At 59.7% G+C, this 115343-nt stretch carries 99 protein-coding genes and 1 riboswitch (1 of these 100 running past the window's edge); of the genes, 44 read left to right on the forward strand and 55 right to left on the reverse strand.

Features of this window, described 5'->3' with window-relative positions:
• The first annotated feature begins 139 nt into the window (after window positions 1-139).
• From ACQZ5K_RS10240 to ACQZ5K_RS10260, 5 genes are all read left to right on the forward strand, one after another.
• Window positions 140-1090 (forward strand): phosphoribosylaminoimidazolesuccinocarboxamide synthase, encoded by a 951-nt coding sequence (locus ACQZ5K_RS10240; protein ID WP_448740279.1) that lies wholly within the window; start codon window positions 140-142, stop codon window positions 1088-1090.
• A gap of 2 nt (window positions 1091-1092) precedes the next feature.
• The gene (locus ACQZ5K_RS10245; protein WP_448740280.1) at window positions 1093-1752 is read left to right on the forward strand and encodes a TetR family transcriptional regulator; all 660 of its coding nucleotides are present in this window, start codon (window positions 1093-1095) and stop codon (window positions 1750-1752) included.
• A gap of 198 nt (window positions 1753-1950) precedes the next feature.
• A complete protein-coding gene (locus tag ACQZ5K_RS10250) occupies window positions 1951-3153 on the forward strand; it encodes an efflux RND transporter periplasmic adaptor subunit (RefSeq protein WP_065657016.1) in 1203 nt (400 codons plus the stop codon).
• A 53-nt stretch (window positions 3154-3206) separates the two neighbouring features.
• Window positions 3207-6296, forward strand: a complete 3090-nt coding sequence (locus ACQZ5K_RS10255) for an efflux RND transporter permease subunit (protein WP_035261240.1) — start codon at window positions 3207-3209, stop codon at window positions 6294-6296.
• A 149-nt stretch (window positions 6297-6445) separates the two neighbouring features.
• Complete coding sequence (locus ACQZ5K_RS10260) at window positions 6446-7891, forward strand: efflux transporter outer membrane subunit (protein ID WP_003521325.1); 1446 nt, start codon at window positions 6446-6448, stop codon at window positions 7889-7891.
• Window positions 7892-8003: 112 nt separating this feature from the next.
• Here the strand turns inward: ACQZ5K_RS10260 and efp are convergent, their stop codons facing one another.
• A complete protein-coding gene (gene efp, locus ACQZ5K_RS10265; protein WP_003521324.1) occupies window positions 8004-8573 on the reverse strand; it encodes an elongation factor P in 570 nt (189 codons plus the stop codon).
• A 251-nt stretch (window positions 8574-8824) separates the two neighbouring features.
• Here efp and epmA point away from each other — a divergent pair, with 251 nt between their 5' ends.
• From epmA to ACQZ5K_RS10280, 3 genes are all read left to right on the forward strand, one after another.
• The gene (epmA, locus tag ACQZ5K_RS10270) at window positions 8825-9889 is read left to right on the forward strand and encodes an EF-P lysine aminoacylase EpmA (RefSeq protein WP_448740281.1); all 1065 of its coding nucleotides are present in this window, start codon (window positions 8825-8827) and stop codon (window positions 9887-9889) included.
• Complete coding sequence (locus ACQZ5K_RS10275; RefSeq protein WP_448740282.1) at window positions 9886-10950, forward strand: lysine-2,3-aminomutase-like protein; 1065 nt, start codon at window positions 9886-9888, stop codon at window positions 10948-10950. The genes epmA and ACQZ5K_RS10275 overlap by 4 nt, the downstream gene beginning before the upstream one ends.
• Window positions 10951-11328: 378 nt before the next feature.
• Window positions 11329-11520 (forward strand): hypothetical protein, encoded by a 192-nt coding sequence (locus tag ACQZ5K_RS10280; protein ID WP_003492264.1) that lies wholly within the window; start codon window positions 11329-11331, stop codon window positions 11518-11520.
• 306 nt (window positions 11521-11826) lie between these two features.
• Here the strand turns inward: ACQZ5K_RS10280 and ACQZ5K_RS10285 are convergent, their stop codons facing one another.
• A complete protein-coding gene (locus tag ACQZ5K_RS10285) occupies window positions 11827-12063 on the reverse strand; it encodes an Lrp/AsnC ligand binding domain-containing protein (protein WP_003521320.1) in 237 nt (78 codons plus the stop codon).
• Between the two features lie 103 nt (window positions 12064-12166).
• A complete protein-coding gene (locus ACQZ5K_RS10290; RefSeq protein ID WP_448740283.1) occupies window positions 12167-13093 on the reverse strand; it encodes a LysR family transcriptional regulator in 927 nt (308 codons plus the stop codon).
• A 130-nt stretch (window positions 13094-13223) separates the two neighbouring features.
• On the opposite strand from ACQZ5K_RS10290, the gene ACQZ5K_RS10295 reads away from it, so the two are divergent.
• The 4 genes from ACQZ5K_RS10295 to modC all read left to right on the forward strand — a co-directional run bounded on the left by ACQZ5K_RS10295 (window position 13224) and on the right by modC (window position 17401).
• On the forward strand, window positions 13224-14507 hold the full coding sequence (locus ACQZ5K_RS10295; protein ID WP_448740284.1) for an NAD(P)/FAD-dependent oxidoreductase: 1284 nt from the start codon (window positions 13224-13226) through the stop codon (window positions 14505-14507).
• Between the two features lie 268 nt (window positions 14508-14775).
• Window positions 14776-15567 (forward strand): molybdate ABC transporter substrate-binding protein, encoded by a 792-nt coding sequence (modA, locus tag ACQZ5K_RS10300; protein WP_448740285.1) that lies wholly within the window; start codon window positions 14776-14778, stop codon window positions 15565-15567.
• A 53-nt stretch (window positions 15568-15620) separates the two neighbouring features.
• Window positions 15621-16328, forward strand: coding sequence for a molybdate ABC transporter permease subunit (gene modB, locus ACQZ5K_RS10305; protein WP_020813461.1), 708 nt, complete (start codon window positions 15621-15623; stop codon window positions 16326-16328).
• The gene (gene modC / locus ACQZ5K_RS10310) at window positions 16325-17401 is read left to right on the forward strand and encodes a molybdenum ABC transporter ATP-binding protein (RefSeq protein WP_448740286.1); all 1077 of its coding nucleotides are present in this window, start codon (window positions 16325-16327) and stop codon (window positions 17399-17401) included. Before modB ends, modC begins: the two co-directional genes overlap by 4 nt.
• Here the strand turns inward: modC and ACQZ5K_RS10315 are convergent.
• The 6 genes from ACQZ5K_RS10315 to thiC form a co-directional block, all read right to left on the reverse strand.
• A complete protein-coding gene (locus ACQZ5K_RS10315) occupies window positions 17370-17765 on the reverse strand; it encodes a winged helix-turn-helix domain-containing protein (protein ID WP_174023380.1) in 396 nt (131 codons plus the stop codon). The genes modC and ACQZ5K_RS10315 overlap by 32 nt on opposite strands.
• A gap of 3 nt (window positions 17766-17768) precedes the next feature.
• Complete coding sequence (locus tag ACQZ5K_RS10320; RefSeq protein WP_448740287.1) at window positions 17769-18773, reverse strand: P1 family peptidase; 1005 nt, start codon at window positions 18771-18773, stop codon at window positions 17769-17771.
• 88 nt (window positions 18774-18861) lie between these two features.
• Complete coding sequence (locus ACQZ5K_RS10325; protein WP_448740288.1) at window positions 18862-19635, reverse strand: thiazole synthase; 774 nt, start codon at window positions 19633-19635, stop codon at window positions 18862-18864.
• A gap of 4 nt (window positions 19636-19639) precedes the next feature.
• Window positions 19640-19837, reverse strand: coding sequence for a sulfur carrier protein ThiS (gene thiS / locus ACQZ5K_RS10330; RefSeq protein WP_003521310.1), 198 nt, complete (start codon window positions 19835-19837; stop codon window positions 19640-19642).
• On the reverse strand, window positions 19806-20810 hold the full coding sequence (thiO, locus tag ACQZ5K_RS10335) for a glycine oxidase ThiO (protein ID WP_448740289.1): 1005 nt from the start codon (window positions 20808-20810) through the stop codon (window positions 19806-19808). Before thiO ends, thiS begins: the two co-directional genes overlap by 32 nt.
• Before the next feature lies 1 nt (window position 20811).
• Window positions 20812-22635: a phosphomethylpyrimidine synthase ThiC gene (gene thiC / locus ACQZ5K_RS10340; RefSeq protein ID WP_448740290.1), complete on the reverse strand. Its 1824-nt coding sequence runs from the start codon at window positions 22633-22635 to the stop codon at window positions 20812-20814.
• Between the two features lie 95 nt (window positions 22636-22730).
• Window positions 22731-22842, reverse strand: a riboswitch (TPP riboswitch).
• A gap of 182 nt (window positions 22843-23024) precedes the next feature.
• Here thiC and ACQZ5K_RS10345 point away from each other — a divergent pair.
• From ACQZ5K_RS10345 to ACQZ5K_RS10365, 5 genes are read left to right on the forward strand one after another with little or no spacing between them, the layout of a single operon-like run.
• Window positions 23025-23276, forward strand: a complete 252-nt coding sequence (locus ACQZ5K_RS10345; RefSeq protein WP_003521307.1) for an acyl carrier protein — start codon at window positions 23025-23027, stop codon at window positions 23274-23276.
• Window positions 23276-24457 carry an acyl-CoA dehydrogenase family protein gene (locus ACQZ5K_RS10350; RefSeq protein WP_448740291.1) on the forward strand — a complete coding sequence of 394 codons (1182 nt, stop codon included), beginning with the start codon at window positions 23276-23278 and terminating at the stop codon, window positions 24455-24457. The genes ACQZ5K_RS10345 and ACQZ5K_RS10350 overlap by 1 nt, the downstream gene beginning before the upstream one ends.
• Window positions 24458-24461: 4 nt before the next feature.
• On the forward strand, window positions 24462-25370 hold the full coding sequence (locus ACQZ5K_RS10355) for an amino acid--[acyl-carrier-protein] ligase (RefSeq protein ID WP_078052418.1): 909 nt from the start codon (window positions 24462-24464) through the stop codon (window positions 25368-25370).
• Between the two features lie 6 nt (window positions 25371-25376).
• Complete coding sequence (locus ACQZ5K_RS10360) at window positions 25377-26360, forward strand: DUF1839 family protein (protein ID WP_448740292.1); 984 nt, start codon at window positions 25377-25379, stop codon at window positions 26358-26360.
• Window positions 26357-28813, forward strand: coding sequence for a beta-mannosidase (locus tag ACQZ5K_RS10365; RefSeq protein ID WP_448740293.1), 2457 nt, complete (start codon window positions 26357-26359; stop codon window positions 28811-28813). The genes ACQZ5K_RS10360 and ACQZ5K_RS10365 overlap by 4 nt, the downstream gene beginning before the upstream one ends.
• Window positions 28814-28833: 20 nt before the next feature.
• Here ACQZ5K_RS10365 and ACQZ5K_RS10370 read toward each other — a convergent pair whose 3' ends face one another.
• Window positions 28834-30639, reverse strand: a complete 1806-nt coding sequence (locus ACQZ5K_RS10370; protein ID WP_448740294.1) for a serine aminopeptidase domain-containing protein — start codon at window positions 30637-30639, stop codon at window positions 28834-28836.
• Between the two features lie 344 nt (window positions 30640-30983).
• On the opposite strand from ACQZ5K_RS10370, the gene ACQZ5K_RS10375 reads away from it, so the two are divergent.
• The 4 genes from ACQZ5K_RS10375 (at window position 30984) to ACQZ5K_RS10390 (ending at window position 37155) form a co-directional block, all read left to right on the forward strand.
• Window positions 30984-33701 (forward strand): ABC transporter transmembrane domain-containing protein, encoded by a 2718-nt coding sequence (locus ACQZ5K_RS10375; RefSeq protein WP_448740295.1) that lies wholly within the window; start codon window positions 30984-30986, stop codon window positions 33699-33701.
• Between the two features lie 43 nt (window positions 33702-33744).
• Window positions 33745-34200: a cyclic nucleotide-binding domain-containing protein gene (locus ACQZ5K_RS10380; RefSeq protein WP_003521299.1), complete on the forward strand. Its 456-nt coding sequence runs from the start codon at window positions 33745-33747 to the stop codon at window positions 34198-34200.
• 190 nt (window positions 34201-34390) lie between these two features.
• Window positions 34391-35251, forward strand: coding sequence for an MBL fold metallo-hydrolase (locus ACQZ5K_RS10385; RefSeq protein ID WP_448740296.1), 861 nt, complete (start codon window positions 34391-34393; stop codon window positions 35249-35251).
• A 209-nt stretch (window positions 35252-35460) separates the two neighbouring features.
• Window positions 35461-37155, forward strand: a complete 1695-nt coding sequence (locus ACQZ5K_RS10390) for an adenylate/guanylate cyclase domain-containing protein (protein ID WP_080815745.1) — start codon at window positions 35461-35463, stop codon at window positions 37153-37155.
• Between the two features lie 34 nt (window positions 37156-37189).
• Here the strand turns inward: ACQZ5K_RS10390 and ACQZ5K_RS10395 are convergent, their stop codons facing one another.
• Complete coding sequence (locus tag ACQZ5K_RS10395) at window positions 37190-37672, reverse strand: class I SAM-dependent methyltransferase (protein ID WP_448740297.1); 483 nt, start codon at window positions 37670-37672, stop codon at window positions 37190-37192.
• Window positions 37673-37676: 4 nt separating this feature from the next.
• Window positions 37677-39017 (reverse strand): nucleotide sugar dehydrogenase, encoded by a 1341-nt coding sequence (locus ACQZ5K_RS10400; RefSeq protein ID WP_448740298.1) that lies wholly within the window; start codon window positions 39015-39017, stop codon window positions 37677-37679.
• Between the two features lie 127 nt (window positions 39018-39144).
• Between ACQZ5K_RS10400 and ACQZ5K_RS10405 the strand changes: the two genes are divergently transcribed.
• Window positions 39145-40242, forward strand: a complete 1098-nt coding sequence (locus tag ACQZ5K_RS10405; RefSeq protein ID WP_448740299.1) for a glycosyltransferase family 4 protein — start codon at window positions 39145-39147, stop codon at window positions 40240-40242.
• Window positions 40239-40982, forward strand: coding sequence for a polysaccharide deacetylase family protein (locus ACQZ5K_RS10410; protein WP_448740300.1), 744 nt, complete (start codon window positions 40239-40241; stop codon window positions 40980-40982). The genes ACQZ5K_RS10405 and ACQZ5K_RS10410 overlap by 4 nt, the downstream gene beginning before the upstream one ends.
• Here the strand turns inward: ACQZ5K_RS10410 and ACQZ5K_RS10415 are convergent.
• Window positions 40974-41936, reverse strand: a complete 963-nt coding sequence (locus tag ACQZ5K_RS10415) for a glycosyltransferase family 32 protein (protein WP_448740301.1) — start codon at window positions 41934-41936, stop codon at window positions 40974-40976. The two genes, ACQZ5K_RS10410 and ACQZ5K_RS10415, sit on opposite strands and share 9 nt — an antisense overlap.
• Before the next feature lie 211 nt (window positions 41937-42147).
• Between ACQZ5K_RS10415 and ACQZ5K_RS10420 the strand changes: the two genes are divergently transcribed.
• From ACQZ5K_RS10420 to ACQZ5K_RS10450, 7 genes are all read left to right on the forward strand, one after another.
• Window positions 42148-44040 (forward strand): ABC transporter ATP-binding protein, encoded by a 1893-nt coding sequence (locus ACQZ5K_RS10420; protein ID WP_448740302.1) that lies wholly within the window; start codon window positions 42148-42150, stop codon window positions 44038-44040.
• Window positions 44037-45938, forward strand: coding sequence for an ABC transporter substrate-binding protein (locus ACQZ5K_RS10425; RefSeq protein WP_196378265.1), 1902 nt, complete (start codon window positions 44037-44039; stop codon window positions 45936-45938). The genes ACQZ5K_RS10420 and ACQZ5K_RS10425 overlap by 4 nt, the downstream gene beginning before the upstream one ends.
• Window position 45939: 1 nt before the next feature.
• Entirely contained in the window at window positions 45940-46938 is a 999-nt protein-coding gene (locus ACQZ5K_RS10430; protein ID WP_003521288.1) for an ABC transporter permease, read from the forward strand.
• Window positions 46935-48110: an ABC transporter permease gene (locus tag ACQZ5K_RS10435; protein WP_448740303.1), complete on the forward strand. Its 1176-nt coding sequence runs from the start codon at window positions 46935-46937 to the stop codon at window positions 48108-48110. The genes ACQZ5K_RS10430 and ACQZ5K_RS10435 overlap by 4 nt, the downstream gene beginning before the upstream one ends.
• Window positions 48111-48182: 72 nt before the next feature.
• Window positions 48183-49391: a glycosyltransferase family protein gene (locus ACQZ5K_RS10440; protein WP_080853049.1), complete on the forward strand. Its 1209-nt coding sequence runs from the start codon at window positions 48183-48185 to the stop codon at window positions 49389-49391.
• Window positions 49392-49434: 43 nt separating this feature from the next.
• The gene (locus ACQZ5K_RS10445; RefSeq protein ID WP_448740304.1) at window positions 49435-50682 is read left to right on the forward strand and encodes a glycosyltransferase; all 1248 of its coding nucleotides are present in this window, start codon (window positions 49435-49437) and stop codon (window positions 50680-50682) included.
• A complete protein-coding gene (locus tag ACQZ5K_RS10450) occupies window positions 50679-51830 on the forward strand; it encodes a glycosyltransferase family protein (RefSeq protein ID WP_448740305.1) in 1152 nt (383 codons plus the stop codon). The genes ACQZ5K_RS10445 and ACQZ5K_RS10450 overlap by 4 nt, the downstream gene beginning before the upstream one ends.
• On the opposite strand, the gene ACQZ5K_RS10455 is transcribed toward ACQZ5K_RS10450, so the two are convergent.
• From ACQZ5K_RS10455 to ACQZ5K_RS10480, 6 genes are all read right to left on the reverse strand, one after another.
• On the reverse strand, window positions 51796-52536 hold the full coding sequence (locus tag ACQZ5K_RS10455) for a copper homeostasis protein CutC (RefSeq protein WP_448740306.1): 741 nt from the start codon (window positions 52534-52536) through the stop codon (window positions 51796-51798). The genes ACQZ5K_RS10450 and ACQZ5K_RS10455 overlap by 35 nt on opposite strands.
• 26 nt (window positions 52537-52562) lie before the next feature.
• A complete protein-coding gene (locus ACQZ5K_RS10460) occupies window positions 52563-53768 on the reverse strand; it encodes an MFS transporter (protein WP_448740307.1) in 1206 nt (401 codons plus the stop codon).
• 62 nt (window positions 53769-53830) lie between these two features.
• Window positions 53831-55264 (reverse strand): M81 family metallopeptidase, encoded by a 1434-nt coding sequence (locus tag ACQZ5K_RS10465; protein ID WP_448740308.1) that lies wholly within the window; start codon window positions 55262-55264, stop codon window positions 53831-53833.
• A 10-nt stretch (window positions 55265-55274) separates the two neighbouring features.
• Complete coding sequence (locus ACQZ5K_RS10470; protein ID WP_448740309.1) at window positions 55275-57194, reverse strand: beta-N-acetylhexosaminidase; 1920 nt, start codon at window positions 57192-57194, stop codon at window positions 55275-55277.
• A 44-nt stretch (window positions 57195-57238) separates the two neighbouring features.
• Window positions 57239-58021, reverse strand: a complete 783-nt coding sequence (locus ACQZ5K_RS10475) for an SDR family oxidoreductase (RefSeq protein WP_448740310.1) — start codon at window positions 58019-58021, stop codon at window positions 57239-57241.
• A gap of 82 nt (window positions 58022-58103) precedes the next feature.
• Complete coding sequence (locus tag ACQZ5K_RS10480; protein ID WP_448740311.1) at window positions 58104-58967, reverse strand: MurR/RpiR family transcriptional regulator; 864 nt, start codon at window positions 58965-58967, stop codon at window positions 58104-58106.
• 243 nt (window positions 58968-59210) lie between these two features.
• On the opposite strand from ACQZ5K_RS10480, the gene ACQZ5K_RS10485 reads away from it, so the two are divergent.
• On the forward strand, window positions 59211-59696 hold the full coding sequence (locus ACQZ5K_RS10485) for a hypothetical protein (protein WP_003521277.1): 486 nt from the start codon (window positions 59211-59213) through the stop codon (window positions 59694-59696).
• 152 nt (window positions 59697-59848) lie between these two features.
• Here the strand turns inward: ACQZ5K_RS10485 and ACQZ5K_RS10490 are convergent, their stop codons facing one another.
• From ACQZ5K_RS10490 to ACQZ5K_RS10510, 5 genes are all read right to left on the reverse strand, one after another.
• Window positions 59849-60961: an ABC transporter ATP-binding protein gene (locus ACQZ5K_RS10490; RefSeq protein WP_448740312.1), complete on the reverse strand. Its 1113-nt coding sequence runs from the start codon at window positions 60959-60961 to the stop codon at window positions 59849-59851.
• A 187-nt stretch (window positions 60962-61148) separates the two neighbouring features.
• Entirely contained in the window at window positions 61149-62381 is a 1233-nt protein-coding gene (locus ACQZ5K_RS10495; protein ID WP_003521275.1) for an ABC transporter substrate-binding protein, read from the reverse strand.
• Window positions 62382-62419: 38 nt separating this feature from the next.
• Window positions 62420-63277, reverse strand: coding sequence for a carbohydrate ABC transporter permease (locus ACQZ5K_RS10500; protein WP_003521274.1), 858 nt, complete (start codon window positions 63275-63277; stop codon window positions 62420-62422).
• A complete protein-coding gene (locus ACQZ5K_RS10505; RefSeq protein ID WP_448740313.1) occupies window positions 63274-64158 on the reverse strand; it encodes a carbohydrate ABC transporter permease in 885 nt (294 codons plus the stop codon). The genes ACQZ5K_RS10500 and ACQZ5K_RS10505 overlap by 4 nt, the downstream gene beginning before the upstream one ends.
• A gap of 11 nt (window positions 64159-64169) precedes the next feature.
• Window positions 64170-65351 (reverse strand): Gfo/Idh/MocA family protein, encoded by a 1182-nt coding sequence (locus tag ACQZ5K_RS10510; protein ID WP_142779805.1) that lies wholly within the window; start codon window positions 65349-65351, stop codon window positions 64170-64172.
• A gap of 450 nt (window positions 65352-65801) precedes the next feature.
• On the opposite strand from ACQZ5K_RS10510, the gene ACQZ5K_RS10515 reads away from it, so the two are divergent.
• From ACQZ5K_RS10515 to ACQZ5K_RS10530, 4 genes are read left to right on the forward strand one after another with little or no spacing between them, the layout of a single operon-like run.
• Complete coding sequence (locus tag ACQZ5K_RS10515) at window positions 65802-66554, forward strand: GntR family transcriptional regulator (protein ID WP_003521268.1); 753 nt, start codon at window positions 65802-65804, stop codon at window positions 66552-66554.
• 27 nt (window positions 66555-66581) lie between these two features.
• Window positions 66582-67604 (forward strand): SIS domain-containing protein, encoded by a 1023-nt coding sequence (locus ACQZ5K_RS10520; RefSeq protein WP_080815708.1) that lies wholly within the window; start codon window positions 66582-66584, stop codon window positions 67602-67604.
• The gene (nagA, locus tag ACQZ5K_RS10525; protein WP_448740314.1) at window positions 67601-68773 is read left to right on the forward strand and encodes an N-acetylglucosamine-6-phosphate deacetylase; all 1173 of its coding nucleotides are present in this window, start codon (window positions 67601-67603) and stop codon (window positions 68771-68773) included. The genes ACQZ5K_RS10520 and nagA overlap by 4 nt, the downstream gene beginning before the upstream one ends.
• 3 nt (window positions 68774-68776) lie before the next feature.
• A complete protein-coding gene (locus tag ACQZ5K_RS10530; RefSeq protein ID WP_448740315.1) occupies window positions 68777-69703 on the forward strand; it encodes an ROK family protein in 927 nt (308 codons plus the stop codon).
• Window positions 69704-69709: 6 nt separating this feature from the next.
• Here ACQZ5K_RS10530 and ACQZ5K_RS10535 read toward each other — a convergent pair whose 3' ends face one another.
• On the reverse strand, window positions 69710-70963 hold the full coding sequence (locus ACQZ5K_RS10535; RefSeq protein WP_448740316.1) for an FAD-dependent oxidoreductase: 1254 nt from the start codon (window positions 70961-70963) through the stop codon (window positions 69710-69712).
• A 31-nt stretch (window positions 70964-70994) separates the two neighbouring features.
• Window positions 70995-71696, reverse strand: coding sequence for a phosphatase PAP2 family protein (locus tag ACQZ5K_RS10540; RefSeq protein ID WP_448740317.1), 702 nt, complete (start codon window positions 71694-71696; stop codon window positions 70995-70997).
• 188 nt (window positions 71697-71884) lie between these two features.
• Between ACQZ5K_RS10540 and dxr the strand changes: the two genes are divergently transcribed.
• Complete coding sequence (gene dxr, locus ACQZ5K_RS10545) at window positions 71885-73078, forward strand: 1-deoxy-D-xylulose-5-phosphate reductoisomerase (protein WP_448740318.1); 1194 nt, start codon at window positions 71885-71887, stop codon at window positions 73076-73078.
• A 35-nt stretch (window positions 73079-73113) separates the two neighbouring features.
• Here the strand turns inward: dxr and hemA are convergent, their stop codons facing one another.
• Complete coding sequence (gene hemA, locus ACQZ5K_RS10550; RefSeq protein WP_003521261.1) at window positions 73114-74331, reverse strand: 5-aminolevulinate synthase; 1218 nt, start codon at window positions 74329-74331, stop codon at window positions 73114-73116.
• Between the two features lie 372 nt (window positions 74332-74703).
• Here hemA and ACQZ5K_RS10555 point away from each other — a divergent pair, with 372 nt between their 5' ends.
• From ACQZ5K_RS10555 to ACQZ5K_RS10575, 5 genes are all read left to right on the forward strand, one after another.
• Window positions 74704-74955, forward strand: a complete 252-nt coding sequence (locus ACQZ5K_RS10555; protein ID WP_003492347.1) for a YMGG-like glycine zipper-containing protein — start codon at window positions 74704-74706, stop codon at window positions 74953-74955.
• Between the two features lie 175 nt (window positions 74956-75130).
• Window positions 75131-77056, forward strand: a complete 1926-nt coding sequence (locus tag ACQZ5K_RS10560) for an autotransporter assembly complex protein TamA (RefSeq protein WP_448740319.1) — start codon at window positions 75131-75133, stop codon at window positions 77054-77056.
• A 45-nt stretch (window positions 77057-77101) separates the two neighbouring features.
• The gene (locus ACQZ5K_RS10565) at window positions 77102-81262 is read left to right on the forward strand and encodes a translocation/assembly module TamB domain-containing protein (RefSeq protein ID WP_448740320.1); all 4161 of its coding nucleotides are present in this window, start codon (window positions 77102-77104) and stop codon (window positions 81260-81262) included.
• Window positions 81263-81528: 266 nt separating this feature from the next.
• Window positions 81529-82005 (forward strand): chemotaxis protein CheW, encoded by a 477-nt coding sequence (locus ACQZ5K_RS10570; protein ID WP_003504949.1) that lies wholly within the window; start codon window positions 81529-81531, stop codon window positions 82003-82005.
• Between the two features lie 332 nt (window positions 82006-82337).
• Window positions 82338-84113, forward strand: coding sequence for a methyl-accepting chemotaxis protein (locus ACQZ5K_RS10575; RefSeq protein ID WP_448740321.1), 1776 nt, complete (start codon window positions 82338-82340; stop codon window positions 84111-84113).
• A 46-nt stretch (window positions 84114-84159) separates the two neighbouring features.
• On the opposite strand, the gene fdhD is transcribed toward ACQZ5K_RS10575, so the two are convergent.
• The 8 genes from fdhD to ACQZ5K_RS10615 all read right to left on the reverse strand — a co-directional run bounded on the left by fdhD (window position 84160) and on the right by ACQZ5K_RS10615 (window position 93291).
• Window positions 84160-84975 carry a formate dehydrogenase accessory sulfurtransferase FdhD gene (gene fdhD / locus ACQZ5K_RS10580; RefSeq protein ID WP_448740457.1) on the reverse strand — a complete coding sequence of 272 codons (816 nt, stop codon included), beginning with the start codon at window positions 84973-84975 and terminating at the stop codon, window positions 84160-84162.
• A 348-nt stretch (window positions 84976-85323) separates the two neighbouring features.
• Window positions 85324-85734, reverse strand: a complete 411-nt coding sequence (locus tag ACQZ5K_RS10585) for a F0F1 ATP synthase subunit epsilon (RefSeq protein ID WP_003492358.1) — start codon at window positions 85732-85734, stop codon at window positions 85324-85326.
• Between the two features lie 130 nt (window positions 85735-85864).
• A complete protein-coding gene (gene atpD / locus ACQZ5K_RS10590; RefSeq protein WP_003523533.1) occupies window positions 85865-87319 on the reverse strand; it encodes a F0F1 ATP synthase subunit beta in 1455 nt (484 codons plus the stop codon).
• 23 nt (window positions 87320-87342) lie between these two features.
• Window positions 87343-88221, reverse strand: a complete 879-nt coding sequence (locus ACQZ5K_RS10595) for a F0F1 ATP synthase subunit gamma (RefSeq protein WP_035263533.1) — start codon at window positions 88219-88221, stop codon at window positions 87343-87345.
• A 30-nt stretch (window positions 88222-88251) separates the two neighbouring features.
• Window positions 88252-89781 carry a F0F1 ATP synthase subunit alpha gene (gene atpA, locus ACQZ5K_RS10600; protein ID WP_004443771.1) on the reverse strand — a complete coding sequence of 510 codons (1530 nt, stop codon included), beginning with the start codon at window positions 89779-89781 and terminating at the stop codon, window positions 88252-88254.
• On the reverse strand, window positions 89781-90347 hold the full coding sequence (locus tag ACQZ5K_RS10605; RefSeq protein WP_448740322.1) for a F0F1 ATP synthase subunit delta: 567 nt from the start codon (window positions 90345-90347) through the stop codon (window positions 89781-89783). Before ACQZ5K_RS10605 ends, atpA begins: the two co-directional genes overlap by 1 nt.
• A gap of 261 nt (window positions 90348-90608) precedes the next feature.
• On the reverse strand, window positions 90609-90995 hold the full coding sequence (locus tag ACQZ5K_RS10610; protein WP_448740323.1) for an AGROH133_08824 family phage infection protein: 387 nt from the start codon (window positions 90993-90995) through the stop codon (window positions 90609-90611).
• A 79-nt stretch (window positions 90996-91074) separates the two neighbouring features.
• Window positions 91075-93291, reverse strand: coding sequence for a primosomal protein N' (locus ACQZ5K_RS10615; RefSeq protein WP_448740324.1), 2217 nt, complete (start codon window positions 93289-93291; stop codon window positions 91075-91077).
• A gap of 133 nt (window positions 93292-93424) precedes the next feature.
• Here ACQZ5K_RS10615 and ACQZ5K_RS10620 point away from each other — a divergent pair, with 133 nt between their 5' ends.
• Window positions 93425-94360 carry a tyrosine recombinase XerC gene (locus ACQZ5K_RS10620; protein ID WP_448740325.1) on the forward strand — a complete coding sequence of 312 codons (936 nt, stop codon included), beginning with the start codon at window positions 93425-93427 and terminating at the stop codon, window positions 94358-94360.
• An 80-nt stretch (window positions 94361-94440) separates the two neighbouring features.
• On the forward strand, window positions 94441-95538 hold the full coding sequence (locus ACQZ5K_RS10625) for a TraB/GumN family protein (RefSeq protein ID WP_448732598.1): 1098 nt from the start codon (window positions 94441-94443) through the stop codon (window positions 95536-95538).
• Here ACQZ5K_RS10625 and ACQZ5K_RS10630 read toward each other — a convergent pair.
• The 16 genes from ACQZ5K_RS10630 to sdhC form a co-directional block, all read right to left on the reverse strand.
• On the reverse strand, window positions 95522-96010 hold the full coding sequence (locus tag ACQZ5K_RS10630; RefSeq protein WP_448740326.1) for a DUF2867 domain-containing protein: 489 nt from the start codon (window positions 96008-96010) through the stop codon (window positions 95522-95524). The two genes, ACQZ5K_RS10625 and ACQZ5K_RS10630, sit on opposite strands and share 17 nt — an antisense overlap.
• A gap of 79 nt (window positions 96011-96089) precedes the next feature.
• Window positions 96090-96590, reverse strand: coding sequence for a cytochrome b (locus tag ACQZ5K_RS10635; RefSeq protein WP_078052379.1), 501 nt, complete (start codon window positions 96588-96590; stop codon window positions 96090-96092).
• Window positions 96591-96717: 127 nt separating this feature from the next.
• Window positions 96718-98124 (reverse strand): dihydrolipoyl dehydrogenase, encoded by a 1407-nt coding sequence (lpdA, locus tag ACQZ5K_RS10640; protein WP_448740327.1) that lies wholly within the window; start codon window positions 98122-98124, stop codon window positions 96718-96720.
• Between the two features lie 64 nt (window positions 98125-98188).
• A complete protein-coding gene (locus ACQZ5K_RS10645; RefSeq protein ID WP_425646738.1) occupies window positions 98189-98830 on the reverse strand; it encodes a LysE family translocator in 642 nt (213 codons plus the stop codon).
• A gap of 10 nt (window positions 98831-98840) precedes the next feature.
• On the reverse strand, window positions 98841-99251 hold the full coding sequence (locus ACQZ5K_RS10650; protein WP_448740328.1) for an MAPEG family protein: 411 nt from the start codon (window positions 99249-99251) through the stop codon (window positions 98841-98843).
• Between the two features lie 23 nt (window positions 99252-99274).
• Window positions 99275-100507: a 2-oxoglutarate dehydrogenase complex dihydrolipoyllysine-residue succinyltransferase gene (gene odhB / locus ACQZ5K_RS10655; protein WP_386910442.1), complete on the reverse strand. Its 1233-nt coding sequence runs from the start codon at window positions 100505-100507 to the stop codon at window positions 99275-99277.
• 53 nt (window positions 100508-100560) lie between these two features.
• A complete protein-coding gene (locus ACQZ5K_RS10660; protein WP_448740329.1) occupies window positions 100561-103557 on the reverse strand; it encodes a 2-oxoglutarate dehydrogenase E1 component in 2997 nt (998 codons plus the stop codon).
• Between the two features lie 178 nt (window positions 103558-103735).
• Entirely contained in the window at window positions 103736-104638 is a 903-nt protein-coding gene (sucD, locus tag ACQZ5K_RS10665; RefSeq protein WP_448740330.1) for a succinate--CoA ligase subunit alpha, read from the reverse strand.
• Between the two features lie 17 nt (window positions 104639-104655).
• A complete protein-coding gene (gene sucC / locus ACQZ5K_RS10670; protein WP_448740331.1) occupies window positions 104656-105849 on the reverse strand; it encodes an ADP-forming succinate--CoA ligase subunit beta in 1194 nt (397 codons plus the stop codon).
• A gap of 31 nt (window positions 105850-105880) precedes the next feature.
• Complete coding sequence (gene mdh / locus ACQZ5K_RS10675) at window positions 105881-106843, reverse strand: malate dehydrogenase (protein ID WP_003523512.1); 963 nt, start codon at window positions 106841-106843, stop codon at window positions 105881-105883.
• 178 nt (window positions 106844-107021) lie between these two features.
• Window positions 107022-108185: a cell division protein ZapE gene (gene zapE / locus ACQZ5K_RS10680; protein ID WP_448740332.1), complete on the reverse strand. Its 1164-nt coding sequence runs from the start codon at window positions 108183-108185 to the stop codon at window positions 107022-107024.
• Between the two features lie 92 nt (window positions 108186-108277).
• Complete coding sequence (locus ACQZ5K_RS10685) at window positions 108278-108820, reverse strand: protease inhibitor Inh/omp19 family protein (RefSeq protein WP_448740333.1); 543 nt, start codon at window positions 108818-108820, stop codon at window positions 108278-108280.
• A 205-nt stretch (window positions 108821-109025) separates the two neighbouring features.
• On the reverse strand, window positions 109026-109805 hold the full coding sequence (locus ACQZ5K_RS10690) for a succinate dehydrogenase iron-sulfur subunit (protein WP_003523509.1): 780 nt from the start codon (window positions 109803-109805) through the stop codon (window positions 109026-109028).
• Between the two features lie 15 nt (window positions 109806-109820).
• The gene (sdhA, locus tag ACQZ5K_RS10695) at window positions 109821-111662 is read right to left on the reverse strand and encodes a succinate dehydrogenase flavoprotein subunit (RefSeq protein WP_448740334.1); all 1842 of its coding nucleotides are present in this window, start codon (window positions 111660-111662) and stop codon (window positions 109821-109823) included.
• A gap of 7 nt (window positions 111663-111669) precedes the next feature.
• Complete coding sequence (gene sdhD / locus ACQZ5K_RS10700) at window positions 111670-112050, reverse strand: succinate dehydrogenase, hydrophobic membrane anchor protein (protein ID WP_003523507.1); 381 nt, start codon at window positions 112048-112050, stop codon at window positions 111670-111672.
• Window positions 112051-112061: 11 nt separating this feature from the next.
• The gene (sdhC, locus tag ACQZ5K_RS10705; protein WP_448740335.1) at window positions 112062-112454 is read right to left on the reverse strand and encodes a succinate dehydrogenase, cytochrome b556 subunit; all 393 of its coding nucleotides are present in this window, start codon (window positions 112452-112454) and stop codon (window positions 112062-112064) included.
• A gap of 306 nt (window positions 112455-112760) precedes the next feature.
• Here sdhC and ACQZ5K_RS10710 point away from each other — a divergent pair, with 306 nt between their 5' ends.
• A complete protein-coding gene (locus ACQZ5K_RS10710; RefSeq protein ID WP_448740336.1) occupies window positions 112761-113141 on the forward strand; it encodes a hypothetical protein in 381 nt (126 codons plus the stop codon).
• 53 nt (window positions 113142-113194) lie between these two features.
• On the opposite strand, the gene ACQZ5K_RS10715 is transcribed toward ACQZ5K_RS10710, so the two are convergent.
• From ACQZ5K_RS10715 to ACQZ5K_RS10730, 4 genes are all read right to left on the reverse strand, one after another.
• Window positions 113195-113839, reverse strand: coding sequence for a class I SAM-dependent methyltransferase (locus ACQZ5K_RS10715; protein ID WP_448740337.1), 645 nt, complete (start codon window positions 113837-113839; stop codon window positions 113195-113197).
• A 7-nt stretch (window positions 113840-113846) separates the two neighbouring features.
• The gene (locus ACQZ5K_RS10720; protein ID WP_003523502.1) at window positions 113847-114290 is read right to left on the reverse strand and encodes an EVE domain-containing protein; all 444 of its coding nucleotides are present in this window, start codon (window positions 114288-114290) and stop codon (window positions 113847-113849) included.
• A 6-nt stretch (window positions 114291-114296) separates the two neighbouring features.
• A complete protein-coding gene (locus ACQZ5K_RS10725) occupies window positions 114297-114590 on the reverse strand; it encodes a YciI-like protein (RefSeq protein WP_142779828.1) in 294 nt (97 codons plus the stop codon).
• 63 nt (window positions 114591-114653) lie between these two features.
• Window positions 114654-115343: the 3' portion of an NAD(P)H-dependent glycerol-3-phosphate dehydrogenase gene (locus tag ACQZ5K_RS10730; RefSeq protein ID WP_304981854.1), read on the reverse strand. 294 nt of this gene lie beyond the right edge of the window; 690 of the gene's 984 nt are visible here — the last part of the coding sequence; its start codon lies off the right edge, out of view; its stop codon occupies window positions 114654-114656.

Raw genomic sequence — 115343 nt, forward strand, 5'->3', positions numbered from 1 at the left:
CTAACGGGAACCGGAGAAAAAGGCAGCCTTCATGTCGCGACTGGCCCTGTTCCAGGAAACATGCAATAGGAACGGACGAGAGTTTCAGAAGACTTGAGGCGTCTAACGCCTCTTTATAAAGCCAAGAATTGGAGAGCCCGTGCGCATTCTCGATGAAGCCGTCATTTCCGAGCTGCCGAATTATTACCGTGGCAAGGTGCGGGAAAACTACGATCTGCCCGACGGCAACCGCATCATCATATCGACCGATCGCCTTAGCGCCTTTGATCGTATCCTCACCTGCATACCTTATAAGGGACAGGTACTGACCCAGACGGCACGCTACTGGTTCGAACAAACGAAGGATATTTGTCCGAACCACGTCGTGAGCTATCCCGACCCCAATGTCGTCATCGGCAAGCGGCTGGACATATTGCCGGTCGAGGTGGTGGTTCGCGGTTATCTTGCCGGCACCACCGGCACGTCCATCCTGACCCTTTATAAGAAGGGCGAGCGGCAGATGTACGGCATGAGCCTGCCCGACGGGATGAAGGACAACCAGATTCTGCCCGAACCGGTGATCACGCCGACAAGCAAGGCCTTCGATGGCGGTCATGACGAGCCGCTGACACCGGCCGAGATCGTGGAAAAGAAACTGCTGACGCAGGAGCAATGGGACACGCTTTCCCGTTACGCGCTGGCGCTGTTCAAGCGCGGGCAGGAAATTGCCGCAAAGCAGGGCCTCATTCTCGTCGATACGAAATATGAATTCGGGACGGATGAAAACGGCACCATCATCCTGGCCGACGAGATCCACACGCCCGATAGCAGCCGCTACTGGATGGCCGACAGTTATGACGAAAGCTTCCTCAACGGAACACGGCCGGCTAGCTTCGACAAGGATTTCGTGAGGGCCTGGGTCGCCGAACGCTGCGACCCTTATAAGGACGACGTTCCCGAAATTCCGCAGGACCTCGTCTTGCAGACTTCGAAGGTCTATGTTGATGCTTACGAGCGCATCACCGGACAAAGCTTCGTTCCCGACGATAGTGGCGAGACGCCGCTTGCAAGAATACGCCGGAACCTGGAGCCATTCTTCCCCGGAGTCTGACCGTGAGCAAAACGATCGAACAGGCGAGAAAGGACGACAGGAAGAGTGACCGTCCTGTCAAGCGCCGGCCTCGCCGTTCCGCCGAGGAAACGCGGCGGGACATTCTCGCCAAAGCAGAAGAGCTTTTCCGGGAACGTGGTTTCAATGCTGTGGCGATTGCCGATATCGCCGCGGCGCTCGGCATGTCTCCCGCCAACGTCTTCAAGAATTTCAGCTCGAAGAACGCGCTCGTCGATGCGATCGCCTTCGAGCAGATCGGCGTATTCGAACGGGGCATCCAGCCGCTGGATAAAAGCCACGCGCCGCTTTCGAGACTGCGCCATCTCGCCCGCACCCTGATGGAACAGCACCACCAGGATCTAAACGACAATCCCTACATATTCGAAATGATCCTGATGACGGCCAAGCAGGACATGAAGTGCGGCGACTATTATAAAGCCGTCATCGCCAACCTGCTCGCCGACATTATCCGCGACGGTATCGACGCGCGAATCTACGAGCCGGCCGAGGTTTCTCCCCTGGCGGAGACCGTGCTCCACGCGCTGACAAGCGTGATTCATCCCGTCCTCATTGCCCGGGAAGATATCGGCAATTTAGCAACACGTTGCGATCAACTCGTCGATTTAATCGACGCGGGATTGCGCAATCCGCTTGCTAAGTGACGATTCCCAATTTACGTCACCTTCTCGCAATTGCTTGCGAAGCGCAAAAGCCTGCGCTTCTATGCGCTTGGCGGTCCGGACAGAATGAGCGAATCGGGTCCTTCCAAGGCCTTCGCCTGTCGTGTCTGTTTCCGGACGCGCATCCGCCGAGCGACATTGCGCTTATAGTTGAATGCGACCGATACGCAGGGAAGAACAATGAGCCGACGTATTTTACCCCTATTTGCTTCTCTGTGTGTGACCGCGCTTCTGGCGGGCTGCAGCGATGGCGGCGAGAGTAGCCAGAACGCCGCCCAGAGCGCCGAGCGTCCGCCGTCTCCGGTCAGCATCATCCTGATGAAGACCAGCGAATATCCCTTGACCACCGTTCTGCCCGGCCGCGCCAGCGCGTTCCAGACAGCGGAAATCCGCCCGCGCGTCACCGGCATCATCCGCGAAATTCCCTTCAAGGAAGGCAGCGAGGTCAAGCAGGGCGATATTCTCTACCAGATTGAGGACAATACCTATCTGGCGGAAGTAGCGCAGGCGAAGGCAAACGTGGCAAAGGCCGAAGCAAGCATTCCGAGCGCCCAGGCGAACCTTGCCCGCTACGAGCGGCTGGTCAACAGCGGCGCAACGCAGATTGAATATGAAAACGCCAAGGTGACGCTGCTGCAGGCGCAAGCCGATGTGGCCCAGACCAAGGCGGCGCTGGAAACGGCGGAAATCAACCTCGATCTCACCAAGGTCCGCGCCCCCTTCGACGGCATCACCAGCGCAACCGCTTTCAGCATCGGCAACGTGGTGACAGCCAACCAGACGACGGCTTTGACGACGCTGCGCCGCATCGATCCGATCTATATCGACCTGATGGAATCCAGCATCAATCTCCTGCGTCTGAAAAAGGCGATCTCGTCGGGCCAGCTCGGCGGCGACACGAAGGAAACCGGCATTCACCTGACGCTGGAAGACGGCACGGAATACAAGCATGACGGCAAGATCGACATGTCGGACATGGCCGTGAGCGAAACCACGGGCACCTTCTCCATCCGCGCCCTCTTCGAAAACCCGGACGATCTTCTGCTTCCCGGTACCTATGTCCGCGCCACGCTGACCATCGGCAAGGAAAAAGGCTTCCGCATTCCGCAGCGCGCCGCGAGCCGGAACGCCAATGGCGAACTGACAGCGAAATTCGTGACGGCGGAAAACAAGGTGGAAACCCGCACCTTCCCGTCCAGCCAGCAGTCGGGCAATGCCTGGCTGGTAACTGAGAACGTCAAGGATGGCGACAAGCTCATCGTCGACGGCTTCCAGTGGATTGCCGACGGTGCGACGGTCGCACCGGTTGAAGTGACCATCGACGATCGCGGTATCGTCGTTATGCCGCAGCAAGCTCAGCCTGCCGCCGCCCCCTCGAAATAAGCATGAGCACGAAACCCTCGGTCGAAGCTCGTAAAAGGTAAGGCAGGACTGCCATGGCCCATTTCTTCATCCGGCGCCCCGTGTTTGCATGGGTTATCGCCATCGTCATCATGCTGGGCGGCGCCCTTGCGATCTGGACGCTTTCCATTTCGCAATATCCCGATATCGCACCGACGACGGTACGCGTCAGCGCGACCTATAATGGCGCGAGCGCCGAGACAGTCGAAAAATCGGTGACGACCATTATCGAGGACGGCATGACCGGCCTTGATGACCTCACCTATATGACATCGTCGTCCTCAACCGGCAGCGCCGAAGTGACGCTGACCTTCGGCAATACCATCCTGCCGGACATCGCGCAGGTTCAGGTGCAGAACAAGCTGCAGCTTGTTCAGTCGCAACTGCCCGACACCGTGCAGCAGCAGGGTCTTCAGGTCAGTCGATCCACATCCAGTATTCTGATGGTTGGCGCACTGATCTCGACCGATGGCAAGCGCAACTCCGCCGATCTCGGCGATGTCTTCTCCTCTCGTGTCGAAGACCAGATCAAGCGCCTCGAAGGCGTGGGCAGTATCAACGTCTTCGGTTCCGAATATGCGATGCGCATCTGGCTGGATCCGTTCAAGCTCAATAAATACCAGCTGACTACGGCCGACGTGACCAGCGCCATCGAAAGCCAGAACACCCAGGTTTCGGTCGGTTCGCTTGGCGCGGTGCCCGCCGTCAAAGGTCAGCAGCTCAACGTGACGGTGACGGCGCAGAGCCAGCTCACCACCGTCGCCGATTTCGAATCGGTCATCCTGAAAGTCGAGAAGGACGGCGCAACCGTTCGCCTGAGCGACGTGGCCCGCATTGAAATCGGCCAGGAAACCTATGGCGGCGATTCCCGTTCGAACGGCCGTCCCTCTGCCGGTTTTGCGGTCAACCTCGCCACAGGTGCCAATGCGCTCGATACGGCAGCGCGCGTAAAGTCGGCGCTTTCCGCTGTCGAAGGTTCGCTCCCCGAGGGGGTTTCGATCGAATATCCCTATGACACGACACCCTTCGTGAAGCTGTCGATCGAGAAAGTGGTACACACGCTGATCGAGGCGATCATCCTTGTCTTTGTCGTGCTGCTGGTGTTCCTGCAAAACCTCAGAGCCACCTTCATTCCGATGATCGCGGTTCCCGTCGTGCTTCTCGGCACGTTCGGCGTCCTTGCGCTGACAGGATATTCCATCAATACGCTCACCATGTTCGCCATGGTTCTGGCCATCGGCCTTCTCGTTGACGACGCTATCGTCGTTGTCGAAAACGTCGAACGAATCATGTCGGAAGAGGGCTTGTCGCCCGTCGAAGCGACTGAAAAATCGATGGGCGAGATCACAGGTGCGATCATTGGCATCGCGCTCGTGCTCACCGCCGTGTTCATTCCGATGGCCTTCTTCGGTGGATCGACGGGTATCATCTACCGCCAGTTCTCGGTCACCATCGTTTCGGCCATGCTGCTTTCGGCGGTGGTCGCCATCGTTCTGACGCCGGCGCTCTGCGCCACGATGCTGAAGCCGATCGACCATCACAAGAAGCAGCGCGGACCGGGCGCGTGGTTCAACCGCGGCTTTGGCAAGACGACGGATGGTTATGTTTCCTCCATCGGTTATCTGCTGAAGCGGCCCCTGCGCGTGATGATTATTTTCGCGATCGTGATCGGCGGCTGCGCCTGGTTCTTCAGCAAGCTGCCCAGCTCGTTCCTGCCGCAGGAAGATCAGGGCGTGCTGCTGACGATCATCCAGACGCCGACCGGTTCGAACATCGAACGGACCAACGAAGTGGTGAAGCAGGTCGAAAGCTACTTCCGTGAAAAGGAAGCCGCCAATGTCGAATCGGTTTTCGGCGTTCTCGGCTTCAGCTTCAGCGGTTCGGGCCAGAACAACGCCATCGTCTTCACCAAGCTCAAGGATTTCGCCGAGAGAACGGCCCCCGACCAACACGCCGGCGCCATCGTGCAGCGCGCGATGGGCACCTTCTTCGGTTTCCGCGACGCTCAGGTGTTTCCGCTTCTGCCGCCGGCAATTCAGGGCATGGGCACATCGAGCGGTTTCTCGATGTATCTCGTGGATAGCGGCCGTAACGGCACCGAGGCACTGACCGCCACGTCCAAGGAGCTGATCGCGCTGGCGACCAGCAATCCGAAGGTCAGCTCGCTCAGAAGCGACAGTCAGGACAATGAAACGCAGATGAAGATCATTCTCGATCAGGAAAAGATGGGAGCCATGGGCGTCGATCTCTCCTCCGTGAACCTCATGCTGTCGACGATCTTTGCCGGCCGGGATGTCAACGACTTCACGCTGAACGGCGAGCTCAAGCCCGTCTATGTTCAGGGTGATGCGCCCTATCGCATGCAGCCGGACGATCTCAAGTTCTGGTATGCCCGCAACACCAGCGGCGAAATGGTGCCTTTCTCTTCCTTCAGCGAAGTAAAATGGATCAATGCTCCGCCGTCTCTCGCCCGCTTCAACGGCACGGGCGCTATCTCGCTCGAAGGCACCGCCGGTGCGGGCGTTGCATCCGGTGACGCCATGGACGAGATGGAACGCCTGACGGCGAGCCTGCCGGGCGGTTACACGGTGGCATGGCAGGGCATTTCCTATCAGGAACGCCTTTCCGGCTCGCAGGCGCCGATGCTCTATGCGCTCTCGGTGCTGATCGTCTTCCTTTGCCTTGCCGCCCTTTATGAAAGCTGGTCGATCCCCTTCTCGGTCATCATGGCCGTGCCGGTGGGCGTCCTCGGCGCTCTGACTGCGGCGCATTTCTTCGGCCAATCGAACGACGTCTACTTCAAGGTGGGCCTGCTGACGACCATCGGCCTTGCGGCGAAAAACGCGATTCTGATCGTCGAATTCGCCAAGGAAAGACAGGAGCATGGACTAAGCCTGATGGAAGCGACACTGGAAGCGGCGAAGCTGCGCCTGCGTCCGATCATCATGACGTCGCTGGCCTTCATCCTCGGCGTCGTGCCTCTCGCAATCGCAACCGGAGCGGGTTCCGCCGCACAAAATGCAATTGGTATCGGGGTGCTGGGTGGTATGCTTTCTGCAACACTGCTCGGAATTTTCTTCGTTCCGTCCTTTTTCGTCATCATTCGTCGCCTTTCAAGGCGTTAACAAAACAAAAATGGGCTGTGCCAACCGTTAATACGCTGCTAGAAATGTTGCCGATTTGGCAAATGCACGTTTCTACGGCATATCGACCGCGCAGCCCATTTGTCAGCAAGCCGCGCTCGGTAAGCCAACCAGAGAATTGGGAAAATTACATGCTGTCTATTCGCGCTACTCTTCCCCTGACAATGCTGCTGCTCTCAGGCTGTGTTGTCGGGCCCGACCACAAGACCCCGGAAATTCAATTGCCGGGAAAGTTTGCGGAAGCCGGAAAAACCAGTAATGGCGACATCAGCAGCGTTGCGTGGTGGACAGCCTTTAACGATAGCCGCCTCAATGGTTACGTTTCGACTGGCCTCAGCCAGAACCTGACCGTGATGCAGGCGATCGAGCGCATCAATCAGGCGGAAGCCCAGGTTATCTCGGCCGGCGCGGGCGGTCTGCCGAGCCTGACGGCAAACGGCAGCCACACGACCAGCGAGACCAAGGGTAGCTACCGTGATGTTCCCGTCACCAACGTATCGTCGGGCGGTCTCAGCGTCTCCTGGCTGCTTGACCTCTTCGGCCGCTATCGCCGCGCCACGGAAAGCGCCAATGCATCGCTCGATGCCGCTTACTCCACCGTCGATGTTCAGCGCCTGACGCTGATTTCCTCGGTCGCAGCAGCCTATATCGATGTGCGTTATTATCAGGAGCGCCTGGCGATTGCCCGTCAGAACCTGGCTTCCCGCCGCGAAACGCTGGACCTCACCAAGCTGCAGCTTGAAGCGGGCGCGGCTTCCCGTCTCGATGTCGTCCAGTCCGAAGGTCTGGTGAACTCGACGCTGTCCGACATTCCGGGCCTCGAAACCAACTTCCGCAAGGCGGCGCATCGCATCGCCACGCTTCTCGGCCTGCCGGCCTCATCTCTGATTTCCGAATTGCAGAAGGGCGCACGCCAGCCGGTTGCCCGCAGCATTCCGCGCACCGGCATTCCGGCCGATCTCATCCGCAACCGTCCGGACATTCGTGTCGCCGAACGCAATCTCGCCGCCGCAGTTGCCTCAATCGGTGTCGCGGAAGCGCAGCTCTATCCCAGCATCGAGCTCGGCGGATCGATCACGCCAAGCTACAATTTCCTGAGCGGTGGCGGCAGGGGAACGGCCAATAGCTGGTCCTTCGGTCCGAGCCTCGTTCTGCCGATTCTCGATGGCGGCAGCATCCGCGCCAATATCGATCTGGCCAATTCCCAGGCGCGTGAAGAATATCTCGTCTGGAAGCAGACGGTGCTGACCGCTGTGGAAGAAGTCGAAAACGCTCTGGCCGCCGTCACCCGCGATCAGCGCACGGCCGATGCATTGCGCAAGACCGTGGCGTCCTATCAGGAAGCATTGCAGCTTTCGACGGCCAGCTACCGCGACGGTGCCTCCTCGCTGCTCGACGTTCTCGATGCGCAGCGCCAGGTTTCCACCGCACAGGCAAGCCTTGCACAGGCTGTACAGCAGACCGCGCAGGACTACGTCTCGCTGAACGTAGCGCTTGGCGGCGGTTATGCCGTTGGCCAGACCACGGCTCCGAAGAAGGCGCCCGGCCCGACCCGGACCGCGGCAAAGGCCATGTAAGATACGCCGCAAGGCAAAGAAAAAGCCCGCGTCTCGACGCGGGCTTTTTTATTGTTAATGACACAAAAAAAGCACCGGTCTCCCGGTGCTTTTGTCTAACTAGCCGTCAGGCTCAGTTCTTGGCGCGCTCGACGTAGGAATTGTCTTCCGTCGCGATTACCACGCGGATACCGGCATCGATATGCGGCGGCACCATGGTGCGGATGCCGTTGGAAAGAATGGCCGGCTTGTAGGAAGAAGAAGCCGTCTGGCCCTTAACGACCGGTTCGGTCTCGGTGATTTCCAGCGTGACGTGGCGCGGCAGTTCGACGGCCAGCGGATTGCCTTCATGAATGGAAAGAATGCAGGTCATGCCTTCCTGCAGGTAGGCCTTCTGATCGCCCATCGTCTCAGTGTCGACCACAACCTGATCGTAGTTCTCCGGGTTCATGAAGTGGAAGCCTTCGCCATCTTCATAAAGGAACTGGAAGTTCAGGTCTTCAACGAAAGCGCGCTCGACCTGCTCGGTGGTGCGCCAGCGCTCGGAGACCTTCACGCCGTCAACGATGCGGCGCATGTCCACCTGCGTGACCGGCGTGCCCTTGCCGGGGTGAAAGTTCTGCGCGGTAAGAACGACGTAAAGCTTGCCGTCCACGTCGAGAACATTGCCCTTGCGGACGGATGAGGCGATAACCTTGACCATATGACTTCCTTGTAACTCGATGAAATGCGTCGTAAAGGACTGCGCGGCAGCACCGGCCCCGGCAGACGTTTTGTCTTTTTTCTGGGGCGCAACTACCTTAAATCCGCACGAATTGCCAGCCTTCTACAGCAATTCGCGGAAGAGTGCCTAGCGGTTTTCCGCCCGGAATAGCTTTAAATGACGCGATCAGGCGTTTTGCGGGCCGTTTATCCGCAATTGGGCGCCGCAGAGAAGACGGAAAAGAACAGAGAATGCGCGCAAGCAACGAAACAATGTCGCCATGGTGGACGCCGGACGTCCACGCCGACCGCCGCGCGTTTCTCATTGGGCGCAATGCGATCCAGTCGGCTTTTCGCGGCTATTTCGCCAGCGCCGATTTTCTCGAGGTCGACACGGCGACATTGCAGATTTCCCCCGGCAATGAGGCGCATCTGCATGCTTTCTCTACACAGGGCCTGACGCCGGCCGGCGACGCCGTGCCGCTTTATCTGCACACCTCGCCTGAATTCGCCTGCAAGAAGCTGCTCGCCGCCGGCGAAAAACGCATCACCTGTTTTGCCCATGTTTACAGAAACCGGGAACGAGGCCCCCTGCATCATCCGGAATTCACGATGCTGGAATGGTACCGGGTCGGCGAAACCTATGAGAGCCTGATGAAGGACAGCGCCAATCTTCTGGCGCTGGCAGCAGAAACCACAAAGACGAAGAATTTCACCTATCGCGGCCGCAACGTTGATCCCTTCCTCGAACCGGAGCGGGTAAGCGTCGCCGAAGCCTTCGAGCGATATGCGGGCGTCGACCTGCTGGCCACCATCAGCCGAAACGGCGAAACCGACGCTCGCCATCTTGCAGCGAACCTCACCGATGCCGGCATCCGCGTGGCCGATGACGATACCTGGGTGGATATGTTCAGCCGCGTCATCGTGGAGCGGGTGGAGCCGGAGCTGGGTTTCGGCAGGGCGACAATTCTCGACGAATATCCGACCTGTGAGGCGGCCCTTGCCCGCAAGTCACCCAAGGATGCGCGCGTGGCGGAGCGTTTCGAGCTATATGCCTGCGGCGTTGAACTCGCCAACGCCTTCGGCGAATTGACCGACGCCACCGAGCAGAGGCGACGTTTCGAAATGGAAATGACCGAGAAGCAGCGGGTTTACGGCGAAAGCTATCCGCTGGACGAGGATTTTCTGTCCGCGCTGGCAATCATGCCATCGGCAAGCGGCATAGCGCTCGGTTTCGACCGGCTGGTGATGCTGGCAACCGGCGCGCCCCGTATCGATCTCGTCATGTGGGCCCCAGTCGCGGAATATGGACGATGACAGGGCTTGAGACCATCAAGACAGCCGAGGCACTTCTCGAAGCGGGGCTTATCGAAGCCGAAGCGCTCGAGACGCTGCGCGCGGTGACGCAAGTTTACGCGCTCGCCATCACGCCATCGATTGCCGGGCTGATCGACGGCCGCGACCCGCAGGATCCCATCGCCCGACAATTCGTTCCTGATCCGGCCGAACTCGTTCATCTTCCTGAAGAACGGGACGATCCGATTGGCGACGACGCGCACAGCCCCGTCCACGGCATCGTCCACCGTTATCCCGACCGGGTGCTTTTAAAGGCAGTGCATGTCTGCCCCGTTTATTGCCGCTTCTGTTTCCGCCGGGAGATGGTCGGACCGCAGGGCAACGGCATGATGAGCCCGGCGGAACTCGACGCCGCATTCGGCTATATAAAGGCCAATCCCGCCATCTGGGAGGTCATCCTGACTGGTGGCGATCCGCTGGTGCTTTCCCCACGGCGCTTGTCCGACCTGATGACGCGCCTGAAAGACATACCGCATGTGAAGATTGTCCGCTTCCATACCCGCGTGCCGGTGGTCGATCCCGACCGTATCGACGCGGCGCTGATCAATGCGCTGAAGGCCAGCGGCAAAACCACCTATGTGGCCCTGCACGCGAATCATTCCCGAGAACTCAGCGAAGCCGCAAGACAGGCTTCGGCACGCCTGATCGATGCCGGCATCGCCATGGTCAGCCAGACGGTCCTTTTGAAAGGCGTTAATGACGACCCGGCTGTTCTTGCCGAGTTGATGCGCGCCTTTGTCGAGACCCGTATCAAGCCTTATTACCTGCATCATCCCGATCTTGCGCCCGGCACCAGCCATTTCCGGCTGACGATAGAAGAGGGGCAGCGAATCGTTTCCGCTTTGCGGGGGCATGTCTCCGGCCTTTGCCAGCCGACCTATGTTCTCGACATTCCTGGCGGCCACGGCAAAGCGGCAATTGGCAGAAATGCGGCCGAAAAGACCCGCGATGGCTGTTATTCCGTTTCCGACTTCAACGGAAACGATCATATTTACCCACCGCCAGCCACCGGCGACGATTAAAAAATACATAAAAAGCCTGCTATAGCGGGCTTTTCGCGGCGGCAGCCAACGAAAACAAAAATTTCACATTTCCGCCCCTCTCCTGTCATCATAAAGAAAAATATTCTACCTATAACAATCAGCATTGATTTTAGTGCTGGTCTGGATTATCAGTGTGGAACTGGAGAACAAGTCTCCTGATTCCGGGCCAACATCAATACAGGGAGTGTGTCATGTCAAAACATATCAACATCAACGCAATCCTTGGTTTTGAGTCCTGGAACGCTGGATTTAAATCCACGTGTTCCCGCTGCTGTCGAATGTGACTTAACGGTCTCAATTTCCTGAAAATCAGTTCGACAACATGCTGTGTGAAGTAGCCACAGCGGGAGTATATCTATGCAGAAGCAAGTTATTGAATTCGCTGGCGAGCCCGTCGGCATCGTTATCCCGGATAATGACCGGTTGAAGTTCATCGCGGTGAAGTTCCACGTTCACGACCTGGACGAACAGAAGTTCGACAGCGCCGACGACGTGCGGATTGCGATCCGCGATCTCGTGCGCAACCGGAATCTGGCCGCGGTCGCCTGATGCGGGAAAGCTTTCGCCCGCTCACAGAACCGTCAAAACCAGAGCGCGCCAAATATCGGACCCCGAACAGCGGCCCGATGGCGCGCTCTTCTCTTGCATGTCTTGCACGATAATCCGGCTGCCTGCATCGCGCCGGCCGTAGATCGCCAAATCGCTCTGAAGAATAGAGCACGGAAGCGCCCCACCCGCTTCCCATCGTCAGACAGAAAGCATTCCAGCAGAATCAAAGTGGCGTATGGCGCCCTGCAAAACGGCACTCGTCGGGCTTTACCCCGCCGCCATGCATGTATCGTCAGATAGGCTGCATCAAAACGCGGTGAAGGTCAGCGTCGTCAGCGAGCGCACGATTCCCGGAATATTGACGATGTTCTGGTTGATGAACTTGCCGATATCTTCTTCCTGCGGCAGATAGATTTTCAGCAGCAGATCATATTCACCGCTGGTGGAATAAAGCTCGGAAACCAGTTCCGTCTTATAGATGGCGTCGGCGACATCATAGGTCTTGCCGGGCTCACATTGAAGCTGAACGAAAATGGGCTTCACGGACATCTCCCGTATTTGAACTTTCGGTGCATGGCTGCTCGCGCCACGCGTCATGGCGCACTATTGGCTGAGCGGCGTCCGTCTTGCAAGACCGCTTACCGGTTTACGCTGAAAACTCCCCGACCCCACCGTTCGCCCCGGTTGCGGCCTCGGAAACGATCCACTGCCGAAAACTTTCGAGCGGCGCATAACCGGCGCGATCCGGCATGCAGGCGAGGTAATAGGCTTCCTCGCTCTCCACTTCCCCCGCAACAGCCGCGACCAGACGACCACTTCGCAACTCCTCCTCGATCATGAAAGAAGGAATGAGCGACGCCCCAACCCCGGCGCTCGCCGCCTCGGCAATCGTCGTGAACTGATCGAAAAGCATGCCATGCACATTATCGAAACTGACGCCATGACTGCGAAACCATTTCTCCCAGGCGTCCGGCCGGGTCGTCATGTGCAGCAACGGGACATGCAGCAGATCGCCCGGCCTTGAAAGCCCGTGTCGCGCCTTGAATGCGGGGCTGCATACCGGAATGACCTTTTCATGCATCAGGAAAACCAGCTCGGTGCCCGGCCAATGCGGCAATCCGAAATGGATGGCCGCATCGACTGTATCGGTGCGGAAATCGAACAGCGATGATCGCGTCAGAAGATTGACCGAAACGCCGGGGTGTCTGGCGATGAAATCGGGAAGGCGCGGCACGAGCCAGCGCGTGCCGAAGCTCGGCAGAACCCCGAGGTTGAGCGTGCCGCCATCCGGATTGGCGCGCAGGTTGAGCGAGGCCGTCGATATGCGCCGCAAGGCCTCGCGGATTTCCCGCGCATAGCCCTCCCCCGCCCTTGTCAGCCGGATCGTCTGCCGCTCACGCAAGAACAGCGCCACGCCGAGCTGCTCTTCGAGCGCCAGGATTTGGCGGCTGACCGCACCCTGCGTCAGCCCCAGTTCCCTCGCAGCGGCGGTGACGCTGCCCGTCCGGGAAGCGGCTTCGAAAGCCGCCAGCAGCGACAGCGACGGCAGAAAACGGCGTGGCGGCAGGACCATATTCCCTCACGGAATGAACTCTTGACGATATGTCGATATTCAACAGGCAAGACCGCTTGTAAAGTCTTATAAACAAGGGCTTGTCACTCATACGAAGAACAAATGAACTGGCCCGGAACACGGTGGAACGATGTATAATGACCCCCGCTCGCACGGCCTCTGGGAACAGACCGCGCCGCAGCCGCCCGTAACGCCCGCCTTGCAGGGCGCAGCGGTTGCCGATATCGTCGTCGTCGGAGGTGGTTTTACCGGCCAGTCCGCCGCCCTTCATCTTGCGGGACGGGGTGTGGATGTCGTTCTTCTCGAAGCAAGGGAAATCGGCTTCGGCGGCGCAGGCCGCAATGTCGGCCTCATCAATGGCGGCATGTGGGTCATGCCGAAAGAGCTGCCCGGCGTGCTGGGCGAGGTTTACGGCGAGCGGCTTCTCGACCTTCTGGGCAATGCCCCGCTTCTCGTGCGTGAACTGGTGGAAAAACACGCAATTCCCTGCGAGATCGAAAAAAACGGCACGCTCCATTGTGCCGTCGGAGAAAAAGGGCTCGCCGAAATCCGTGAGCGCTGCGAACAATGGGCGGCGAGAGGCGCCCCCGTCCGTATCCTCGATGCCGAAGAGACAGCGAGACGCACCGGCAGTACGGGCTATTCCGGTGCGCTTCTGGATACACGCGCCGGCACGATACAGCCGCTTGCCTATGTTCGAGGCCTTGCCGCAGCCGCCCAGAAAGCGGGCGTGCGCCTGCACACCGAAAGCCCCGTGGTAGCGACCGAACGCAGCAACGGAAAATGGGTGGTGAAGACGCCGCAAGGGTCTGTAATCGCCAACTGGATCGTTGTGGCCACCGAAGCCTATAGCACCGGCCCGTGGCAGATCGTTCGCGATGAACAGGTCTACCTGCCCTATTTCAATTTCGCGACCAGACCGCTCGGCGACAATCTGCAAAAGAGCATCCTGCCCGGCCGTGAAGGCTGCTGGGATACGAAGGAGATTCTCTCATCCTTCCGCATGGACAAAGCCGGCCGGCTGATCTTCGGCAGCGTCGGCGCCCTGCGCGGCACCGGAGCCGCCATTCATCGTGCCTGGGCGAAGCGCTCGCTGAAGCGGCTTTTCCCGCAGCTCGGGGATACGGAATTCGAATGTGAATGGTACGGCCAAATCGGCATGACGGACAATGCCGTGCCCCGCTTTCACAAATTCGCTGAAAATGTTGTCGGCTTTGCAGGCTATAACGGCCGCGGCATCGCGCCGGGCACGGCCTTTGGCAAGGTCATTGCGCAGCATATTCTCGGAGAGATTGCTGAAGCCGAATTGCCGCTGCCTTTGACGGAGCCGAAAGCGCAGTCTTTCCGGGCGGTGAAGGAAGCCTATTACGAGGCAGGCGCACAGATCGCCCATTTCGCCGGCGAGCGTTTTTGATCGGACACGGAGCCGCTTCAAGGGAACGACGTCATCCTTGGGCTTGTCCCAAGGATCTAATCACATTCAATAAAATGGAGACGTTGCAGATGCGCGGGATAAGCCCGAGCATGACGAGGAGAGCTTTTCGAGCTTAACCACCCCTCTAAACAGACATCCGGGCAGCCTCTTTTCCCCATCCCATCGATATATCCTTGAAAATATAATGATTGCCCTATAGGCCTATCGATATATTCATCAGAATATCTCGAACCGGGGGTAACAGACCATGAGACTTTTGCGTCGCAGCTTCTTCAAAGCCATTGCCGCAGCCACATCCTTCTGGATGGCGGCCTCATTCGCAGCCGTTCCGGCCCATGCAGCCGAAAAAGTCACGGTGTTTGCTGCCGCAAGCATGAAAAACGCGCTCGATGCTCTCAACGCCGAATGGGCGAAGGAAAGCGGTAACGAAGCAACTGTTTCTTATGCCGCAAGCTCGGCGCTCGCCAAGCAGATCGAGCAGGGCGCGCCAGCGGATATCTTCATTTCGGCCGACCTTGCATGGATGGACTATGTCGCCGAAAAGAAGCTGATCAACGCTGACAGCCGCTCCAATCTTCTCGGCAACCGCATCGTTCTCGTCGCTCCCGCAGACAAGGCAAAGCCGGTCGAGATCAAGCAGGGCTTCGATCTTGCCGCTCTGGTGGGCGATGGCCGTCTGGCCATGGGTGCGGTCGATTCCGTGCCGGCGGGCAAATACGGCAAGGCCGCTCTGGAAAAGCTCGGGGTCTGGTCCTCCGTCGAACAGAAGGTCGCCGGCGCGGAGAGCGTGCGTGCCGCCCTGCTGCTCGTCTCGCGCGGCGAAGCACCCTATGGCATCGTCTACCAGACCGACGCCGCCGCCGATCCGGGTGTGAAGATCGTCGGCACCTTCCCGGAAGACAGCCATCCGCCGATCATCTACCCGGTGGCCATTCTTTCGGAAGCCAGGTCCCCGGCAGCAAAAGCCTATCTGGATTTCCTGAAATCGGCCAAGGCAACGCCCTTCTTCGAAAAGCAAGGCTTTACCGTTTTGAAATAAACTGCCTTTCGTGGCCCCAACCTATGGGCTGCGAGAGATGACGATTGCAGGATATGGCATTGCATTGGTGGACACTCAGCCCTGAAGAATGGACGGCGATCAGGCTCAGCCTGTGGGTGTCGTCCATCGCCATGCTTGCCAGCCTGCCTTTCGGCATTCTGGTCGCCGTGGCGCTGGCGCGCGGTCGCTTCTGGGGCAAGTCTCTCCTCAATGGCATCGTCCACCTGCCGCTCATCCTGCCGCCCGTCGTCACCGGCTTTCTGCTGCTCGTCCTGTTCGGCCGCAGGGGCGCGATCGGGCAATTTCTCGATAGCTGGTTCGGCATCGTCTTTTCCTTCCGCTGGACCGGGGCGGCACTCGCCTGTGCCGTCATGGCCTTTCCGCTGATGGTGCGTTCCATCCGTCTCTCCATAGAAGCGGTGGACCGCAAGCTGGAAGAGGCGGCGGGAACATTGGGGGCAAGCCCGTTCTGGGTGTTCCTCACCGTTACGCTTCCCCTGACATTGCCCGGCATCATCGCCGGCATGATCCTGGCTTTCGCAAAGGCCATGGGCGAATTCGGCGCGACCATCACCTTCGTGTCCAATATTCCCGGCGAGACCCAGACTTTGTCCGCCGCCATCTATACCTTCACCCAGGTTCCGGGCGGCGATGCCGGTGCGTTGCGGCTAACCATTGTCTCCGTCGTGATTTCCATGCTCGCTTTGCTCGTCTCGGAGTTTCTGGCCCGCATCGTCGGCAAACGGGTGAGCATGGAATGACGCTTTCGGTCGCCACCCGCCATCGCCTCGGTTCTTTCGAACTCGATGCGTCATTCACCTCCGAAGGCGGCGTCACCGCGCTGTTCGGACGCTCCGGCTCCGGCAAAACCTCGATGATCCGCATCATAGCAGGCCTGTTGCGGCCGGATGAGGGACAGGTTTTGCTCGATGGCGAAGCGCTGGCCGATAGCGGAACACGACTGTTCCTGCCGGCTCATAAACGCCGCTTCGGTTATGTTTTTCAGGAAGCGCGGCTCTTCCCGCATCTCAGCGTGGCGCAGAACCTGCATTACGGCCGCTGGTTCGCCGTGAACAAAACCGGGAACGCGAATGAAGACCGCATCGTCGACATGCTCGGCATCGGCCATCTCCTGCAGCGCCGGCCGGACAAGCTTTCCGGCGGCGAAAAACAGCGTGTCGCGATTGGCCGCGCGCTTCTGTCATCGCCTCGCCTGTTGTTGATGGACGAGCCCCTCGCCTCGCTCGACGAGGAGCGAAAAGCAGAGATCATTCCCTATCTCGAACGGCTGCGCGACGAGACGAAAATACCGATCGTTTATGTCAGCCATTCTATTCAGGAGGTCGCCCGCCTCGCCGACCGCATCGTGGTAATGAAGGACGGCAAGGTGGAGGCGCAGAGAAAAGCGGCCGACGTGCTTTCCAGACCGGATTTCAGCACGCATCTCGAACGACGCGAAGCGGGCAGCATTCTTTCCGGCCACATTGAAAGCTTTGATGAGCGGCATGGCCTTGCCGCCGTAACGCTGAAGACCATGCTGCTGCATGTGCCGGCAAAAAGGGGAGTGGCCGGCAGCCCGGCACGGGTGCTCATACCGGCGCGCGATGTGATGCTGGCAACCGTAAAGCCCGAAGGCTTAAGCGCGCTCAACATTCTCGCGGGCCATGTCGCGACTGTTTCTGTCAGCGAAGACGGCATGGTCACGGTTCATGTGGATTGCGGCGGCGACATCATCCAGTCGCGCATCACCGATCTGTCACGCGAAAGGCTACAACTGGAACCCGGAAAACCGGTGCACGCGATCATAAAGTCGGCGGCTCTCGATCCCTATTGAGAGCCGCGTCGGGATTGCGGTTGGCCTCCAGCCAGTCGATATCCGCGCGCAAGGCCTCGTTCATCCGTTTTTCCATGCCGCGATAACGCTCCAGCACCTCAGTGCCGAAAGCGGTCAGCGCCGCACCTCCGCCCTGTTTGCCGCCGCGCTGCGATTCAATGACCGGTTGCCTGAACATATGGTTCAGTGCATCCACCAGCAGCCATGCGCGGCGATAGGACATGTCCATCGCCCGCCCGGCGGCGGAGATGGAGCCGGTCTCGACAATCAACTCCATCAATTCGATCTTGCCATGACCGAGACGTTCCCCGGGTGGAAAGTCGATACGAAGAACAGGCTTCAGTGGAGAAGGGGCCTCACTCATCGTTCAAAGGCTCCGTCCATGAAGATCGCGATAGGCCTTTTGCGCTCCGTCCACCGGTAAGGCCGTCGCCTCATAGACGCCACGCGCGACCGCGCGCGCCATCACCATGGTCGCCAGATGGCAGAGCTCGGCGAAATGAACGCCGCCCTCAAGCGGCTTTTCACCGGTCGAGGCCGCGAACATGGTGTCGCCGTCGCTTGGCAGATGGGCGGGCAGAACGGCACGCGCCAGCCCGTCATGCGCCATGATGGAAAGGCGATGCGCCTGCGCCTTGGTGAGTACGGCATCCGTCACCACCGCACCGATGGTCGTTGCCGTGAGATTGACCCCCTTGAGTCGCAGCGCGGTATGATCCGGCTCGAAACGATCGGGAAAACCGCAATCGCCGTATTCACCCTGCACTTCAAACGGCGCGGACCAGAAATGGCGGCTCGTTCCAACGGTTGCCGAGCCGAGCGCATTGACGGCAACGATGGCCCCCACTTTATAACCGCCGGAACTGACAGCACTTGCCGAACCGAGCCCGCCCTTGAAGGTGGCGGTCGTCGCCCCCGTTCCCGCACCGACCGTTCCAAGCTCAAAGGGCGTCGCACGCGCCGCCTTGAAGGCCGCGTATCCCATCTCGCGATAGGGCGAATGCAGCCCCCAATCCTTGTCGCCGCCATTCAGCAGATCCATCAGGATCGCCTGCGGCACGATGGGAACGCGGGTGGAACCCACCTGCAGGCCGCGTCCGATTTCGCGCAGCCCGGCCTGAACGCCGCCCGCCGCATCCAGCCCCAAGGCAGAACCGCCTGACAGCACGAAGGCATCTACCGTTTCCACCGTCATCGTCGGGTCGAGCAGGCCGGTATCGCGCCCGCCCGGCGCACCACCCAAAACAGAACCGGAAGCGATGGCGGGCTTTTCGAAAACAATCGCCGTAACACCGGAGCCGAGGGCAAGATCGGTGACATTGCCGACCGAAACGCCGCCGATATCAGTTAGAAGATTGGTGAGTGCCGCCATGCCGTTTCCCTTTTTCTCCCGGTATCCCGCCACCATCAGGCACTGTCAACGCAAAACGTGAGGTGCCTGATGTCGACGACGGCCGTGATCAGGAAAAAACAGCCGTTCCGATCACGGGCGTCGAGGGAACGGCCATGTCCCTCGGCTCCAGCGGCCCGCAGAGATATGCCTGATGGCCGGCTTCTATCGCCCGAGCGAAAGCCTCCGCCATACCGACCGGGTCTCCCGCGCCCGCCACCGCCGTGTTGAGCAGAACGGCATCGTAACCGAGCTCCATCACCGTGACCGCATGCGACGGGCGGCCGATACCGGCATCGACGATCAGCGGCACATCCGGGAAACGCGCCCGCATGGATTTCAGCGCCGTCAGATTGAGCGGTCCCATGGCGCTGCCGATTGGCGCGCACCAGGGCATCAGCACCCTGCAGCCTGCCTCCAGCAGCTTCTCGGCCACGACCAGATCGTCGGTCGTATAGGGAAAGACCTCGAAACCATCGTCGCAGAGGATTTTCGCCGCCTCGACAAGTGCGAAGACATCAGGCTGCAGCGTGTCGTGATGACCGATGACCTCCAGCTTGATCCAGTCGGTGTTAAAAACCTCGCGGGCCATCCTTGCCGTCAGCACCGCTTCCTTGACCGTGTGGCAACCGGCGGTATTGGGCAGAATCTGGCGATCCAGCTCGCGGATAAGCTCAAAAAACTGACCGCCCTTCTTGCCACCCGCCGTTTCCCGGCGCAGTGAAATCGTCAGAATATCCGTGTTGCTCACCCGCACGGCATCGGCAAGCACAGCGGGGGACGGATAGCGCGCCGTGCCGAGCAGGAGACGAGACGAGACCTCGCGGCCATAAAGCGTCAGCATGGTTTCAGCCTCCCTGCATCGGCGAGAGGATTTCGATACGGTCGAAAGCCTTCAGCTTATAATCGGCGCGCTCTTCCGAATGCACCAGGTCACCGTTTACCGCCGTCGCCAGCCACTCACCCTCGTATTCGAGGCTGGCGAGCAGGCCGGCCAGCGTCTCGGCGGCGAGATCAAGCTCGTCGCCATTCACCAGAAGTTTCATGATCCCGTTCCTTTTGAGAGAGAGTTTGGCAAACGACTTCAGCCGCCTGCCGCGCCATCGCCGGCGACAGCAGAAAGCCGTGCCGGTGCGCGCCGTTGATAAAAATAGTCCGGCCATCCTGCGTGACCTTCGGCAGATTGTCGGGATAGGCGGGGCGCACGCCGGTGCCGGTCTCGATGATTTCCGCTTCCGCGAAAGCCGGATGCACCGCATAGGCAGCATTCAGGAATTCCATCATCGAACGGACAGAAATGTCGCCGGTATCCTCGGTCTCGATCATCGTCGCGCCCACCATGAAACGGCCGGGCTCGCGCGGCACGATGTAAAGCGGAATGCGCGGATGCAGCAGCCGGACGGGACGAGACAGGGAAACCTCCCGCGTGGCGAGATAGAGCATCTCTCCCCGCACACCGCGAAGATCGGAAATCCCGCCGATTGCCGCAGAACCAGTGCAATCCACCACCCGGTCGAACGGCTCTTCATCCAACGGGATACCCATATGGAACTGCACACCCATGGTACAGAGCCGTTCATGCAGCGATTTCAGTGCAAGACGCGGATCGAGATGCCCCTCATCCGGAAAATAAAGCCCGGAACGAAACCGCCCGGCAAGATCTGGCTCCAGCGCGGCGATTTCGCCCTCATCCACCCAGCGATAGCCGGCGGTCCGCGATGCGAAACGCGAAAGCTCCGCCTTGTCGCGGGCCGGCGCAACGACCAGCGTGCCGTTACGGACGACAAGGCCGGGTGTCGCTTCATCCCACCAGTCGAGCGCCGCCTGACCGAGCGTCAGAACCGGCTCTTCAGCGCTTTCACGCTCGCACCAGGGCGCCAGCATGCCGCCCGCATACCAGGATGCGCCGCGCGGGGGTTCGGCATTGCGCTCGCAAACCTCGACGGTAACGCCGGTTCGCGCCAGCTCGAAGGCCGCCGTCAAACCGGCGACCCCCGTTCCCTTGACCAGAACGCGCATGCTATTCGGCATCCGCAGGCGTCGCGAGCGGCATGTAAAGCTCACCGCCTTCCTTGAAGCGTGCGGCCATGGCCTCCAGTCCCTCCTTTTGCGCCTCGGCGCGGATATCGTGAGAAATCCGCATCGAGCAGAATTTCGGTCCGCACATGGAGCAGAAATGCGCGACCTTGTGCGCTTCCTTCGGCAAGGTCTCGTCATGGAAGGAGCGCGCCGTATCCGGGTCCAGCGACAGGTTGAACTGGTCCTCCCAGCGGAACTCGAACCGCGCGCGCGACAGCGCATCGTCCCGCACCTGTGCCGCCGGATGGCCCTTGGCGAGATCGGCGGCGTGGGCAGCGATCTTGTAGGTGATGACGCCGACCTTCACGTCGTTGCGATCCGGCAGGCCGAGATGTTCCTTCGGCGTGACGTAGCAGAGCATCGCGGTGCCGAACCAGCCGATCATCGCCGCACCGATGCCGGAGGTGATATGGTCGTAACCCGGCGCAATATCGGTGGTGAGCGGCCCGAGCGTATAGAAAGGCGCCTCACCGCAGGTCTTCAGCTGCTTGTCCATATTTTCCTTGATCTTGTGCATCGGCACATGGCCGGGGCCTTCGATCATCACCTGGCAATCCTTCGCCCAGGCGATCTGCGTCAACTCGCCGAGCGTCTCCAGCTCCGCGAATTGTGCGGCGTCATTGGCGTCGGCAATCGAGCCGGGACGCAAACCATCGCCCAGCGAGAAGGAGACATCGTAAGCGCGGCAAATGTCGCAAATCTCGTCGAAATGCTCATACAGGAAGCTTTCCCTGTGGTGATGCAGACACCACTTGGCCATGATCGACCCGCCGCGCGAAACGATGCCGGTGACGCGGTTGACGGTGAGCGGGATGTAATGCAGCCGCACGCCGGCATGGATGGTGAAATAATCCACACCCTGCTCCGCCTGTTCGATCAGCGTATCGCGGAACACTTCCCAGTTCAGGTCTTCGGCAATGCCGTTGACCTTTTCAAGCGCCTGATAAAGCGGCACCGTACCGATCGGCACCGGCGAATTGCGGATGATCCATTCGCGGATATTGTGGATGTTGCGGCCGGTAGACAGGTCCATGACGGTATCCGCACCCCAGCGGATCGCCCAGACCATCTTCTCCACCTCTTCCGCCATGGAGGAGGTAACGGCGGAATTGCCGATATTGGCGTTGATCTTGACGAGAAAATTGCGGCCGATGATCATCGGCTCAAGTTCCGAATGATTGATATTGGCAGGGATGATGGCGCGGCCGGCCGCCACTTCCTGACGCACGAATTCCGCCGTGACGTAGTCCGGGATATGCGCGCCGAAACTTTCGCCGTCACGCGCCAACTTTTCCTTGGCCGCCTCGCGCCCGAGATTTTCACGGATGGCGATGAATTCCATTTCCGGCGTGATGATACCGGCCCGCGCATAGGCAAGCTGGGTCACGGCTTTACCGGCCGTGGCTCTGAGCGGCTGGTGGCGCACCGAAAATTCGGGCGTCAGGCGTTCGCCGGTGGCAAAGCCGTTATCCTCCGGCTTGACGTGCCGGCCGTCATAGGCCTCGACATCGCCGCGCGCAACGACCCAGTCATGACGCAGACGCGGCAGACCCTTTTCAATGAGAACGGGATGGGTAGGGTCGGTATAAGGACCCGAGGAATCATAGACCGTAACCGGCGGTTCACCCGCCGTCGGATGAACCGCAATCTCGCGCATCGGCACGCGGATATGGGGATGCAAAATTCCCGGTTTATGGATTTTCGTGGAGGCGGCATGCGGCCCGGTGGTAACCGACAGCGGGATAGTCTTGGCAGCGATATTCATCTTGAGGCTCCAAAGTTTAACAGTGGAGACCCAGTTCGAGCCGGAATGATGGAAAATACCGAATTGCCGGAACGCGACGTCATACGCCCGCCCGACCTTCGGTCTTTGCACCGTCCCTACGCCAGTATGAACTGGATCAGGTTCAACGGGTCACTGCGCATGAAAGCAGAATCTCAGCCCCTTGACGGGACACCCCTGGTGAATGGCCACAGCAAAAAACACCGACCGGCATTTGTCAAGGCCGACGATCCATGCTTGGCAAAGGTGCGGGAATGGCGCATGCTGCCGTTAGTTGTAATTAACCTAACGGTTTAGGCGAATATTATCGTTTGCAACGTAACGATAAGCACAAACCATCCTGATGTGAAATTCATGGGAGATACGTCGGAATGAACGCGACTATTCGTGAAATACTGGCCAAATTCGGCCAGCTTCCAACCCCTGTCGATACGATTGCAGATGAAGCCGATCTTTATGCGGCGGGCCTTTCTTCCTTTGCATCCGTGCAATTGATGCTCGGCATCGAAGAAGCATTCGATATCGAATTCCCCGACAATCTGCTGAACCGCAAGTCATTTGCGAGCATCAGGGCCATTGAAGACACCGTTAAGCTCATTCTGGATGGTAAAGAGGCAGCCTGATGAACGTCACCGTAGCGCCGCAGGATGAAACGCTGTCCGCGCGCGCGGGCCGTGTCGCCGCAATCGCCGCCAAACACGCGGATGAGGTGGATGTCACCGGCCGCTTCCCGCAGGAAGCCGTCCACGCCTTGCGACAGGAACGTCTGCTCGGCATCCAGGTCCCCTCTTCGCTGGGCGGCGAAAGCGCTTCCCTACAGGAAATCGCCGATATCTGCGCCCGGCTTGGTCAGGCCTGTTCGGCAACCGCGATGATTTTCGCCATGCACCATATCAAGGCATCCAGCCTGGTGGAACACGGCGAGACGAGCGCATGGCATGCCGGCTTCATGAGCCGCATCGCCAGCGAACAGCTTCTGCTCGGCTCCGCCACCACCGAAGGCGGCATTGGCGGCAATCTGCGCAACTCCATCTGTGCAATCGAGGTCGAAGGCGATTTCTGCCGGCTGGAAAAAGACGCCACCGTCATTTCCTATGGCAGCAATGCCGATGCGATCCTCATCACCTCGCGCGCCCACAAGGATGCCGCGCCCGCCGATCAGGTGATGACGGTCTTTCTGAAAAACCAGTACACGCTCGAAAAGACCCATGTGTGGGATACGCTCGGCATGCGCGGCACCTGTTCGGACGGCTTCCTGTTTCGTGGCGAAGCGCCGGCGGCGCAGATATTCCCGAAACCCTTTGCGGAAATCGCTGCACAATCCATGCTTGCAAGCTCGCATCTCCTGTGGAGCGCCGTCTGGTACGGCATCGCCTCGGATGCAGTGCTGCGCGCCCAGTCTTTCGTCAGAGCCGCGGCGCGCAAGTCGCCCGGCACCGCTCCTCCCGGCGCGATCCGCCTTGCCGAGGTCTCCACCAAGCTGCAGGTCGTGAAATCCAACATCATCGCCGGCATCAAGGCTTACGAGGACACCAAGAGCGACCCCGAAAAACTGATGTCCATGGCCTTTGCCGTCGCCATGAACAATGTGAAAATCTGCTCTTCGGAAACCATTCTCGAGATCATCGATCATGCCATGCTGGTCTGCGGCATCATGGGCTACAAGAACGGCACGCCCTACAGCCTCGGCCGGCACCTGCGCGACGCGCACTCCGCCCGTCTGATGATTTCCAACGACCGAATTCTCGGCAATTCCGCCAATCTCCTGCTGGTTCACAAGCAGGACACCAGCCTCTTGGGATAAGACCATGGACATGCAAACATCGTTTCTCGATCGACTGTTCGAAGAAGGCCTGCTGATTGAAACCGGTGTGGACGGTCTTTATGGACGCAGCGGCCAGTTCGAGGATGTCATTGCCGCCTTTGAGCGGCTGATCGACCGCACGGGCGGCGCTGACGGCGCCGAAGCGATCCGCTTTCCGCCCGGCATCAACCGCGCCTATTTCGAAAAGAGCGGTTATATGAAGAGCTTCCCGCAGCTCGCCGGCACGGTCCATTCCTTCTGCGGCTGTGAGCTCGACCATGTCAGCCTGCTGAAAACCATGGATGAGGGCGGCGACTGGACCAAGGACCAGAAAGCGACAGACATCGTGCTGACGCCGGCGGCCTGCTACCCGCTTTATCCGACGATTGCCAAGCGCGGCGCGCTACCTGCCGGCGGCGGTCTCTATGACATCCAGTCCTATTGTTTCCGTCATGAACCCTCCAAGGACCCGGCCCGCCAGCAGCTTTTCCGCATGCGCGAATATGTTTGCATGGGCACCGAGTCCGACGTCACCGAATTCCGCCAGACCTGGATGGATCGCGGCGTGGAGATGATGAAGGCGGTCGGGCTCGATGTCACCATCGATGTCGCCAACGATCCCTTCTTCGGCCGCGCCGGCAAGATGCTCGCCAACAACCAGCGCGACCAGAACCTGAAATTCGAACTCTTGATCCCGGTCACATCCACGACCAGCCCGACGGCCTGCATGAGCTTTAATTATCATCAGGATGCCTTCGGCCAGAAATGGGGCCTCAACCTCGCCAATGGCGATGTCGCCCATACCGCCTGCGTCGGTTTCGGCCTTGAGCGCATCGCGCTGGCGCTGTTTGCACATCACGGTCTCGACGTGAAGAAATGGCCTGCGAAGGTCGTGGAAACGCTCTGGGGCTGATCATTCATGCGGCAGATTTTTCCCGGTCTCGATCCCAGAAACTATGTGCAGCATCCGCTCCATTCCTCCGAGAGAATGTGGCCGGAGACCAATTGCTACATCGATTTGTGGATCGAGGTGCTGGCCTCGAAAGGACTGCCGCCGGAAGCCATGTTCGGTTTCACGCTCACGCAGGATTTCGAAGGCGACCAGTTCACCTTCTTCAAGGTGCCGCTGGAAGACCTTGAGGCGCTTTATGGCGTTCGCGCCACCGAACTTGCGATCTTCGACAGCGTGGAAAACCACATCGAGGCGCAGCTCGCACGCGGCCGCATCTGCCTGATCGAGATGGACAGCTTCTATATGCCGGATACCCATGGGGTGGGCTACCGGAAGGAACATGGCAAGACCACCATCGCCATCAACCGGCTTGATCTCGCGAAGCGCGAACTCGACTATTTCCACAATGCAGGCTTCTTCCATCTTGCAGGCGAAGATTTTGACGGTCTGTTCCAGCATCATCTGGCCGAGACCGACCCGCCGTTCCTGCCCTATACCGAATTTGCAAAATTCGCGGATAGCAGCCCCTCGCCCGCACATATTCGCAAGACTGCCGAACGGCTCCTGAAATTTCATTTTTCCAGACGGCCCTCCGCCAACCCGATCCGTGCTTTTGCCGGCGTTTTTCCGGCGCAGGTGAAAAAGGTCGCCGACCGACCCTTCGGCTTTTTCCACAAATATGCCTTCAACACGCTGCGCCAGCTCGGCGCCAATTTCGAACTGGCGGCAAGCCACTTCGAATGGCTGGACGCGGATGGTTTTTCTGAAGCAAGAGACCACGCGCTCAAGATTTCCGAGGTTGCCAAGACCGTGCAGTTCCAGCTTGCACGCGCCGTCACCCGCCGCAAATTTGATGCACTGGCCACCGTGCTCGATCCAGCAGCGGATGCGTGGGATGGCGTGATGGAAGCGCTTTCGACTAAACTCACTGATGCCAGCGAGGCCGCGTGAGGACTTATCTTCCCGGCGAAAGCGAGGAATTGCTGAGCGAAGGCTGGACGCTGACGCTGACACCCGCCGATGCCTGTGAGACGCCGTCCGATATTCCCGCATCGCTTGAAAGCCTTCACGTCTCCGTTCCCGGCACCGTGGCGCAGGCTCTGGAAGCGGCTGGAAAATTCGACCGCCTTGCCCCGGCGCCTCTCAATGACAGGGATGCCTGGTATCGGCTGACGATGATTTCCGATACGCGCGAACGCGCCACCCTACGCTTCGACGGTCTCTCCACCATTGCCGAAATCTTCTTCAACGGCGAGCTGATCGCCGCGAGCCAGAGCATGTTCGAAAGGCTGGAAGTGCCTGTCGAACTCACAGGCGCGGACGAGCTTTGCATCTGCTTCCGGGCGCTTGCGCCGAGGCTTGAAAAAACCGGTCCCCGCGCTCGCTGGCGGCCGCAGATGATGAATACGCAGGGGTTGCGGCTGATCCGTACCACCGCACTCGGTTACATGCCCGGCTGGTGCCCGGAAATCCACGCCGCCGGTCCATGGCGACCCATCAGTCTGATCAGACGGGAAGCGGTGCTTTGCACGCTCCGATCTTCGCTGGACGAGGCAGGAACGGGAACGCTCGCCATCTCGCTGGAAACCAAACGGCCTATAAAATCGGCACGGTTTGGCTGCGCGGGTTATAGCGCCGATCTTTCCACGGATGAGAACGGCAAGTTTTCCGGCGAACTCCACATACCCGAAGTCGAACCATGGTGGCCGCACACCCATGGCAGGCCTGCGCTGCACGACACGCTTTTGGAACTGGACGGCGAACAACATAGGCTGGGGCGCAGCGGCTTCCGGCGGGTCGAGATCGATCATGGCGAAGATGGTAATGGTTTCGGCCTCAAGGTGAACGGTCAGCCGGTCTTCTGCCGCGGCGCGGTCTGGACGACGGCCGATATTGTGCGCCTGCCGGGAACAGGGCCGGATTATGAGCCATGGCTTAGAAAAGCCGCGGAAGCCGGCATGAACATGATCCGCATCGGCGGCACCATGGCTTATGAGACGCCGGAATTTTTCGCACTTTGCGACGAACTCGGCATCATGGTCTGGCAGGACGCCATGCTCGCCAATTTCGATTACCCGGCAAAGGACGAGAGCCTGCGCCAGCACATCGTCACGGAAATCTCGCAGTTCCTCGAAGCCACCGCGCTTTCTCCATCGCTCACCGTCTTCTGCGGCGGCAGTGAAATGTACCAGCAGGGCGCGATGCTCGGTCTTCCGGAACAGATATGGAAGGGAGCGCTCACCGAGGAGGTTCTGCCGGAACTCCTTGCCGAGAAACGCCCGGACACAGCCTATGTCGCCAATTCCCCCTTCGGCGGCGCATTGCCCTTTTTTCCCAACGTCGGGGTCGGCCATTATTACGGCGTGGGCGCCTATTGCTGCCCGCTGGAAGATGCGCGCCGCGCCGATCTGCGCTTCGCCGCCGAGTGCCTCGCCTTCGCCAATATTCCCGAACAGGAAACGCTGGACAGATATCTACCCGGCGTGGCCGTGCACGATCCGCGATGGAAGGCACGCGCACCTCGGGATCGCGGGGCATCCTGGGACTTCGAGGATGTTCGCGACCATTATCTGAACCTGCTCTACGACGTCGAACCTGATGTTCTGCGTCGCGAAGACGGCGGCCTTTATCTCGACATGTCCCGGGCCGTCACGGCCGAGGTCATGGAGGCGACTTTCGCCGAATGGCGGCGCAGCGGTTCCTCCTGTCAGGGCGCTCTGGTCTGGACCCTGCAGGATCTCGTTCCCGGCGCAGGCTGGGGTATCATCGATGCCACGGGCCGGCCCAAATCCGTCTGGCACGCGTTGAAAAGGGCATTCCGCCCCATTCAGGTTACTTTTTCCGATGAGGGCACGAACGGGCTGGATATCCATCTCGTCAACGAGACCGGCGGCGGCCTCGAAGCCATGCTGGAACTGACCTGCCTGCGCGAAGGTGTGCAACCCGTCGTCCACGCCAAACGACCGTTCACGCTTTCGCCGCGACAGAGCCAGACCATTGCCGCAACAGATTTGTTCGGCGCCTTTTTCGATACGACCTATGCCTATCGTTTCGGCCCTCCATCCCATGATGTAACGGTCGCCCGGCTTCGCGACGTTGCAACAGGACACGTGATCGCCGACGCATTCCATTTCCCTCTCGGCCGGAAAAAGGCGCTACACGCCGCAAACCTTCAGGTCGCGATCGGTGAAACGAGCGGCAACTGGTCTCTTGAAATCGGCACGGATCGGCTGGCGCAGTCCGTCCATGTCGAGGTGCAGGGTTATTTCGCCTCGGAAAACTGGTTCCATCTCGGCCCCGGCGAAACAAGAAAAATCAGCCTCCTGCCGGAGACCCCGGCGACGGAAGTTCCTCCTTCCGGAGAGGTCGTGTCACTGGGTTCCAGCCGGCGATTTTCCTTCTAGGACATGACAGCCAAGCATTTTTACCGCAAATGCGCGAGAGCCAGCCGCTTCACCGCGTCGATATAGATTTGTCTGGCTTCCGGCGTTGAAAGATTGTGATCGGCATCGGGAATAATGGTCAGCGACACGTTCTTATAGGCGGCTAGTCCTTTGCCATTGGCGTCGAAGTAATATTGGAAGTGCTCCAGACCATCGTCGTTGTCGCTGTAGAGCAGATGAACGACGGTATCATTCGCCTTCAATTTGTCGAACGCACCATAGACGGCACGCCCTTCCTCGCTGCCCCTGCGGAACAGCCTCGCCGTTTTTGTCGAAAGCCTCTTGATCGTCGCCTTGACGATGTTCAGCCCCGCACTTGCCACATCGACATCGCCGCTGATGAGACGCTTGAAGGTCGCGCCCTGTCGAAAGCGCTGGCTGTATTCCCCGAAGGAACGCGGGCGTTTATGCAGGGCCTCATCCACCGAGCGGCCTTTGCGCCAATGGAAGACAACCGGATTGACCGCGACCACGGCGTCGATCCGCTCATCGGCGATTGCACCGTTGAAGGCGAGATAAGCGCCGCTGCACCGGCCCGCCGCAATGAAAGGTCCCTTGCCGCGCTTGCCGAGAAAATCGAGTGCGGCAGCCACGTCGTCATTCTGCGCGGCATCGTAAAGAACCTGCTCGGGCACGTTTTTGACCGGAGGGCTGTCGGCAATATTGGCCGCATCGAAGCGAAGCGATGCCACCCCCTCGCGCGCCAATGTACGGGCCATCTGCACGGAAAGCCTGCCCCAGCCCGCATGCCGGTCATAGGCCGCGCCAAGCAGAAGAACCGAAGAAACCACCTCCCGGTCGTCCGGCCCGCAAAAAATACCGAAAAGCCGCCCGCCTTCTCCAAATTGCACCGGCTGCTCGAGAAAACCGCGCCCACGCTGCGGGGCATTGACTATGAAATCCTCTTGGGGGATCGCCGGACTCTCGGCATGGGTCTGGGAGAGAACCCAATCAACCAGCCGGTTGACTACATCGTCGGATATTTTCGAAAGCGTAGGGCTGGAGACGAGATCGTCGTAACCTGAAAACTCCGCCTCCTCCACCGCACCGCCAATCGCAACGAGATGCCTGGCGAAATCGGCATCGGTTACGCGGCCCGGCCGGGAAAGCGCCAGAATGGTGCGCGCCGGAGCAGCGGTCAGATTTGAAAGATTGGCCTTCCTGATCGCGTCGGCAACACCGGCAGGCATGGCCATGCCGGCAATCGATCCCGCCTCCGTCATCCGTTGCGCGGGCCGAAGACCGAGGCCATCGTCGATCATGGAGGACCACATCGCCAGTTCACGCAGATGGGCGCGGCCGGAAACGACGGGCGCCAGAAGCGCCATGGAACCCACTTCAGCCACATCTGCAAACGCCTGCGCAGCAATCAGGCAGCCGAGGCCCTGAGCGACAACGACCACTTCGGCGCAGCCGGAAAGACGCTTTAGACAGTTGAGCGCCGCGCGCGCGTCGGAAATCCAGTCCGCTGCACGGCCCGCATCATCAGGGTCGAAGGCGTCACCCGCGCCCAGATAGTCGAATCGCAGGCTGGCGACACCGCAAGCGGCCAGCCGCTCGGCCAGTACCCGTTGAAACTTGCGGCTGCACAGCTCCTCCATGCCCCATGGGCTGACGAAAAGAACGGCATGGCGCTGTCTGACGTCCTTGCGCGCCGGATGGAAAATCCCGGTCAGCCCATCAAAAGAGACCGGATGCGCAACCGCCCCATTCGAGGAAATGCCGGAAAGCGACAATGCATCAAGAGACGGATCGCTGCCTGTACGCTCTGAAATATCTATCGCCATCGACCTTGCCATCATTGCGCCAGTGTCTGGCTCAACCATTACGGGATCATTGTATCGAAACGTCTTACCGCCTGATCTACAATAAAAACAACAACATTAGAGAAGTCTAAAAATATAGTCGCATTTATATCCATTACCGCCCGCACGTTGCAAAAACAAACGCCGGGGTGACGGAGAAGTCCCGGCGGGGCCGCTATTTTGCTCGAAACCGCTTGAATATACTGATAAATAGCGAGTCCCATACCTATTTGCAGGAGGAGGTTGCGCCACCCGGCCACCGGATCGTCTAGACACCGCGCAAACCAACACACCGGGCCACGCCCGGCAGTTCATAGAAGTTTTATATGGAACAAAGCCTTACGCGTTATATCTGGTCGCACACGAGGCGGCAGCAGCTTTTCATTCTGCTGATCGTGGCCCTGTCGATGATCCCCTATTTCCTCGCCTTCGATCTGCCCAAGCAGATCGTCAACGGCCCAATTCAGGGGGATGGTTTCGAAGGGGCGAATGCGACGCAGCTTTTCATGCATCTCACGGTCGATATCCCTTACTGGGGCACCGTGACATTATTCCCCGGGCTCGAGCTCAACCGCATGTCGATGCTGATGGCGCTCAGCCTGACGTTCCTTGCGCTTGTCATCATCAACGGGCTCTTCAAATATTACATCAATACCTACAAGGGCCGTCTTGGCGAGCGGCTCCTGCGACGCATCCGCTTCGAGCTCATCGACAAGATCCTGCGGTTCCCACCCTCCCATTTCAAGCGGGTCAAAGGTGCGGAAATCTCCAGCATGGTGAAGGACGAGGTGGAACCGCTCGGCGGCTTTACCGGCGACGCCTTCGTGCAGCCGGCCCTTCTCGGCGGCCAGGCGCTCTCCGCACTCTTCTTCATTCTCGTTCAGAATTTCTGGCTGGGCCTGATCGCGGCTTTCATGGCCGCCATTCAGGTGGGCATCATTCCCAAAATGCGCCGTCGCCTCATCGAACTCGGCCGCCAGCGGCAGCTGAGCGCCCGCCAGCTCGCCGGACGCATCGGCGAAATGGTTGACGGTATCGGCACCATCCATGCCTATGACACGTCCAATTACGAGCGCGCGGATGCCTCGCACCGGCTCGGCGACATCTTCAAGATCCGCTACGATCTCTACCAGTGGAAGTTTCTGGTCAAGTTCATCAATAACTTCCTCGCACAGCTCACCCCCTTTTTCTTTTATGCTCTCGGCGGTTATCTCACACTGAAGGGCAGCCTCGATGTCGGGCAGCTGGTCGCCGTCATCAATGCCTATAAGGAACTGCCCGGACCGCTGAAGGAACTGATCGACTGGGATCAGGCACGCCAGGACGTGCAGGTGAAATACGAGCAGGTCTTCGAGCAGTTCGATGCACCGAACATGATCGACGAGAAGGTGCAGAAACTGTCTCCCGGCGCCGTCGCGGCGATCAGCGCCCCGATCGTCGTCGCCAATCTGACGCTGGAGGACGATAGCGGCAGCCGGCTTCTGGAACAGGCATCGCTGAAGGTCGAGCCGGGCGAGGTGGTCGCCATCGTCGGCGGCTCGGGCGCCGAGGCGCTGGCGGATGCAATCGGCCGCACGCTCTGGCCAACCTCGGGCAAGATCAGTATCAACGACGTCGACATATTGGAACTGCCGGAATCGATGACCGGACGGCGCATTTCCTATGTGTCCTCGGACAGCTATTTCTTCCACGCCAGCCTGAAGGACAATCTGCTTTACGGCCTCAAACACGCCCCGCTTGCGGACAGGGACTATGAGGGGGCGGCGCTGGAACATCGCAAGTGGGAAATCCGCGAAGCCAAGATGGCGGGCAATCCGCTGATCGATATCAACAGCGAATGGATCGATTACGCTTCGAGCCCGGCCGGCGACGGCAGGCCGGAAAATCTCATCCAGGCCATTCTGGCCGTCCTCGACAGCGTGGAGCTGTCGCAGGATATTCTGGAGTTTGCGCTGCGTTCCTCGATCGACCCTTTGACCGACCTGCATCTTGCCGCGCGCATCGTTGAACTGCGGCATGTGCTGCGTGCGGAGCTCGAAAAGGAAAATCTGAGCGGCCTCATCGCACCTTTTGAACTGGAGAGCTATAACAGCGAGGCGACGGTCGGCGAAAACCTGCTGTTCGGCACCATGCGGGATTCTTCCCAGACGATCCGAACCGTCATCGAAAGCGACTATTTCCGCTCCCTGATGCGCGAAACCGGCCTTGTGAAAACCCTGTTCGAGATGGGTTACACGATTGCCGAAAACATCGTGGAAATCTTCGCCGACCTGCCGGGAGACCACCCCTTCTTCCAGCAGCTCACCTTCATGACGCCCGACGACATTCCGGTGTATCAGCAAATGCTGCAACGCCTTCAGAGCCGGAGTTTCGACGAGGCCAATGAAAGCGAAAAGCGCGCAATGCTGCGGCTCAGCTTCTTCTACATCGAGCCTCGCCAGCGTTTCGGCCTGCTGTCGCCGGAGATCATGAACCGGATCGTCGAAGTCCGGCACATGTTCCATGAGAACCTGCCCGACAGCCTGAAAAACGTGATCGAAATCTACGATCCGACCAAATATATGAGCGCCACCAGCCTGCTGGACAATATCCTGTTCGGCAAGGTCAGCCATCGCTACACCGACGCCTCGCGGCGCATCACCCGCATCGTCGCCGATGTCATGCGCAAGCAGGGTGTCTATGAACGCGTGCTGGCGGTGGGTCTGGACTTCAACCTCGGCGCCGGCGGCAAGCGGCTTGGCCCGCTCCAGCGCCAGAAGCTCAATCTCGCACGGGCGCTGATCCGCAAATCCGATTATTACGTCTTCAACCGCCCTCTTCCCGGCCTCGATCCCCGACAGCAGGAGGAAATTGTCGAGCGGGTCATCACACTCCTGAAACAGAACAACAATAACCCGTCGATCATATGGGTCCTGTCGAATGCGACGCTCTCCCGCATGTTCGAGCGGGTGATCGTTGTTCATCAGGGCCTGATCACCGCCGACGGAAGTTACGAGACTCTCGCCGAGGAAAACGGTACATTCAAGGACATGGTCGCAACATAAATCCAAGAAGGTGACCGAGGTGGAACAAGAACAGGGTAAGTCAATGCTGTTTAAAGACGAAATTCAGATGCTGAAACGGGTGCCGTTTTTTTCGGAAATGGAACCGTCAAAGCTCAAACTACTGGCATTCGCATCCGACCGGGTGTCCTATCATGCTGGCGACGTGCTGTTTCATCAGGGAGATGTCGGCGATGCGGCCTATGTCGTCTTGACCGGAAAAGTCGATGTTCTGGTCGATTCCCCTTCGGGCACGCTGAAAGTGGCCGAAATGACCGGCAATGCCATTGTCGGCGAAATCGCCATCCTCTGCGATAGCGTCAGAACCGCGACCGTTCGCGCCTCCACCAATGTGGAAGCCCTGCGCATCGGCAAGGAACAGTTCTTCAAGCTCATGTCCGATTTCCCCGACATCACCATCAAGGTCATGCGCGTTCTGGCCGAACGCCTTACCCAGACGACGGCGGAACTGAGCAAAGCGCGGGCGGGTGCCCGGACATAAACGACAATTCCTTGCTACCGTGAATGGCGATATTGGAAAAATAAATGTCGTACTATTGCAATATAAATGAAATGCTGACTGAATAAGGGGTAAAGGCGTCCGCCAGAAACGAGCGGATATAAGAATCTATAGAGACAACGGGCTTCATGGGAGGAAAGCGTGCAAGATTCCGTTGTTATTGGGGTGTGTCATGGCGTTCGATTCCGACACAGCAAGTCGGGAAAGTAATAGAAATTTTCGGGTAAAGATCTGGGGTGCGCGGGGAACGCTTCCTGTTTCAGGTGAAAACTTCCGAAAATACGGCGGAAATACCATCTGCATCGAGGTGAGATGCGGCGATCACGTTCTTTTGTTCGATGCGGGTTCGGGCTTGCATCCCGCTGGCCTTGCCCTGCGGGCGGAAGGCATTACCGACGTCAATCTGTTCTTCTCGCATTGTCATTACGACCACATTGTCGGCTTCCCCTATTTCAAGCCCTTTTATAACAGCTCCAACGATGTCGCCATCTGGTCGGGGCACCTCGCAGGCACCATGACCACCCGGGAAATGCTCAAGGACTTCATGAGCCCGCCGTGGTTCCCCGTGCCGCTGGAAATCTGCTGCGCAAAAATCGACACGCGGGACTTCATGCCGGGCGATGCGCTCGATGTGCATCACGGCCTTTCGATAAGAACCGGAATGCTCAATCATCCCGGCAACGCCATCGGATATCGGCTGGACTGGGAAGGAAAGTCCCTCGCCATCATCACCGACACCGAACATGAGCCGGGCGATATGGACGAAACCGTGCTCGACCTGATCAGGGACGTCGACCTTTTCCTCTATGACGCCATGTTCACCGATGAGGAAATGAGCCTTTATCGCGGCTATGGCCATTCATCCTGGCAACAGGCGATCCGCCTCGCCAAACGCGCCGGCGCAAAAAATGTCGGCTTCATCCACCACGCCCCAAGCCGCAGCGACGAAGAACTGGACACTATCGAAAAACAGGCGAAAGCCCAGTTCAGTGGGGCCTTCGCGGCCATGGACGGCCAGATCATCGAACTCTGACACAATCTGGCTCCGGCGAAGTCGAGCTGTCCGACCGCGTTTTCGAAACTCTGATTTCGACATCCCTTGCCATGCGGGCGTTCGAACACGCACAATTGACCGTTTCCGATGGATTGCTCCACGATATTGCCATGAGACGGCCTGCAATAAGGGTGCCACCACATATTACATGATGATTCTGCGCTGGATGACCACATGATGGGATTTGCATGATCCGTTTCTTTTCGGAGACCAATTTGAGACGCGCCCGGATTTTATCCGGCCTCATCATATTTGCTTTCGTATTTTCCCATCTTTTCAATCACTCCCTCGCACTCATCTCCATCGATACCGCCGAACGGGCGCGAAAATGGTTCAGCCTGATCTGGCTCAACCCCGTCAGCAGCCTGCTTTTTTATGGTTCGGTTCTGGTGCATGTCTGTCTTGTTCTGCGCTCGCTTTATCTGCGCAGAACGCTGCGCATGCCGCTCCGCGAAGCGCTTCAGGTCATCTTCGGCCTGTCGATCCCGTTCCTGATCATCGGCCACGCCGTCAATATCCGCGTGTCGCACATGCTTTATGGCATCGATGTCGGCTATTATTCGGTCATCCGCAGGCTGTGGATCAACAACCCGATACAGGGCGCCTGGCAAAGCCTCGCCTTGATCGTGATCTGGGTCCACGGATGCATTGGCCTCTATTTCTGGCTGCGTTACCGGGACTGGTATCCCCGCATAGCCGGGCTGTTCATGACGGTGGCCGTGATGCTGCCGCTCCTGGCGCTGCTGGGCTTCAGCGATGCCGGCCGCTGGCTGGCGGAAATCGATGAAAAATACGCGCTTCCGCCCGGACTTGCCGACAATACTATCCAAAAGGACGAGCTGCCTCTGCAGCGGGAAATGGAAACACAGATCCGTTTCATCACCGGCACAGCGGAGACGTTGTTCGTCGGCGCGGTAATGCTGGTTTTCGCCATGCGTGGCGTACGCAGCTTTCGGCAACGATTGACGGCGATCGAAATCCGCTATGAACATGGCGCGCAGGCACATGTACCTGCTGGGCTCAGCATTCTGGAAGCGAGCCGGCTTGCGGGAATTCCGCATTACTCCGTCTGCGGCGGCAAGGGGCGCTGCTCAACCTGTCGCGTCAAGGTTCTGAACAGCAAAGGCCCGCTGCCGCCACCGGGAGACATCGAGCAAACCACATTGAGGCGCATCCATGCCGATTCGGATGTCCGGCTCGGCTGCCAGCTACGCCCCACCAGCGATATTGATATCGCGCTTCTCGTTTCGCCGCCCCAGCAAAGCGACCTGCCGGCCGATGCACAGCCGGCCCGCCCCGGCCGGGAAGAAGAAATCGCCATCCTCTTTTGCGATCTGCGCAACTTCACCACGCTTTCCGAAGCGAAGCTGCCCTATGATGTCGTCTTCCTTCTGAACCGCTATTTCACCATCGTCGGCCAGGCTGTCGAACAGGCGGGAGGCCATCTCGACAAATTCATCGGCGATGGCGCCATGGCGCTTTTCGGACTTGGCGAGGACGCGGAACACGCCTGCCGCAACGCCATGAAGGCGGCCGCGACCATATTGCGGGATATCGCAATCCTGAACGAGGGGCTGGAGAAACAATTCGCCGTCCGCCTGGAAGTCGTCGTCGGCATACATTCCGGTCCGAGCATCGTCGGCGTCATGGGATATGGCGCGGCCAAAACCCTGACGGCCATCGGCGATACCGTCAACGTGGCAAGCAGGCTCGAATCCAAGGCCAAGGAATTCGGCGCAGCCATCGTTGTTTCCGAACCGGCCATCATTCAGGCGGGACAGGAGATTGCCGATCTCAGAAGCGAAGAAATCGCCATTCGCGGCCGCAACTCGCAAATGAAGGTCTTCCTGCTCTCGAAAGAAGAGAGCGAACGCTATTTATGAGATAGCCCCGTCACACCTGTCGGGGCGTCCGATCTCAAATCTTGCGATAGAGAAAATAACGGTCCGTCGGCACGCTTGCCGGCACCGGCAGCGGCTTCAACATGGGATGATCCAGAGGCAGGCCGCTAACCGCGAGACCGCCTTTCGCCAGCATGCCCGCCGCAAGATCGGGCAACCATGTGAGGGTGACCGCATCCTTTTCCGGATAGCCCGTGCCGATATCGGCATGCACGAATGCTGCTTCCGAGCCGATGAAAGTCGGAGCGGTTTGCGATATTTCACCGATCACCAGATCCTCCTGCGCCGGAACGGAGGAGGCGTGCGCACCCATGGCCCTGTCGAAAGCGATGATGCGGCGGTTGGGGAACAGTTCCCGCAGGTGATTGAAGGTGCGCCCGTTGCCAAGGCCGATTTCCATAAGCGCACCTTCAGCCAGCAGATCGAGATCGGCTGCAACATGGTTGAGGATATCCCGCTGCGCGGTCAGCCGGCGAATGAAACTATCGAGTCTGCTCATGTTATCAGGCCTTGATGATGTGTTTTGCGGCTATATCCCGACGCGCGAAAACATTGCGCGTGTCGATGATAAGCGGCGCCCATTCGCTTAGAGCGGCATAATCCACATTGTCATGATCGGTCGCAACGAGAACGGCGTCGAAGGCGCCAATCGTCTGCCTGTCCCACGGCACGGATTTCATGCCCATCAGGTGGCTATATTCCCGGGTTTTCGGGATTTCGGCCACGTGGGGATCGAAATAGGCCGCATCGCCGCCACGCTCCTGAATAAGCTCGATGAGCTTCAGCGAGGGGCTTTCGCGAATATCCGGCACATTCTTTTTATAGGCGAGGCCGACGACCAGCACCTTCGAGCGGCTGAGCGCCTTGCCGGAATGAATATCGAGCGCCTCTGCGACCCGCCCGATGACGTGACGCGGCATGCCGGTATTGATCTCGCCGGCCAGTTCGATGAACCGCGTCGGCAATTCATATTCGCGTGATTTCCAGGTGAGGTAGAAAGGGTCGATCGGTATGCAATGGCCGCCAAGGCCCGGGCCGGGATAAAACGGCATGAAACCGAACGGCTTGGTCTTCGCCGCGTCGATCACTTCCCAGATGTCGATACCCATCGCCTCGTAGACGACCTTGAGTTCGTTGACGAGCGCGATATTGACGGCACGGAAGACGTTTTCGGTGATTTTGACCGCCTCGGCCGTGGCATTTGTCGAGACGGGGACGATCTTTTTGACCACCGAACCGTAAAATGCCGCCATCAGCTTTCCGGCCGCCTCGCCATCGCCGGCGACAACCTTGGGAATGGTCGAGGTTTCGAAATCGCGATTGCCGGGATCTTCCCGTTCGGGTGAAAAGCCGATGAAGAAATCGACGCCGGAGACGAGCCCCGTGCTTTCCAGGATGGTCTTCACCACCCCGTCAGTCGTGCCGGGATAGGTGGTCGATTCCAGAACCACGAGCTGTCCCTTGCGCAGATGGGCGGCAATATCGCGGCAGGTCTTTTCGACATAGGAAAGGTCCGGCTCGCGATATTTCGTAAGGGGTGTGGGCACGCAGATGGCAATGACATCGCATTCGGCCAGCCTGGAGAAATCCGAGGTGGCGACAAAGCCGTCATCCTGCCTCACACTTGCCAGCACCTCGTCCGAAACGGCCTCGATATAGCTGCGTCCGGCCTCGATCGCGGTAATTTTACCGGGATCGATATCGAAACCGACAACCTCGAAACCGCCCCTGGCGATCGTCATGGCAAGCGGCAGACCGACATAGCCGAGGCCGATCACCCCCGCTTTGGCGCTTCTGTTTTCAATGCTGGAAAGCAGGTTCCGGGAAATGTCTGGGGAAGTCAAAGCGTGTCACGCTCCGCGCATGTGCAAAAGATGCCTTTCAGTTGGGCAAGAATGACGGACCTGTCAAGGCTCGGCCCTTTCAAATTCCGGTTGACGCCCTAGCCACCGCCAACGCACAACCGTCGCCATGAAGATCGCCTTTTATGCGCCGCTCAAATCTCCCAACCATCCCGTTCCCTCCGGCGACCGGCTGATGGCCCGCCTGCTGATGCAGGCGATGACGATGGGCGGCCACGAGGTTTCAGTCGCTTCAGAACTACGCAGCTTCCTGAAACAGCCGGATGAACCCGCGCGGACTTCGCTTGCCGAAACGGCTGAGCGCGAAATCGAGACCATCACGCGGCGCTGGCAGCTGGAGGGCGCACCGGACCTCTGGTTTTGTTATCACCTCTATTACAAGGCCCTCGATTTGCTTGGGCCGGAATTGGCCAGACGTTTCGATATTCCCTACGTCACCGCCGAGGCATCCTATTCGCCCAAGCGCAACGGGATGGGCTGGCAGGTGGTTCAAGACCGGTTGCTGGCCGCATTGAATGTCGCATCGATCAATATCTGCCTCACTGCGCGGGATCGCGAGGGGCTTGTGCGGGCCTCGCCCGCCCTTCGATGGGCCATGTTGCCGCCCTTTATCGATGCCGAGGCCTTTCTCAAAAACACTCCCAATCCGACCCCGGCAAAGCTGATTGCCGTCGCCATGATGCGGGCGGGTGACAAGCTCGACAGCTATCGCGCCCTTGCCGAAGCGCTCGCCCTTTTGCCGCAGGATATCAACTGGATGCTGGATATCGTCGGCGATGGGCCGGAACGCGCGGCCGTACAAGCCATGTTCAGCGCTTTTCCGGATCAGCGCCTTGTCTGGCACGGGGAAAAAACCGCGTCCGAGATCGCCATGCTTCTTTCGAAAGCGTCGCTCTACGTCTGGCCGGGCCATGGCGAGGCCTATGGGCTTGCCTATCTCGAAGCGCAGGCCGCCGGCCTACCCGTCGTGGCCGAAAAGGTGGCGGGCGTTCCCGAAGTGGTAAAATCCGGCACCACAGGATTACTGACACCGGAGAATGATACAGCCGCCTATGCCGACGCGATTAAAACCCTGATCGGTGATGACAACAGGCGTGAAGAACTGGCAAGGGCGGCCCGGCAATTCGTCAGGAACGAACGGTCTTTGGAAAACGCCGCAAAAGAGCTGAACCATATCCTGCTGCAAGCAAAGGCGCGAAGATCATGAGTCTGGAAACACTCGTTGCGGCACTGGACGAATGTGAGCGGCGCGGCATAAAGGCCGATCTCTGGCTCAGGGACGACGATGCGGTGGAGCCGACGCCCGCGCTCGACACGTTGCTCGATCTTTGCGGCGGCTTTTCCGCTCCGGTCACGCTCGCGGTCATCCCCGAGATGACGACCGATAAGCTCGCACGGCATCTGGATGTGTCGGACATTGCCCAGGTCGCCGTGCATGGCTGGTCCCATACGAATTATGCCAGCGAGAAGGAAAAGAAACAGGAACTCGGATCGCATCGCGATCCGGCTGTCGTTCTCGATGAATTGCAATCCGGACTGGATAAACTCCACGACCTGCATGGCGGGCGTCTGGTGCCGATGCTCGTGCCGCCGTGGAACCGCATAGATGCCGGTATCGTGAAGGCACTGGCGGGCCTCGGATATCGCGCCCTATCCGTTTTCGGCCCGGAGAAAAGCACCCTGCCGCCCTGCCTGAACACCCATGTCGATGTGATCGACTGGCACGGCACCCGCGGTGGCCGTGACCAAGACGTGCTTTTCGCGGAGACCGCCGCCCGCATCCTGACGACCGCCGGAAACGGCGGCACGACCGGCATCCTCACCCACCATCTCGTCCATGACGACAATGTCTGGCGCTTTCTGCGGCGGCTTTTCGAGGTAACCACCGATCATCCCGCGGCCCGCTGGCGTTCTTCGAAAGACCTTGTCGACGAAATCTCACCATGATTTCCAGGCGATCAGCAACCCGCTCGCCTCAGTGGAAAGTTTGCGCCTGACCGCTTCCACCGTCTCAAAGGGCGCGCGGTCGGGAAGGGACGCGGCAACGAACCCCGCCGGCGCAAGGCTGATACTTCCCGCCCGGGCGATGATGGTGAAGATCAAGGGGCCGGTCGACCACCAGGCGGGTGCGCGAGGCATGTCTTCGATAATCCCGGGAAAGGCTTCCAGCATCCTGCTGAAAACCGGATGTCCGGCAGGCGCGGCGATGAAGGAATTGGCAAGCAGCATGCTGCCCTGCCCCGTGTCCCGCGGCGTTTTTTCGTCAAACACCGTCAGCCCCGCCAGAGGCAGGAATGTATCGAAACTTACATCGTCCCGCGCCGGATACCAGTCGCAATCGAGATAGATACCGCCAAATCGCTCCAGCAGCATATAACGGGCCACATCCACGGCGCCCGGATAATCGCCCTTGTCCAGCATGGTTTTGAAGACACCGTTCGAAAACACGCCTTCCCGCTCAAGATCGGCCTCCCGCCAGAGCCGATAGTCGTAACCATGGTTCGAAGCGTGGGCGGCCCATGCCTCAACCGAGACCGGCGGGGCTTTTTCCCCGATCCATATCTGGTGGATGAGCCTTGGCACATCTTCACGGCTTTTGACGCTCATCGTGCGACGTTCTTCCGTGGAAAATCGCGCATATTTCTCCAGCACCTGCGGGGGTGGAACAAGCGTATATTGATAACCGATCTTGGCGACCATATCGCCTTCGGCCTTGGCGAGGCGCAGCCGTGCCGCATGCAGCCGGCGCGGCAGGCCGAGCACTGTTTGCTCCCCCATCAGGTGGCCGTCCTTTGCTGCAACCAGCGATAAGAGAAGCGCATTGGCTTCCGCATACTGGCCGCCATTTTGCAACTGCCGGGCCTTATCCAGCTGGGCATCGTAAAATTTCTTGTCGGACATGGATCCTCATCCAGAAACGCTCGTTAACATATCGCCAAACAAAAGGCGTCAGGCAAGCCGTCGTGTTTCGGAAGCCGGCTTTGAATTCGCTAAACAATTCGATGTTTCAGAGGCATAGACAGACAACAAACCCTGCGATAACGTGGATTTAAGCCCTCCTGAGCAAATTGTCACAAGGCAACGATAAAGAGACGGCAAGGAACCCTTTGGCATGAGCGCAGGCGCAGATTTGCTCCGTATTGAAAATCTGCGGGTCTCGTTTTCTCTCATGGGCGGCACCATCGATGCCGTCAGGGGCGCGAGCCTTCGTATTCTTCCGGGAAAAGTCACTGCTCTCGTCGGCGAGTCCGGCTCCGGAAAATCCGTCATCGGCCAGACCATCATGGGCATCCATCCCAAGACGGCCCGTGTGAATGGCCGCGTGCTGTTCACCGATCCGGAAAATGCCGCAGCCGGCCCTGTCGATCTGCTGCAATTGCCGAAGGACGGCCGGGAAATCCGTTCGATACGCGGAAATCGCATCGGCCTGATTTTTCAGGAGCCGATGACGTCTTTCTCGCCGCTGCACACCATCGGCAACCAGATCGACGAGGCGCTCAGGATTCACAGCATCCTGTCACCGGCCGAACGTGCGGAAAAAATGCATGAAACGCTCGACCTCGTGGGGTTTTCCAAACCCAAGAAGGTCGTGAACATGTATCCCTTCGAGCTGTCGGGCGGCATGCGCCAGCGCGCCATGATCGCCATGGCGCTGATCTGTCGTCCCGCACTTCTGATCGCCGACGAGCCGACGACGGCGCTGGATGTGACCATACAGGCGCAGATCCTCAAGCTTCTGCGCGATCTGCAGAGCCGTCTGAACATGAGCATGCTGCTCATCACCCACGATCTCGGCGTGGTAGCCAATATCGCCGACGAGGTCGCGGTGATCTATCAGGGCGAGATCATGGAGGCCGGTACGGTCGACGAGATTTTCAAGTCGCCGAGCCACCCCTACCTCAAGGGCCTGATGGCCGCCGTGCCGCATTTCGACATGAAGCCCGGCGAAAGGCTGAAGGCGCTTCGCGAAATCAACATTGACCACGAAAGCCTCGTCGGCAAAAAAAACGCCGCGGTGAACAAGACCCCCGGCCCGCTTCTGACCGTGGACAATATCAGCAAGACGTTCACGACCCGGAAGTCCAGCTGGTTCCGCAAAGGCGACGCCAATGCCACCAAGGCGGTCAACAGCGTCAGTTTTGAAATTCGCCGCGGAGAATGCCTCGGGCTGGTGGGCGAAAGCGGCAGCGGCAAAACCACCGTCAGCAAAATCCTCATGCGCGCCGTTCGCCCGGATGAAGGCTCGGTGACCTTTCACCGGCCTGAGGGCGACATCGACGTCCTCAATGCCAGGGACGGAGACCTGAAAGAGCTGCGGTCGAAGATACAGATGGTCTTCCAGGACCCGATATCGTCTCTGTCTCCACGCATGACCGTGGGCAACATCCTGAGCGAGCCGCTGGAAATCCACGGACGGGGGGATGCGAAATACCGCGCGGAGAAAGTCCGGGGTCTCGTCAGGGCCATCGGCCTGGGCGAAAGCGCGCTGAACCGCTACCCCCATAGTTTCTCCGGCGGCCAGAGGCAACGCATCGGCATTGCCCGCGCCTTGGCACTCGGCCCCGAATTGTTGATCTGCGATGAGCCGGTCTCCGCCCTCGATGTCTCGGTGCAGGCGCAAATTCTCAATCTGCTGAAGGATTTGCAGCAGGATCTCGGGCTCACCTATCTCTTTATCTCCCACAATCTCGCAGTGGTGGACTATATGGCCGACCGCGTGGCCGTGATGTGCGAAGGCCGCATCGTGGAGCTGGCGCCGCGCGAAATCCTGATGCGCTCTCCGGTTCATCCCTATACGAAATCCCTGCTGGCGGCCGTGCCTTTCCCCGATCTCGACCGTCCGCTCGATTTCCGCACCATCGGCAAGATCAGCGCGACGGGCAAATTCGACTGGGGCAAACAGTTCCGCGACGAGGGTGATGGCGACATGATTTCCGCCGATCTCGGCGAAGGCCATTTCGTGCTTGCAAACGGCAATGCCGATATCTGGGAGCTTCGCCCTTGATCACGCGTCGCACCACCCTTGCCCTCTTGGCCTCCGTCTTCCTGCCGGCCTATGCGCGGGCCGGCTATACCGACCCCGCCTATTTCAAGGAAAAACGGGAAAAGGGTGAATTGCCCGACGTGGCCGAACGCCTGCCGAAAAACCCGCGCGTCATCGACATGAAAGCGCTTGGCCGCGAGCCGGGAAAACATGGCGGCTCGGTGCGTATGCTCATTGGCGGCCAGCGCGACATTCGCCTGATGCCGATCAGCAGCTATGCCCGCCTTGTCGGCTATGACGAAAAATTCGAGCTTCATCCGGATATTCTCGAAAGCTACGACGTTCAGGAAGAACGCATCTTCACCTTCAAGCTGCGCGAAGGCCACAAATGGTCCGACGGCAGCGACTTCACCTCCGAGGATTTCCGCTATTTCTGGGAGGACGTCGCCCTCAACAGGGAAATCCACAAGGGCGGCCCGCCGATCGAACTTCTGGTCAACAGCAAGCCGCCGCTCATCGAAGTCATCGACCGGCTGACCGTGCGCTACACCTGGGACGGTCCGAACCCGGATTTTCTGGCGAAGCTCGCAGCGGCCTCACCGGCCCGGCTGTTCCTGCCCGCCGCCTATATGAAACAGTTCCACGTCAAATATCAGACGGCGGAAAAGCTCGCCAAGCTGATCAAGAAAAACAAGACGGATGACTGGAGCGGGCTGCATATCAAGATGTCGCGGCAGGTTCGTCCCGAAAATCCCGATCTGCCGACGCTGGATGCCTGGCGCAACACCACCGCGCCGCCGGCCGAACAATTCGTCTTCGAGCGTAACCCCTATTATCACCGGGTCGACGAAAACGGCCTGCAACTGCCCTATCTCGATCGTTTCCTGCTCAACGTCACTTCGTCCGACATCATCTCGGCCAAGACGGCGTCCGGCGATAGCGATCTGCAATATTTCGGCCTCGATTTCGCCGATTACACCTTTCTGAAGGATGCCGAAAAGCGTTTTCCCCTGAAGGTGAACCTCTACAAGCGCTCTCAGGGTTCGCGCATCGCGCTGCTGCCCAACCTCAATTGTGCCGACCCGGTCTGGCGCAGCGCTTTTCAGGACGTGCGCGTGCGCCGGGCGCTGTCGCTCGCAATAAACCGACACGAAATCAACATGGTCTGCTTTTACGGGCTGGCAAAGGAAAGCGCCGATACCGTTCTGCCGGAAAGCCCGCTTTACCGGCAGGAATTTGCGGACGCATGGAGCGCCTTCGACCGGGCGGCGGCCAACAGGCTGCTTGATGAAGCCGGTCTCGACAAGCGCGACAATGCCGGCCTTCGGCTCCTGCCGGATGGCCGCCCGGCCTATATCATCGTCGAAACGACAGGCGAAAGCACGCTTGAAACCGACGTGATGGAACTGGTGACGGATCACTGGCGACATATCGGCATTGCCGTTTCCGTCCGCCCCACCCAGCGCGATGTCTTCCGCAAGCGCGCCATGGGCGGCGAGGTGCTGATGTCGGTATGGATGGGCATGGATAACGGTGTGCCGACGCCGGACATGCTGCCTTCCGGCCTCGCCCCCACCGGCGACGACCAGCTGCAATGGCCGGTCTGGGGCGTGCACTATCTTTCCGGCGGCCGCGAGGGCAAGGAGCCAGATCTGCCGGAGGCGGCGCATCTGCTCGATCTCCTGAAAAAATGGCGCAGAAGCGTCACCGAACAGGAGCGCGAGGCCATCTGGCTGGAAATGCTGGGTATTTATACGCAGCAGGTGTTTTCCATCGGCATCGTCAACGGCGCGCTGCAACCCGTCGTTCACGTCAAACGCATGCGAAACGTGCCGGATAAGGCACTTTTCGGTTACGAGCCCACATCCTATCTCGGCGTCTATATGCCGGATAGCTTCTGGTATGACGGAGACGCCTGATATGCTGCGGTATATTTTAAAGCGCATCCTCGTCATGATCCCGACGCTGATCCTGATCTCGATGCTGGTTTTCACCATCATCGAGCTGCCGCCGGGCGATTATTTCGAAAGCTATGTCGCCGAGCTGCGCGCCATGGGCGAGACGGCGAACCTTGCCGAAATCGAGGAGCTGCGCGTCCGTTACGGTTTCGACCAGCCGGCACCGATCCGCTATTTCCGATGGGCGACAGGGATGCTGGTCGGCGATTTCGGTTATTCCTTCGAATATCAGCTGCCGGTCAGCGATGTGGTGGGAGACCGCCTGTGGCTGACGGTTCTGGTCTCCTTCGTCACCATCATCGTCACCTGGCTTATCGCCTTCCCGATCGGCATCTATTCCGCCACGCATAAATACAGCTGGGGCGATTACGGGCTCACCTTCCTCGGCCTGCTCGGCATCGCCATTCCCAACTTCATGCTAGCGCTGATCCTGATGTATTTCGCCAATATCTGGTTCGGCATCTCCATCGGCCATCTGATGGATCGGGAATATCTGAACCAGGCGATGAGCTGGGCGAAGTTCAAATCGATCCTCGAACATATCTGGATCCCCGTCCTCATCATCGGAACGGCGGGCACGGCCGGTATGATCCGCCGCCTGCGCGCCAACCTGCTTGATGAATTGCAGAAACAATATGTGGTCACCGCCCGCGCCAAGGGGCTGCACCCCTTCAAGGTGCTCACCAAATATCCGCTGCGCATGGCGCTGAATTTCTTCATCTCGGACATCGGCTCGATCCTGCCCGCCATCATCTCCGGCGCGGAAATCACCGCCGTCGTGCTGTCGCTCGAAACCACCGGTCCCATGCTCATCAGGGCGTTGCAGAGCCAGGATATGTATCTCGCCGGTTCGTTCCTGATGTTCCTCGCATTCCTGACGGTGATCGGCGTTCTGGTGTCGGATATCGCCCTTGCCATACTCGATCCGAGAATCCGCTTCGGAGGTGGTAACGTCAAATGACTTCATCCATTCCGAAACCCGGCGAAGCGCTGCCCCATTACGTCTCGACCGCGCCCTTCGACCCGTCGCTGATCGAACCCAACACATCCGGAATGGCGGCCTTCAGCAAGGCCTCGCAGCTCCGCCTCATGTGGTGGCAGTTCCGTCAGCACAAGATCGCGGTGTGGTCCGGCGCCTTTCTGGTGGTGCTTTATCTTTCGATCCTGATCAGCGAATTCCTCGCACCCTATAATCTCCACACCCGCAATATCGAGCATATCTACGCCCCGCCGCAGGCCATCCACCTGTTCAATGACGGAAAATTTGTCGGCCCCTTCGTTTATGGCCGGGAAATGACGCTCGACATGGACAATCTGAGACGGGTCTACCGGGATGTGCCGACGGATATCCAGCCGCTGCGTTTCTTCTGCAAGGGCGATACCTATCGCTTCTGGGGCATGTTCGAGGGCAGAACCCATCTCGTCTGCCCGTCGGAGGGCGGTGAATTGTTCCTGCTCGGCACGGATCGTCTCGGCCGTGACGTGCTGTCCCGCATCATCTATGGCGCACGCATTTCGCTGACCATCGGCCTTCTCGGCGTCGCCATGAGCTTCGTTCTCGGCATTGTGATCGGCGGTCTGGCGGGTTATCGCGGCGGCACATTCGATCTGATTGTCCAGCGTATCATCGAGGTCCTGCAATCCATCCCGAGCATTCCGCTGTGGCTGGCGCTTGCGGCGATCATGCCGGTGACCTGGAGCCCCATCCTCGTCTATCTTGGCATCACCATCATTCTCGGCATGCTGGACTGGACGGGCCTTGCACGCGCCGTGCGCTCGAAACTTCTGGCGCTTCGTGAAGAAGACTATGTTTTGTCTGCACAATTAATGGGTGCCAGCACGCCGCGCATCATCGGCAGGCACCTTATTCCCGGCTTCATGTCACACTTGATCGCATCGGCCACGCTGACGATCCCCGGCATGATTCTCGGCGAAACCGCGCTGAGCTTCCTCGGCCTCGGTCTCAGGCCACCGATCACAAGTTGGGGAATTCTGCTCACGGAGGCGCGCAGCGTCAGCGTCATTGCGCTATATCCATGGCTTCTCATCCCGACGATCCCGGTCGTTCTCGTCATTCTGGCCTTTAATTTCTTCGGCGACGGACTACGTGATGCTGCGGATCCCTTCAGATAAAATGGAACACCCTTTGATAAACTGCCCTTCCGCCATCGCCTTTTTTGTGAAAGGCAAAAAGAGGTGTGGCCCATGACCTCCCGTTTGAACGACGCGCGTATCCTGATGTACAGCCACGATTCCTTCGGGCTCGGGCATCTGCGGCGGTGTCGCACCATCGCGCATGCTCTGGTGGAGGATTATCGCGGCCTCAACGTCCTCATCATTTCTGGCGCGACGATTGCCGGCGCTTTCGATTACCGCGCCCGCGTCGATTTCGTGAAAATCCCGAGCGTCATCAAGCTCCGCAACGGCGAATATACGTCCATGGACAGGCACATCGATCTTCAGGAAACGCTGAAGATGCGCCGCTCCATCATCTACCACACCGCCGAAAGCTTCCAGCCGGATATCTTCATCGTCGACAAGGAACCCATGGGCCTGCGCGGCGAGGTGGAGGAAACGCTCGCCTATCTCAAGGGACAGGGCACCAAGCTCGTCATCGGCCTTCGCGATGTCATGGATGCGCCGCAGCTGCTCGAAGCGGAGTGGAAGCGCAACAATGTCATGACCAAGATCGGCCAGTTCTATGACCACGTCTGGATTTATGGCCCACCCGATTTCCACGATCCGCTGACAGGGCTCGACGTTCCGCACACCGTTCGCGACAAGATGGATTTCGTCGGTTTCCTGCAAAGATCCAAGACGCAGGCCGAGACCGTATCGCATCGGCCGGAAGGCGATTACCTTCTCGTCACCACCGGCGGTGGCGGCGATGGCAGCGAATTGATCGACGACGTCATCAACGCCTATCGCCATGACAGCGAACTGACGCACAAGGCGCTGGTGGTGCTCGGCCCCTATATGCCGGCGGATCAACGCCAGCGCTTCATGAGCAGCGTTGCCGATATTCCGCATATCGAAATCATCGAATTCGACAACCGCATGGAAGATCTCGTTGCCGGCGCGCAGGCCGTCGTTTCCATGGGCGGATACAACACCGTCTGCGAGATATTGTCCTTCGACAAACCCGCCCTCGTCGTGCCGCGCACGGTGCCGCGCGAAGAGCAGCTTATCCGCGCCAGCCGCGCCTCGGAGCTTGGCCTTTTCGACATGCTTCTGCCGGAAGATGCCGAAAACCCGGCAAAAATGGCGGCTGCTCTGAAAGCGCTGCCGAACCGCGCACCGCCTTCCGTCAATGCGCGCGGGTTGAAGCTGGACGGTCTGGAAAACATATCGCGCCGGATAGCCGAATGGCTGCCGCCCGAGGGTGACAAGGCGCCGATCACGCTGACCGCGTGACCGGTTCCCCGACAAACACCGCTTCAAAAGAGACACGCGCAACGTGACCGATACAAAAAAAATCGTGGTGCTCCTCAAGGGCTATCCGCGCCTGTCCGAGACTTTCATCGCCCAGGAACTTCTGGGACTGGAGAAGGCCGGGCTAAAACTCGAACTCATGTCGATGCGCCGGCCCACGGACAAGAAGCGCCACCCCGTTCACGATGAAATCCGCGCGCCCGTCACATATCTGCCGGAATATCTGCACGAGGAACCGCTGCGGGTTTTGAAGGCGCTTTGGGCCTGCCGCAGGAAGCCGGGCTTCACCAAGGCGCTCCGCCGCTTTTTCAGCGATCTGCCACATGATCTCAGCCGCAATCGCTTCCGCCGTTTCGGGCAGGCCGCCGTGCTAGCTCACGAATGGCCGGCGGATGCCGAATGGCTGCATGTCCATTTTATCCACACACCCGCCTCGGTCGCCGCCTATACCCACCTCATCACCGGCACGCCCTGGACGATTTCGGCCCACGCCAAGGACATCTGGACCTCGAACGACCGCGACCTTGCCGCCAAGCTGCAAAGCGCCCGCTGGGCCGTGACCTGCACTGCCGGCGGCTTTCAGCATCTGCAGACCCTTTCCGGGGACCGGCAGAATGTGCATCTGAGCTATCATGGCCTCGATCTCACCCGTTTCCCGCATTTCGAAACGCCACGACCGTCAAGGGACGGTTCAGATGCCGATGATCCGGTGAGGATTTTGAGCGTCGGCCGGGCCGTCAAGAAAAAGGGCATCGATATTCTCCTGCGCGCGCTCGCCTCGCTGCCGCAGGATATCCACTGGCGTTTCACCCATATCGGCGGCGGCGATGAACTGGCCTCCCTGAAGAAACTCGCTGACGAACTCGGCGTCGCCGACAGGATCGTCTGGACGGGCGCCATGGACCAGAAGCAGGTGCTGGAGAACTACCGGGAAGCGGACCTCTTCGCCCTTGCCTGCCGCATCACCAGCGATGGCGACCGCGACGGCCTGCCAAATGTGCTGGTCGAGGCCGCGAGCCAGGCGCTGACCTGCATCTCCACCAATATTTCCGGCATTCCGGAGTTCTTCGTCAGCGGTGAAAACGGCCTGCTGACGGAACCGGAAAATCCGGCCGCCTTCGCAGAGGCCCTGCGCACGGCCATAACCGATCCGCAATTGCGCCAGCGTCTTGGCAGCGCCGCCGAAAACCGTGTGCGCACCGCCTTCGACCATCGCACCAGCATTGTCGAGTTGAAGGCCCTATTCGAGGCCGAGTGGGAAAAAACGCCATGACCGATACGGAAAAACGCCCCTGCGTCTTCTTCTACGTCCAGCACCTTCTCGGCATCGGCCATATCGCCCGTGCCAGCCGCATTGCCAACGCCCTTCAGACTAACGGTTTCGATGTCGTGCTGGTCACGGGCGGCACCCCGGTTCCGGGCTTTCCGGGCGAGGGCATCCGCCATGTCGAATTGCCGCCCATCGCCGTCAGCGACGGCAGTTTTGCCGGCTTGGTCGACAGTTCCGGCAAACCGGTGGACGACGACTTCAAGAGGCTGAGAACCGATATGCTGATCGGCGCTTATCACGGCGCCAAACCCGATATCGTTATCATCGAGGCCTTCCCCTTCGGTCGCAGGCAGGTGCGTTTCGAATTGTTACCGCTTCTCGATGAGATAGAAGACAGCGAACCGCGCCCGCTCGTCATGGCGTCGCTGCGCGACATCTTGCAGGAAAAGACCAAACCGGGCCGGGACGAAGAGACCGTGTCGCTGGTGAAGAAACATTTCGATGCGGTGCTCGTCCATGGCGATCCGGATTTCGCCCGGCTGGAAGACACGTTTCCCCTCGCAGGCGAGATCAGCCAGCGCATCGTCTATACCGGCCTCGTCGCCCCCCTTCCGCCGCCGGAACCGGCGGAAAAATTCGATATCGTGGTTTCCGCAGGCGGCGGCGCCGTTGGGGCCGCACTTGTCCGAGCTGCTCTCGAGGCGGCCCCCCTGCTGGATGGCATCAAGAGCTGGTGCCTCGTGACCGGTCCCAACATGCCGCAGGCGGATTTCGATGCGATCTCGGCGCGGGCGGCGGGGAATGTGTCCGTCTTCCGTTTCCGCAAGGATTTCGCAAGTTTGCTCGCCGGCGCACGGCTTTCGATTTCACAGGCCGGTTACAACACCGTCTGCGATATTCTTCAGGCAAAATGCCGCTCGCTTCTGATCCCCTTCGCAGCCGGGGGCGAAACCGAACAGAGCGCCCGCGCCGAACGGCTGGCGCGGCTGGGGCTGGCGCATGTGCTGGAGGAAAAGGATATTTCAGCGCAAGCGATGGCCGATGCCATCAAGGCCGCATTGTCCCTGCCGGCGCCCGGTACGATCACGCTCGATCTCGATGGCGCGACCGGAACGGCTAGAGCGCTACGCCGTCTTTACAATGAGCGATGAGGATCGTCTTCAACTCGCGAACCGCCGCCTCATCGGTAACCTTGCGCCCTGCGCCGGTGAAACCGAGCTTCGCCACCCTGCTGTCGGGATCATAGGATGGAACGGCGGAACAGGATGCGTGGATTTCCGTGATCGGAAAGCGATCCAGCAAGGTCTGAACGCTCTGCGGACGCACGCCGGCACCGGGCATGATGACGATCCGGCCTGCCGCCATCTCGGACAGGTGGGCCAGAGCCTCAATCCCTTCAAGCGCCGAACGCGCCCCGCCTGAGGTGAGAATTCTTGGGAATCCCAATGCGATGGCGGCTTCCAGCGCCTCGTCCATGTCAGGCACGACATCGAAAGCCCGGTGCAGCGTCACATCCAGCCCATCCGCGTGACGACGCAACTCCTCGAGCAAGCCAATATCGAGCGAGCCATCGCCACGCGATGCACCGAGCACCACGCCGGAAAGGCCGGCGGCACGCGCCGCGTCGATATCGCGTTTCATCACATCCGCTTCGTCGCGCGTGAACACGAAATCACCGGCGCGCGGCCTGATCATGACGCTCACCGGCAACCCGCAGGATGCCGCGCGCTGCATGAAACCCCCCGATGGCGTCACACCGCCGCCCGAAAGCGCCGCGCAGAGCTCGATCCGATCGGCCCCGCCGCTGACCGCCGCTTCCAGACCGGCGACATCGTCCACACAAATCTCGAGAATCATCGTAACCTCTTTCATTTGAGTGGCCGTTACCTGCGGCGGCCCTTTCCATCAAGCGCGTAAAGCATATAAACGCCGCCGAGCCCTGAGATCGCCCCCAATATGGAGGTTCCCGAATAGCTGGAGACAAGGGTTCCAACGGCAAAAATCAACGCGCCCAGACCAGCGCCGAGGAAGATGTTGACGGCGATCAGCGAGCTTCCGAGTCCCGGCCGGTCCGCGATCAGTTCCTGCAGATAGGTAATTGGAATGCTGATGATCGCGGCGGCGCCCAGCGCACTGATGACCGTTTGGGCGTAGATATGCCACGGCGCTGAAGCAAGCCCCTGCAGAATGAGATAGATGGCGTAAAGCCCCGCTCCCGCCGCAAGTGTCAGCGTCTGCGGAACCTTCTTCTCGATCCAGCCCCACAGGAGAATGAAGACGATTTCCAGCGCAGCGACGATACCCGCAACAATGCCGATATCCGCCACCGTACCCTTGGCCTGTCCGGTTATGATGAGCGAGCGCACGGAATCGTTGAGATGCAGCATTGAGCAGATGAGCGCGATGGCGATGATCCGGAGCAGCACCCGCCGCGATCCGATTTCCGCAAGCGAGGCGCGCAGGCCGAACCGCGCTTCGGTATTTGCCGATGCCGGCGTGGCGGCGCGTGGCAGACAGAAGGCAACGAGCAGAAAGCAGACAAGCGCGCAGATGCCCGAAAACAGGAAAGCCATCAGCATATTGCCGGAATTCACCAGAAAAACACCGACAATGCCCGGCACCAGCACCCAGGAAAGAGAGATGGTTGCCCGCATGATCGAATTCACCGCGATCATCTCACCCGTCGAAAGGTTGCGCGCATCGGCGCGCACATGGGCGAAGATCAACGAATTCATCGCTCCGAAAATCGGCAGAAGCACAAGCTTCGCGGCAACGAAGGCGGTGGCGTTGCCGGCCAGATAGACCAGCAGATAACCGCTGACGCCAAAGAGCGCGATATAGAGCATTGGCTTGCGATATTCACCCAGCCTGTCTGCGACAATGCCCATCAACACGCTGGCGCTGACATTAATGACGGCGGCAAACAGCATCAACAGCGAATAGACGCTGTTGCTCAGCCCGATTTCGCGAATGCCGATGACCGCCTGATAGGGGGCGGTCGCCGCATTCGAAAACCCGAAGAACAGGATGGCGAGCGCCCCGATGCGGATCGACGGATTGTTGATGACGATGGAAAGAGCCGACGGCATGGATATTCGCCTGAGATGATCCGGCACCGCCGGATCGCTGGATAAAAGCTACCGAACCGCTGTCATCGCCAGCGGGCCGAAAGGATGGGCTGAGGGGTATAATCGAAATGCGGCTTCCATGGGTAAAAATCGCCGTCCCGGCGGCGATTGGGAAGATTTTCGATATCCTGATTGATGACCCCTTCCGTCAGCGCCATGAGGTTGGGATTGGCGATAGGCGCAAGCTCCGGTGAAAGATAACCGGACTTGACGACCAGCAGCCGCACCTCCTTTGGATTAAAGCCGAGACGCGTGAAATCGGAAATCATGTGATAGGGCCTGCGCCGCGCCGCCAGAATGACCTTGATGCCGCCGATGGCGACCACTGCCTGCCGCTGGTCAGCAGCACCGGGATCGTCCAGTTTCACAACACGGGCCTCGACGGTCACGGACGGGCTCTGCGGATCGAGACTGCCGCCGATCTTCAGGGAAAGCGCGGCACCTTCGCCGACCGCAAAACAGGCTTCGACCGCCGGCCTGTCGGTGATGCCGCCCAGCAGCGCACCCTGCCAGTTGCGCGCAATCAGCGCAGCCAGAACATCGGCACGATCGCCAACCCCGCCGCCGGTCGGGTTATCGCCGGAGTCGGCTAGGATGATCGGCCGCGTTGCCGTGTTTTCGGCGATATCCAGAATGACCTCGAGCGGCTCGGTCACGGGGCCGAAACGAAAATCCTGCCGGGCATTCCAGTAGGATTGCGCGATCTCGGTCGCGACCGCCTGTGCGGCCGCTTTGTCCGTTCCCGTCACGACGGCGCAGGCCGTCGCCCGGGGTTCGTCCGCCCAGACGTAGCCGATCATGAAATTCGCATCCCAAATGCCGGGCCGCGCATCGTGATCCGGCAGAACGGCATAAAGGCTTTTGGTGGGTTCGTCTTCCGTGGAGGTCTTCTCACCCGGCAGCAGAACGGGGATTTTCGCCCAAGCGACGCCAGGCTTTTCGCCCGTCTTCAGGGCCTTCAGCAGCATCGTCCACGCCCGCACCATCGTCTCGCGCACATCGATATGCGGCGCAGTTCGATAGCCGGCAAATATGTCAAGCTGATCGATGATCGTCTGGCTGACATTGCCGTGCAAGTCATAGCTCGCAGCGACCACGACATCCGGCCCGACGACGGCGCGGGCGCTTGAAATCCAGTCACCTTCCGCATCGTCCATGCCTTCGACATTCATCGCGCCATGCATGGCGAGATAAAGCCCGTCCAGCGGCAGGCAGGCCTTCAGGCGTTCGAGAAACTCCGCCTTGAACGTCTCATAGGCCACACGCGACACCGGGCCGCCCGGCACCGCCCGCGCATGCAGAAGCGGCAACACGTCCGCCCCGCCTTCACCGAGGAAATTGAAATATTCGGCCTCCAGCAGTTCCGCGCCGCGAAAGACGCGAAAGTCCTGCTCGCCCATCAGCACCGGCGAATAGGTGCTGCATTCGGTATGAATTCCACCCACGGCAATACGCATATCGCCTTCCTCAATAAACCGGGTTCAAGGGGACGATGGCCGCAAAACGCAGCCAGTCCTTTTGCGCCTTTGGCGTCCACGCCGCCTCGGCAATCGCCGGCAGACGGGGGAAAACCAGATGGTTGAAATAGGCACGATTGAGGAAATGTTCGGACCAGATGCAGGCCTGAACGCCCTTCATCCGCTCCTTCAACTCCTCGGGAAATTCGCCGACAGCCTCATAGGCATAAGTATGCGAAGGCGGAACGGTGCCGGCCCAGCTTGCGCCCGGCTCCTGCCATGCTTCATCCTGCACCATGTCGAGATAATAGGCCTGACCCGGCGTCATCACCACGTCATAGCCCTGCTTTGCAAGCTCAAGCCCGACTTCCGGCTTCTGCCACGCCATCAGCAACGTTCCGGCGGGATCAACGCCGCCGCCATGGGAAACCTCGTCCCAGCCGGCAAGCTGGCGACCGCGCTCATGCAGCATCCCCTGAATGCGCTTCATGAAATAGGACTGGATGCCAAAGGTGCCGTCGAGCCCTTCCTTTTCCATCAGCGCCTTGGCAAGCGGCGAGGCCAGCCACGACCCATCCGCAACCTCATCGCCGCCAATATGGATCAGCCGCGACGGGAACAGCTCCACCATCTCATCGAATATCTTGCCGAGGAATTCATAGGTCGGCTCGATGGCCGGGTTGAGCGCATTGTTCGGATATCCCTGCACAGAGCGGTAGCTGTCCGGCGCTTCCTGCCCATCCGTCAGCTCCGGATAGGCCACGAGAGCCGCCGTGCTGTGGCCCGGAATATCGACTTCCGGCACGATTTCGACGTTCAATGCCGCCGCATGCGCGACGACCATGCGCACCTCATCCTGCGTGTAATAGCCCGACACCGGCTCAGCCCCGTTACCGAGCTGCGGCAGAAGCGGCGCATCCGGACCGCGCGTGGCGCCAACGGTGGTCAGCAGCGGATAGGCCTTGATTTCGAGCCGCCATGCCTCGTCATCCGTCAGGTGCCAATGGAAGCGGTTCATGCGCAGCCATGCGAGAATATCGATAAGCCGCAGGACATCGCCTGTCGGATAGAATTGCCGGGAGACATCGAGATGGCAGCCGCGCCAGCTATAACGGGGCGCATCGCTGATGGTGCCGGAGGCCGGGAAGCGGAATTCGGGATCGATGCGCGCGCCATGCAGCAGCTGCGCCAGAACCGTCAGGCCATATTGCAGACCGGCAGCGGCCGAATATTCCACGACCACCGCTTCTTTTGAGAAAGTGAGGCGATAACCTTCCGCTTCCAGCCCGCTATGCCGCTTGAAACGAAGCGGTTTTCCCTCATGAACCGGCGCAAGGCTGAAGGGCACGTGCCCGACGGCAAAGAGCCTGCGGAACAGCGAAAGCACGGTTTCCACCGCAAGCACTTCTTCTGCACCCGCATCTTCCGCCGGGAAGAGCGCGACGGGAAAACCCTCGCCCGGTTCAGCGTCGATTTCAGCGGGCCAGGGCTGGATGGAAAAGGGCAGATCGAGCTTGCCTTCGGGAAGCAGCACCGGTGCCGGCTCGCTGTGACGCCCATCCAGCATCAGGTCACCGACATCGACGACGCGATGCGTTCCGTCGGCAAGGCTGACATAGGCGGATTTCGCGCCATCCGTGCGATGCCGGGCCGGTCGTAGCAGGCCATCGACGGTGAAGCGCCAGGATTTCCCCGGCTCGAGCATGAAGCCCGGCGGCGGTGCAAACTCATGGAAATTGGCGTTGCGGCGCAGATAAACGGCATTGTCGCAAGCGGGCTTGTCTACCGTCCGCGTCAACGACGTGTAGACGACGCGAAAATCCTTCAGCGGCTCGCGGGAAAGATTGACCAGAGTAAATGTAAAACCGCCCGAGGCGGAATCTTTGAGCGGATGCCAGGAATTTTCGAGACGATAATGTGCGAGCGCCATGATGCTCCCCTTTATTGCGCATTGAGCCCTCTGGAGGGCTTCGGTCAGTAATGTTCGGATTGCGAGAAGGTCCGGGCCAGCGGCGCCTGCCCCGCCGTCAGTCCGCAATCGACCGGCAGGCACACGCCGCTGATCGCCTCCGCCTGCGGGCCGGCCAGAAAGGCGACGGCGTTGGCCACATCTTCGGGCCTCACGATGCGTTGCAGCGGATACCAGTGCTTCGCCTCTTCGAAGACCTGAGGATTGGCGGCGGCCCGCGCCTCCCATGCCTGGGTGCGCACGGTGCCCGGCGCAACGGCGTTGGAACGGATGCCGAATTTGCCGTATTCGACGGCGATCAGCTTGGTCAGATGGATCAACCCGGCCTTTGCGGCGCTATAGGCCGGGTGGCCGAAGACCGCCATGCCGTTCACGGACGTGATATTGACCACCGACCCCTGGGTTCGCTTCAACGCCTCTTCGAAAGCCCTGAAGCAAAGAAACGGCGCTTCCAGATTAAGGGCATTGTCCCTGCGCCATATATCGGCGGTCGTGTCGTGCAGGCTGACCGCTCTTGCCGCGCCCGCATTGTTGACGAGGGTTACAACATCGCCCAGCTCCGCAACCTCGGCGGCCAGCCTAGCAAGGTCCTGCGGATCGGTGACATCGCAGGTTTTCGCAACGAAGCGGGAACTGGAAAGCAGGGATAGCGCGCTCGAAAGGGCGCCAGGGTCGATATCGACCAACACGACCTTTGCATGGTTTTCAGCGAGCGCCGTGGCAATTGCCCGGCCAATATCACCTGCCGCGCCGGTAACGACGGCGAGCTGGTCTTTCCTGTCCTTCATCTCCTACAACTCCCTTGAAGCTTTCCGACCCGCCATAAAGCGGGTCTCAGGCAAAGCAGCCTGTGTTTTTCGTCAGCCCGCCTCAGTCACCGAGCAATTGCTTGTCATCCGGGTCACGATGTTCCACGAGCTGCTGCTTGATATGACGCAACGTCGCCATCGATCGTTGCCGTTGATGATAGGCAGCAAGCGTCGCCAGAACATCGACGGCGGCCAGATAGGCGTAGCGCGATGAGGTGGGGCGGAAGATATTGTTTCCCTCGGGTACATTGACGGCCACCACCATGTCGGCAGCCGCGGCAACAGGCGTGTCGCTCTGGGTAAGCGCGATGGTGGTGACCCCCATTTCCCGCGCCAGCCTGAAACATTTCACCAGTTCCATGTTGCGGCCGGAAAAGGACGAACCGATGATGACATCTTCCTTGCGCGCCGCAGCCGTCATCATCAGCTGCATGCTGTGATCGGCGCTGGTCGAAACGCGCAAACCCAGGCGGAACAGCCGATTCTGAATTTCCGAAGCGATCATCGAGGAATTGCCGCCTGCGCCGAAGGCATAGATCATGCCGCTATTGGCAATCCTGATCGCCGCTTCATCGGCAAGGGCTGGATCGAGCGTCCTATGCAACAGGAAAAGCGCTTCCTGCGCCTTGGCGAGCACCTCTTCCGCCACATCCGAGGGACCGGTGCTGGAGGGTTCGGAGGTGAGGTATCGAATACCCACATAGGCCGTCTTGGCGAGGCTGACCTTGAAATCCGAAAAGCTCTGGCACCCCAGCCGACGGCAGAACCGCGTCACGGTCGGCGGCGACACTTCGGCGCGGGCCGCCAGCTCGATGATCGAGGCATTGACGGCGAATTCGAAGTCCGAAACCAGAATATCGGCAATCCGCCGCTCCGACTGCGAGAATTGTCCCCTGTCTTCCTGTATTTTTGCGAAAATATCCATGTTCACCGGTCTCCGTTCCGCCAAAACTTAAGGCTTGGCCCCGTTTCCGATGCACCCTAAGAAAGCGCGCCCGTCAACCGCATAGATCCATGAATCGAGGATGTTTCGTCTAGCTGACGACACCACGCACACCTTTGATTTGAAAATTATTTTCTCTGTTGATTGAGAGATGAGCATATGCCAACAATCAACACCAGAGAAATCTCCAAATCTTGAAAATAATTTCAATAATGGACCCAAACCATGCGTGATCCCTTCAAAAACCCCTTTCCCGAAACAGACATCGCCCGCCATTCCATCTGGGAGATGCTGGTAACGCGGGACATCGACGCTTTCCTTGCCGCCGACTGGTCGAAGGTCGCGGATGATTTCGTCGAGGACGGCTTTCTCGGCATCAACGCCAACCGGGATGCGAACCCGGACAATTGGCGCCTGTCGTTCCCTTCGCTCAGCGCCTATCGCGACGAGTGGCTGCGGCAGGCGCAGGATTTTCAAACCCAGCAATTCGCAGATAACCCGCGCGATGCGATCTTTGCGACCACCACGCTGGAAGAAATCGAAGTGGAAGGTGAGACCGCGCTGGTGCGCAAAAAGTTCGACGGTGGGCTTCGCAAGGCCGATGGCAGCTTCGACGTCATGAAATGGCAGACGCTCTATTATTGCCGGCTGCATCAGGGACGCTGGAAGATCAGCGGTTTCACCGGCTACATGCCCAACCCCATGCCGTGATCCGGCGGACATCTGGAAAAGCTTCGCACGCCGGGCCGAAAGCCCGGCGTTGTTTTTTCGTCTGGAAGGGGCGGAAAAATGCTGCCGGGGACGGATCGCGTCAGGAACAGCCGGGCATGGAAAAACAGATAACATGGCCCGGCTCCTGCGCCTTACTGGATCAACTTGAGGACTGAAAGATCGACGCGCCGCTCCAGCGCAATGCCGCTTTCGTCAAACAGATGGCAATCCGATGCCTTGATACCGGTGACGATGGGCTCGTCCACGACCACAGGTGCGGAGCCGGAAAGCAGCGCGCAATAATTCTCACCCGTCGGCGCGACGCCATAGGCAATGGTATTGACCCCGAGCCGCTCGATCACGCTGGGCGCGACCGTGACATTGAGGTCGGCCGTTTCGAGGCCGGTATGTTCCGGGCGGATGCCGAGCGTCAGCTGCGTGCCTTCAAGACCGGCGCGGGGCTCCACCGGCACGGTGATCGTCTGTCCCTCATATTCCACCGCCACACCCTCGGCGCTGACGGATTTGCACGCGACCTTCAGGAAATTCATTTTCGGGTTGCCGATGAAACCTGCCACGAAGAGGTTAGCCGGCTTGTGATAAAGCTCGAGCGGCGCACCGACCTGGGCGATTTCGCCGGCATTCAGCACCACGATGCGGTCGGCCATGGTCATAGCTTCCACCTGATCGTGGGTGACATAGATCATCGTCGCCTTCAGCGTCCGGTGAAGATTGGTGAGTTCGATGCGCATATCGGCGCGAAGTGCTGCATCGAGGTTGGAAAGCGGCTCGTCGAACAGGAATATCTTCGGCTCGCGAACGATGGCGCGGCCGATCGCCACGCGCTGGCGCTGACCGCCGGACAACATGCCGGGGCGCTGCTGCAGACGCTGATCGAGCTGGAGAATCTTGGCGACGCCCTCGACCTTCTGCTTGATCTTGTCCTCCTCCATCTTCTCGACGCGCAGCGGAAAAGCGATGTTTTCAAAAACCGTCATGTGCGGGTAGAGCGCATAGGACTGGAACACCATGGCGATGCCGCGTTTGACCGGCGGCAAGTCGTTGACCTTCACGCCATTGATGACGACGTCACCGGCGGAAATATCCTCAAGGCCTGCGATCATGCGCAGCAATGTGGATTTGCCGCATCCCGAGGGGCCGACAAAAACGACGAACTCGCCATCCCTGATGTCGAGCTGAACGCCCTTGATGACTTCGAAATGTCCATAGTTCTTGCGGACGTTGTTGAGATAAAGCTGACCCAAGACTTGCCTCTCCCGTCAGCGGCCGACATCTGGCCACGTTCAGAGATGTTCCGAAACAGGAGCAAAGCCACACCGGATCGGAACCGTTGAAAACAGGGGAAAGAGCATCCCGGAAGACGCAGGGCATTCCCACGGCGAAACTTGCCGGATGCGGACGGCCAGCGCCCGCATCCGTGCTCATGAAAGATTATTTATACTGCTCGAGAGCCGAAGCCGCTTTCTTCGCGGCATCTTCCGGGGTTGCCTTGCCAGTGACGACAGACTGCACCATCTCGATCATCGTGTCCTGGAAACCCTTGTAGTCCGTGAAGAGCGGCTCGGGACCGCCATAGGCGATACCGTCGATCAGCGGCTTCCAGAAGGGATCCTTGGCGATGAATTCATCGACCTTCGGCGACGGACGCAGCGGGGTGAGGCCCGCGCCGCCCTGCAGTTCGTATTCGCCCTGCGGACCGGGCGAGGTGATGAATTTGGCGAATTCGGTCGCCTTTTCTTCCACGCCGGTTCCCTTGAAGATCGCAAGGCTGTCGGTGATGAGCAGCGTGCCGGGACCCTTTGCTTCCGGGCCGAGCGGCAGCGTGGCGATGCCCCAGTTGATCTTGGTTTCCTGCAGGCGCGTGGCGGCGCCCGAACCGGCCTGGATCATGCCGACCTTGCCATCGAGGAAGATGGCGCGGATTTCGTTCTGCTCATAAGCTGTCGGGCCTTCGACGGAATAGGGCGTGATGTCCTTATAGGCCTTCAGCGCTGCAACAACCTGCGGGCTGTCGACGGTGATCTTGTCGCCGTCGATCACCTTGCCGTTGTTGGTGTAAACCCAGTGCATGAACTGGTGCATGGTGTTGTCGAAGGTCTTGGCGGGCAGGCCGTAACCGGCGATGCCAGTCTTTTCCTTGATCTGCTTGGCGAAAGCGATCTCTTCGGCCCAGGTCTTCGGCGGCGTTTCCGGATCGAGACCCGCCTGCTTGAACAGGTCCTTGTTCCAGTAAAGCGCCTTGGTCGAGAAGGCGACCGGCACACCCCACTGCGTGTCCTCGAAGGTCACGGTGTCGACGATGTTGGGGTAATAGCTCTTCTTTTCGTCTTCGGTCATCGGCACCGGAACGATGAGATCGTTCTGCGCGAACTGCTTCAGCGTGCGCGAACCGACATAGGCCATGGCGACCGGGGTGCCGGCAGCGGCGAGCGTGGTCGCCTTGTCCTGGCACTGGGCCCAGCCGACGACCTCGGGCACGACCTTCCAGCCCTCGTTCTTGCCTTCCCATTCCTTGATGTATTTCTCATGGATGGGGTCCATCTTGTCGCCGCAATAGATCCAGCTGATCTCCTTGTCGGCGGCGTGCGCCGTCACCGTCGTAAGGGCAGTGGAACCGGCAAATGCGAAAGCGCAGAGCGCCAATCCGTAATGTTTCAGTGCCATAGGTAGTCTCCCGTTTTGGTGGTCGTTCCGGTTGTTGTTTATTTCACCGCGCCGGCGGTAAGACCGCTGACGAGATATCGTTGCATGAAGAAGATCACGACCATGGCCGGCGCAATGCCGACGAAGCTGGCCGCCATCAACTCATTCCAGATGACTTCCTGGCGACCGAAATAGGCGAAGAGGCCGATGGGCAGCGGCATATATTCGGTCTTGGAATTGAAGGTGAGCGCGAAGATGAACTGCTGGGCATAGGCGCCGATGAAGGTGGTGATGGAGACGACGGCGATGCCCGGCATCGCCAGCGGCAGGATCACCCGGCGGAAGGTATAGAAATAGCTCGCGCCATCCACATAGGCCGCCTCTTCCAGCTCCCGCGGGATACGCAGCATATAGGTGCGCAACAGCCAGATGGCGGTGGGGATCAGGAAGGCCGCGCCGGGAATGATCATCGCCAGATAGGTGTTCAGCACACCCATGTTGCGCATCAGCCGGTAAAGCGGGATCAGAAGTACCGCGCCCGAAAACATGTTGATCGCCAGAAATGCGCCGAGCACCTGCCCACGTCCGCGAAACTCGAAACGGGCGAAAGCATAGGAGGCCGGCACCACCAGGATGAGGACGATAATGGTCGAAATGGTGGAGATGAAGAAGGAGTTGAAAACGTAGCGGGCAAAGCCCGGAACGCTGACCCACATGGTCCGGTAAGCCTCGAAGGAACCGTTTTCCGGCCAGAACTTGTAGGGCGAGGAGAAAAGCAGGCTGAGCGGTTTCAGCGAAACCAGAAATCCTTCCACGAAGGGCGCCAGCACGAAGGTCAGGAACACGGCGATGCCGCAATAGATCCCGACGATTTCATACCACCTGTAGCGGTTGATCATCGCATTCTTGTCGCTCATCGGCTGGCCTCCTGCGAGATGCGGCTGGTGATGCGGAAGTAGAAATAGGTGAAGATAGACAGGAAGATGCAGATCAGCACGGCGCGCGCGGCACCTTCACCGTATTTGTAGGAGCCGATCGCCGTCTTGTACGTGTCGATGATCATGGTCGTCGTCTGGCCGGTCGGACCGCCCTGTGTCAGGATCCAGATGATGTCGAAGGAATTGAAGGTCGAAATCAGCGATATCATCGACATTGTGATCATGGCCGGCAGCATCAGCGGCAGCGTGATGCGGCGGAAGCGGTAAAAGCGGCTTGCCCCGTCTGTCCACGCGGCCTCGTAGAGATCCTGCGGAATGGCCTGAATGGCCGCCAGCAGATAGAGCGTCACCATCGGCACGCCGATCCAGACGTCGGTGATGATCGTCGCCCAGAAGGCGGTGTTGCCATAAGCAAGGAAAGCAACAGGCCCATTCACAAGCCCGAGATTTTGCAGCACGCCGGAAATCATGCCGAACTGGCCGTTATACATCCAGCCCCACATGAAGATGCCGATAGCCATAGGCACGATCCATGGCGGCATGGTCAAAAGGCGAAACAGCGCCCGGCCGGGCACGGCCGAATTCAGCAAGACCGCACCGAATGTGCCGATGATCATCTTTATCGAGACGGAAAAGAACGTCCAGATAAAGGTCCGCGTGATGACCTCGGCAAAAGTCGCGTTGAAAATCTTCTCGTAATTGATGAAGCCGACCCAATTCGTCGTTTTTCTAAGCGACGCATCGGTAAAGGACAGGATGAAGGTATCGACGAGCGGATAAGCAACGATAACCGTGATGTATAAAAGCGCCGGCAGAAGAAGAAGCCAGGCAAAGACGACCGCGCTGCGTTTCGCATCCATCGCCGCGCCCCTCAAGCCGATTTCACGGCGGGGGATTTCGGCTGGCCGTGCAGCGCCAGATCGTATTCCTCCCACACCGGCTTGAGATCGATCACTTTACGGCCATGGCGCGCTTCATCCATGGCAAGCGCCAGAATACCGGCCTCGATCGCATCGAGTGCGGAAACCGGAAGGGCCGCACCCTTGACGATATGGGCGATCACGTCCTCGGCCATCTGCTCATCCGCACCATAATGCTGCGAGAGCGCGGTCGCCGCCGAATAGGTCTTGGCCACGGTCTTTTCATTGGTCCGGGCATTGTGCACGTTCAGGAAGCCGCGCACGAAATCGCCCTCGGCCATGCCCTTGGCGCCGATGACGCAGAAACGGCGGAAATCGTCGGGAACGTTGAGATTGGTATGGAAGGCGAGCGATGCGCCGTTCTCATATTCTACGATCGCCGTCTGGTAATCGATGATGTCGCCGTCGCTATCGAAGACCTTGTCGGAGCCCATCCAGCCGCTCGGCTTGCGATGGTAAACCTCCATGTCGTTGATGCCGTCATGCTGCGGCGCGTTTGCCGGCGTGAAGCTCTTGCGCCCGCCGAAGCTCGAGACGAAACGCGGCCGCGCACCGACCACGCCATTATAGAGATCGAGGTCGTGGCAGCATTTTTCCAGCATGAAGGAGCCGGAATAATTCTCGTAACGCCGCCAGTCGCGCATGAAGAATGCGCCGTGATAGGGCGGGATATGCTCCGAGGCCTCGATGGAAACGACATCGCCCAGCTTGCCTTCGGCCTGCGCGGCGCGCAGATCGCGGTAGAGCGGGGAATAACGCAAAACCAGACCAACGAGCAGCCGCTCATGCCCGTGCTTGTTGAGCAGCCGGGCAAGCTCGAGGCTCTCCTCGATGCTGACGACGATGGGTTTTTCCGAGAAGATGGTGCAGCCGGCCTCAAGCCCGATACGGATATGTTCCAGATGCATGTGGTTCGGTGAACCGATCATCAAGAGATCGAATTTTTCGTTTGCGATCAGCGCCTCGGGACTATCGTAAGCCTTGCCGGCCGAAATGCCCTTTTCCAGCAGGCCCGGCAGGCCCGCCGGCGCGGGATCGACGTAACCGACGATCTCGAAATCCTTGTCGATCTCATGAAAAACGTAGCCCAGATAACCGAGACGGAATCCGAGTCCGATAATTCCCACCTTCATGAACTTTGTTCCCTGTTCATTCGTAATTCATTTTCGCAGAAGCGACCATTTCTGTGCTGGCCATCCAGTTATCTGCGATAATTTCCTGCCACGATGAAATTAATTTTCACAACGGTCAAGCTAAATTCGATTTCGCAAACGCTGCCGCGAGTCGGAAACCGATTTTCCCTGCGCGACGGATGCGAAACGGATCGCCGCCGACCACCGACGCAAAAACAATACCAAAAAAATGCCAATCGTCCAGAGCAATTCCGTTATCGAGAAAATTTTTTTGGTTAATGCGAAAATATCAAGCATGCAGCCTTATTATTCGGCAAAATATCGAAAAAACCACCGATTAATCGTACAAATCTAGCAATGGTTCTATTTTGGTATTGCCGATTGCGTGGCATATGATATAGCCAGAGCCGGCCATATCGCCGACCACATGGATCGTGACAGAGGTTATGGATGAACGGGGCAGCGCTTAATCTGGACGACCTGCAATCAGGCGGCGGCCCGCTTTACCTGAAACTGCGCCAGACGATTGAAGACGCCATCAATGGCGGCCGCCTGAAGCACGGCGATGCCTTGCCACCGGAGCGCGATATCGCCGAAAGCGCCTGCGTCAGCCGCGTCACGGTGCGCAAGGCGGTGGACGATCTTGTCCGCGACGGCCTTCTCGTTCGCCGGCACGGTTCGGGTACTTTCGTCGTCAAGCCCATCACCCGCATGCAGCAGCCCCTGACCAAACTCACCTCGTTTACCGAGGACATGCGCCGGCGTGGAATGACGGCGAGCACCCGCTGGCTGGACAGAGGCCTGTTCCACCCGACCGGCGACGAGATGATGGCGCTCGGCCTTTCCCAATCCGCCATGGTGGCGCGGCTCACGCGCCTGCGTCTTGCCAATGACCAGCCAATCGCACTCGAAGTCACCAGCCTGCCGGGCGATATCCTGCCTGACCCGCAACTGGTGGAAAACTCGCTTTATCTGGAGCTCGAGAAAAATGGCATTCGCCCGGTGCGCGCCATTCAGCGCATCTCCGCCCGTAACCTCACCGATGAGGAAACATTGCTGCTTGGAGTTCCGCCGGGTTCGGCAGCGCTTTCCGTACAGCGAATGGCCTATCTGGAAAGCGGGCGCCTCATGGAAATATCCCGCGCGCTGTACCGCAGCGACGCCTATGACCTCGTCGCCGAACTGACGATGGGGCCTGAGTGACAATCTCTTGATCAAGGACACGAAACGATGACAACCCTGATGCGCCAGGAAATCGATGAGATTCCCGATGCAGTCGCCCGCCTGCTGGACAATGCCAATGCCGACTTCCACGAAGCCGGAGGCAGGCTGAAGGCCCGTGACCCGGCCGTTATCGTCACCATTGCACGCGGCTCCTCCGACCACGCCGCGCATTTCCTGAAATATGCCATCGAATTGCAGACCGGGCTTCCGGTCGCTTCGCTCGGCCCCTCGCTCGCCTCCATCTACCAGACGAAACTGCGGCTGGACCGGGCGGCGGCCTTCGCCGTCTCGCAATCGGGCAAAAGCCCTGACATCGTCGCTCTGGCGGAAAGCGCCCGCAAGGGCGGCGCGCTCACCTTCTCGCTGGTCAACACCCTGCCCTCACCGCTCGGCGATGCTGCCAATCACGCCATCAATATCCAGGCGGGCCCTGAAAAAGCGGTGGCCGCAACCAAATCTTTCGTCAACTCCATCGTCGCCGGCCTCGCAATCCTTGCCGAATGGACGGAAGACAGCCTGCTCGCCAAAGCCGTCAGCGCCCTGCCGCAGAATTTCGCCAAGGCCATCGCACTCGACTGGAGCCAGATCGGCGAAGCGGTCAAGGGCGAGGAATCGCTCTATATGCTGGGCCGCGGTCCGGCGCTGGCCATTGCCGCGGAAGCCGCGCTGAAATGCAAGGAAACCTGCGAACTCCACGCGGAGGCCTATTCATCGGCGGAAGTCATGCACGGCCCCGTTTCGCTGGTCGCACCGAAATTTCCCGTCATCGCTTTTGCCGCGCGTGACCGCGCCGAAACCTCCGTGACCGATATCGCGGCCGGTCTCGCCGGCAAGGGCGCAAGTGTTTTCGTCACCTCCACAAAAGGCAGCCCGGCCAAGCCCCTGCCGTTTGTGGAAACCAATCACCCGCTGACCGACGCCCTGTTGCTGATCGCGCCGTTTTACGGCTTCATCGAGCAATTGTCGCGCGCCCGCGGCTTCAACCCGGATGCGCCCGTGGCATTGAAGAAGGTGACGGAAACCCAATGAGCAGCAGCAAGGCATTTGTCGGCGCCCGCATTTTCGATGGCGTCGCGTGGCACGATGGCAAAGCGCTCGTGACCGGCGATGGCCACGTTGCCAACATCGTCGACCGCATGTCCGTGCCCGCAGACGCCGAAATCATCGATGCGGAAGGACTGTTCATTGCGCCAGGCTTCATCGACCTTCAGGTCAATGGCGGCGGCGGCGTGATGTTCAACAACGAGCCGAATGTGGAAGGCATTGCCCGCATCTGCTCGGCCCATGCGCAATTCGGCACCACCGCGCTGATGGTCACTCTCATCACCGACCGGCCGGATATCACGGCCAAAGCCGCCGAAGCCGGCATCGCCGCCCACAAGGCAGGGGTGCCCGGCTTTCTCGGCCTGCATTTCGAAGGGCCGCATCTTTCCGTCGCACGCAAGGGCACCCATGATCCGGCGCTGATCCGAAAAATGGAAAAGGCCGATCTTGCGGTTCTGACGGGCTGCAAGGCGAAGCTTCCCTTCGTGCTGACAACCATCGCCCCGGAAAACGTAACCGAGGCGCAGGTCACAGCGCTGCACAAGGCCGGCATCGTCGTCAGCCTCGGCCATACCGATGTGGGCCTTGGCGTCGCGGCGGCCTATGCCGAGGCCGGCGCATCCATGGTGACACATCTCTTCAACGCCATGAGCCCGCTCGGCCATCGCGAACCGGGACTGGTGGGCGCGGCACTTTCGAGCGGCAAGCTGGATTGCGGGCTGATCGCCGACGGTTTCCATGTCGATCCTGCAGCAATCGGCATTGCGCTTCGCGCCAAGAATAATCCCGGCCGCATTTTCCTCGTCACCGACGCCATGTCCACCATCGGCACGGATGATGACGGTTTCGAACTGAACGGCAGGCGCGTCTATCGCAACGGCGGCAGGCTGACGCTGGCCGACGGCACGCTGGCGGGGGCGGATATCGATATGCTCTCCTGCATCCGCTTCATGCATGAAAAGCTGGACACACCGCTGGACGAGACCTTGAGAATGGCGTCCGCTTATCCCGCCGAGGCGGTCGGCGCTTCTGGCAAGGGTAAGCTCCTGCCCGGCTTCGATGCGGATTTCGTCATGCTGACACCCGACCTTCAGATGCATTCGACATGGATCGGCGCAGAAAAAATCCACGATGCCACCCGTTCCGGAGCCTGAATCATGATCGTTTGTTTCGATATAGGCGGAACGACCATCAAGGGCGCGATTGCCTACGCTCCCGACGATATTCGGCCCGTGCCGCGTATCCCGACGCCCAAGACCAGTTTCGAAGACTTCGCCGCCGGCCTGAAATCCGTCATCGACAATAGCGGCGGCACACCCGCCTGCGTGTCGCTGTCGATTGCCGGCGTCATCGATCCCGACACCGGCAAGGCCACTGTCGCCAATATTCAGAGCATCCATGGCAGGGTCTTGAAGGACGAGCTGGAAAAGGCGCTGAACCTTCCCGTCATCGTATCGAACGATGCGGATTGCTTCGTGATCGCCGAATCGGAAATCGGTTCCGGACGGGGTCATCGCGTGGTCTTCGGTGTCATCCTCGGAACGGGTGTCGGCGGTGGGCTGGTGATCGACGGCAAGCTCATCAACAGCGACGGCGGTTTCGCCGGCGAATGGGGACATGGGCCGGTGGCCGCGACATTGGCCGGAAATCCGCCGGTTTCGCTGCCGCGTTTCGAATGCGGTTGCGGCCTTACCGGCTGCATCGACGCAATCGGCAGCGCCCGTGGCATGGAAAAACTGCATTCGCATCTTCACCAGCAGGCGATGAGCAGCGAGGATATTATTTCGGCCTGGCAGGCGGGCGATGCGAAGGCCGCAAGAACCATCGATGTCCTTATCGATATTCTCGCCTCGCCTCTGGCAATGGTGATCAACGTTACCGGCGCAACCATCGTGCCGGTCGGCGGCGGACTTTCGAATTCGAAGGCGCTTCTCGCCGCTCTGGACGAGGTGGTAAGGAGCCGCATTCTGAGGCGCTTCGACCGCCCCCTCGTCGTGCCCGCCATCTGCCGTATCGAGCCGGGGTTGATCGGATCCGCCGTTATCGGGCTGAAATATGAGAAAGAAGCCGCCGGCACTGCCTGAGCGGCGTCACACCGTCTCTATCTTTTCCCGGCGGAAACCCAGCCCCACCAGCCGGCCGGTCAAATGGGAAAGAAGCGGAAACCGCATGATGGCCAGCACAAAGGCTGGCGGTCCTTTCGGTTTTTCCGCATCGGCCCGGCCCTTTTTGCCGCCGATACGCATCATCCGCTGCAGAAATTGCGTGGCCTTGGTCGGGAAGGATCGCCGCTTTTCAATTGCGGCGAGATCGTCATCGGCAATGGCCCGGCCGGACACGAGCACCGGCACCAGTATATTGGCCGCCGCAACCGCATCCTGAATGGCCAGATTAATGCCGACACCGCCGACGGGAGACATGGCGTGGGCCGCATCACCGATGCAGATCAGGCCGGGTTTCCACCAGCGCTTCAGCCGGTCGATACGGACGGTGAGGAGATGCACATCGTCCCAGCTCTTGAGCTCATCGAGCCTTTCGCGTGGGAAAGGGCAGATTTCCGCAACCCTGTCCCTGAAGGCTTCAATTCCCTGTAGCTTTATGTCCGCGAAAAACCCCTTTCGCACCACATAACCGCATTGCCAGTAATCGCCCCGGTTGATCATGACGAAACCCTGCCGCGACCCGGCATGCCCCATGGTTTCCGTCGGATCGTCGGGCTGTTTCGAAAGACGCATCCACAGCACCTCGGTCGGAATGCCGAAGCGCTGCACTTCCAGCCCCGCCACCTCGCGGACGGTGGAGTTTCGCCCATCCGCCCCCACCACCAGATCGGCCTCGATCTCGATGATGCCTTCCGGCGTGCTGACCGTGAGACCGCCGATATGGCCACCGCGCTCGATCAGTCCGGTCACCGGCGCATTCATCAGCAATCGGAAATTTTCGTATTGTCCCGCCTTGCCGACGATGAAATTGAGAAAATCCCATTGCGGCATAAAGGCGATGAAGCGGTGGCGGACCGGCAGGCGGGAAAAATCCGCTATCGTGATACGCTCGCCGCCGATAACCGCATTCAGCCTCGGTGCACGTGTGTGCGGCAGGCTCAGGAACTCATCGATGAAACCGAGTTGCTCCATCAATTCAAGCGTTGAAGGGTGGATAGTGTCGCCGCGAAAATCCCGGAGAAAATCCCCGTGTTTCTCAACGACGACGACATCGATACCGCTGCGCGCGAGCAACAGGCCAAGCATCATGCCAGCCGGCCCGCCGCCGGCCACGGCGACGGACGTGCGGATGTGCTGAACGGCCCCGCCGTCATTTTCCGGAGCGATTGTCGCTTCTTCCATCACCTTCCCCCTTACATCCCGCTTGAGGTCCTTATCGTGTATCCGCCGCCGGGAGGTTTACATTCTTCGGCTGCGGCCAGCCCTGCGCATCGAACCGGAACAGCATTTCGGACCGGGCAAAGATAAAGGCGAAGGCCATGGCCGTCCACATGCCCAGCAAAAGCCCGGCGGCGACATCGCTTGGATAATGTGCGCCGACGATGACACGCGAAACACCGATGACAAGGGCAAGCAGGAGAAACGCCCAGCGGAAGCGCGGCATCAACATGGCGAAAGCGCCGAAAAACGCCCCGGCAGCGGTCGAATGGCCCGAGGGGAAACTTTCATAGAGATTGTCGCCGGTAAATGGGGTGAGGCTATAGGCGCCCATTTCCAGCAGAAGCTCCGGCCGTGCCCGTCCTATCAGGAATTTCAGCGTATGGACGAGAATGCTCGCCGTTCCGATCGTCAGGAAGAAATAGCTAAGAAGCCGCCATGCCGTCCTCAGCCGTCCATTATAGGTCTGAGCCTTTAAAACCCGTGCGGCGACATAGGCCAATATCGCCAGAAGGCCGGTGGAATAGAGCATCCAGCGGAAGGTTCCGAAATCGGTAATGGCGCGATTGAAGGAGACCACGCCCCCTGGCAGCGCCTGCGCGCTTTCGGAAAGACGCGGATCAAAAGGAATGAAGACAAGGACCAGCACAAGGCTTGCCGCAAAAATCCACCCGCTGGAAACCAGAAAACGTCGCATCGATATCCTCTCATTGTTTTTCTTGCATATGGCTTTGCCTTCCGCAAAAACAATAGCCCCGGCTTTGTCCTTGTTATGGCTGGTTTTCGCGGGTAGAGGCTAAGGAATGTTGCCCGAAAGTGCATGGCGTTTTCGGGAAAACGACGTGCACCGAGAGGTGCGAACCGGAAACGACCGACGGACTGAAAATGACGAATGCCAGTGAAATGCCACGCAAGCTGACAATATTGGGTTCGACCGGTTCGATCGGCACCAATACGCTGGATGTCGTCCGCCAGCTGGGTGGCCGCGACGCGTTCGAGATCACGGCTTTGACCGGCGCGGGCAACATCGCGCTTCTGGCGGAGCAGGCGCGGGAATTCGGCGCGCGGCTGGCAGTTACCGCCGAGGACGACAAATACGAAGCGCTGAAATCGGCCCTTGCCGGCACCGGCATCGAGGTTGCGGCAGGCAAATCCGGCCTCGAAGAGGCCGCGTCGACGGATGCCGGCTGGGTGATGGCGGCGATTGCCGGAACCCCCGGCCTTGCACCTACTCTTACAGCCGCACGGCGTGGCGCAGACATCGCGCTCGCCAACAAGGAATGCCTGGTTTCGGCTGGCGATGTTTTTCTGCGCACGGTCAAGCAGGGCGGCGGCAGGCTGATCCCGGTCGACAGCGAACACAGCGCAATCTTCCAATGCCTGACGGGCGAACATAAGCAGGCCGTGGAACGCATCGTGCTGACCGCATCCGGCGGCCCATTCCGCACCTGGTCGCGCGAGGAGATGGCCAATGTCACGGCGGATATCGCCCGCGCCCATCCCAACTGGTCGATGGGACTGAAGGTCTCCATCGGCAGCGCCTCCATGTTCAACAAGGGGCTGGAAATGATCGAGGCGAAATATCTCTTCGATCTGAGGCCCGATCAGGTGGAGGTGATCGTCCACCCGCAGTCGATCATCCATTCGATGGTGGGTTACACCGACGGCTCCTATATCGCCCAGCTCGGCTCTCCCGACATGCGCACCGCTATTTCTTATGCCCTCACCTATCCGCAACGCGGCAATCTGAGTGTCGAGCGGCTGGATTTCGCAAAACTGGCGCGGCTCGATTTCGAAGCGCCGGATGAGGCCCGTTTCCCGGCGATCCGTCTGGCCCGCACCGCGCTGGAGCGCGGCGGTCTGCAGGGCGCCGCCCTGAACGCCGCCGAAGAGACCGCCTTTCACGCTTTCGTTGCGGGCAATATCGGTTTTCTCGATATGGCCGAGATCGTCGAAACGGTCATGGACCGCATGCATGGCGGCCGCTCCGCCGCCACGATTGACGATGTCTTCGCAGCGGATGAGGAGGCCCGTCGTCACGCCCGCGAATTGATCGCCACCAAAGAAAAGGCCGCGTAAACGCGGCCCGGTCTTCTCTTATCTAAACTGCGGCCTCACGCCACAGCGCGCGCCAGCGCACAATGCGACCAGAGCTGGTGCAGCGCGCCGACCAGATGCTCGATATCGGCATCGCTGTGCAGCGGCGTCGGCGTAATGCGCAGGCGCTCGGTCTTGCGCGGCACGGTCGGATAGTTGATCGGCTGCACATAGACACCGTGATTGTCGAGCAGGATATCCGAAATCCATTTGCACTTGGCGGCATCGCCCACCATGACAGGCACGATGTGGCTTGGGTTGTCCATGTGCGGAATACCGCGCGCATCGAGAAGGCCGCGAAGCTTGCGCACCCGGTCCTGATGACGGGCGCGCTCGAAGGGGCTTGCCTTCAGATGCTGGATCGACGCAATCGCGCCGGCGGCGAGCGAAGGCGGCAGGGCCGTCGTGAAGATGAAGCCCGAAGCGAAGGAACGGATGAAGTCGCAGACCGCCGTGGAACCGGTAATATAGCCGCCCATGACGCCGAAGGCCTTGCCGAGCGTTCCCTCGATGATCGTCAGGCGATCCATCAGGCCTTCGCGCTCGGCAATGCCGCCGCCGCGCGGTCCGTACATGCCAACGGCATGAACTTCATCGAGATAGGTCATGGCGCCATAACGGTCGGCCAGATCGCAGATTTCCTTGATCGGCGCGATATCGCCATCCATCGAATAGACGGATTCGAAGGCGATCAGCTTCGGCGCATTCGGATCCGCCGCCTTGAGCTTGGCTTCGAGGTCTTCGAGATCGTTGTGTTTCCAGATCACCCGCTCGCAGCGGCCGTAACGGATTCCTTCGATCATCGATGCATGGTTGAGTGCATCCGAGAAAATGATCAGGCCCGGAATCTTCTGACCGAGCGTGCCGAGGGTGGCCCAGTTGGAGACATAACCCGAGGTGAAAATCAGCGCCGATTCCTTACCGTGGAGGTCAGCAAGTTCGCGCTCGAGCAGGACGTGATAGTGGTTGGTGCCAGAAATATTCCGGGTGCCTCCCGCACCCGCGCCACAGTGATCGATGGCGGCTTTCATGGCTTCGATGACTTTCGGGTTCTGGCCCATGCCGAGATAGTCGTTGGAGCACCAGACGGTCACATCCTTGCGCTCGCCATTGGCGTTATACCGTGTCGCACGGGGGAAATTGCCCTGCTGGCGCTCGATATCCGCAAAAACGCGATAGCGTCCCTCAGAATGCAGGCTTTGCAGTTCCGTCGTGAAAAATGCCTCGAAGTCCATGCCATGCTCCAGAATTGACCAGATCGTTTTCTGCCTCGACACCGGGACCGTCAACCCTTGCGGGCCACATTAACCGAGTCTGCGTCAATTCGCCGTTGTTTTGAACCATTCCAATAAACCGTTTATAGAACCCGATGAAAAGTACAAAATTGATTCACATCAAAAAACTCGGATTTTTGGAACCTTTTTTGCGCCGCGCCGTTGTCTGGCACACAATCGATTTACGCTCGGCGGAATCCCCGAAACAGGAGGCTTCCCTAAACGACATCGAATTGTTAGTTATCTGTGGCGGTCGGAGGTAGCAGTCGCCGCAGATAAATATGGGACGCCTACCGAGCCACAAGAGCTCATTGTAACGTTGGAGAGAGTTTCATGAAAAAGGCAATCATATTTGCGCTGGTCGGCCTGTCGCTCGCAAGCTGCACGCAGACCGAAAAGGGAGCTTCGATCGGCGCCGTTTCCGGTGCTGTCCTTGGCGGCGCTATCACGGGCAACGTTCGTGGCGCGGCAGTGGGTGCGGCAATCGGCGGTGTGGGCGGTGCCCTAATCGGCAATGCTTCCGAACCGGGCTATTGCTATTATCGCGACCAGTACGGTCAGCGTTACACGGCGCGTTGCCGCTAATCGCTTCGCGAAATACCGTTGCACAGAAGCCCCGGTCACCCGGGGCTTTTTGCGTTTTGGGCGGCAAAACACAAGCGCAAGGGTCCTCAAAGCCGTTTATTTATGATTAAATTGCAATGTTAACGGACAGGAAACGGGTTAGGGCGACAATAAAGGCTCAACCATAAAGCAGCTTATGCGAAGAACACGAACTAACCCGAAGACAGGTATTGCGTATCGGAAAGCTGGCACCGCACTTGCGGTTGCTGTGACGTTCGCCCTGTATCCGGCGTTTACCCGTGATGCCTTTGCCTTCAAACTGTTCGGCATGCGCCTCTGGGGTTCGGAAGAAGCGGAGGTCGAGGTTATCAACCCCGTCAAATACGCCGTCACGCTCGATGCCGCGGACGCCGATAAGTCCCTGAAAGACAGCCTGGAAAACAGTTCGCTTCTTCTTGCCGACAAGGACAAGCCGGCCTCCGGCGATCTTGGCCTTCTGATAAAGGCGAGAGACGACCGGGACAGGCTGATCGCGGCGCTTTATGAAAACGCCCGTTATGGCGGCATCGTCAAGGTCACGGTGGCCGGCAAGGATGTGGATAGCCTCCCGCCCAATCCGGTGTTCGATCATTCCGCTCCGGTACCCGTGGTCATCACGGTTACACCCGGCCCGGTCTTCAAACTCGGCAATGTCAGGCTTGAAGGCGATGTCACCGGCCGCAACCTTGAGGAATATGGCCTGACGACCGGCGGCGACGCGGGTTCTCTCGCCATCATCCGCGCCGGCAACAAGCTGATCGATGATCTGAAGGCCGAAGGCCGTCCGCTTGCGAAGCTGACGAAACGCGAGGCCGTCGCCAACCACGCGACGAATACGGTGGACATTACCATGGCGGCCGAAGGCGGTCCCGTGGCGCCCCTCGGCACGGTGACCGTTACGGGTGAAAAAACCGTCGATGGCGATTTTATCCGCCGTTATTCGCGCCTCAATGGCGGCGAGCCCTATTCGCCGGAAAAACTGCGCAAGGCCGCCGACCGGCTGCGACAGCTCGGCGTCTTTTCCAGCCTGACCATCAAGGAAGCGGGAACGCTGGCGCGCGACGGCACCATTCCGCTTACCATCGAGGTCTCGGAAGGCAAGCACCGCTATTTCGGCGTCGGCGCGCAATATTCCACCACGGAAGGCATCGGCCTGCAGGGTTATTGGGGCCACCGCAACCTGTTCGGACAGGCGGAATCGCTGCGGATCGAAGGTTCGGTTTCGCGCATCGCAGAGGCATCGAGCGTCGAAGGCATGGATTATTCGGCGGGCATCACTTTCACCAAGCCCGGCATGTTCAATCCGCGCACCACCTTCAAGACCAGCCTGATTGCCAAGACCGAACACCCCGATACATATGACGCCAAGACAGTGACGGGCACAGCCGGTTTCGCCTACGAGCTCAACGATACCGATACAGCCGCAGCCGGCCTTGAGGTGCAATGGGCCGATACGGAAGACGCATTCGGCAAGAACGAATATCTCACCACCTCCATCCCGCTGGAATTTGTTCGTGATACACGCGACGACAAGCTGAACCCGACCGAAGGCTTTCGCGCCTCGCTGGCCGCCAAGCCCAGCTATGAAGCGCTGAACGGCACCTTCTTTTCCTCTTTCGAAGGCTCCATTTCGGGTTACAAGGGGCTTGGCGCCGAGGACCGGCTGATCATGGCCGGAAAGCTTTCCGGCGGCGTGCTGGTCGGCGGCAGCGATCTGCAGGACATACCCACCACCAGGCGCTTTTACGCCGGCGGCGGCGGATCGGTACGCGGCTACAGCTACCAGGAAATATCGCCCTATAATGCCGCCGGCGACGCGACGGGCGGCCGCTCCTATGTCGTCGGCTCCGTTGAGGCCCGCATCAAGGTCACCGATACGATCGGCATCGTCCCCTTCATCGATGCGGGTGTGGTTTCGGAAGACGTGGCACCCGATTTTTCCGATATCCGGGCTGGCGCCGGTATCGGCCTGCGTTACGCGACCCCCTTCGGGCCTCTGCGTCTCGATGTCGCCATGCCGCTCGACAAATACGATGGCGGCAACAGTTTCGGCATTTATGCTGGCATCGGTCAGTCTTTTTAAACGCCGCAGTCGAACACCCTTGCAACAGAGTGTAGATTACCCTTTATGAAAACGTTGATTCGATTGCTGAAATGGCTGGGCTACGCTGCTTTGTGCGGCGTGGTGCTGGTGTTGCTTGCGGTTCTGTTCGTCGGTTTTACCCCGATGGGCGCAAGAATTGCCGCAAAGCAGATTTCATCGCTCGTTTCCACGCCCGATCAGGTAATCGAGATTTCGCCCCCGAGCGGCCTTTTGACCGGCCGCCTGCGGCTCGACAATGTCACGCTTTCAGACCGGCAGGGACCCTATGCCCGCGTGAACCAGATCGCCGTCGACTGGTCGCCGCTCTCGCTGCTTGCCGGCACCTTCCATGCCGACCGGGTCTCGGCCGGATCGATCGATGTCGAGCGCAAACCGCTTGCCCCGGAGCAGACATCGACCAAGAGCTCCGGCAATTCCTCGCTGCCGATCGAAATCGCCGTCGACAAGTTCAGCTTTCCAGATATCAGCCTTGGCCAATCGCTTCTCGGCCGTCCCTTCGATCTGAACGCGGAAGGCAACCTGACGGCTGCCCAGGACGATATGCGGCTATCGCTCACCGCCCATCGGCTCAATGCGCCGGATGCGGAGGTTAATGCCGACATCGCCTTCCTTCCGAATGAGAATGTCCTGAAGCTGAAAGCGGAGATGAAGGAGCCCGAAGGCGGTCTTCTCGCCACGCTGCTTTCTCTTCCGGGAACACCTGCGGTGGCGATAGACCTCAACGGCGAAGGCCCGCTTTCCAACTGGACGGGCACACTGCGCGGCAATGTCGCCGGCAACCCTGTCGTCAACGTCACCGGCCGCCACCTTCTTGCAGATGATGGCACCCGCCGTATCGAAATTGCAGGCGGTGGCCAGCCCGATCTGCTTCTGCCCCCAGCCTTCCGTCAGCTTTTTGCTGGCGAGACAAAGCTCGACGCAAATGCAACCCTTTCGCCGCAGGGCCGCATCGAAATCGGCAGCAGCACGCTGGAGACCGGCACCCTGCTGTTGACGGCGTCAGGCACGGTCGATCCGAACGGTCAGAACGATCTCGCCGCCAATCTCATCGGCACCGCCGGCCCAGTGGATTTTCGCTGGCCGCTGGAGAATGGCGAGATTCAGGCCCTCATCAACGGCCTCGATCTTTCCCTCAAGGGCGGTGCAGACGCTGCGCATCTCAACACGACGGTATCGTTGCGCAGCCTTTCCCTGCCGCAAGGCAGGCTCGATGACGTCAAGCTGACGGCCGAGAGCGCCGATCTCAACATCGCCAATCGCAGCGGCACGATCGCGACGGTGCTGTCCGTGGCGCAATCCTCCTTCGTCAGCCCCGATATCGACCGGCTGGTGCGGGCGCCCCTCACCATCAAGGCGCCGCTCAGCCTCACCTCTTCCGCCATCGGCTTCGACGGCGCAACGCTGGAAAGCGCCAGTGTCGGTGGAACGCTGAACGGCAGTTTCGATCTCGCCGCCAACCGCCTGACCTCCAGTGTGCAGCTCTTCGCGCTGCCCGCCACCCTTCCACCGGCTCTCGCGGAAAAATTCGACACCACCATCGCCCTCCAGGGCGATATCGACGTGACCATCGGCGGACGCACCAGCCTTGAAAACCTCGTCGTCAAGTCGGGAACCATCGAAGCAACCGGCAATGTCGGCCTCGAAAACGATGCATTGAGCGCCAGCGTGATGGGTAAATTTCCCGCTCTTGAAAAACTGACGCCACAGGCGAAGGGCATCGCCGATTTTGCAATCGAAGCCAGCGGCGCGCTAACAGCACCGGATTTCAACGTCACCCTGAGTTCCGAAAGCGCAATCCTTGCCGGGCGAACACTCGAATCGCTGAAGGTCAATGCAACGGGCAAGGCCGATCCCGCCGCGCCTCAGGCAAAGCTCACCGCCAGCGGCAGTCTCGACCGACAGAAGATCGACGCCAATGCCGATGTGGTGCAGACCGAAAACGGCACGGCCATCCCCGAGCTGCACGTGGCCGTAGGCCGGAATATCTTGAACGGGCAGCTGCAATTCTCGCAGCAATTCCTGCCATCGGGCAATCTCTCCTTCAATTTCCCCGATCTTGCCCTGCTCGCGGCCCTCGCCGCGCAGCAGGCGGATGGCGATATTGCCGGCGACATCGCCCTGAGCAACACCAATGGCCGGATTGCCGCGACGATCAAGGCCAATGGCAACAGCATCCGCCAGGGCACAACAACGATCTCCAAACTCGCCGCCGATATTTCCATCGACGATCTTCAGGCTCTCGCCATCAATGGCAAGGTCAGCGCCGATAGCGTCAATGCCGGCGCCGCCGCGATATCAGGCCTGAATGCCACCATCGGCCATTCCGGCACGACGACCCAGTTCGACGTCAATGGCCGTTACGACAATGCGCCGCTGGTGGTAAAAGGCAGCGCTGAGACCGGCGGATCGCCGATGACAGTGCGCGTCGACGCCTTTTCCGCCGCCCCCAAGGGCATTGCGGTTCGCCTTGAAAAACCGAGCATCATTGCCATTCAGAACGGCGCGGCCCGTATCTCAGATCTGACCATCATCACGGGTGAAGGGCGCGTCGAGGTCAACGGTAGCGCCGGGTCGACGCTCGACATCAATGCCGATATCCGTTCGCTGCCCGCCAGTCTCGCAAATGCCTTCGCCACCGGACTGGATGCGGCAGGCAGCATCTCCGGCACGGTGAGCGCCAAGGGTGCGGCATCGAATCCCGCGGTCGACTACAATCTGAACTGGACCAATGCCGAGGTCGCGCATACACGTGCGGCAGGCCTCGCCGCGCTCGGCATCAAGGCGAACGGCCGCTTTGCGGGCGGCACCTTGCAGATCGACACCAATGTATCCGGCCAGGGCGGCATGTCGCTGTCCGGCGGCGGCTCGCTCGGTATCGCCGGCAATCGTCCGCTTTCCATGGCGTTTTCCGGCAGACTGCCCTTCTCCGCCGTCGCGGCGCAAACCGCGGCGCAGGGCCTCGATGTGGACGGCACCGCCGCCATCGACGTGAAGATTTCCGGCAGCGCTTCCGCACCTGTCGTTACCGGCAGCATCACCACCGATGGTACGCGCCTGACCGACGTGCGCCGAAACCTGACCATCAACGATCTGGGCGCCACCATCACCTTCGACCGTGACCGCGCCGTCATTTCGCGACTGACGGGCAAGCTGGCGGGCGGCGGAACGATCTCTGGAACCGGCAGCGTCGGCATAGCCGGTGGTTCGGGTTTCCCCGCCGATATATCGATCACGCTTAATCGCGCCGGTTATAATGACGGCACGCTGGTGACGACGGTGGTAAGCGGCACGCTGACGTTGAAAGGCCCGCTGCTGAATTCCCCCGTGCTGGGCGGCAACCTGACGCTGGACAGAAGCGCCATCACCATTCCGGAAAAGCTTCCGGCCTCGCTGACGGAGATCGATGTCAAGCACAAGAACGCCCCGCCGAAGGTACGCGCGCAGGCCAAGGCGCTCGGGTCTGATCAGGGCGGCAGCGGCAGCTCGTCCACCATCAATCTCGATCTGCAGGTGAACGCACCGAGCGGCATCTTCGTACGCGGACGCGGCATCGATGCGGAACTCACGGGCAATCTGACGATCCGTGGCACGGCAGCCGTTCCCGTCATTTCCGGCGGCTTCGAAATGCGCCGTGGGCGGCTCGAAATCCTCACTCGCCGCCTCGATTTCACTACCGGCAATATCAGTTTCGGCGGCGGCCTCGTTCCGGTCCTCGATATGAAGGCCGACTCGACGGTCGGCTCGACGACCATCACGGTGGCCGTTTCCGGCAACGCCAACGATCCGACCTTTGCCTTCTCCTCGGCACCCGCCCTGCCGCAGGATGAAGTTATGGCGCAGCTGATCTTCGGCCAGTCCATGTCGAAACTCTCGGCTCTGCAAATCGCAAGGCTGGCCGATGCCGCCGCCCAGTTGGCCGGCGGGCGTTCCACTTCGCTGTTCGACAAGCTCAGAAGCAATCTCGGCGTCGACGATCTCGATATTTCGACCGATTCCGAAGGGCAGGCCCGTGTTTCCGCCGGTAAATATCTGAACGAAAGAACCTATCTCGAGCTGCAGCAAAGCGGCGAATCCGGCGCAAAAGCCATCATCAACCTCGATGTCGGACGGGGTGTGAAGCTACGCGGGGAAGCAGGCGGCGATGGCGAAGGCGCAGCCGGTATATTTTACGAGAAGGAATATTAGCATTCCCAGTAAAAGTACGTGGCGGTTTTTACGTCCGGACAATGCGTAAAATCAAAGAGAGTATTTTCGCGTTTCGAAGAAAAGCGAAAACACTCCAGCGCCGCTTCGCATTTAGGTTTGCGAAACCATCTGATGATACAAATCATCCATTGAAGACGGAAATATTGTTTCCGGCTGTTCAGGCACCAGGCAGAACGCCAAATCCGCATATGCAAGTGTCGGTGCACTTGCGCCGGCCTCCACAGCGAGCATTGGGAAGAATTCTGATGGCAATGATTAACTCTACCAATTTTGGCGGTGAGACGCTCGAAATCATCGCGTTCCGCCTGCATGATCAGGAATTCTGCGTGAAGACGACGACCATCCGCGAAATTCGCGGCTGGGCGCCTTCTACGCCCATTCCCCACGCGCCGAAAGACGTCATCGGCGTCATGAACCTGCGCGGCTCTGTCATTCCGATCATCGATCTGGCTCACAAGCTGGGCATGAAGAGCACCGTTGCCAATGAGAGAAGCGCCATCGTGGTGGCGGAAGTGCACAACATGGTCATCGGCATGCTCGTCGACCGCGTTTCCGACATTCTGACGATCCCGGCAAACCAGGTTCAGCCGGTTCCGGAAATCTCGGCATCTTTCGACAAGTCCTATTCGGAAGGCATCATTGCCAACGAACACGGCATGATCTGCTTCCTGAACCTTGCGAAAATGTTCAAGGGAACCGAAGCGGAAGATCTCGCGGCCTAATCAGGCCTTTTCGGCTGGCCACGCCACAAGAAGAGTATCGATCAATCCAGACCGCCGGAGCACTCGCCCGGCGGTTTTGTTTTTCCTCGTTACCTCGTCTTATTAAATAAGAACATTTTAATATTATGGATATCTAATATTAAAGGCCGTGGAACAGTATCGCGCCGGCACGAATATCACGCTGGCCCGATACCTGACCGAGGCGAAGAGACGGAAGTGCCTGCATTGCTGCCTTCGGCGGCAAACCTGTTCGTTGTTCAACATGATACGACGTGGACCGCATATCCTGTGCGGGGCTCGCCGCGCCGTGGGCCGTTTTTGGGGGACGTATAATGCTGGGGTTAGGGAAAAGCGCAGATAACAGAAATATGCTCGATGCCATATCGAGATCGCAGGCGGTCATAGAATTCGATCTCAAGGGTAATATCCTCACCGCGAATAAAAATTTCTGCACGGCGCTGGGTTATGATCTCACCGAGATCGTCGGCAAGCACCATCGCATCTTCTGCGACAGCGAGCTTGCCGGGTCGCGGGCCTATCAGGAATTCTGGGAGTCTCTCGCCCGTGGCGAGTTCCAGGCCAGGGAATATCGCCGTATCCGCAAGGACGGCTCGGTTATCTGGATCGAGGCCTCTTACAACCCGGTTTTCCGTTCCGGCAAACCCTATAAGGTCGTGAAGATCGCCACCGACATCACCGCCAAGAAAATCAGGGCCGTGGACGATGCGGGCAAGCTGGAGGCGCTCTCCCGTTCGCAGGCCACCATCGAGTTTTTCCCGGATGGCACCATCATCACCGCCAACCCGAATTTCTGCGCCACGGTGAATTACGACCTCAAGGAAATCGAGGGCAGGCATCACCGCATGTTCTGCGACCCGGCCTATGCCGCATCGCCTGCCTATGGCAATTTCTGGCCGCGACTGGCGGCAGGGGAATTCATCTCGGATGAATTTGTCCGATACGGAAAGAACGGCAAGGAAATATGGATCCAGGCCGCCTATAATCCGGTGCTGGACGAGGCGGGTAAGGTGGTCAAAGTGGTGAAATTCGCCACGGATGTCACGCCGCGCATGAGCGCCATCAGTGTGCTTGCCGATGCCCTGAGGGCGCTCGCCGAAGGTGATCTTGTGCAGCGCCTCGACAACAGCTTCGTGCCCAGTATGGAAAAGCTGCGCGCGGATTTCAACGAAGTCGTCGCCAAGCTACAGGCCACCATGCAGACCATCGCCCACAATGCCTCGACAATCGCTTCGGGCTCCGGTGAAATCCGCATCGCCGCCGATCAGCTTTCGCAGCGCACCGAACAGCAGGCCGCCTCGCTGGAAGAGACCGCAGCCGCGCTAGAGGAAATCACCACCACCGTTACCGATGCCAGCCAGCGCGCCGGCGAGGCCGGCAAGCTGGTGTTACGAACGAGAGAACATGCCGAACATTCCGGCGATATCGTCCAGCAGGCAATTTCCGCCATGGACGCGATTTCCCGTTCCTCGGGTGAAATCACCAACATCATCGGCGTCATTGACGACATCGCCTTCCAGACCAATCTTCTGGCCCTGAATGCGGGTGTCGAAGCCGCCCGGGCTGGCGACGCTGGCAAAGGTTTCGCCGTCGTGGCGCAGGAGGTCCGCGAACTCGCACAGCGATCCGCCGTTGCCGCCAAGGAAATCAAATCCCTCATCAACACCTCCCGCGAGCAGGTCGCCAACGGTGTGGATCTGGTGGGCAGAACCGGCGGCGCGCTCCGCGATATCCAGTCGCAGATGAGCGAGATCGACACCAATGTCTCGGCGATCGTCGAAGCCTCGCGCGAACAGGCGAATGGCCTCAGCGAAATCAATCAGGCCGTCAACGTCATGGATCAGGCCACCCAGAAAAACGCCGCCATGGTGGAGGAAACCACTGCCGCCAGCCACGGCCTCGCCACCGAGGCGGAAAATCTGCACGAGTTGCTGCGGCAGTTCAGAATATCACACGAAGCATCAGCATCACCCGCCCGCCCGGCGGACAAAAAGCCTGCCGTCGTCACCAGACTTCCCGCGCCGCAGCCTCGATATGCCGCCGCGCCAAGGCCTCACGGAAACGCAGCGGCGGAATGGGCGGAATTCTAGGCCCGTTCAGAAGCCGGAAGGCCGCCGGGAAACGGCGGCCTCAGCGTTATAGGATGATACGATCCGCCCGGGTGAAGATTTCAAAATCTTCACCTCTCACCAGCGCCACAAGTGTGACACCCGAACTCTCGGCCGTTTCGATGGCAAGCGCGGTAGGCGCGGAGATCGCCGCCAGAATGGGGCTGCCAAGAATGGCCGTCTTCTGGACCATTTCCACCGACAGTCGGCTGGTAACCACCACAATGCCCGTATCGGGCGATAGGTCCGCATTGACGACCGCACCTGCGAGCTTGTCGAGCGCATTGTGGCGGCCGACATCTTCGCGGACAGCAAGCAGCCCTTTTTGAGGATTGTAGAAACCCGCGCCGTGAACTGCCCTCGTTTCGCGATTGAGGCTTTGCGCTTCATTCAGCGCTTTCACCGCGGCAACGATGTCATCTCCGTTAACGGAGACTTCCACGCCGCTCAACTCCGGTACCACACGGACCGCCTGTTCTATGGATTCAATGCCACAAAGACCGCAGCCGACGGGGCCTGCCATATGCCGCCGTCTTGCCCTCAGCGCATCCGCATTGGCATCCTGCAAATCCACCTGAACATCAAAGCCCTGCCCGGCCTCGATTACCTCGATGGAACGGATTTCCGCCCTTGTGGATATGATGCCTTCAGTAAGACTGAAACCGACCGCGAAATCGACAAGGTCGGCCGGGCTGGCCATCATCACGGCATGGGTGCTGCCGCCATAGGAAAAGGCAACCGGCACCTCCTCCGGCACCGCCCTCTCGCCCTCCACTATGGCCCCTTCGCGCAAAGCGGTTCTTGCGACCCTTCGGTAACTTGCCTTTGCCGACACGCCGATCACTCCTCCATGACGAAAATCCGCTTCGTCTCTCTCACGATCTGAAAGCAGCATTTCTTCCCGGTTATCACATCTAACCGAAAGCCCTGAAAATCGGAATCGGTTTCCCGGGTGCGCCCGTTGAAGGCGCTGCTTGCCTCACCCATTTTCCGCACGTCCATCACTGATGTAATCCCGCCAACGCCATTCGGAAGCTCCGACCAGGCCAGGTGACGGGTTTCTATGCGAAAGCAGCCATGCTTCGCCTGATATGGGGAGGTAACAGCCCAAAAACAAAAAAGCGACCGAAGCGGCCGCTTTCTGCTTTAGGTTTTTTGTGGGCAGTCATTCTTTCGAACCCGCCCGGTGCTTTCAAGCAGCGACGAGAACCTCATGCAGGTTCGTCAGTTCGTAAAGGTGCTTTTCAAGCTTGGTCAGATGTTCGTGGTGATGATTGCCCTCTTCGATTTCGGCCTTGGCCGCATCGATACGCTTCTGCAGCGTGTCGGGGGACATGTCATCGGCCGAAACGGCGGATTCGGCAAGAAGCGTGCAGCCGGTCGGCAGAATATCGGCAAAACCGCCGAAGACGACATATTTATGCGTCTCGCCGGAAGCGAACTTCACCGTTACCAGACCCGGCTTGATCGTGGTCATCGTCGGCGCATGATTGGCCAGAACGGTCATCTCACCCAGCGTAGCCGGGATGACGACTTCCGTAACCGTTTCGGAAACGAGCAGACGCTCCGGGGAAACGAGATCGAATTTGAAACTGTCAGCCATGGCTATTCACTTCTTTTCAATTACGCGGGCGTCACGGACTTGTCTTTTACAACGCAGGCGAAAGCCGTTCCGGTTCGCCACCATTGTCGGCAGGGCGCGCGGCTAGAGCCACGCGCCCGCCAATTCATGATCAGGCAGCCTCGGCAGCCAGCTTCTTTGCCTTTTCGATGGCTTCTTCCATCGAACCGACCATGTAGAAAGCAGCTTCCGGCAGGTTGTCATACTCGCCGTTGACCAGGCCCTTGAAGCCCTTGATCGTGTCTTCGAGAGCGACGAGCTTGCCCGGCGAACCGGTGAAGACTTCAGCAACGAAGAACGGCTGCGACAGGAAACGCTCGATCTTGCGGGCGCGGGCAACCGTCAGCTTGTCTTCTTCCGACAGTTCGTCCATGCCGAGGATGGCGATGATGTCCTGGAGAGCCTTGTAGCGCTGCAGGGTCGACTGAACCTTACGAGCCACTTCATAGTGCTCTTCGCCGACGATCATCGGGTCAAGCATACGCGAGGTGGAGTCGAGCGGGTCAACAGCCGGGTAGATACCCTTTTCAGCGATCGAACGCGACAGAACCGTCGTTGCGTCAAGATGCGCGAACGAAGTTGCAGGAGCCGGGTCGGTCAAGTCGTCGGCGGGAACGTAAATGGCCTGAACCGAGGTGATCGAACCCTTGGTCGTGGTGGTGATGCGTTCCTGCATCTGGCCCATGTCCGTTGCGAGCGTCGGCTGGTAGCCCACGGCCGAAGGAATACGGCCGAGCAGAGCCGACACTTCCGAACCAGCCTGCGTGAAGCGGAAGATGTTGTCCACGAAGAACAGAACGTCCTGGCCTTCGTCACGGAAGTTTTCAGCGATCGTCAGACCAGTCAGAGCGACGCGAGCGCGGGCGCCCGGCGGCTCGTTCATCTGGCCGTAAACGAGTGCTGCCTTGGAACCTTCGCCGCCGCCGAGCTTGTTGACGTTCGACTCGATCATTTCGTGATAGAGGTCGTTACCTTCGCGGGTACGTTCACCAACACCGGCGAATACCGAGTAACCGCCGTGCGCCTTGGCGACGTTGTTGATGAGTTCCATGATGAGAACCGTCTTGCCAACGCCGGCGCCGCCGAACAGGCCGATCTTACCGCCCTTGGCGTAAGGAGCCAGAAGGTCGACGACCTTGATGCCGGTGACGAGGATCTGTGCTTCCGTCGACTGCTCGACGTAAGACGGCGCGTCCTGGTGGATGGCGCGCTTCTTGGCCGTGGTGATCGGACCGGCTTCGTCAACCGGCTCGCCGATGACGTTCATGATGCGGCCGAGCGTTTCGGGACCGACCGGAACTTCGATCGGCGCACCCGTGTTGACGACGCCCTGACCGCGAACCAGACCTTCGGTCGAGTCCATGGCGATCGTGCGAACGACGTTTTCGCCGAGATGCTGCGCGACTTCCAGAACGAGGCGGTTGCCATTGTTCTCGGTTTCGAGCGCGTTCAGGATCGGAGGCAGTTCGCCTTCGAACGCCACGTCGACAACAGCGCCGATAACCTGGGTAACCTTGCCCGCGCCGTTCACCGCTGCGGTTTTCTTGGGGGTAGCTGCCTTAGCCATTATCCTTACCCTCTTTCCTTACCTCAGAGCGCTTCCGCGCCCGAAATGATTTCAATGAGTTCCTTGGTGATCTGAGCCTGACGCTGACGGTTGTAGGACAGCGTCAGCTTGTTGATCATCTCACCGGCATTGCGCGTTGCATTGTCCATCGCGCTCATCTTGGCGCCCATTTCACCGGCGACGTTTTCGAGCAGAGCCCGGAAAACCTGAACCGAAATGTTGCGCGGAATAAGGTCTTCCAGAATAGAAGCCGCATCCGGCTCATATTCGTAGACGGCGTTCTGCGTCGCGGCATCCTCTTCCACAACAGGCGTTGCGGCCGGAATGAGCTGCAGGCCGGTCGGGATCTGGCTGATGACGGACTTGAATTCCGAATAGATCAGCGTGCAGACATCGAACTCACCGGCGTTGAAGAGCGAGATCACCTTCTTGGCGATCTGGTCGGCATTTTCAAAACCGACCTTCTTCACGTCGCGCAGTTCGATGCGCTCGATGATGTTGGCTGCAAATTCGCGGCGAAGGCTGTCGTAACCCTTCTTGCCAACCGTGATGATCTTGACCGTCTTGCCTTCCGAAATCAGCTTGCGGGCATGATCGCGGGCAAAACGGGAAATCTGCGAGTTGAAACCGCCGCAAAGGCCACGTTCAGCCGTGCAGACGACGAGCAAATGCACGTCGTCCTTGCCGGTGCCGGTCATCAGCGCCGGAGCAACGTCCGCCTCGACCGCCTTGGCGATATTGGCGAGAACGGCGCTCATGCGCTGAGAATAAGGCCGGGCGGCCTCCGCAGCTTCCTGGGCGCGCCGAAGCTTCGCCGCGGCGACCATTTTCATCGCCTTGGTAATCTTCTGCGTCGCCTTTACGGAGGCAATGCGGTTTTTCAGATCCTTTAGTGAAGGCATCCGTTATCCGTCCGAGTAAAAGAGCCCTGATTACGAGAAAGACTTGGCGAAGCTATCAAGAGCGCCCTTGAGCTTGCCCTTGGTATCGTCGCTGATAGCCTTTTCCGTGCGGATGGTGTCGAGGATCGCCTTGCCTTCCGAGCGGAGGTAGGAAAGCAGACCCTGCTCGAACTTGCCGACCTGTGCGACCGGAACCTTGTCGAGGTAACCGTTGACACCGGCGAAGATCACCGCGACCTGCTCTTCCGTCTTGAGCGGAGAGAACTGCGGCTGCTTCAGAAGCTCGGTCAGGCGGGCGCCGCGGTTGAGCAGGCGCTGTGTGGAAGCGTCGAGGTCCGAACCGAACTGGGCAAAGGCGGCCATTTCGCGATACTGGGCGAGTTCACCCTTGATCGAGCCGGCAACTTGCTTCATCGCCTTGATCTGAGCGGCGGAGCCAACGCGCGAAACCGACAGACCGACGTTAACGGCCGGACGAATGCCCTGATAGAACAGGTCGGTTTCAAGGAAGATCTGGCCGTCGGTGATCGAGATCACGTTGGTCGGAATAAAGGCCGAAACGTCGTTACCCTGGGTTTCGATAACCGGCAGAGCCGTCAGCGAACCGGCGCCCATTTCGTCGGAGAGCTTTGCAGCGCGCTCGAGAAGACGGGAGTGGAGGTAGAAAACATCGCCCGGATAAGCTTCGCGGCCCGGAGGACGACGCAGCAGAAGCGACATCTGACGATAGGCAACGGCCTGCTTGGAAAGGTCGTCGTAGCCGATGAGAGCGTGCTTGCCGTTGTCACGGAAGTACTCACCCATGGCGCAACCGGCAAACGGAGCGAGGTACTGCATCGGAGCCGGGTCGGAAGCGGTAGCAGCAACGATGATCGAATACTGCAGCGCGCCGCGCTCTTCCAGAACCTTCACGAACTGGGCGACGGTCGAACGCTTCTGACCGATAGCGACGTAGACGCAATAAAGCTTGTCGCCGTCAGGGCCATTATCGTGAATGGCCTTCTGGTTCAGGATCGTGTCGAGAATGATGGCGGTCTTGCCGGTCTGGCGGTCGCCGATGACGAGCTCGCGCTGGCCGCGGCCAACCGGGATGAGCGCATCGATGGCCTTGAGGCCGGTCGACATCGGCTCATGAACCGACTTGCGCGGAATGATGCCGGGAGCCTTGACGTCAACGCGCGAACGCTTGGCGGCATTGATCGGGCCCTTGCCGTCGATCGGGTTGCCGAGCGCGTCAACGACGCGGCCGAGCAGTTCCGGGCCGACCGGAACGTCAACGATAGCGCCAGTCCGCTTTACGGTGTCGCCTTCCTTGATGTCACGGTCCGAACCGAAGATAACCACACCGACGTTGTCGGCTTCGAGGTTGAGCGCCATGCCGCGAATGCCGCCGGGAAACTCGACCATTTCGCCGGCCTGAACATTGTCGAGGCCATAGACGCGGGCGATACCGTCACCGACGGAAAGCACCTGACCGACTTCCGAGACTTCCGCCTCGTTGCCGAAATTTTTGATTTGATCTTTCAGAATTGCGGAAATTTCCGCGGCGCGGATATCCATCAGCCAACCTCTTTCAGTGCAAGCTTAAGGGTGGAAAGTTTGGTGCGAAGAGACGTATCGATCTGGCGCGAGCCGACCTTGACGATCAGACCACCGAGGATCGACGGGTCGACGGTAACGGAAATCGTCACATCCTTGCCGGTAACGCTCTTCAGCGCCGCTTTCAGTTCAGTTTCCTGCGCCTCGTCGAGCGCATGTGCCGAGGTGACCTCGGCGGTGATTTCGCCGCGATGGGCGGCAGCGATGGTGCGGTAGGCGCGGATCATGCCGGGAACGGCGAAGAGACGGCGGTTATTCGCAACAACCTTGAGGAAATTCAGAGCGAGACCGGAGATACCGGCCTTTTCGCAGATAGCGGTGATTGCCTTGAACTGATCCTCGGCGGAAAACACCGGGCTCGCAACCAGACGCTTCAAATCGTCGCTTTCGTCTAGAAGTGCGCCAAACTTGTCCAGTTCGGACTGAACCGCTTCGACCGTACCCGCTTCCAAAGCAAGCTCGAAAAGCGACGACGCATACCTTTCCGCTACACCGGATGTTCCCTGGGAGGTGTCTGCCACGGGCACTTTTTCCCTGCTAATCGTCCAAGACCCTCAGCGATGGGGCTCCACCGCATCAAATTCTTGAAATCGTTTCAATTTCCCCGAAAAAGACCGGAATTCCCCCCTGCCTTTTCCCAATTTCGCGGTCCGTCTAGCATAGGACGCCGGGACTCGCAACACGCGTAATAGCGGAAAGCGCCGTTTGGGCAAGGGGGAATGCGTTTAAATTTTCCGTTTTCGCTCAGGATGCGGCGCATCTGCGGCACAAAAGCCAAAAAGCCCGCTTCAGACCAGCCCGAAGACATAGCTCAACGCGAGTGCGGAGAGCAGAAAGTGCACAACCAGAAGTATGAAATTCCGCATGGTTGCGCCACCATCCGAGAGGATGGAAAGAATGCCCCCGAACACGCTGAGGCCGAATGCCGCACCGAATGCGAGATAGACCATGGGCTGGGCGAGAAGCAGGGCGGCAGCGCCAAGACCGAGATAGAACCCCGCCAGTGACGACCGCACGAGCACATAACCGTCCCTGCGCTCGCCAGCCGGCTGCAAACCGAAGGCGCGCAGCGTGACGCCCGGTACAAACATGAAAAAAAGGCCCATCACGACCGATACCACCGCTGCGCCGAAAGCCAGCTGCTCGCCGAACTCGGCGGGAAAGTAAAACTCCATCTCGTTCCCCAAATCATCTTTGATTGCCTGCTGCGTTATGACACGGTCATGACAGCGGGAAAACGCCCGTTGGCGAGTTTCAAAGGAAACTTTGCGGATCTATATCGAGCTGCACATGGACGCTGCCGCGCTCTTTCGGGCCATTGGCCAGCAATGTGCGAAGGAAAGACTGCATGTCGGAATTGCGCCGTCCGTGCACGAGAAGGCGGAAACGGTGACGGCCGCGGATCAACGCCAATGGCGCCTCCGCCGGGCCGAGCAGCATGATGCCGGTAACCTGCGGGGCAGCGGCCCTCAGACCTCGCGCATGGGTTTCCGCTTCTCCGCGCGTATCGGCCGAAACGATGATCGAGGCAAGCCGTCCGAAGGGCGGCAGAACGGCTTTTTCCCGCTCCACGATTTCCCTTTCGTAGAAGGCCGAGGCATCGCCCGAAACGATGGCCTGCATGACGGGGTGCTGCGGCTGATAGGTCTGCAACAGGCCATGGCTCTTCAACCCCGTGCGCCCGGCGCGCCCCGTCACCTGCGACAACAGCTGAAATGTTCGCTCCGCCGCACGCGGATCGCCATTGGCAAGGCCGAGATCGGCATCAACGATGCCCACAAGTGTCATCAGCGGAAAATTATGTCCCTTGGCGACGAGCTGCGTGCCGATAACGATATCGGCCTCGCCCTTGACGATCGCCTCCAGCTCCAGACGCAGGCGTTTGACGCCCATGAGATCGGAGGAGAGCACGATGGTGCGGGCTTCCGGGAAATGTTTCTCCACCTCCTCGGCGATGCGCTCCACACCCGGCCCGCAGGCCACCAGATGATCGAAGGTTCCGCATTCCGGGCAATGATCGGGCGTCGGCTCGCTGTGGCCGCACTGGTGGCACTGCAATTGATTGCGGAACCGGTGCTCCACCAGCCAGCTGGAACATTGCGGGCATTGGAAACGGTGACCGCAGACCCGGCAGAGCGTCAGCGGCGCATAACCACGACGATTGAGGAAAAGAAGCGCCTGCTCGCCCTTCTCGATGGTCTTGCCGATGCCGCGCAGCAGGACGGGCGAGAGAAACCCTCCCCGCTCCGGCGGATGGCGGCGCATATCAACGAGATGCAGATCCGGCATCGCCGCATCGCCGAAGCGCGTGTGCAGGTGGATGGTATTATAACGCCCCGAACTGCCATTGACCTGGCTTTCCACGGAGGGTGTGGCAGACACCAGCACGACAGGAAATTCTGCTATCCGCGCCCTGACGACGGCCATGTCACGGGCATTATAAAAGACACGGTCTTCCTGCTTGTAGGCGGGGTCGTGCTCCTCATCGACGATGATCAGACCGAGATTATCGAAGGGCAGGAAAAGTGCCGAGCGCGCGCCGGCCACCACCTTCACCTCACCCGTCACCGCCTGCCGCCAGACCTTTTCGCGCATGCGCGGCGACAGGTCCGAATGCCACTCCGCCGGTTTCGCACCGAAACGATCCTGAAAACGTTCAAGGAAGGCCGCCGTCAGTGCAATTTCGGGCAAAAGGATGAGGACCTGCTTGCCTTGCCTCAGCGTCTCCGCCACCGCCTCGAAATAGACCTCGGTCTTGCCCGAGCCGGTCACACCATCGATCAGCGAGACATGAAACCCGCCCTTGCGTACATCTTCGAGAATCTCGGAAGCGGCCTGTTTCTGCGGGCCTTCCAGACGCGGCTCGACATAGTCAGGATCGGGCTCGGCCACGACAGGCGGCGCCGGCAGAAACACCGTCTCGAACACACCCTGCTTGACGAGGCCGTCGATGACACTGGTCGAAACGCCGGCGGCATGGGCAAGCCCGCTCTTCGTCCAGCCATGCCCCTCTGCCGCCAGTTCCATCACCCGCTCGCGGGCGGGGGTAAGGCGCTCCGGCCGGCCCTCGGTCAGCCGCAGCCCCTCGATCATCGGCTCGGGATCGAAGGCGGCAGGTGCTCTGAGCGCCATGCGGGCCACGAGGCCGGGCGGAGAAAGCGTATAGGCGGCGACCCAGTCGACGAAGCGGCGCATTTCCGCCTTCAGCGGCGGGCACTCGAAACTTTTGGTGATGGGCCGCAGCTTCTTCGGATCGACGCTCTTTTCTCCGGCATCGTCCCACACCACGCCAAAGACCTGTCGGGGGCCGAGCGGCACCTGCACAACCGAACCGGTCTCCACCACCATATCCTCGGGCACCGAATAGCTGTAGGGCCCGGGCGCGGGCATGGGCACGAGAACGGGCACCGTGCGCGTGGGCGACGGCGGGTCGAACAGAGTCCCAAACAGATCGGACGAATCTTTTGCCATGATGTGGCGACCATGCCCCGGCGACAGGAAAAAGGAAACCGCCCGGATGTAGTGGGCGCGCTTTGTAAAGTCCACCTCTTAACCAAATGCTGACCATAAGCGCATAGTTTCGACGCATGGAAAGGAGCGCCGCGTGACCGAAATCCTGACATTTGCCCAAGCCGATCTTCTCGACGAGCGCCAGTCCTGGCTCGCCGCCCTCGCAGGCGAACGCCGGCTTTCGGACAATACTGTCGAGGCCTATGAGCGCGATACCCGCCAGTTTCTGACATTCCTGACCGGCTATATCGGCAAACCGGCCTCCATCACCGATATTGCCGATCTGCGTCCGGTCGATCTTCGCGCCTTTCTGGCCAACCGGCGCAAGGAAGGCGCCGGCGCACGTTCGCTGGGCCGGCATCTGGCAGGCCTGCGCTCCCTGCTCCATCACCTGCAGAAAAAAGGTCTGGTGAATGCCGCAGGCGCCACCGCCATGCGCGCACCAAAACAGCCGAAATCGCTACCGAAACCACTGACCGACCGGCAGGCGCTGAAAATCACCACGAGTGAAGCGCAATTGAACGACGAACCATGGATCGCCGCCCGCAATGCCGCAGTCCTTTCACTGCTTTATGGCTGCGGCCTTCGCATTTCCGAGGCGCTGGGTCTTACCCCGGCCGACTTCCCGCCCGGCGCCCGCAGCCTGCGCATTACCGGCAAAGGCAACAAGACGCGGATTGTGCCCCTGCTGGCGGTGGTGACGGAAGCCGTCGATACCTACAGGAAGCTTTGCCCCTATGCCCTGTCGGCGGATGAGCCCATGTTCCTTGGCGCACGCGGCGGCAAGCTGCAACCCGCCATCATCCAGCGGGAAATGCAGAAGCTGCGCGGCGCTTTCGGCCTGCCGGAAAACGCCACGCCGCATGCGCTGCGCCACTCCTTCGCCACGCACCTTCTCGCCGGCGGCGGCGACCTGCGCACGATTCAGGAACTGCTCGGCCATGCGAGCCTGTCCACCACACAGATCTATACCGGCGTCGACACCGCGAGGCTGCTGGAAATCTACGACAACGCCCATCCGCGCGCATGAAGCAGGAAATGGTTAACCATAATCATTAACCAGACATCCAAGCCGCCGTTCTATAAGCGAACGACAACCGGATTGGACCGATGCACAGCCTGATAAAACCGCAAAACCTCACCGCCACCCTGATGGGCAAGACCGGCGACGCCCTGCTGTGGCTGCTTGCCGCCCTGCATGTCACCGCCGTCGCAATCCTGCTCATGACTTTGCTTTCGCTGGGGCAAGCGGAAGCCGCGCAGCAGCAGATCACCTGCACCGGCAGCGATATTCTCGTGGAAATGCGCAAGACCGATCCGCAGACCTTCGCAAAGATCGAGCAGGAAGCGGCCGCGATCCCGAACGGCAAGGGCAATTTCTGGCGCATCGAAAAGGCGGGAACGCCCACGTCCTATCTTCTTGGCACCATGCATGTGACCGATCCGCGTGTTCTGGAAATGCCTGCCGCCGCCAGCCCCGCCTTCGAAAAAGCCGCGACGGTGATCGTGGAATCGGACGAAATCGTCGACGACAAGAAGGTCGCGGCCTCGCTGCTGAGCAAGCCCGAACTCACCATGTTTCTGGATGGCAAATCGATCACCGACATCCTGTCGCCGGAAAATGTCGCGCGTCTGGAAAAGGGTCTCAAGGAGCGCGGCATTCCGCTGAACGCCGTTTCGCGAATGAAGCCGTGGATGCTTTCGAGCTTCGTCGCCCTTCCCGCCTGTGAATTCGCCCGCAAGGCCACCGGCCTCTCCTTTCTCGACAAGAAGCTGGCCGAAGATGCCATCGCGGACGGAAAACACCTTGTCGGGCTGGAGACCATGGTGGAACAGCTGACGGCCATGTCCGAGCTGCCGATGGAATTTCATCTTCAGGCGCTGATCGAAACGCTCGAACTGGGAGACCGCATGGATGACATCATGACAACCATGACCGATCTTTACGTCGCCGGCGATATCGGCATGACCATGCCCATGCTGAAAAGCCTGGACCCCAAGAAGGCAGCGGCAGAAAGCGAACAGGGCTACGCCGCCTTCGAACAGCGCATCATCACCGACCGGAACCATGTCATGGCGGAACGGGCAGCCCCCGAGCTTGCCAGGGGCAATGTTTTCATGGCCGTCGGCGCACTGCATTTGCCGGGCGAGGAAGGCCTTGTCGAACTGCTGCGCGCGGAAGGCTTTACCCTCACGCGGGTCGATTGACCCGCTCACTCCCGATGCTGACTGGACGGACATTGGCGCAGAACGGCCGCATCGTCGCCGGCACGATGCGGCGGTGAAACGGTCCGACGACAAGAAGATAAAGCCGCCCGAACAGGTTCTTGCGCCTGACGATGGTGGTGATACTCACCATCTGGCGGCTCGCCTTCTCTTCGAGATCGACGACGATCCGGAAATCGAGATGGCGGTCGTCGAAGCCGAGCACAGTCCGCTGTGGCGTGGAAGACAGGACGGGAAAACCGCCTGCCGATGTGCCAGCCACCATTTCGACCGTTCTTAAACCGAAAAGCGCCACCACGCGGTTTCGAAGCGCCATAAGGCTGCGGATCCACGCCGGAGGATGATCGAGAAGGAGCCTGCTCACATGGAGTGAGGACGGCTCCGGCGTCACCATCTCTCCCTGATAGCGATCCCGCCAGTCGGCGCCCGGTAATATGTCTTCGATATCCTGCATTCCTGGACCCCGGCCGCGCCATGCGGCAGGGGTCACCTTCCTCTTTTTCCGAGGAACCGGAAACGCGACAAACCGCCGCTTAGCCGTGCGTCATGCGCTTCAGGACATTGGTGCGCCAGTAGAACTGGTGAACCAGAACGGCGACGACGTGACCGGCGATCAACACCCACATCAGCGCCTTGAAGGGTCCGGAATGCAGCTGCCCGGCCGGCTGAGCGCCGAAGTAATAAGCGGCAATACCGGACAGGGGCAGGACGAGGAACAGGGCATAAAAGGTGAAATGCGCCACCTTCGCCGCAATCTGAAACGGTCGCGGTTCTTCGGCGGGATGCGGCGGCACGCCCTGGAAGAAGCGTAGACAGAGGCGCAGCACCGCAAGCAACAGAATGGTGAAGCCGACATAGGCGTGAATATTGGCCGAAGATACCTGTTCCGGCGTCAGCGTTTCGCCCCGCCGCATCAGCCGGTAGGCATGTTCCATCCCATCGGGAAACAACAGGTTGAAGAAGATCAGAAGCGCCATCGCCCAATGAATGATGCGCTGCGGAACGGTGAAGGAAACTTGACTTGGAAACGCCATTTTATTGCCTTTTATCAAAAGGTTAGACAGGCTGTGGCGCGAGTATGAGAAACCCCGGCCTGCATGGCAAGCCGGGGTTTGGCAGATGACTGAAATTTAATGTTGGAGCGGCGGGCTCCAACACCGATCACATGTGGATCGGCTTGAAGAAGGTCGCGAGCGCCGCTTCCTTCACGGCTTCCGACATGGTCGGATGCGCATGGCAGGTACGGCCCAGATCTTCCGAGGAACCGCCGAATTCCATCAGCACGGTGATTTCGTGGATCATCTCGCCAGCGCCGAAGCCGACGATGTGACCGCCGAGAACCCGGTCGGTTTCCTTGTCGGCAAGGATCTTCACGAAACCATCCGTCACCTGCATGGCGCGGGCACGGCCATTGGCGGTGAAGGGGAACTTGCCGACCTTGTAGGCGACGCCAGCGGCCTTCAGTTCTTCCTCGGTCTTGCCGACGGACGCGATTTCCGGCTGCGTATAGACCACGGCCGGAATGACGTCGTAATTCACATGGCCGCGCTGGCCGGCGAGGATTTCCGCGAGAGCAACGCCCTCGTCTTCCGCCTTGTGCGCCAGCATCGGGCCCTTCACCACGTCGCCGATCGCATAGATGCCGTCGACATTGGTCTTGTAGTGACCGTCGATTTCAACGCGGCCGCGGCTGTCCAGCACAACGCCGGCTTCCGCAAGGCCGAGACCTTCGGTGTAGGGCTTGCGGCCGGTGGATATCAGCACGACATTCGCTTCCAGCGTTTCGGCAGCGCCGCCCTTGACCGGCTCGAACACCACCTTTGCACCGGCAGCGGTCTTTTCAACAGCCGTCACCTTGGCGCCGAGCTTGAAATCGAGACCCTGCTTGGCGAGCAGACGCTGGGCCTGCTTGGAAACTTCGCCATCCATGCCGCCGAGAATATTGTCGAGATATTCAACGACAGTGACCTTCGCGCCGAGACGCGACCAGACCGAACCGAGCTCGAGGCCGATGACGCCACCGCCGACAACGATGAGCTTTTCCGGAACCTTGGAAAGAGCGATCGCGCCGGTGGAGGACACGATGACGTTTTCATCGATATCAACCTGAACGCCCGGAATGCCGGCAACATCCGAACCCGTGGCGATGACGATGTTCTTCGCCTCGATCTCCTGTGTCTCACCCTTGTCGTTGGTGACGGAAACCTTGCCGGCGGAAACCACCTTGCCGGTGCCCTGGAAGGCGTCGATCTTGTTCTTCTTGAACAGGAAGGACACGCCGTCGACATTGGCCTTCACCACGCCGTCCTTGTGGCCCATCATCTTTTCAAGGTTCAGCTTCGGAGCGGCAACTTCGATACCGAGCGTATCGACGCCATGGGCGACATGGGCAAAGGTTTCGGACGCATGCAGCAGCGCCTTGGAGGGGATGCAGCCGACATTGAGGCAGGTGCCGCCATAGGTCGCGCGCTTTTCGATGACAGCGACCTTCAGGCCGAGCTGTGCCGCCTTGACCGCGCAAACATAACCGCCGGGGCCTGTGCCGATTACAACTACATCATATGCCATATCTTTGTTCCTGATTGATATCGGGCAGGATTTTGAACCGCCCTGCTTCCGTTTGACCTGAAACTCAGGCCGCTTTTTCCGTTGCGAGTTTTATACCGAGAGCGATGAAGACCACACCGCTGGTGCGGTCGATCCATTGGCTGGCGCGCTGAAATGCAGCACGCATGCGCGGCGTCGTCATGAATAGGCTGACACCGACGAACCACAGGATAAGGCAGCTCGCCATGACGAGACCGTATCCGAACTTGATGGCGACCGGCGTGTGAGCGTGAACCACCGTCGAAAAGATCGACAGGAAGAAAAACACCGGCTTGGGGTTGAGTGCATTGGCGGCAAAACCGAGCGTGAAAGCCTTAAGCGCCGTCTGGCTGCTTTTTGCCTGAACGCCTTCACCTTCAGCGGCGGGCAGTTCTGTCTTGCCGGCGCGCAGCGCCTTGACGCCGATATAGATCAGATAGGCGACGCCCAGCCATTTGACGATGTTGAAGAGATAGATCGACTGGGAGATGATGAGGCCAAGTCCGAGGATCGTATAGGTGACGTGGAACATCAGAGACGTCCCCACCCCGAAGCTGGTGATGATGGCCTGTTTGCGACCGTGTACCATGGCCTGGCGCATCACCATGGCGAGATCGGCGCCGGGCGAGACGATCGCAAAGGAGAAGATCGCCATCAGGGATGCAAGTTCGATGAGATATTGATGCATAGGCTCGACCTCAGATCAGCGCAACAAGCATGAGGACCAGACCGCCAAGGGACACGACCCAGGCGATTGACCGCACATAGGGCACGCCTGCCAGATAAAGCGGGATGTAGACGATGCGCGCCATGGTCCATATCCAGCCGCCCGTCAGCCCCCAGCCGGAAGCGTCACCGGTGATCGCAAGAGCGAGAGTGAGACCGACGAAAGCCGGATAGGTCTCGCGAAAATTATCCGAGGCGCGCTGCGCACGTCCTGCAAACACCCCTTTGAGGTCCTGCCGCGTATCGCGCGCGCCCGCATTCCAGGCGAGGCCGAGTTCCCGCGTCGCGGACATGGCCTGAAGGCAGATATGCAGGAGAAGAAGAATGACGCTGAGCACCAGCAGGAACACGAAAGGACCATTCCCGCCGGCCAGGTTTTCCATCCCTCTTCTCCCCTGTTTCAGTCTTAGAGATCGAGAACCAGACGTTCCGGATCTTCCAGGCTTTCCTTGACGCGAACGAGGAAGGTCACGGCTTCCTTGCCGTCAACGATACGGTGATCGTAGGAGAGCGCAAGATACATCATCGGACGGATGACGACCTGACCGCCGATGGCGACCGGACGCTCCTGGATCTTGTGCATGCCGAGAATGCCCGACTGCGGCGCATTGAGGATCGGCGAAGACATCAGCGAACCGTAGACACCGCCATTGGTGATGGTGAAGGTGCCACCCTGCATGTCGGCCATGCCGAGCGAACCGTCACGCGCTGCCTTGGCAAGGCGACCGAGTTCCTTTTCGACGCCGGCGATGGAAAGCTGGTCGGCATCACGGATAACCGGAACGACGAGGCCCTTGTCCGTGCCGACGGCCATGCCGACGTGACAATAGTTCTTGTAGATGATGTCCGTGCCGTCGATTTCAGCGTTGACGGCGGGCAGTTCCTTCAGCGCGTGGGTCACGGCCTTGGTGAAGAAGCCCATGAAGCCGAGCTTGACGCCGTGCTTCTTCTCGAAAACGTCCTTGTAACGGTTGCGCAGGTCCATGACGGCGCTCATGTCCACCTCGTTATAGGTGGTCAGCATGGCGGCGGTGTTCTGCGCGTCCTTCAGGCGGCGGGCGATGGTCTGGCGCAGGCGGGTCATCTTCACGCGCTCTTCGCGAACCTGATCCTGCTCGGCGGAAACAGGACGGGGAGCAGCAGCAACCGGAGCCGGAGCAGCGGCGGGTGCCGAAACGCCCTTGGCGACAGCAGCGAGCACATCGCCCTTCAGCACCTGACCACGCTTGCCCGAACCATCGACCTGATCGGCAGACAGGTTGTTTTCAGCAAGCAGCTTGCCAGCAGCAGGTGCCGGCGGCATGGCGCTGGCGGCAGAAGCAGCGGGAGCCGGAGCCGCGGCTGCGGCAGCAGCAGGCTTTGCCGGTTCGGCAGCCGGTGCAGAGGTCGCTGCACCGGCAGCACCTTCGGCGATCTGGCCGAGAAGCGCGTCGAGACCGACAGTTTCGCCGTTCTGCGCAACGATTTCGGTGAGAACGCCGGACGCAGGCGCCGGGACTTCGACGGTAACCTTGTCGGTTTCCAGTTCAACGAGCGGTTCGTCGGCCTTGACGGTGTCGCCGACCTTCTTGAACCAGGTGCCGACGGTCGCTTCGCTGACGGATTCGCCGAGGGTTGGTACGCGGATTTCAGTGGCCATGATCTAGTTCCGTTATTCAGGTGTCTTTTTTGCGGGGCGATGCGGGAGAGTTCTCACTCTCCCAGCGCGTCTTCCAGGAACGCAGCAAGCTGCGCCAGGTGCTTGGACATCAGGCCGGTCGCCGGAGAGGCGGCAGCCGGACGGCCCGTGTAACGGACCTTCTGGTACTTGGCGTCGATATGCGCCAGAACCCATTCCAGGTAAGGATCGATGAACGACCACGCACCCATGTTCTTCGGCTCTTCCTGGCACCAGACCATTTCCGCATTGCGGAAGCGCGACAGCTCGTTGATGAGCGCCTTGGCCGGGAACGGGTAAAGCTGTTCGATACGCAGCAGGTAGATATCGTCGATACCGCGCTTTTCGCGTTCCTCGAGCAGATCGTAATAGACCTTGCCCGTGCACATGACGACGCGGCGGATCTTCGAATCCTTCTGCAGCTTGATCGGACCGTCCTTGATGACCTCCGCATCGTCCCACAGGAGACGGTGGAAGGAGGACTCGCCTGCAAGCTCGGCCAGCGAAGAGGTGGCGCGCTTGTGACGCAGCAGCGACTTCGGCGTCATCAGGATCAGCGGCTTGCGGAAGTCGCGCTTCACCTGGCGGCGCAGGATGTGGAAGTAGTTGGCCGGCGTCGTGCAGTTGGCGACCTGCATGTTGTCTTCGGCGCACATCTGCAGCCAGCGCTCCAGACGGGCGGACGAGTGTTCCGGGCCCTGACCTTCATAACCATGCGGCAGAAGGCAGACGAGACCGGACATGCGCAGCCACTTGCGTTCACCCGAAGAGATGAACTGGTCGAACACCACCTGCGCGCCGTTGGCGAAGTCGCCGAACTGGGCTTCCCAAAGGGTCAGCGCATTCGGACGGGCCAGCGAGTAACCGTATTCGAAACCGAGAACGGCTTCTTCCGAAAGCATCGAGTTGATGACTTCGTAGCGGGCCTGCGTCGGCGAAAGGTTGGCGAGCGGAATATAACGCTCTTCGGTCTCCTGATCGTAGAGGACCGAGTGACGCTGCGAGAAGGTGCCGCGTTCGCAATCCTGACCGGAAAGACGAATCTTGTGGCCGTCGGCAACGAGCGAACCGAACGCAAGCGCTTCCGCCATTGCCCAGTCGATGCCTTCGCCCGTCTCGACCATCTGCGAGCGGTTTTCCATGAAGCGCTGGATCGTGCGGTGGGCGCTGAAGCCTTCCGGAATGGTCGACAGCTTCTTGCCGATTTCCTTCAGCTGCTTCATCGGTACGCCGGTCTTGCCGCGACGCTGCTCATCGGCATTGTCGGCAGCGCGCAGACCCGACCACTGACCGTCCAGCCAGTCGGCCTTGTTTGGCTTGTAGGACTGGCCTGCTTCGAATTCCTGTTCCAGATGAGCGCGCCAGTCGGCCTTCATCTTCTCGAATTCGCCTTCGTTCATCAGGCCTTCCGCGATCAGGCGGTCGGCATAGATGCGCGCCACTGTCTTGTGACCACGGATAACCTTGTACATTTTCGGCTGCGTGAACGCCGGCTCATCGCCTTCGTTATGGCCGAAGCGGCGATAGCAGAACATGTCGATGACGACAGGCTTGTGGAACTTCATACGGTATTCGGTCGCAACCTTGGCCGCATAGGTCACCGCTTCCGGATCGTCGCCGTTGACGTGGAAGATCGGCGCTTCGATCATTTTGGCAACGTCGGACGGATAGGGCGACGAACGCGAGAAGGCCGGGTTCGTCGTAAAGCCGATCTGGTTGTTGATGATGAAGTGCATGGTGCCGGCAACGCGGTGACCGCGCAGACCGGAAAGGCCGAGAATTTCGGCAACAACGCCCTGACCCGCAAAGGCGGCATCGCCGTGCAGCAGCAGCGGCAGCACCTTGGCGCGTTCCGACAGCGGAATGATGTCGCCGTCCCACTGCTTGGCCAGCTGGTCCTGCTTGGCGCGGGCCTTGCCCATGACGACGGGGTTGACGATTTCCAGGTGCGACGGGTTGGCCGTCAGCGACAGGTGAACCTTGTTGCCGTCGAATTCGCGGTCGGAGGAGGCACCGAGGTGGTATTTCACGTCGCCCGAACCCTCGACATCGTCAGGCTTGAACGAACCGCCCTTGAACTCGTGGAACACGGCGCGATGCGGCTTGCCCATAACGTTCGTCAGAACGTTCAGGCGGCCGCGGTGAGCCATGCCGAGCACGACTTCTTCCAGACCTTCCTGGCCGCCGCGCTTGATGATCTGCTCCAGCGCCGGGATCAGCGATTCACCGCCATCGAGGCCGAAACGCTTGGTGCCCTTGAAACGCACGTCGAGGAACTGCTCGTAGCCTTCGGCCTCGACCAGCTTGGACAGAATGGCCTTCTTGCCTTCAGCCGTGAAGGCAACGCCCTTGTCCGGACCTTCGATGCGCTCCTGAATCCAGCCTTTTTCTTCCGGGCTGGACATGTGCATGAATTCGACGCCGATGGTGGAGCAGTAGGTGCGCTCCAGAATATCGATCATCTCGCGCACGGTCGCATATTCGAGGCCGAGCACGTTATCGATGAAAATCTTGCGGTCGTAGTCGCTTTCCTCGAAGCCGTAGGACTTCGGCGACAGCTCGTTGTAATCCTCAACCACGACCGCGATGCCGAGCGGATCGAGCTTGGCATGCAGGTGGCCGCGCATGCGGTAGGCGCGGATCATCATGATGGCGCGAACGCTGTCACGGGTCGCCTGCAGAACTTCCGCCTGGCTGACCGGCTTGCCGGTGTCGGCGCTCTTAGCCTCAGCTTTCGCCTGAACCTTCTTCTCGATGGCCTTTTCGACCGTGGCCCAGTTGCCGTCGAGTGCGGATACCAGTTCGCCATTCGCCGGGATCGGCCAGTTGGCGCGCTTCCAGGAGGCGCCCTTGGCCGCCTTCTTCACGTCTTCCGGATTATCGGACAACGCCTTGAAGAAGCTCTGCCACTCCGGCGACACGGAAGAGGGGTCCTCTTCGTACCGGGCATAGAGCTGCTCGATATAGGCTGCATTCGCGCCGTCCAGAAACGACGTGATCTGAAACTGCTCGTTCGCTTCTTGCCTTGCCATTGTGTTCTTGCGGACTTATCCGTCCGCCTCCTCGATGCCGTTAGGGCCGTTCGCCGGCCTGCCGCTTTGATTATTGCTGTCTGCCGCCGGGGCGGTATGCCGTTCTGTCTGTCGTTCCTTGCGGCATCGGGCAGCGTGGCATTGAAGCCGCGCCGCCCGTTACCGATATCATGTGGTCTCAGCCCTTGAGGACTTCAACCAGCGTCTTGCCGAGGCGCGCCGGGGAAGGCGATACCTTGATGCCGGCCGCTTCCATGGCTGCAATCTTGGACTCTGCGTCACCCTTGCCGCCGGAAACGACAGCGCCGGCGTGGCCCATGGTGCGGCCCTTCGGAGCCGTACGGCCTGCGATGAAGCCGGCCATCGGCTTCTTGCGGCCCTTCTTGGCTTCGTCGATCAGGAACTGTGCCGCATCTTCTTCAGCCGATCCGCCGATTTCGCCGATCATGATGATCGACTGCGTGGCGTCGTCAGCGAGGAACATTTCCAGCACGTCGATGAACTCGGTGCCCTTGACCGGGTCGCCGCCGATACCGACAGCCGTGGTCTGACCGAGGCCTTCATTGGAGGTCTGGAACACGGCTTCATAGGTGAGCGTACCGGAGCGCGAGACGATACCGACCGAACCCTTGCGGAAGATGGAGCCCGGCATGATGCCGATCTTGCATTCTTCCGGCGTCAGGATACCCGGGCAGTTCGGGCCGAGCAGGCGCGACTTGGAGCGGTCGAGGCGAGCCTTGACGCGAACCATGTCCAAGACCGGGATACCTTCGGTGATGCAGGTGATGAACGGAATTTCCGCATCGATGGCTTCGATGATGGCATCGGCTGCACCTGCCGGCGGAACGTAGATCACGGATGCGTCTGCACCGGTCTTTTCCTTGGCTTCGGCAACCGTTGCGAAGATCGGCAGGCTTTCGCCCTTGGAACCGGTCCAGGTTTCGCCACCCTTCTTCGGGTGAATACCGCCGACCATCTGCGTGCCGTAATAGGCAAGTGCCTGTTCGGTGTGGAAGGTGCCGGTCTTGCCGGTCAGACCCTGAACAAGGATCTTCGTGTCTTTATTAACAAGAATAGACATTATTTCCGGTCCCTCAATTAGCCGTTGATCGCCGCGACGATCTTCTTGGCTGCGTCGTCCAGATCGTCAGCAGCCGTAATCGCAAGGCCAGATTCGTTGAGAAGCTTCTTGCCAAGTTCGACGTTGGTGCCTTCGAGGCGAACAACGAGCGGAACCTGCAAACCGACTTCCTTCACCGCGGCAATCACGCCTTCGGCGATGACGTCGCACTTCATGATGCCGCCGAAGATGTTGACGAGGATGCCCTCGACCTTCGGGTCAGCCGTGATGATCTTGAAGGCTGCCGCAACCTTCTCCTTGCCGGCGCCGCCGCCGACGTCGCAGAAGTTAGCCGGCTCTTTACCGTAAAGCTTGATGATGTCCATCGTCGCCATGGCAAGACCTGCACCGTTGACCATGCAGCCGATGTTGCCGTCGAGTGCCACGTAAGCGAGGTCCCACTTGGAGGCTTCGATTTCCTTGGCGTCTTCTTCGGTTTCGTCGCGCAGCGCCTTGACATCGTCGTGGCGGAACAGCGCGTTACCGTCGAAGGACATCTTGGCGTCGAGAACGCGCAGATGGCCATTTTCCATGACGATCAGCGGGTTGACCTCGAGGAGAGCCATGTCCTTCTCGTTGAAGGCCTTGTAGAGGATCGGGAACAGCGCCTTGGCGTCTTCCGCAGCAACGCCATCAAGCTCGAGAGCCTTGGAGATCACGGCAACGTCAGCGTCGCTCACACCCTTTTCCGGGTTGATGGCGATGGTGTGGATCTTTTCGGGCGTGTCGTGGGCGACAGCTTCGATGTCCATGCCGCCTTCCGTGGAAACCACGAAAGCAACCTGACCGACGGAACGGTCAACCAGCAGCGAGCAGTAGAGTTCGCGGGCAATGTCGGCGCCGTCTTCGATGTAGAGACGGTTGACCTGCTTGCCGGCTTCACCGGTCTGCGCCGTTACCAGCGTGTTGCCGAGCATGTCCTTGGCGTGGGAAACGACTTCGTCGATGGACTTCGCCAGACGGACGCCGCCCTTGGCGTCCGGGCCGAGTTCCTTGAACTTGCCCTTGCCGCGGCCGCCAGCGTGGATCTGGCTCTTGACGACGTAGAGCGGGCCGGGAAGCTGCTTGGCGGCAGCTTCGGCTTCTTCGACCTTGAGAATGGCGACGCCTTCAGCAACCGGCGCGCCGTAGCCCTTCAGAAGAGCCTTGGCCTGATATTCGTGAATATTCATGGAATAATCCCTGTTTGGAGCCGCTAGGCTATTACTTCAGCGACGGAGCGATGTTGACGCAGGCTTCGCAAAGACCAGCGACAGCGCCGACGGATTTCTGGAAGGCGGCTTCTTCTTCCTTGTTGAGTTCGATCTCAATGATGCGCTCGATACCGCCGGCACCGATGATGGTCGGCACGCCGACATACATGTCGTCAACGCCATACTGGCCCGAGAGGTGGGCAGCGGCGGGCAGAACGCGCTTCTTGTCCTTGAGGTAGGATTCAGCCATTTCGATTGCCGAAGCGGCCGGCGCGTAATAGGCCGAACCGGTCTTCAGCAGGCCGACGATTTCCGCGCCGCCGTCACGGGTGCGCTGGATGATCTGCTCAAGGCGCTCGGCGGTCAGCCAGCCCATCTTGACGAGATCGGTCAGCGGAACGCCGGCAACCGTGGAGTAGCGTGCGAGCGGCACCATGGTGTCGCCGTGGCCGCCGAGAACGAAGGCGGTGACGTCTTCAACCGAAACGTTGAACTCTTCGGCGAGGAACAGGCGGAAACGGGCGCTGTCGAGAACGCCGGCCATGCCGACGACCTTGTTCTTCGGCAGACCGGAGAACTTCTGCAGCGCCCAGACCATGGCGTCGAGCGGGTTGGTGATGCAGATGACGAAAGCGTTCGGGGCATATTTCTTGATGCCGGCGCCGACCTGCTCCATGACCTTGAGGTTGATGCCGAGAAGATCGTCGCGGCTCATGCCAGGCTTGCGGGCAACGCCAGCGGTGACGATGCAGACGTCAGCACCTTCGATGGCAGCGTAATCGGAAGCGCCGGTGAGCTTTGCATTGAAGCCTTCAACCGGGCCGGACTGGGCAATATCCAGGCCCTTGCCCTGCGGGATGCCGTCAGCAATATCGAAGAGGACGATATCGCCCAGTTCCTTCAGGCTGGCGAGATGCGCCAGCGTGCCGCCGATCATGCCAGAACCAATAAGTGCAATCTTTTTGCGAGCCATCGAATGCTTCCTCTTGAGCTTCAATTCAATTTCACCGCGCCAAACCGGCAGCCAAATTGTCGCACTCCGATTAGACCCATTGGCCAAAATAGGCAACAGATTCTTTTGTGGTGAATATTTTCAATCGTTTAGATCATTATTTTCTTACGTAAACGTAAGAAAATGCGTCACGAAAGTGTCAAACTTTCTGGCGTTTTTCGTGGTGCAGCGCCAGATAATCCGCGCTGCGCATTTCAAACAGGCGCGAGGCGGTGCGATCGAACTCGAAACCTTCGGTCCCCTTGCGCTTGCCGAGCAGGTCTTCCGGCATGGCGGCAGCGGAGGCAAAAAGCCGGACGCTGTGGTCGTAAAGCGCGTCGATGAGGATGATGAAACGCTTGGTCTCGTTGCGCTTGTCCGCATTCAAGAACGGGATATGGTCGATAAAGACCGTGTCGAAACGATTGGCGATGGCAAGGAAGTCGGAAGCACCAAGCGGCTTTTCGCAAAGATCAGAAAAGGAAAAGCGAGCGATCCGGCCGCTGGCGCGCGGCACCAGAATGGAACGGCCCTTCATCGGTATCTCGGTCGGTGCAACGAGGTGACCGGCAATCATGTGCCGCCAGGCCATGTCCATCGCCTGATCCGCCGAACCGTCAAGCGGCGTGACATAGACGGGCAGGCTTTCCAGCTTCTCCATCCGGTAGTCGGTGGGGCTGTCCAGCGTCACCACCTCTACATGTTTCTTCAAGAGATCGACGAACGGCAGGAACAGGCCGCGATTGAGACCGTCCTTGTAGAGATTGTCCGGCACGACGTTGGACGTCGTCACCAATGTGCAGCCATTGGCGAACAGCTCGCTGAACAGCCGCGCAAGGATCATCGCATCGGCAATATCCGTGACCGTAAATTCGTCGAAGCACAAAAGCTCCGCTTCCGCCAGGAGCTGGGCCGCGACGGGCGGAATCGGATCGGCCTGTTTGGTTTCGCCATTCTTCAGCTTCTGCCGATGCGCATGCACGCGATTATGCACATCCGCCATGAATTCATGAAAATGGCAGCGCCGTTTGGAGGAAACGGGAGCCATCTCGTAGAACATGTCCATCAGCATCGTCTTGCCGCGGCCGACGCTGCCATAGACATATAGTCCCTTGACGGCTGCCGCAGGCCCGGACTTGCGCGCAAACATCCAGCCGAGCGCGCTCTTCTTTTTGGCGGGCTTGCGCGCCTTCAGATCGGCAAGGATACGGTCCAGATGCGCCGCCACGCCAAGCTGGGCGGCATCGGCCTGCAAGGTGCCAGCTGCCGTCAATGCGTTGAGCTGTTCAACGACACTATGATTGTAGTCAGGCAAAGGCTTCATGGATAAACGCCTCGGACGCGGGCGCACAAAGGCACCCGCGACGAATGGACAGGCTTAGAGCGAAAAGAGCGTTCCGGCTGCACCGGAAAGACTCATCGGCTGAGGCTGAGCGGCTGGCCGCTATTGGTGGTGCCATCAAAGCGCGCATCGGCGCTCTTGTAGACGCGGCCGATCGTGTCACCCGAACGGTTCTTGAAGAGAACCATCTTGCCGGACACTTCCCAGGATCCCATCGCCGTCAGCTCGCCCGCACAACCGCGCGTGCCGCCACGCGAGCCGCTGCCGAGGTTGGTGAGTGTCAGGAACATATCGCAATTGGCGCCGCCATTGGAAACGCGCCAGTTGCCGACCATGGATTCCTTGGTAACGTCAAGTGCGGCTGCCGGCGGAGCGGCAGAAGCGACATTGGTTCCACCGGGGGCGGCCGAGGCAGGTGCCGACGGGAACTGGCCGCCCGTGGCGCCACCGGGCGGCGGCAGGGCGCCGGACTGGACGGAGGGCACCGGCTGCGCCTGCAAAGGCGGCGTATAACCGGGATTGTTGCTGGTGTTGTTGTTGTAATCGTAGGAGGTACGTTGGCAACCGGCGAGAGTCATCACAACCGCAAGGCCCGTCACCACATATCTGAATTGCATATCAAGCTCCCGATTCTCTCGCTTCCGGAAAGATCATGATCAAACAAGAAGGCTGAATTATTACCAAAGCCTTATCTTGCGCAAGCGATGGCCGGGATAATTACCATTTCGGTCGATTTTTACCGAATTTTCCCACGCCGGGTTGTAAAAAGGGCCACGGTCGAGACCGCGGCCCGCTAAATTTTCTGTCGTCAGCGAATCGCCTTTAAACGCGGCGCTCGACCATCATCTTCTTGATTTCCGCGATCGCCTTGGCCGGGTTCAAGCCCTTCGGGCAGGCCTGCGCGCAGTTCATGATGGTGTGGCAGCGATAAAGACGGAACGGGTCCTCGAGATTGTCGAGACGCTCGCCGGTTGCCTCATCGCGGCTGTCGATCAGCCAGCGATAGGCCTGCAGCAGAACGGCCGGACCAAGATAACGGTCGCCATTCCACCAGTAGCTGGGACAGGAGGTGGAGCAGCAGGCGCAGAGAATGCACTCATAAAGACCGTCGAGCTTCAAGCGGTCCTCATGGCTCTGCTTCCACTCCTTGGCGGGCGTCGGCGAAACCGTCTTCAGCCAGGGCTCGATGGAGCGGTGCTGGGCGTAGAAGTTCGACAGATCGGGAACGAGGTCCTTCACGACAGGCATATGCGGCAGCGGATAAACCTTCACCGTGCCGTTAATCTCTTCCATGCCCTTGGTGCAGGCGAGCGTGTTGGTGCCGTCGATGTTCATGGCGCAGGAGCCACAAATGCCTTCGCGGCAGGAGCGGCGCAGCGTCAGCGTCGGGTCGATGTTGTTCTTGATGTAAAGAAGCGCATCGAGAACCATCGGTCCGCAATCGTCGACATCGATATAATAGGTGTCGATGCGCGGGTTCTGACCGTCATCCGGGTTCCAGCGATAGATGCGGTATTCGCGCACATTCTTGGCGCCGTCCGGCTTCGGCCAGACCTTGCCTTCGCTGATCTGAGAATTCTTGGGGAGAGCGAGTTCAACCATATCCAGTTCCTCAAATCAGTAGACGCGCGCCTTCGGCTCGATCTTTTTAGGATCGATGCCGTCGGCGATCAGGTCAGTGTGAACAGGGCGATAGTCGAGTTTCACGTCGCCTTCCGGGCTGACCCAGGCAAGCGTGTGCTTGCGCCAGTTCACGTCGTCGCGACCGGCGAACGGACCGTCGACGAAATCCTCGCGGGCGTGCGAACCGCGGCTTTCCTTGCGCGCTTCCGCGCCATAGACCGTGGTGATCGCATTGGCCATGAGGTTGTGCAGCTCGAGCGTCTCGACCAGATCGGAGTTCCAGACCATCGAACGGTCGGTGACCTTGACGTCAGGCAGTTCCTTCCAGATGGCGGAAAGACGCTGGCAACCGCTTTCCAGCGATTCCTGCGTGCGGAACACGGCCGCATCGTCCTGCATGGCGCGCTGCATCTTGTCGCGCAGCACCGCCGTCGGCGTCGAGCCGTTGGCGTAACGCAGGCCGTTGAAGCGCTCCATGATCTTGTCGCAGGCAGCCGTATCGAGAGCGGGAACAGCCTCGTCACGATTGATGACCTGAGCGGCGCGGATCGCCGCTGCACGGCCGAAGACCACGAGGTCGATCAGCGAGTTGGAACCGAGGCGGTTGGCGCCGTGAACCGAGGCGCAGCCGGCTTCGCCAACAGCCATCAGGCCGGGCGCGATGCGTTCCGGGTTGTTGGCATCGGCATTCAGCACTTCACCCCAATAGTTGGTCGGAATACCGCCCATATTGTAGTGAACCGTCGGCAGGACCGGGATCGGCTCGCGGGTGACGTCGACACCGGCGAAAATCTTCGCGCTTTCGGAAATGCCCGGAAGACGCTCATGCAGGATCGCTGGATCGAGGTGATCGAGATGCAGGAAGATGTGATCCTTGTTCTTGCCGACGCCGCGGCCTTCACGGATTTCCATCGTCATGCAGCGCGAGACAACGTCGCGCGACGCAAGATCCTTCGCGGAAGGTGCATAACGCTCCATGAAGCGCTCGCCTTCGGAGTTGACGAGATAACCGCCTTCGCCGCGTGCACCTTCGGTGATGAGGCAGCCTGCGCCGTAAATGCCGGTCGGGTGGAACTGCACGAATTCCATGTCCTGAAGCGGCAGGCCGGCGCGGGCAATCATGCCGCCGCCATCGCCGGTGCAGGTGTGGGCAGAGGTGGCCGAGAAATAGGCGCGGCCGTAACCACCGGTCGCCAGCACCACCATCTTGGCGGAGAAGCGATGGATCGTGCCGTCATCGAGGTTCCACGCCACGACGCCCGTGCAACGGCCATCCGGCGACATGATGAGGTCGAGCGCGAAATACTCGATGAAGAATTCCGCATTGTTGCGCAGCGACTGGCCATAGAGCGTGTGCAGAATAGCGTGGCCGGTACGGTCGGCGGCGGCGCAGGTGCGCTGCACCGGCGGGCCTTCACCGTAATTCTGCATATGGCCGCCGAAGGGGCGCTGGTAGATCTTGCCTTCTTCGTTACGCGAGAAAGGCACGCCGTAATGTTCCAGCTCATAGACCGCCTTCGGCGCTTCCATGGCGAGATATTGCATCGCGTCGACGTCACCCAACCAGTCGGAACCCTTTACGGTGTCGTAAAGGTGCCACTGCCAACAGTCGGGCGTCATGTTGGTAAGCGATGCGGCGATGCCGCCCTGCGCCGCAACCGTGTGGGAGCGCGTCGGGAAAACCTTGGTGATGCAGGCCGTGCGGAAACCCTGTTCCGCCATGCCGAGCGTTGCGCGCAGACCCGCGCCGCCGGCGCCCACCACGATCACGTCATAGGAGTGATCGACATAGGTGTAGGCCTTGCCATTCTGGGAAGGTGAACTGATCGATGCCATGGCGGGATTATCCTGCGAATGCGATTTTCAGAATGGCGAAGATGCAAAGACCGCCAATGAGAACCGCGAAAAACATATTGAGCATCAGAAGAACGAGCTTCGAAACCTCGGCGTGAATGTAGTCTTCAATGATGACCTGCATGCCGAGCTTCATGTGGATGAGGCCGGAAACCAAAACCAGAGCCATGATGACCGCAACGAGCGGGTTCGACAGCGCCGCAACGACCTCAGGATAGGGCGCGCCGGCATATCTGATGAGGAAGACGACAAAGAAGGTGAGCAACGGAACGTTGGCGACCGCAGTCACGCGCTGACGCCAGAAATGGTCGGTGCCTTCCTTGGCGGAGCCGAGGCCGCGAACCTTTCCGAGAGGTGTACGCATATCCATGAAAAATCTCCTCAGCGCACGATCAGGGCAATGACCCAGATCAGCGCGGTCAGACAGATCGACACCACCCACGAGGCCTTTGCCAGCTTGGTGGTAAAGTGCTTTTCGAAGCCGTAGCCCAGATCCCACATGAAATGGCGAAGGCCGCCAAGCATGTGATGAACCAAAGCCCAGGTGTATCCGATCAGGATGAGCCTGCCGATGATCGTACCCATCGCCCAGTTGACCCAGTCGTAATAGGCAGGACCCGAGGCGACAGCGATCAGCCACCAGGCAACCAGAAGCGTTCCGAAATAAAGCGCGCCGCCCGTGATGCGGTGCACGATGGATGCAACCATCGTCGGAATCAGCTTGTAAACTTGAAGATGCGGCGACAGAGGCCGGTTATTAGTCGCATTCGCCATCAGAACCTCGCGGCGTTTTCCCGTGCGCCCATCAGACAGGACGCCCCCAAGCAACAGCACATGACGAAAGAATGTGCATTGCACCAACCGCGACGTTTAATCACATGGGAGCATCACGACAAGCACATTTCATGGCCGATTCCAATTTAATCGATTGGTTCACGAATTTTTTTTGGAATTTTTTTGCGTCAAAATAAAAAATCGAGCGTTTCCAAGATTTACGCCCCTAAAATATTTACCTTTACGTAATTCATGAATCGTGTAATTTACCTTTGGTTAACCAAGAAAATCCGGAGAATGAGGCTCATGTTACAGCGCCGAATCGCCGCTTTGACCATGATGGTCGCAGGCGTCATTTTCACTGTGGTGCCTTCAGCGGCGGCAGAGAATTCTTATGGCCGCCGTGATTATCAGCACAACTATGAACATCGTCAATCGCAGGTGAGCTTCTCGACGGACGGGCTGCCGTCCACCCTCCCCGGCGGCACTTACGTCGGTGCGATATCGGCGTTACGCGTTCGCGGCAATGGTAATTATTTCGCAATTGGCGGCGGGCTTTCACGGAAAGGCGCAGCGGTTGCGACGGGCGCGCAGCTTGCGCCAAAGGCGAAAATCATCGATGTCCGTGCTGAAACCGCTGGCGACGTCTGCGCCTACGAGCATGGTGTCTGCATTATCCGGCCATAGAGTATTTCCGGTAAAAGCATGAAGCGTTTTACTGCAAATGCGCGATGCGCTGATCAGATGAAACGCCACACCGTGGTCTTCTTCACTTCGCTGTCTTCCAGCGCCCGCGTCACCGGCACCTGATAGGTCGCCTCCGCGCGGAGCCGCTCTTTGGGCAAATAAGCGCGTCCTGGATCGCCGACGAGAACGCTCACGCCTTTTTCCGTCAGTTCCAGAAACCACGGTACGAGAAGTTCGGCAAAGGCGCGGTCGTAAAACACGTCGCCGGCCAGCAGAACATCCGCTTCGACCGCTTTCCCAACCAGATCGAACCCGGTGAAAGCAATGTCCACCTCATTGAGAGCCGCGTTCAGCCGAATGGCCGTCTCTGTCCACGGATCGATATCGGCCGCCAGAACAGTATCCACGCCCGCCTTTGCAGCAGCGATGGCGACCAGACCGGAGCCGCTGGCGAAATCCAGCACGCGCCTGCCGGACACGCTGTCGGGATGATCGAGAACGTAGCGGGCAAGCCCCTGCCCGCCGGCCCAGGCGAAGGCCCAGAAGGGCGGCGGCAGACCGATCGCTTCCAGCTCCTCCTCCGTCTTCAACCACAGCTCATGGGCTTCGGTGGCGAGATGAAGACGCAACTCCGGCACATGCGGCGGATGCATGATGGCGGTATTGTCGAGAATGAAGCGTTCGGGATCGGTCCTCACCGAAGCATCAGTCCGGTGACTTCGGCGGATTGGCGAGACCGCCCATGCGGCAGACCTCGAGATATTCCTCTTCCGTCACCGGCTGCACGGAAAGCCGCATGGAGGTGACAAGCGACATCTTCGCCAGCTTCGGATTGGCTTTCACATCCTTCAGCGAAACGGGCTGCGGCATGTCGCACACGGCGCGGATATCCACGCAATCCCATTTCAGATCGCCTTCGGCGGTCGAGTCCGGATGCGACAATGCGCAGACTTCGACGATGCCGACGACATCCAGCCCCTCATTGGAGTGGTAGAAGAAACCCTTGTCGCCGATCTTCATGGCGCGCATGTTGTTGCGCGCCTGATAATTGCGCACGCCGGTCCATTCTTCGCCCGCCTCGCCCTTGGCCTTCTGCATTTCCCAGGACCATTTGAACGGCTCGGACTTGTAAAGCCAGTAATTCGCCATATCCGGTCATGCTCCCGGATTGTTGAAGACCCAATTATAGGGCCTCACGTCAACGCTTTCGAACAGGCCGGCCTTGGCGTAGGGATCGGCATCGGCAAGCGCCTTCGCGGCATCGATATCGGCGGCGTCAACGATCACGAGGCTGCCATTCGGCTTGCCTTCGGCATCCAGAAACGGACCGGCGATCTTCAGCGTGCCCTCGGCATTCAGCTTGTTCAGGTGCTCCAGATGCGCCGGGCGCGTTTCCATGCGCACATTCAGATGGCCGGGCTTGTCCTTGCAGATAAAGGCAAACAGCATTTTCGTCTCCTCGTTAAAACATGTCTTCCAAACGCGTCAGCGGTTTGGAACGAAGACCCGCCCTCATTCAGTGGTGATGGGCCGTGTCATCAATTGTTGCATGGCGCTCGCCACATCCAGATTGCCGTCGATGATAGCGGCCACCGCTTCGGTAACCGGCATGTCAACAGCGTGACTTTCCCCGAGCCGGGCGGCGACGGCTGCCGCGAAAGCGCCCTCCACCAGCCCGCCGGACGTATCCTTGCCCTCACCCCGGCCAAGCGCGATACCGAAACGCAGGTTTCGCGACTGGTGGCTGGTGGCGGTCAGCACCAGATCGCCAAGGCCCGAGAGGCCGCGCACCGTGTCCGCCTTCCCACCCATCGCAACGATGAGGCGTGACATTTCGGCAAGACCGCGCGAAATCAACGCCGCCCGGGCGGAATCGCCGAGACCCGCGCCTTCGACGATGCCGGCGGCAATGGCGAGAACATTCTTCAGCGCCCCGCCCAGCTGCACGCCGATGCGGTCAGTCGAGGCATAAAGCCGGAAGGTCTTGCCGGAAATCGTGGTCGCAAGCCGCTCGGCTATCGCCGCATCTTCCGCCGCAATCGCCATGGCCGTCGGCAAACCACGCGCTATGTCGGCCGCAAAGCCCGGACCGGACAGAACCGCAATCGGGTGATGCGGCAGTTCCGCTTCCAGAAGTTCCGTCAGCAGCCGGCCGGAGCTGCGGTCGATACCCTTGGCGCAGGTGACAATGATAGAGTCATT

Source organism: Agrobacterium sp. 22-226-1, assembly GCF_053522345.1.

What these genes read in the sequence shown, in the direction of transcription:
- ACQZ5K_RS10255 (WP_035261240.1), top strand. Translation starts at nt 3,207, where the DNA reads ATGGCCCATTTCTTCATCCGGCGCCCCGTGTTTGCATGGGTTATCGCC.
- dxr (WP_448740318.1), top strand. Translation starts at nt 71,885, where the DNA reads ATGACGAATGCCAGTGAAATGCCACGCAAGCTGACAATATTGGGTTCG.
- ACQZ5K_RS10610 (WP_448740323.1), bottom strand. Translation starts at nt 90,995, where the DNA reads ATGGAGTTTTACTTTCCCGCCGAGTTCGGCGAGCAGCTGGCTTTCGGC.
- ACQZ5K_RS10370 (WP_448740294.1), bottom strand. Translation starts at nt 30,639, where the DNA reads ATGGCGATAGATATTTCAGAGCGTACAGGCAGCGATCCGTCTCTTGAT.
- ACQZ5K_RS10455 (WP_448740306.1), bottom strand. Translation starts at nt 52,536, where the DNA reads ATGATTCTCGAGATTTGTGTGGACGATGTCGCCGGTCTGGAAGCGGCG.
- ACQZ5K_RS10415 (WP_448740301.1), bottom strand. Translation starts at nt 41,936, where the DNA reads ATGTCCGACAAGAAATTTTACGATGCCCAGCTGGATAAGGCCCGGCAG.
- ACQZ5K_RS10315 (WP_174023380.1), bottom strand. Translation starts at nt 17,765, where the DNA reads ATGAGTGAGGCCCCTTCTCCACTGAAGCCTGTTCTTCGTATCGACTTT.
- ACQZ5K_RS10565 (WP_448740320.1), top strand. Translation starts at nt 77,102, where the DNA reads ATGAAAACGTTGATTCGATTGCTGAAATGGCTGGGCTACGCTGCTTTG.
- ACQZ5K_RS10460 (WP_448740307.1), bottom strand. Translation starts at nt 53,768, where the DNA reads ATGCCGTCGGCTCTTTCCATCGTCATCAACAATCCGTCGATCCGCATC.
- sdhD (WP_003523507.1), bottom strand. Translation starts at nt 112,050, where the DNA reads ATGGATATGCGTACACCTCTCGGAAAGGTTCGCGGCCTCGGCTCCGCC.
- modB (WP_020813461.1), top strand. Translation starts at nt 15,621, where the DNA reads ATGGCATTGCATTGGTGGACACTCAGCCCTGAAGAATGGACGGCGATC.
- ACQZ5K_RS10290 (WP_448740283.1), bottom strand. Translation starts at nt 13,093, where the DNA reads ATGGTCCTGCCGCCACGCCGTTTTCTGCCGTCGCTGTCGCTGCTGGCG.
- ACQZ5K_RS10320 (WP_448740287.1), bottom strand. Translation starts at nt 18,773, where the DNA reads ATGGCGGCACTCACCAATCTTCTAACTGATATCGGCGGCGTTTCGGTC.
- thiS (WP_003521310.1), bottom strand. Translation starts at nt 19,837, where the DNA reads ATGAAACTTCTGGTGAATGGCGACGAGCTTGATCTCGCCGCCGAGACG.
- ACQZ5K_RS10440 (WP_080853049.1), top strand. Translation starts at nt 48,183, where the DNA reads ATGACCTCCCGTTTGAACGACGCGCGTATCCTGATGTACAGCCACGAT.
- sdhC (WP_448740335.1), bottom strand. Translation starts at nt 112,454, where the DNA reads ATGGCGAATGCGACTAATAACCGGCCTCTGTCGCCGCATCTTCAAGTT.
- ACQZ5K_RS10560 (WP_448740319.1), top strand. Translation starts at nt 75,131, where the DNA reads ATGCGAAGAACACGAACTAACCCGAAGACAGGTATTGCGTATCGGAAA.
- ACQZ5K_RS10420 (WP_448740302.1), top strand. Translation starts at nt 42,148, where the DNA reads ATGAGCGCAGGCGCAGATTTGCTCCGTATTGAAAATCTGCGGGTCTCG.
- ACQZ5K_RS10725 (WP_142779828.1), bottom strand. Translation starts at nt 114,590, where the DNA reads ATGCTGTTTGCCTTTATCTGCAAGGACAAGCCCGGCCATCTGAATGTG.
- ACQZ5K_RS10615 (WP_448740324.1), bottom strand. Translation starts at nt 93,291, where the DNA reads ATGGCAAAAGATTCGTCCGATCTGTTTGGGACTCTGTTCGACCCGCCG.
- ACQZ5K_RS10540 (WP_448740317.1), bottom strand. Translation starts at nt 71,696, where the DNA reads ATGCGACGTTTTCTGGTTTCCAGCGGGTGGATTTTTGCGGCAAGCCTT.
- efp (WP_003521324.1), bottom strand. Translation starts at nt 8,573, where the DNA reads ATGGTCAAGGTTATCGCCTCATCCGTCCGCAAGGGCAATGTTCTCGAC.
- ACQZ5K_RS10685 (WP_448740333.1), bottom strand. Translation starts at nt 108,820, where the DNA reads ATGCAATTCAGATATGTGGTGACGGGCCTTGCGGTTGTGATGACTCTC.
- ACQZ5K_RS10710 (WP_448740336.1), top strand. Translation starts at nt 112,761, where the DNA reads ATGTTACAGCGCCGAATCGCCGCTTTGACCATGATGGTCGCAGGCGTC.
- modA (WP_448740285.1), top strand. Translation starts at nt 14,776, where the DNA reads ATGAGACTTTTGCGTCGCAGCTTCTTCAAAGCCATTGCCGCAGCCACA.
- ACQZ5K_RS10690 (WP_003523509.1), bottom strand. Translation starts at nt 109,805, where the DNA reads ATGGTTGAACTCGCTCTCCCCAAGAATTCTCAGATCAGCGAAGGCAAG.
- atpA (WP_004443771.1), bottom strand. Translation starts at nt 89,781, where the DNA reads ATGGATATCCGCGCCGCGGAAATTTCCGCAATTCTGAAAGATCAAATC.
- ACQZ5K_RS10595 (WP_035263533.1), bottom strand. Translation starts at nt 88,221, where the DNA reads ATGCCTTCACTAAAGGATCTGAAAAACCGCATTGCCTCCGTAAAGGCG.
- ACQZ5K_RS10650 (WP_448740328.1), bottom strand. Translation starts at nt 99,251, where the DNA reads ATGGAAAACCTGGCCGGCGGGAATGGTCCTTTCGTGTTCCTGCTGGTG.
- ACQZ5K_RS10520 (WP_080815708.1), top strand. Translation starts at nt 66,582, where the DNA reads ATGACAACCCTGATGCGCCAGGAAATCGATGAGATTCCCGATGCAGTC.
- ACQZ5K_RS10295 (WP_448740284.1), top strand. Translation starts at nt 13,224, where the DNA reads ATGTATAATGACCCCCGCTCGCACGGCCTCTGGGAACAGACCGCGCCG.
- ACQZ5K_RS10280 (WP_003492264.1), top strand. Translation starts at nt 11,329, where the DNA reads ATGCAGAAGCAAGTTATTGAATTCGCTGGCGAGCCCGTCGGCATCGTT.
- zapE (WP_448740332.1), bottom strand. Translation starts at nt 108,185, where the DNA reads ATGAAGCCTTTGCCTGACTACAATCATAGTGTCGTTGAACAGCTCAAC.
- ACQZ5K_RS10405 (WP_448740299.1), top strand. Translation starts at nt 39,145, where the DNA reads ATGAAGATCGCCTTTTATGCGCCGCTCAAATCTCCCAACCATCCCGTT.
- ACQZ5K_RS10645 (WP_425646738.1), bottom strand. Translation starts at nt 98,830, where the DNA reads ATGCATCAATATCTCATCGAACTTGCATCCCTGATGGCGATCTTCTCC.
- ACQZ5K_RS10625 (WP_448732598.1), top strand. Translation starts at nt 94,441, where the DNA reads ATGCACAGCCTGATAAAACCGCAAAACCTCACCGCCACCCTGATGGGC.
- ACQZ5K_RS10380 (WP_003521299.1), top strand. Translation starts at nt 33,745, where the DNA reads ATGCTGTTTAAAGACGAAATTCAGATGCTGAAACGGGTGCCGTTTTTT.
- ACQZ5K_RS10385 (WP_448740296.1), top strand. Translation starts at nt 34,391, where the DNA reads ATGGCGTTCGATTCCGACACAGCAAGTCGGGAAAGTAATAGAAATTTT.
- ACQZ5K_RS10555 (WP_003492347.1), top strand. Translation starts at nt 74,704, where the DNA reads ATGAAAAAGGCAATCATATTTGCGCTGGTCGGCCTGTCGCTCGCAAGC.
- ACQZ5K_RS10465 (WP_448740308.1), bottom strand. Translation starts at nt 55,264, where the DNA reads ATGCGTATTGCCGTGGGTGGAATTCATACCGAATGCAGCACCTATTCG.
- ACQZ5K_RS10325 (WP_448740288.1), bottom strand. Translation starts at nt 19,635, where the DNA reads ATGCTGACGCTTTATGGCCGCGAGGTCTCGTCTCGTCTCCTGCTCGGC.
- ACQZ5K_RS10395 (WP_448740297.1), bottom strand. Translation starts at nt 37,672, where the DNA reads ATGAGCAGACTCGATAGTTTCATTCGCCGGCTGACCGCGCAGCGGGAT.
- sdhA (WP_448740334.1), bottom strand. Translation starts at nt 111,662, where the DNA reads ATGGCATCGATCAGTTCACCTTCCCAGAATGGCAAGGCCTACACCTAT.
- ACQZ5K_RS10575 (WP_448740321.1), top strand. Translation starts at nt 82,338, where the DNA reads ATGCTGGGGTTAGGGAAAAGCGCAGATAACAGAAATATGCTCGATGCC.
- odhB (WP_386910442.1), bottom strand. Translation starts at nt 100,507, where the DNA reads ATGGCCACTGAAATCCGCGTACCAACCCTCGGCGAATCCGTCAGCGAA.
- ACQZ5K_RS10375 (WP_448740295.1), top strand. Translation starts at nt 30,984, where the DNA reads ATGGAACAAAGCCTTACGCGTTATATCTGGTCGCACACGAGGCGGCAG.
- ACQZ5K_RS10475 (WP_448740310.1), bottom strand. Translation starts at nt 58,021, where the DNA reads ATGAAGGACAGGAAAGACCAGCTCGCCGTCGTTACCGGCGCGGCAGGT.
- ACQZ5K_RS10480 (WP_448740311.1), bottom strand. Translation starts at nt 58,967, where the DNA reads ATGGATATTTTCGCAAAAATACAGGAAGACAGGGGACAATTCTCGCAG.
- ACQZ5K_RS10500 (WP_003521274.1), bottom strand. Translation starts at nt 63,277, where the DNA reads ATGAGCGACAAGAATGCGATGATCAACCGCTACAGGTGGTATGAAATC.
- ACQZ5K_RS10535 (WP_448740316.1), bottom strand. Translation starts at nt 70,963, where the DNA reads ATGGAAGAAGCGACAATCGCTCCGGAAAATGACGGCGGGGCCGTTCAG.
- ACQZ5K_RS10530 (WP_448740315.1), top strand. Translation starts at nt 68,777, where the DNA reads ATGATCGTTTGTTTCGATATAGGCGGAACGACCATCAAGGGCGCGATT.
- ACQZ5K_RS10635 (WP_078052379.1), bottom strand. Translation starts at nt 96,590, where the DNA reads ATGGCGTTTCCAAGTCAAGTTTCCTTCACCGTTCCGCAGCGCATCATT.
- lpdA (WP_448740327.1), bottom strand. Translation starts at nt 98,124, where the DNA reads ATGGCATATGATGTAGTTGTAATCGGCACAGGCCCCGGCGGTTATGTT.
- ACQZ5K_RS10660 (WP_448740329.1), bottom strand. Translation starts at nt 103,557, where the DNA reads ATGGCAAGGCAAGAAGCGAACGAGCAGTTTCAGATCACGTCGTTTCTG.
- ACQZ5K_RS10355 (WP_078052418.1), top strand. Translation starts at nt 24,462, where the DNA reads ATGGACATGCAAACATCGTTTCTCGATCGACTGTTCGAAGAAGGCCTG.
- ACQZ5K_RS10250 (WP_065657016.1), top strand. Translation starts at nt 1,951, where the DNA reads ATGAGCCGACGTATTTTACCCCTATTTGCTTCTCTGTGTGTGACCGCG.
- ACQZ5K_RS10485 (WP_003521277.1), top strand. Translation starts at nt 59,211, where the DNA reads ATGCGTGATCCCTTCAAAAACCCCTTTCCCGAAACAGACATCGCCCGC.
- modC (WP_448740286.1), top strand. Translation starts at nt 16,325, where the DNA reads ATGACGCTTTCGGTCGCCACCCGCCATCGCCTCGGTTCTTTCGAACTC.
- ACQZ5K_RS10350 (WP_448740291.1), top strand. Translation starts at nt 23,276, where the DNA reads ATGAACGTCACCGTAGCGCCGCAGGATGAAACGCTGTCCGCGCGCGCG.
- ACQZ5K_RS10450 (WP_448740305.1), top strand. Translation starts at nt 50,679, where the DNA reads ATGACCGATACGGAAAAACGCCCCTGCGTCTTCTTCTACGTCCAGCAC.
- ACQZ5K_RS10495 (WP_003521275.1), bottom strand. Translation starts at nt 62,381, where the DNA reads ATGGCACTGAAACATTACGGATTGGCGCTCTGCGCTTTCGCATTTGCC.
- ACQZ5K_RS10570 (WP_003504949.1), top strand. Translation starts at nt 81,529, where the DNA reads ATGGCAATGATTAACTCTACCAATTTTGGCGGTGAGACGCTCGAAATC.
- ACQZ5K_RS10435 (WP_448740303.1), top strand. Translation starts at nt 46,935, where the DNA reads ATGACTTCATCCATTCCGAAACCCGGCGAAGCGCTGCCCCATTACGTC.
- ACQZ5K_RS10360 (WP_448740292.1), top strand. Translation starts at nt 25,377, where the DNA reads ATGCGGCAGATTTTTCCCGGTCTCGATCCCAGAAACTATGTGCAGCAT.
- ACQZ5K_RS10505 (WP_448740313.1), bottom strand. Translation starts at nt 64,158, where the DNA reads ATGGATGCGAAACGCAGCGCGGTCGTCTTTGCCTGGCTTCTTCTTCTG.
- thiO (WP_448740289.1), bottom strand. Translation starts at nt 20,810, where the DNA reads ATGCGCGTTCTGGTCAAGGGAACGGGGGTCGCCGGTTTGACGGCGGCC.
- epmA (WP_448740281.1), top strand. Translation starts at nt 8,825, where the DNA reads ATGCGCGCAAGCAACGAAACAATGTCGCCATGGTGGACGCCGGACGTC.
- ACQZ5K_RS10630 (WP_448740326.1), bottom strand. Translation starts at nt 96,010, where the DNA reads ATGCAGGATATCGAAGACATATTACCGGGCGCCGACTGGCGGGATCGC.
- ACQZ5K_RS10260 (WP_003521325.1), top strand. Translation starts at nt 6,446, where the DNA reads ATGCTGTCTATTCGCGCTACTCTTCCCCTGACAATGCTGCTGCTCTCA.
- thiC (WP_448740290.1), bottom strand. Translation starts at nt 22,635, where the DNA reads ATGAATATCGCTGCCAAGACTATCCCGCTGTCGGTTACCACCGGGCCG.
- ACQZ5K_RS10390 (WP_080815745.1), top strand. Translation starts at nt 35,461, where the DNA reads ATGATCCGTTTCTTTTCGGAGACCAATTTGAGACGCGCCCGGATTTTA.
- nagA (WP_448740314.1), top strand. Translation starts at nt 67,601, where the DNA reads ATGAGCAGCAGCAAGGCATTTGTCGGCGCCCGCATTTTCGATGGCGTC.
- ACQZ5K_RS10510 (WP_142779805.1), bottom strand. Translation starts at nt 65,351, where the DNA reads ATGAAGGTGGGAATTATCGGACTCGGATTCCGTCTCGGTTATCTGGGC.
- hemA (WP_003521261.1), bottom strand. Translation starts at nt 74,331, where the DNA reads ATGGACTTCGAGGCATTTTTCACGACGGAACTGCAAAGCCTGCATTCT.
- ACQZ5K_RS10515 (WP_003521268.1), top strand. Translation starts at nt 65,802, where the DNA reads ATGAACGGGGCAGCGCTTAATCTGGACGACCTGCAATCAGGCGGCGGC.
- ACQZ5K_RS10585 (WP_003492358.1), bottom strand. Translation starts at nt 85,734, where the DNA reads ATGGCTGACAGTTTCAAATTCGATCTCGTTTCCCCGGAGCGTCTGCTC.
- sucC (WP_448740331.1), bottom strand. Translation starts at nt 105,849, where the DNA reads ATGAATATTCACGAATATCAGGCCAAGGCTCTTCTGAAGGGCTACGGC.
- atpD (WP_003523533.1), bottom strand. Translation starts at nt 87,319, where the DNA reads ATGGCTAAGGCAGCTACCCCCAAGAAAACCGCAGCGGTGAACGGCGCG.
- sucD (WP_448740330.1), bottom strand. Translation starts at nt 104,638, where the DNA reads ATGTCTATTCTTGTTAATAAAGACACGAAGATCCTTGTTCAGGGTCTG.
- ACQZ5K_RS10720 (WP_003523502.1), bottom strand. Translation starts at nt 114,290, where the DNA reads ATGGCGAATTACTGGCTTTACAAGTCCGAGCCGTTCAAATGGTCCTGG.
- ACQZ5K_RS10430 (WP_003521288.1), top strand. Translation starts at nt 45,940, where the DNA reads ATGCTGCGGTATATTTTAAAGCGCATCCTCGTCATGATCCCGACGCTG.
- ACQZ5K_RS10275 (WP_448740282.1), top strand. Translation starts at nt 9,886, where the DNA reads ATGACAGGGCTTGAGACCATCAAGACAGCCGAGGCACTTCTCGAAGCG.
- ACQZ5K_RS10410 (WP_448740300.1), top strand. Translation starts at nt 40,239, where the DNA reads ATGAGTCTGGAAACACTCGTTGCGGCACTGGACGAATGTGAGCGGCGC.
- ACQZ5K_RS10470 (WP_448740309.1), bottom strand. Translation starts at nt 57,194, where the DNA reads ATGGCGCTCGCACATTATCGTCTCGAAAATTCCTGGCATCCGCTCAAA.
- ACQZ5K_RS10345 (WP_003521307.1), top strand. Translation starts at nt 23,025, where the DNA reads ATGAACGCGACTATTCGTGAAATACTGGCCAAATTCGGCCAGCTTCCA.
- mdh (WP_003523512.1), bottom strand. Translation starts at nt 106,843, where the DNA reads ATGGCTCGCAAAAAGATTGCACTTATTGGTTCTGGCATGATCGGCGGC.